97 protein-coding genes, 1 tRNA gene and 1 pseudogene are annotated in these 93,554 nt (G+C 66.1%); 49 read left to right on the top strand and 50 right to left on the bottom strand.

Annotation, left to right across the window (positions count from 1 at the left end):
- Nucleotides 1-32: 32 nt before the first annotated feature.
- The 7 genes from V8U06_RS23430 to V8U06_RS23400 form a co-directional block, all read right to left on the bottom strand.
- Nucleotides 33-1,715, bottom strand: a complete 1,683-nt coding sequence (locus tag V8U06_RS23430; RefSeq protein WP_427142735.1) for an aconitase X — start codon at nucleotides 1,713-1,715, stop codon at nucleotides 33-35.
- Nucleotides 1,716-1,725: 10 nt separating this feature from the next.
- A complete protein-coding gene (locus tag V8U06_RS23425) occupies nucleotides 1,726-2,976 on the bottom strand; it encodes an NAD(P)/FAD-dependent oxidoreductase (protein ID WP_427142734.1) in 1,251 nt (416 codons plus the stop codon).
- A 7-nt stretch (nucleotides 2,977-2,983) separates the two neighbouring features.
- Nucleotides 2,984-3,706 (bottom strand): amino acid ABC transporter ATP-binding protein, encoded by a 723-nt coding sequence (locus tag V8U06_RS23420; RefSeq protein ID WP_226921026.1) that lies wholly within the window; start codon nucleotides 3,704-3,706, stop codon nucleotides 2,984-2,986.
- Entirely contained in the window at nucleotides 3,699-4,349 is a 651-nt protein-coding gene (locus V8U06_RS23415; RefSeq protein WP_226921029.1) for an amino acid ABC transporter permease, read from the bottom strand. The genes V8U06_RS23420 and V8U06_RS23415 overlap by 8 nt, the downstream gene beginning before the upstream one ends.
- A gap of 14 nt (nucleotides 4,350-4,363) precedes the next feature.
- Nucleotides 4,364-5,029 carry an amino acid ABC transporter permease gene (locus V8U06_RS23410; RefSeq protein WP_226921031.1) on the bottom strand — a complete coding sequence of 222 codons (666 nt, stop codon included), beginning with the start codon at nucleotides 5,027-5,029 and terminating at the stop codon, nucleotides 4,364-4,366.
- Nucleotides 5,030-5,099: 70 nt separating this feature from the next.
- Entirely contained in the window at nucleotides 5,100-5,909 is an 810-nt protein-coding gene (locus tag V8U06_RS23405; RefSeq protein ID WP_226921033.1) for a transporter substrate-binding domain-containing protein, read from the bottom strand.
- A 175-nt stretch (nucleotides 5,910-6,084) separates the two neighbouring features.
- The gene (locus V8U06_RS23400) at nucleotides 6,085-7,602 is read right to left on the bottom strand and encodes an aldehyde dehydrogenase (NADP(+)) (protein ID WP_427142733.1); all 1,518 of its coding nucleotides are present in this window, start codon (nucleotides 7,600-7,602) and stop codon (nucleotides 6,085-6,087) included.
- A gap of 146 nt (nucleotides 7,603-7,748) precedes the next feature.
- On the opposite strand from V8U06_RS23400, the gene V8U06_RS23395 reads away from it, so the two are divergent.
- Nucleotides 7,749-8,786, top strand: coding sequence for an Ldh family oxidoreductase (locus V8U06_RS23395; RefSeq protein WP_427142732.1), 1,038 nt, complete (start codon nucleotides 7,749-7,751; stop codon nucleotides 8,784-8,786).
- 274 nt (nucleotides 8,787-9,060) lie between these two features.
- Here V8U06_RS23395 and V8U06_RS23390 read toward each other — a convergent pair whose 3' ends face one another.
- From V8U06_RS23390 to V8U06_RS23380, 3 genes are all read right to left on the bottom strand, one after another.
- Entirely contained in the window at nucleotides 9,061-10,023 is a 963-nt protein-coding gene (locus tag V8U06_RS23390) for a dihydrodipicolinate synthase family protein (RefSeq protein WP_226921038.1), read from the bottom strand.
- A gap of 121 nt (nucleotides 10,024-10,144) precedes the next feature.
- Nucleotides 10,145-10,849: a GntR family transcriptional regulator gene (locus V8U06_RS23385; protein WP_427142731.1), complete on the bottom strand. Its 705-nt coding sequence runs from the start codon at nucleotides 10,847-10,849 to the stop codon at nucleotides 10,145-10,147.
- Nucleotides 10,850-11,031: 182 nt separating this feature from the next.
- On the bottom strand, nucleotides 11,032-11,697 hold the full coding sequence (locus V8U06_RS23380; RefSeq protein WP_226921813.1) for a GntR family transcriptional regulator: 666 nt from the start codon (nucleotides 11,695-11,697) through the stop codon (nucleotides 11,032-11,034).
- Nucleotides 11,698-11,893: 196 nt separating this feature from the next.
- Between V8U06_RS23380 and V8U06_RS23375 the strand changes: the two genes are divergently transcribed.
- Nucleotides 11,894-12,925: a trans-3-hydroxy-L-proline dehydratase gene (locus tag V8U06_RS23375; RefSeq protein ID WP_427142730.1), complete on the top strand. Its 1,032-nt coding sequence runs from the start codon at nucleotides 11,894-11,896 to the stop codon at nucleotides 12,923-12,925.
- A gap of 13 nt (nucleotides 12,926-12,938) precedes the next feature.
- On the opposite strand, the gene V8U06_RS23370 is transcribed toward V8U06_RS23375, so the two are convergent.
- Nucleotides 12,939-13,562 (bottom strand): cupin domain-containing protein, encoded by a 624-nt coding sequence (locus tag V8U06_RS23370; protein ID WP_427142729.1) that lies wholly within the window; start codon nucleotides 13,560-13,562, stop codon nucleotides 12,939-12,941.
- Nucleotides 13,563-13,780: 218 nt separating this feature from the next.
- Between V8U06_RS23370 and V8U06_RS23365 the strand changes: the two genes are divergently transcribed.
- The 8 genes from V8U06_RS23365 (at nucleotide 13,781) to V8U06_RS23330 (ending at nucleotide 23,129) form a co-directional block, all read left to right on the top strand.
- The gene (locus V8U06_RS23365) at nucleotides 13,781-15,358 is read left to right on the top strand and encodes an ABC transporter substrate-binding protein (RefSeq protein WP_427142728.1); all 1,578 of its coding nucleotides are present in this window, start codon (nucleotides 13,781-13,783) and stop codon (nucleotides 15,356-15,358) included.
- A 71-nt stretch (nucleotides 15,359-15,429) separates the two neighbouring features.
- The gene (locus V8U06_RS23360; protein ID WP_427142727.1) at nucleotides 15,430-16,371 is read left to right on the top strand and encodes an ABC transporter permease; all 942 of its coding nucleotides are present in this window, start codon (nucleotides 15,430-15,432) and stop codon (nucleotides 16,369-16,371) included.
- A complete protein-coding gene (locus V8U06_RS23355) occupies nucleotides 16,368-17,234 on the top strand; it encodes an ABC transporter permease (RefSeq protein WP_427142726.1) in 867 nt (288 codons plus the stop codon). The genes V8U06_RS23360 and V8U06_RS23355 overlap by 4 nt, the downstream gene beginning before the upstream one ends.
- 22 nt (nucleotides 17,235-17,256) lie before the next feature.
- Complete coding sequence (locus V8U06_RS23350; protein WP_427142725.1) at nucleotides 17,257-18,261, top strand: ABC transporter ATP-binding protein; 1,005 nt, start codon at nucleotides 17,257-17,259, stop codon at nucleotides 18,259-18,261.
- Complete coding sequence (locus V8U06_RS23345) at nucleotides 18,258-19,247, top strand: ABC transporter ATP-binding protein (RefSeq protein WP_427142724.1); 990 nt, start codon at nucleotides 18,258-18,260, stop codon at nucleotides 19,245-19,247. Before V8U06_RS23350 ends, V8U06_RS23345 begins: the two co-directional genes overlap by 4 nt.
- A gap of 27 nt (nucleotides 19,248-19,274) precedes the next feature.
- Nucleotides 19,275-21,062: an aminopeptidase P family protein gene (locus V8U06_RS23340; protein ID WP_427142723.1), complete on the top strand. Its 1,788-nt coding sequence runs from the start codon at nucleotides 19,275-19,277 to the stop codon at nucleotides 21,060-21,062.
- Nucleotides 21,063-21,180: 118 nt separating this feature from the next.
- Nucleotides 21,181-21,858, top strand: coding sequence for a FadR/GntR family transcriptional regulator (locus V8U06_RS23335; protein ID WP_427142722.1), 678 nt, complete (start codon nucleotides 21,181-21,183; stop codon nucleotides 21,856-21,858).
- Nucleotides 21,855-23,129 carry a CynX/NimT family MFS transporter gene (locus V8U06_RS23330; RefSeq protein ID WP_427142721.1) on the top strand — a complete coding sequence of 425 codons (1,275 nt, stop codon included), beginning with the start codon at nucleotides 21,855-21,857 and terminating at the stop codon, nucleotides 23,127-23,129. Before V8U06_RS23335 ends, V8U06_RS23330 begins: the two co-directional genes overlap by 4 nt.
- Here V8U06_RS23330 and V8U06_RS23325 read toward each other — a convergent pair.
- The 4 genes from V8U06_RS23325 to V8U06_RS23310 all read right to left on the bottom strand — a co-directional run bounded on the left by V8U06_RS23325 (nucleotide 23,096) and on the right by V8U06_RS23310 (nucleotide 26,096).
- A complete protein-coding gene (locus tag V8U06_RS23325; protein WP_427142720.1) occupies nucleotides 23,096-23,797 on the bottom strand; it encodes a 5-formyltetrahydrofolate cyclo-ligase in 702 nt (233 codons plus the stop codon). The genes V8U06_RS23330 and V8U06_RS23325 overlap by 34 nt on opposite strands.
- A gap of 21 nt (nucleotides 23,798-23,818) precedes the next feature.
- Nucleotides 23,819-24,985 (bottom strand): cystathionine gamma-synthase, encoded by a 1,167-nt coding sequence (metB, locus tag V8U06_RS23320; protein ID WP_427142719.1) that lies wholly within the window; start codon nucleotides 24,983-24,985, stop codon nucleotides 23,819-23,821.
- A 121-nt stretch (nucleotides 24,986-25,106) separates the two neighbouring features.
- Nucleotides 25,107-25,451 carry a DUF488 domain-containing protein gene (locus V8U06_RS23315; protein ID WP_427142718.1) on the bottom strand — a complete coding sequence of 115 codons (345 nt, stop codon included), beginning with the start codon at nucleotides 25,449-25,451 and terminating at the stop codon, nucleotides 25,107-25,109.
- 3 nt (nucleotides 25,452-25,454) lie between these two features.
- A complete protein-coding gene (locus tag V8U06_RS23310; RefSeq protein ID WP_427142717.1) occupies nucleotides 25,455-26,096 on the bottom strand; it encodes a carbonic anhydrase in 642 nt (213 codons plus the stop codon).
- A gap of 315 nt (nucleotides 26,097-26,411) precedes the next feature.
- Between V8U06_RS23310 and rnk the strand changes: the two genes are divergently transcribed.
- Together rnk and V8U06_RS23300 are read left to right on the top strand one after the other, a co-directional pair.
- Nucleotides 26,412-26,837 (top strand): nucleoside diphosphate kinase regulator, encoded by a 426-nt coding sequence (rnk, locus tag V8U06_RS23305; RefSeq protein ID WP_427142716.1) that lies wholly within the window; start codon nucleotides 26,412-26,414, stop codon nucleotides 26,835-26,837.
- A 173-nt stretch (nucleotides 26,838-27,010) separates the two neighbouring features.
- Nucleotides 27,011-27,523, top strand: a complete 513-nt coding sequence (locus V8U06_RS23300; protein WP_427142715.1) for a hypothetical protein — start codon at nucleotides 27,011-27,013, stop codon at nucleotides 27,521-27,523.
- Nucleotides 27,524-27,536: 13 nt separating this feature from the next.
- Here the strand turns inward: V8U06_RS23300 and gdhA are convergent, their stop codons facing one another.
- Together gdhA and V8U06_RS23290 are read right to left on the bottom strand one after the other, a co-directional pair.
- On the bottom strand, nucleotides 27,537-28,889 hold the full coding sequence (gdhA, locus tag V8U06_RS23295) for an NADP-specific glutamate dehydrogenase (RefSeq protein ID WP_427142714.1): 1,353 nt from the start codon (nucleotides 28,887-28,889) through the stop codon (nucleotides 27,537-27,539).
- Nucleotides 28,890-28,981: 92 nt separating this feature from the next.
- A complete protein-coding gene (locus V8U06_RS23290; RefSeq protein WP_427142738.1) occupies nucleotides 28,982-30,136 on the bottom strand; it encodes an HPP family protein in 1,155 nt (384 codons plus the stop codon).
- Between the two features lie 255 nt (nucleotides 30,137-30,391).
- Between V8U06_RS23290 and V8U06_RS23285 the strand changes: the two genes are divergently transcribed.
- A complete protein-coding gene (locus V8U06_RS23285) occupies nucleotides 30,392-31,294 on the top strand; it encodes an acyltransferase family protein (RefSeq protein WP_427142713.1) in 903 nt (300 codons plus the stop codon).
- 24 nt (nucleotides 31,295-31,318) lie between these two features.
- Nucleotides 31,319-31,525, top strand: a complete 207-nt coding sequence (locus V8U06_RS23280; protein WP_427142712.1) for a hypothetical protein — start codon at nucleotides 31,319-31,321, stop codon at nucleotides 31,523-31,525.
- A gap of 70 nt (nucleotides 31,526-31,595) precedes the next feature.
- Here V8U06_RS23280 and V8U06_RS23275 read toward each other — a convergent pair.
- Nucleotides 31,596-31,680: transfer RNA gene (locus tag V8U06_RS23275), tRNA-Leu, on the bottom strand.
- Nucleotides 31,681-31,773: 93 nt separating this feature from the next.
- On the bottom strand, nucleotides 31,774-33,204 hold the full coding sequence (locus V8U06_RS23270) for a phosphomannomutase (protein ID WP_427142711.1): 1,431 nt from the start codon (nucleotides 33,202-33,204) through the stop codon (nucleotides 31,774-31,776).
- Between the two features lie 165 nt (nucleotides 33,205-33,369).
- Here V8U06_RS23270 and V8U06_RS23265 point away from each other — a divergent pair, with 165 nt between their 5' ends.
- Complete coding sequence (locus V8U06_RS23265; RefSeq protein WP_226921087.1) at nucleotides 33,370-33,753, top strand: BA14K family protein; 384 nt, start codon at nucleotides 33,370-33,372, stop codon at nucleotides 33,751-33,753.
- A 52-nt stretch (nucleotides 33,754-33,805) separates the two neighbouring features.
- Here the strand turns inward: V8U06_RS23265 and V8U06_RS23260 are convergent, their stop codons facing one another.
- Entirely contained in the window at nucleotides 33,806-34,105 is a 300-nt protein-coding gene (locus tag V8U06_RS23260) for a SelT/SelW/SelH family protein (protein ID WP_427142710.1), read from the bottom strand.
- Between the two features lie 181 nt (nucleotides 34,106-34,286).
- Between V8U06_RS23260 and V8U06_RS23255 the strand changes: the two genes are divergently transcribed.
- Nucleotides 34,287-34,736, top strand: coding sequence for a DoxX family protein (locus V8U06_RS23255; RefSeq protein ID WP_427142709.1), 450 nt, complete (start codon nucleotides 34,287-34,289; stop codon nucleotides 34,734-34,736).
- Here V8U06_RS23255 and V8U06_RS23250 read toward each other — a convergent pair.
- Nucleotides 34,727-35,125, bottom strand: coding sequence for a hypothetical protein (locus V8U06_RS23250; protein ID WP_427142708.1), 399 nt, complete (start codon nucleotides 35,123-35,125; stop codon nucleotides 34,727-34,729). The genes V8U06_RS23255 and V8U06_RS23250 overlap by 10 nt on opposite strands.
- Before the next feature lie 179 nt (nucleotides 35,126-35,304).
- Here V8U06_RS23250 and V8U06_RS23245 point away from each other — a divergent pair, with 179 nt between their 5' ends.
- Nucleotides 35,305-36,066 (top strand): Crp/Fnr family transcriptional regulator, encoded by a 762-nt coding sequence (locus tag V8U06_RS23245; protein WP_427142737.1) that lies wholly within the window; start codon nucleotides 35,305-35,307, stop codon nucleotides 36,064-36,066.
- Between the two features lie 106 nt (nucleotides 36,067-36,172).
- Here V8U06_RS23245 and pyrC read toward each other — a convergent pair whose 3' ends face one another.
- The 5 genes from pyrC to V8U06_RS23220 all read right to left on the bottom strand — a co-directional run bounded on the left by pyrC (nucleotide 36,173) and on the right by V8U06_RS23220 (nucleotide 41,164).
- A complete protein-coding gene (gene pyrC / locus V8U06_RS23240) occupies nucleotides 36,173-37,213 on the bottom strand; it encodes a dihydroorotase (RefSeq protein WP_427142707.1) in 1,041 nt (346 codons plus the stop codon).
- 146 nt (nucleotides 37,214-37,359) lie between these two features.
- On the bottom strand, nucleotides 37,360-37,980 hold the full coding sequence (locus tag V8U06_RS23235; protein WP_427142736.1) for a nucleoside triphosphate hydrolase: 621 nt from the start codon (nucleotides 37,978-37,980) through the stop codon (nucleotides 37,360-37,362).
- Nucleotides 37,980-38,759, bottom strand: a complete 780-nt coding sequence (locus V8U06_RS23230; protein WP_226921108.1) for an ATP-binding cassette domain-containing protein — start codon at nucleotides 38,757-38,759, stop codon at nucleotides 37,980-37,982. The genes V8U06_RS23235 and V8U06_RS23230 overlap by 1 nt, the downstream gene beginning before the upstream one ends.
- A complete protein-coding gene (locus V8U06_RS23225; RefSeq protein ID WP_427142706.1) occupies nucleotides 38,759-39,850 on the bottom strand; it encodes an ABC transporter permease in 1,092 nt (363 codons plus the stop codon). The genes V8U06_RS23230 and V8U06_RS23225 overlap by 1 nt, the downstream gene beginning before the upstream one ends.
- A gap of 288 nt (nucleotides 39,851-40,138) precedes the next feature.
- The gene (locus V8U06_RS23220) at nucleotides 40,139-41,164 is read right to left on the bottom strand and encodes a sugar ABC transporter substrate-binding protein (protein ID WP_427142705.1); all 1,026 of its coding nucleotides are present in this window, start codon (nucleotides 41,162-41,164) and stop codon (nucleotides 40,139-40,141) included.
- A 287-nt stretch (nucleotides 41,165-41,451) separates the two neighbouring features.
- Between V8U06_RS23220 and V8U06_RS23215 the strand changes: the two genes are divergently transcribed.
- The 4 genes from V8U06_RS23215 (at nucleotide 41,452) to V8U06_RS23200 (ending at nucleotide 44,291) form a co-directional block, all read left to right on the top strand.
- Nucleotides 41,452-42,681 (top strand): ROK family transcriptional regulator, encoded by a 1,230-nt coding sequence (locus V8U06_RS23215; protein ID WP_427142704.1) that lies wholly within the window; start codon nucleotides 41,452-41,454, stop codon nucleotides 42,679-42,681.
- Nucleotides 42,682-43,110: an RbsD/FucU family protein gene (locus V8U06_RS23210; protein WP_427142703.1), complete on the top strand. Its 429-nt coding sequence runs from the start codon at nucleotides 42,682-42,684 to the stop codon at nucleotides 43,108-43,110.
- A 150-nt stretch (nucleotides 43,111-43,260) separates the two neighbouring features.
- Nucleotides 43,261-43,437, top strand: coding sequence for a hypothetical protein (locus V8U06_RS23205; protein WP_226921121.1), 177 nt, complete (start codon nucleotides 43,261-43,263; stop codon nucleotides 43,435-43,437).
- A 128-nt stretch (nucleotides 43,438-43,565) separates the two neighbouring features.
- Entirely contained in the window at nucleotides 43,566-44,291 is a 726-nt protein-coding gene (locus V8U06_RS23200) for a type 1 glutamine amidotransferase (protein ID WP_427142702.1), read from the top strand.
- Here the strand turns inward: V8U06_RS23200 and V8U06_RS23195 are convergent.
- Nucleotides 44,288-45,712 carry a PLP-dependent aminotransferase family protein gene (locus V8U06_RS23195; RefSeq protein WP_427142701.1) on the bottom strand — a complete coding sequence of 475 codons (1,425 nt, stop codon included), beginning with the start codon at nucleotides 45,710-45,712 and terminating at the stop codon, nucleotides 44,288-44,290. The genes V8U06_RS23200 and V8U06_RS23195 overlap by 4 nt on opposite strands.
- A gap of 41 nt (nucleotides 45,713-45,753) precedes the next feature.
- Here V8U06_RS23195 and V8U06_RS23190 point away from each other — a divergent pair, with 41 nt between their 5' ends.
- The 4 genes from V8U06_RS23190 to V8U06_RS23175 all read left to right on the top strand — a co-directional run bounded on the left by V8U06_RS23190 (nucleotide 45,754) and on the right by V8U06_RS23175 (nucleotide 48,551).
- Nucleotides 45,754-46,473, top strand: a complete 720-nt coding sequence (locus V8U06_RS23190; protein WP_427142700.1) for a pyridoxamine 5'-phosphate oxidase family protein — start codon at nucleotides 45,754-45,756, stop codon at nucleotides 46,471-46,473.
- Between the two features lie 369 nt (nucleotides 46,474-46,842).
- The gene (locus V8U06_RS23185) at nucleotides 46,843-47,124 is read left to right on the top strand and encodes a GIY-YIG nuclease family protein (protein WP_427142699.1); all 282 of its coding nucleotides are present in this window, start codon (nucleotides 46,843-46,845) and stop codon (nucleotides 47,122-47,124) included.
- A 350-nt stretch (nucleotides 47,125-47,474) separates the two neighbouring features.
- Nucleotides 47,475-48,221: a F0F1 ATP synthase subunit A gene (locus V8U06_RS23180; protein WP_427142698.1), complete on the top strand. Its 747-nt coding sequence runs from the start codon at nucleotides 47,475-47,477 to the stop codon at nucleotides 48,219-48,221.
- A 105-nt stretch (nucleotides 48,222-48,326) separates the two neighbouring features.
- The gene (locus V8U06_RS23175) at nucleotides 48,327-48,551 is read left to right on the top strand and encodes a hypothetical protein (RefSeq protein ID WP_427142697.1); all 225 of its coding nucleotides are present in this window, start codon (nucleotides 48,327-48,329) and stop codon (nucleotides 48,549-48,551) included.
- Nucleotides 48,552-48,589: 38 nt separating this feature from the next.
- Here the strand turns inward: V8U06_RS23175 and lepA are convergent, their stop codons facing one another.
- Nucleotides 48,590-50,422: a translation elongation factor 4 gene (gene lepA / locus V8U06_RS23170; protein WP_427142696.1), complete on the bottom strand. Its 1,833-nt coding sequence runs from the start codon at nucleotides 50,420-50,422 to the stop codon at nucleotides 48,590-48,592.
- 61 nt (nucleotides 50,423-50,483) lie between these two features.
- A complete protein-coding gene (locus V8U06_RS23165; protein WP_226921137.1) occupies nucleotides 50,484-51,737 on the bottom strand; it encodes an MFS transporter in 1,254 nt (417 codons plus the stop codon).
- A gap of 132 nt (nucleotides 51,738-51,869) precedes the next feature.
- Between V8U06_RS23165 and V8U06_RS23160 the strand changes: the two genes are divergently transcribed.
- Both V8U06_RS23160 and V8U06_RS23155 read left to right on the top strand, forming a co-directional pair.
- Nucleotides 51,870-52,454 carry a helix-turn-helix domain-containing protein gene (locus tag V8U06_RS23160; protein WP_427142695.1) on the top strand — a complete coding sequence of 195 codons (585 nt, stop codon included), beginning with the start codon at nucleotides 51,870-51,872 and terminating at the stop codon, nucleotides 52,452-52,454.
- A 13-nt stretch (nucleotides 52,455-52,467) separates the two neighbouring features.
- A complete protein-coding gene (locus V8U06_RS23155) occupies nucleotides 52,468-52,995 on the top strand; it encodes a GNAT family N-acetyltransferase (RefSeq protein WP_427142694.1) in 528 nt (175 codons plus the stop codon).
- Nucleotides 52,996-53,102: 107 nt separating this feature from the next.
- Here the strand turns inward: V8U06_RS23155 and V8U06_RS23150 are convergent, their stop codons facing one another.
- Nucleotides 53,103-54,101, bottom strand: coding sequence for an aldo/keto reductase (locus V8U06_RS23150; RefSeq protein ID WP_427142693.1), 999 nt, complete (start codon nucleotides 54,099-54,101; stop codon nucleotides 53,103-53,105).
- 145 nt (nucleotides 54,102-54,246) lie between these two features.
- On the opposite strand from V8U06_RS23150, the gene V8U06_RS23145 reads away from it, so the two are divergent.
- Nucleotides 54,247-55,137, top strand: a complete 891-nt coding sequence (locus V8U06_RS23145) for a LysR family transcriptional regulator (RefSeq protein WP_427142692.1) — start codon at nucleotides 54,247-54,249, stop codon at nucleotides 55,135-55,137.
- Between the two features lie 114 nt (nucleotides 55,138-55,251).
- On the opposite strand, the gene V8U06_RS23140 is transcribed toward V8U06_RS23145, so the two are convergent.
- A complete protein-coding gene (locus V8U06_RS23140; RefSeq protein WP_427142691.1) occupies nucleotides 55,252-56,202 on the bottom strand; it encodes an aldo/keto reductase in 951 nt (316 codons plus the stop codon).
- 154 nt (nucleotides 56,203-56,356) lie between these two features.
- Between V8U06_RS23140 and V8U06_RS23135 the strand changes: the two genes are divergently transcribed.
- Nucleotides 56,357-57,343 carry a Gfo/Idh/MocA family protein gene (locus tag V8U06_RS23135; RefSeq protein ID WP_427142690.1) on the top strand — a complete coding sequence of 329 codons (987 nt, stop codon included), beginning with the start codon at nucleotides 56,357-56,359 and terminating at the stop codon, nucleotides 57,341-57,343.
- Nucleotides 57,344-57,427: 84 nt separating this feature from the next.
- On the opposite strand, the gene V8U06_RS23130 is transcribed toward V8U06_RS23135, so the two are convergent.
- On the bottom strand, nucleotides 57,428-58,045 hold the full coding sequence (locus V8U06_RS23130; RefSeq protein WP_427142689.1) for a transglutaminase-like cysteine peptidase: 618 nt from the start codon (nucleotides 58,043-58,045) through the stop codon (nucleotides 57,428-57,430).
- A gap of 115 nt (nucleotides 58,046-58,160) precedes the next feature.
- Nucleotides 58,161-58,979, bottom strand: a complete 819-nt coding sequence (locus V8U06_RS23125; protein ID WP_427142688.1) for an alpha/beta hydrolase — start codon at nucleotides 58,977-58,979, stop codon at nucleotides 58,161-58,163.
- Nucleotides 58,980-59,213: 234 nt separating this feature from the next.
- On the opposite strand from V8U06_RS23125, the gene infC reads away from it, so the two are divergent.
- The 6 genes from infC (at nucleotide 59,214) to pheT (ending at nucleotide 65,108) form a co-directional block, all read left to right on the top strand.
- On the top strand, nucleotides 59,214-59,750 hold the full coding sequence (gene infC / locus V8U06_RS23120; protein ID WP_226921815.1) for a translation initiation factor IF-3: 537 nt from the start codon (nucleotides 59,214-59,216) through the stop codon (nucleotides 59,748-59,750).
- 225 nt (nucleotides 59,751-59,975) lie between these two features.
- Nucleotides 59,976-60,179: a 50S ribosomal protein L35 gene (gene rpmI / locus V8U06_RS23115; RefSeq protein ID WP_024270153.1), complete on the top strand. Its 204-nt coding sequence runs from the start codon at nucleotides 59,976-59,978 to the stop codon at nucleotides 60,177-60,179.
- 38 nt (nucleotides 60,180-60,217) lie between these two features.
- Complete coding sequence (gene rplT / locus V8U06_RS23110) at nucleotides 60,218-60,622, top strand: 50S ribosomal protein L20 (protein WP_226921160.1); 405 nt, start codon at nucleotides 60,218-60,220, stop codon at nucleotides 60,620-60,622.
- 89 nt (nucleotides 60,623-60,711) lie between these two features.
- A complete protein-coding gene (locus V8U06_RS23105) occupies nucleotides 60,712-61,581 on the top strand; it encodes a serine/threonine protein phosphatase (RefSeq protein ID WP_427142687.1) in 870 nt (289 codons plus the stop codon).
- On the top strand, nucleotides 61,574-62,659 hold the full coding sequence (pheS, locus tag V8U06_RS23100; RefSeq protein ID WP_427142686.1) for a phenylalanine--tRNA ligase subunit alpha: 1,086 nt from the start codon (nucleotides 61,574-61,576) through the stop codon (nucleotides 62,657-62,659). The genes V8U06_RS23105 and pheS overlap by 8 nt, the downstream gene beginning before the upstream one ends.
- Before the next feature lie 22 nt (nucleotides 62,660-62,681).
- On the top strand, nucleotides 62,682-65,108 hold the full coding sequence (gene pheT, locus V8U06_RS23095) for a phenylalanine--tRNA ligase subunit beta (protein ID WP_427142685.1): 2,427 nt from the start codon (nucleotides 62,682-62,684) through the stop codon (nucleotides 65,106-65,108).
- 110 nt (nucleotides 65,109-65,218) lie between these two features.
- On the opposite strand, the gene mbfA is transcribed toward pheT, so the two are convergent.
- Nucleotides 65,219-66,202 (bottom strand): iron exporter MbfA, encoded by a 984-nt coding sequence (mbfA, locus tag V8U06_RS23090; protein ID WP_226921170.1) that lies wholly within the window; start codon nucleotides 66,200-66,202, stop codon nucleotides 65,219-65,221.
- A 118-nt stretch (nucleotides 66,203-66,320) separates the two neighbouring features.
- On the opposite strand from mbfA, the gene V8U06_RS23085 reads away from it, so the two are divergent.
- Nucleotides 66,321-67,145, top strand: coding sequence for a lipo-like protein (locus V8U06_RS23085; RefSeq protein ID WP_226921172.1), 825 nt, complete (start codon nucleotides 66,321-66,323; stop codon nucleotides 67,143-67,145).
- A gap of 38 nt (nucleotides 67,146-67,183) precedes the next feature.
- On the opposite strand, the gene V8U06_RS23080 is transcribed toward V8U06_RS23085, so the two are convergent.
- From V8U06_RS23080 to V8U06_RS23065, 4 genes are all read right to left on the bottom strand, one after another.
- Entirely contained in the window at nucleotides 67,184-67,849 is a 666-nt protein-coding gene (locus V8U06_RS23080) for an OmpA family protein (RefSeq protein ID WP_226921175.1), read from the bottom strand.
- Nucleotides 67,850-67,935: 86 nt separating this feature from the next.
- Nucleotides 67,936-68,811 (bottom strand): EamA family transporter, encoded by an 876-nt coding sequence (locus V8U06_RS23075; protein ID WP_427142684.1) that lies wholly within the window; start codon nucleotides 68,809-68,811, stop codon nucleotides 67,936-67,938.
- A gap of 162 nt (nucleotides 68,812-68,973) precedes the next feature.
- Nucleotides 68,974-69,999 carry a histone deacetylase family protein gene (locus tag V8U06_RS23070; RefSeq protein ID WP_427142683.1) on the bottom strand — a complete coding sequence of 342 codons (1,026 nt, stop codon included), beginning with the start codon at nucleotides 69,997-69,999 and terminating at the stop codon, nucleotides 68,974-68,976.
- A 244-nt stretch (nucleotides 70,000-70,243) separates the two neighbouring features.
- Nucleotides 70,244-70,654 carry a hypothetical protein gene (locus V8U06_RS23065; protein ID WP_427142682.1) on the bottom strand — a complete coding sequence of 137 codons (411 nt, stop codon included), beginning with the start codon at nucleotides 70,652-70,654 and terminating at the stop codon, nucleotides 70,244-70,246.
- 127 nt (nucleotides 70,655-70,781) lie between these two features.
- Between V8U06_RS23065 and V8U06_RS23060 the strand changes: the two genes are divergently transcribed.
- Nucleotides 70,782-71,567 carry a helix-turn-helix domain-containing protein gene (locus V8U06_RS23060; protein ID WP_427142681.1) on the top strand — a complete coding sequence of 262 codons (786 nt, stop codon included), beginning with the start codon at nucleotides 70,782-70,784 and terminating at the stop codon, nucleotides 71,565-71,567.
- Here V8U06_RS23060 and V8U06_RS23055 read toward each other — a convergent pair.
- The 3 genes from V8U06_RS23055 to V8U06_RS23045 are packed head-to-tail and all read right to left on the bottom strand — an operon-like array spanning nucleotide 71,557 to nucleotide 73,632.
- Nucleotides 71,557-71,922: a transporter gene (locus tag V8U06_RS23055; protein ID WP_427142680.1), complete on the bottom strand. Its 366-nt coding sequence runs from the start codon at nucleotides 71,920-71,922 to the stop codon at nucleotides 71,557-71,559. The genes V8U06_RS23060 and V8U06_RS23055 overlap by 11 nt on opposite strands.
- A complete protein-coding gene (locus V8U06_RS23050) occupies nucleotides 71,919-72,626 on the bottom strand; it encodes a class I SAM-dependent methyltransferase (protein ID WP_427142679.1) in 708 nt (235 codons plus the stop codon). The genes V8U06_RS23055 and V8U06_RS23050 overlap by 4 nt, the downstream gene beginning before the upstream one ends.
- A gap of 13 nt (nucleotides 72,627-72,639) precedes the next feature.
- Nucleotides 72,640-73,632 carry a glycosyltransferase gene (locus V8U06_RS23045; protein WP_427142678.1) on the bottom strand — a complete coding sequence of 331 codons (993 nt, stop codon included), beginning with the start codon at nucleotides 73,630-73,632 and terminating at the stop codon, nucleotides 72,640-72,642.
- Nucleotides 73,633-73,744: 112 nt separating this feature from the next.
- Here V8U06_RS23045 and V8U06_RS23040 point away from each other — a divergent pair, with 112 nt between their 5' ends.
- From V8U06_RS23040 to V8U06_RS23030, 3 genes are all read left to right on the top strand, one after another.
- Nucleotides 73,745-75,574, top strand: coding sequence for a hypothetical protein (locus V8U06_RS23040; protein WP_427142677.1), 1,830 nt, complete (start codon nucleotides 73,745-73,747; stop codon nucleotides 75,572-75,574).
- Nucleotides 75,575-75,637: 63 nt separating this feature from the next.
- On the top strand, nucleotides 75,638-77,218 hold the full coding sequence (gene xseA, locus V8U06_RS23035; RefSeq protein ID WP_427142676.1) for an exodeoxyribonuclease VII large subunit: 1,581 nt from the start codon (nucleotides 75,638-75,640) through the stop codon (nucleotides 77,216-77,218).
- A 7-nt stretch (nucleotides 77,219-77,225) separates the two neighbouring features.
- The gene (locus V8U06_RS23030) at nucleotides 77,226-77,816 is read left to right on the top strand and encodes an NAD(P)H-dependent oxidoreductase (protein WP_427142675.1); all 591 of its coding nucleotides are present in this window, start codon (nucleotides 77,226-77,228) and stop codon (nucleotides 77,814-77,816) included.
- Nucleotides 77,817-77,858: 42 nt separating this feature from the next.
- Here V8U06_RS23030 and V8U06_RS23025 read toward each other — a convergent pair whose 3' ends face one another.
- The gene (locus tag V8U06_RS23025) at nucleotides 77,859-78,341 is read right to left on the bottom strand and encodes a MarR family winged helix-turn-helix transcriptional regulator (RefSeq protein ID WP_427142674.1); all 483 of its coding nucleotides are present in this window, start codon (nucleotides 78,339-78,341) and stop codon (nucleotides 77,859-77,861) included.
- Between the two features lie 84 nt (nucleotides 78,342-78,425).
- Between V8U06_RS23025 and V8U06_RS23020 the strand changes: the two genes are divergently transcribed.
- A complete protein-coding gene (locus V8U06_RS23020) occupies nucleotides 78,426-79,313 on the top strand; it encodes an EamA family transporter (protein WP_427142673.1) in 888 nt (295 codons plus the stop codon).
- A gap of 52 nt (nucleotides 79,314-79,365) precedes the next feature.
- Here V8U06_RS23020 and V8U06_RS23015 read toward each other — a convergent pair whose 3' ends face one another.
- From V8U06_RS23015 to V8U06_RS22995, 5 genes are all read right to left on the bottom strand, one after another.
- Nucleotides 79,366-80,604: an aminopeptidase gene (locus V8U06_RS23015; protein WP_427142672.1), complete on the bottom strand. Its 1,239-nt coding sequence runs from the start codon at nucleotides 80,602-80,604 to the stop codon at nucleotides 79,366-79,368.
- A 61-nt stretch (nucleotides 80,605-80,665) separates the two neighbouring features.
- Nucleotides 80,666-81,139: a Cys-tRNA(Pro) deacylase gene (ybaK, locus tag V8U06_RS23010; protein ID WP_427142671.1), complete on the bottom strand. Its 474-nt coding sequence runs from the start codon at nucleotides 81,137-81,139 to the stop codon at nucleotides 80,666-80,668.
- 117 nt (nucleotides 81,140-81,256) lie between these two features.
- Entirely contained in the window at nucleotides 81,257-82,462 is a 1,206-nt protein-coding gene (pcaF, locus tag V8U06_RS23005) for a 3-oxoadipyl-CoA thiolase (RefSeq protein WP_427142670.1), read from the bottom strand.
- A gap of 96 nt (nucleotides 82,463-82,558) precedes the next feature.
- A complete protein-coding gene (locus V8U06_RS23000) occupies nucleotides 82,559-83,263 on the bottom strand; it encodes a CoA transferase subunit B (RefSeq protein ID WP_427142669.1) in 705 nt (234 codons plus the stop codon).
- The gene (locus V8U06_RS22995; protein ID WP_427142668.1) at nucleotides 83,260-83,967 is read right to left on the bottom strand and encodes a 3-oxoacid CoA-transferase subunit A; all 708 of its coding nucleotides are present in this window, start codon (nucleotides 83,965-83,967) and stop codon (nucleotides 83,260-83,262) included. The genes V8U06_RS23000 and V8U06_RS22995 overlap by 4 nt, the downstream gene beginning before the upstream one ends.
- Nucleotides 83,968-84,215: 248 nt before the next feature.
- Between V8U06_RS22995 and V8U06_RS22990 the strand changes: the two genes are divergently transcribed.
- Both V8U06_RS22990 and V8U06_RS22985 read left to right on the top strand, forming a co-directional pair.
- Nucleotides 84,216-84,971 (top strand): IclR family transcriptional regulator, encoded by a 756-nt coding sequence (locus V8U06_RS22990; protein WP_427142667.1) that lies wholly within the window; start codon nucleotides 84,216-84,218, stop codon nucleotides 84,969-84,971.
- 60 nt (nucleotides 84,972-85,031) lie between these two features.
- Nucleotides 85,032-85,682 carry a sulfite oxidase-like oxidoreductase gene (locus V8U06_RS22985; RefSeq protein ID WP_427142666.1) on the top strand — a complete coding sequence of 217 codons (651 nt, stop codon included), beginning with the start codon at nucleotides 85,032-85,034 and terminating at the stop codon, nucleotides 85,680-85,682.
- On the opposite strand, the gene V8U06_RS22980 is transcribed toward V8U06_RS22985, so the two are convergent.
- Entirely contained in the window at nucleotides 85,667-86,548 is an 882-nt protein-coding gene (locus V8U06_RS22980) for a helix-turn-helix domain-containing protein (protein ID WP_427142665.1), read from the bottom strand. The genes V8U06_RS22985 and V8U06_RS22980 overlap by 16 nt on opposite strands.
- 118 nt (nucleotides 86,549-86,666) lie before the next feature.
- Between V8U06_RS22980 and pobA the strand changes: the two genes are divergently transcribed.
- Nucleotides 86,667-87,839 carry a 4-hydroxybenzoate 3-monooxygenase gene (pobA, locus tag V8U06_RS22975; RefSeq protein WP_427142664.1) on the top strand — a complete coding sequence of 391 codons (1,173 nt, stop codon included), beginning with the start codon at nucleotides 86,667-86,669 and terminating at the stop codon, nucleotides 87,837-87,839.
- Here pobA and V8U06_RS22970 read toward each other — a convergent pair.
- Together V8U06_RS22970 and pcaQ are read right to left on the bottom strand one after the other, a co-directional pair.
- Nucleotides 87,833-88,695: pseudogene (locus V8U06_RS22970) on the bottom strand (phosphotransferase family protein). The gene pobA and the pseudogene V8U06_RS22970 overlap by 7 nt on opposite strands.
- Before the next feature lie 30 nt (nucleotides 88,696-88,725).
- Nucleotides 88,726-89,649, bottom strand: coding sequence for a pca operon transcription factor PcaQ (gene pcaQ / locus V8U06_RS22965; RefSeq protein WP_427142663.1), 924 nt, complete (start codon nucleotides 89,647-89,649; stop codon nucleotides 88,726-88,728).
- 95 nt (nucleotides 89,650-89,744) lie between these two features.
- Here pcaQ and pcaD point away from each other — a divergent pair, with 95 nt between their 5' ends.
- The 5 genes from pcaD to V8U06_RS22940 all read left to right on the top strand — a co-directional run bounded on the left by pcaD (nucleotide 89,745) and on the right by V8U06_RS22940 (nucleotide 93,495).
- Nucleotides 89,745-90,557 carry a 3-oxoadipate enol-lactonase gene (gene pcaD, locus V8U06_RS22960; protein WP_427142662.1) on the top strand — a complete coding sequence of 271 codons (813 nt, stop codon included), beginning with the start codon at nucleotides 89,745-89,747 and terminating at the stop codon, nucleotides 90,555-90,557.
- Nucleotides 90,550-90,954, top strand: coding sequence for a 4-carboxymuconolactone decarboxylase (pcaC, locus tag V8U06_RS22955; RefSeq protein ID WP_427142661.1), 405 nt, complete (start codon nucleotides 90,550-90,552; stop codon nucleotides 90,952-90,954). The genes pcaD and pcaC overlap by 8 nt, the downstream gene beginning before the upstream one ends.
- A 7-nt stretch (nucleotides 90,955-90,961) precedes the next feature.
- Complete coding sequence (gene pcaH, locus V8U06_RS22950) at nucleotides 90,962-91,711, top strand: protocatechuate 3,4-dioxygenase subunit beta (protein ID WP_427142660.1); 750 nt, start codon at nucleotides 90,962-90,964, stop codon at nucleotides 91,709-91,711.
- The gene (gene pcaG / locus V8U06_RS22945; RefSeq protein WP_427142659.1) at nucleotides 91,711-92,325 is read left to right on the top strand and encodes a protocatechuate 3,4-dioxygenase subunit alpha; all 615 of its coding nucleotides are present in this window, start codon (nucleotides 91,711-91,713) and stop codon (nucleotides 92,323-92,325) included. Before pcaH ends, pcaG begins: the two co-directional genes overlap by 1 nt.
- A gap of 111 nt (nucleotides 92,326-92,436) precedes the next feature.
- Nucleotides 92,437-93,495 (top strand): 3-carboxy-cis,cis-muconate cycloisomerase, encoded by a 1,059-nt coding sequence (locus V8U06_RS22940; protein ID WP_427142658.1) that lies wholly within the window; start codon nucleotides 92,437-92,439, stop codon nucleotides 93,493-93,495.
- Nucleotides 93,496-93,554 lie beyond the last annotated feature (59 nt).

The raw sequence follows: 93,554 nt of genomic DNA, 5'->3' as shown, positions 1-93,554 counted from the left end.
TCTATACGCGCGACGTCTTCGGACGGGACTGATCAGGCGAGCCAGGCCGGCAGGCGTGGCGGCACACGGCCGGTCAGCGCCGCCTCGATGCAATCGGCAAGATTGCCGAAGCGCACGGTGCGGCCGGAAAGGCCCGGGCCGTAATGGGCGTATTTGCCGGAATTGGTGATGAGCGTGCGCGTCTTGGGCGGGAAGACGGGTTCGGAGATCGAGCACCAGCAGAGATCCGGCAGGACCTGGACGCCGCTTGCCCGCAGCCGGGCCAGCACGTCGCCCGCCTCCGCCATGACATCGCGGCCCGCCGTGACGATCACGGAGACGCCCTCATGCCGCTTGCGCTCGCCAAGCGCATCGGCGAGCGCGCGGCATTCGGAGGCGGAGGCGTGCGGGCTGCCGATGGCGACGAGTTCCACCTCGGCCGGCCCCTCGTTGAACATCCGCCAGACCTCGACCATGTCGGCGCGGGTGATCGACACAAGGTCGGCGTTGGCAGCGGCGGCACCGTCCGCCTCGGGCGTCACGCCTTCGATATGCAGCATCGGCGCTGCGGAGGTGGTGCCGAAGGCGGCGCAGAGCGCCTTCAGGTCGTCCCGCGTCGGCTTTGCGGCGGCAAGACCGCGAAGGAGCGGAATGCGGTCGGGCGCGGCGCGGCCGGCGAGATAGCCGACGAGCGGCCAGAAGGCGTCGTCAACGGTCTCCGGCAGGTCGACGTCGATGACGCGCCTCGCCTTGCGATGCTCTTCCAGATAGACGCCCGAGAGCGGCGCGCGGCCGGTCAAGGCGATGCAGAGATCGAGGAAATCGGGATGCTTGGCCGTGCGCGCACCAAGCACGGTATTGGCGAAGATAACGGCATTGGATTCCGCCCAGGCGATGGCCTCGCCGGTCTTCGGCGCGCTGTCGAGCAGATAGGGCGAACAGGTGAAGGTCGGGCGGCAGCCCATGCGCACATAGGCGTCGGCGAGGCGCGCGGCCGGATCGCCAAAATCGTGCGGCACGCCCTGCTTTTCCCAGTTCGCCCGGTCGACGGATATGGCGTTCATGGTGGTCGGCACGCGCACCGTCGCGCCCATGTCGGCCATCTTTTCCGCGAAGGTGAGGTTGGCGGGGCTGGCATAGATGCAGCCGTCGATATGGCCCTGCACGACGTCGACGAGTTGCCTCGCGCCCTGCTGCGCGGCCATGGCGGCCGTGATGCGCAGGGCAAGCTGCACGGCGATACCGTCGCGGCCCTCGAGCATGGCGCGGTCGTCTTCGGTAAGGTCGAGCGCGGCCGTGGCCGGCGGGGCGACGGGGATGACAAGGCCATCCGCCTCGATGCTCGTCTCGCCGATCCGCGCCGTCCCGGCGCGACAGAGCGCGTCGAAGGCGTCGTGCGACAGGCGCAGAACCGGCAGCGACTTGCCGAACATCTCCGCGGCGATCAGCGCGCCGAGCGTCAAGACGTCCTCGGCCTCGCTGAAGATCAGCGCGGCGGGCGCGCGGCCGGTCAGCGCAAGGTCGAGCAACACGCCGGAGCCGGTGCAGGAGCCGCGGCTCGACGGCATCATCAGGATGCCGCCGGTGATGACGGTGCCATGCAGCGGATGGTGTACGTCGATGACGCGGCCCGTCGCGGGATCGACGCCGCCCCAGAAGCTCAGCGCCTCCCCGGCTGCAATGATCGGACCGGAGGCTGTTCCGGAAAGAATGCTGCGGGCGGAGAGGTCGGCCATGGATCTGTCCCTAGAAACGTTGCGGCGAGAAGGAGGCGATGTCGATCGCCGTCTTTCCATCGGTGAGGAGTTCGGCGACGAGGCGAGCCGTGCCGGCCGACTGGGTGAGGCCGAGATGGCCGTGGCCGAAGGCATAGACCACGCGCGGCGTCGCGCGGGCGCGGCCGATGGCCGGCAGGCTGTCCGGCAGCGAGGGGCGGAAGCCCATCCACTGCACGCCGCCCTCGGGCTTCAGGCCCGGCAGGAAGGCGCGGGCCTTTTCCAGCATGGCTTCCGACCGGCGGAAGTTCGGCGGTAGCTTCAGTCCGCCAAGCTCCACCGCGCCGCCAACGCGGATGCCGGTCGAAAGCCGGGTAACGACGAAGCCATGGCCGCCGAAGGTGACCTGCGTGCGCAGGTCGAAGGCGTCGGCCGGCAGCGTCGTGTTGTAGCCGCGCTCGGTTTCGAGCGGAATGTTCTCGCCGAGCGAGCGGGCAACCTGGTGCGAGAAGGCGCCGGCCGCGAGCACGACCTTCTGTGCGCGCAACGTGCGTCCGTCGGCCGTGCGGATTTCCACGCCCCCCTCGATGGGGTGGAGGCTGGCGACCTCGGCACGTTCGATCCGGCCGCCCCTGGCGCGGAAGTGATCGGCGAGCGCCAGCGTATAGAGCTTGGGATCGGCGATGGAATACCAGCCGGGCGTGAAGGTGCCGTGGGTGAAGCGCGGCGCAAGGCCGGGCTGGATCGCCGCCATGTCGGCCGCGCCCATGTGGCGGAATTCGACGCCGTGGGCTTCGCGCGCCTTCCAGCCGGGCAGCGAGGCGTTGAGCTCGGCCTGGCTTTCATAGACCTGGAGGTTGCCTTCCTTGCGCAGCATCGCCGCCGTGCCGGTCTCGGCCAGGAACGGCTCCAGCGCGGCCTTGGAAAGGTCCATCAGCGCGGTTTGCGCCGCCGTGGAATGGGCAACGCGGCTCGCCGAGCAGGCGCGCCAGAAGCGGAACATCCAGGGCGCGATCTGCAGCGCATAGGACGGCGGCACGGAGAGCGGCCCGAGCGGATCGAGCAGCCATTTCGGCGCCTTCTTCAGGATGCCCGGCGAGGCGAGCGGCAGGATGTCGGTGAAGGCGAAGGCGCCGGCATTTCCGGCCGACGCGCCGGCCGCGGGGCCTTCGCGCTCGATAACGGTGACGGCAAGGCCGCGGGCCTGTGCGGCAATGGCGGCGGAAAGGCCGACCACGCCGGCGCCGATGACGACGACGCCGGGCTCGATTTCAGTCTGCATTTTTGCCTCAGTGGGTAGCGGCGAGGAACGCCTGCAATTCCGGATTCTTGGGCGCGCCGAACAGCTCTTCCGGCGGTGCGATCTCGGCCATCACGCCCTTGTGGAAGAAGGCCACGCGGTCGGAGACTTCGCGGGCGAACTTCATTTCGTGCGTGACGCAGATCATCGTCATGCCCTCGGAGGCGAGCATGCGCAGCGTGTCGAGCACTTCGCCGACGAGCTGCGGGTCGAGCGCCGAGGTCACTTCGTCGAAGAGCATGTAGGCCGGGGACATGGCGAGCGCGCGGGCGATCGCCATGCGCTGCTGCTGGCCGCCGGACATGCGGCTCGGATAGACCTTGAGCTTGTCGCCGAGACCGACATGGGTGAGCTGCTTGACGGCCATGGCCTCGGCCTCCGCCTTGGACTGGCCGAGAACCTTGACCGGCGCCAGCATTACGTTTTCCAGCACGGTCAGGTGCGGGAAGGCGTTGAACTGCTGGAACACGATGCCGAGCTTGCGGCGCAGCTTGTTGAGGTCCGTGCCCTTGGCATGCACGTCCGTGCCGTCGACGACGATGCGGCCGGCATCAATGGTCTCCAGACCGTTGATGCAGGTGAGCAGCGTCGACTTGCCCGAGCCCGAGCCGCCGATGATGGTCAGCACTTCGCCCTTCTGGACGGTGAGGTTGATGCCCTTCAGGACTTCCAGCTGGCCGAAGGATTTGCGGACATTTTCGATCTCAATCATTGGACCACCGTTTTTCGAGATAGCCGCCCAGCCGGGCAATGGGGAAGCTGATGATGAAGTAGATGGCGCCGCAGATCAGCAGGATGAACAGCGGTTCCTGCAGGCGCGTGACGAGGATCTGCGAGGCGCGCAGCAGCTCGATCAGGCCGAGCCAGAGCACGAGCGCCGAATCCTTCATGACGCCGAGCGTCAGGCCGATCCAGGCCGGCAGCGAGACGCGGGTGGCGAGCGGGGCCACGATGTAGCGCATGTCCTGCCACCAGGTCATGCCGAGCGAGCGGGCCGCCCGGCGCGTGGTGGCGGGAACGGCGGAGATGCCGCCGCGCACGATCTCGGTGCAATAGGCCGCCGTATAGAGCGACAGCACCACACAGGAGGTGGTGAACGGCGCCCAGCCGAGCTTCATGATCGACTGCAGCGCATTGCCGAGCACGAGCTGGATGAGCAGCGGCACGGAACGGAAGATGTCGAGCAGGAAGGTGATCGGCAGCGACCAATAGGTGCCGAGCTGGTTGCGCAGCACGCCGAAGACGACGCCGAGAATAGTGCCGGCCAGCACGGAGACGGCCGTGACCGCGAGGGTCATCAGCGCGCCCTGCGCGAGGAAGCCGAGATCGGCAAGCGTGAGAGCGGTATCGAACATGGTTTACCCCTCTCTCAGTAACGGAACATGCGCGTGGCGGCGAGGCGGGCTGCCAGCGTCACGGCCTTGGCGATCAGGTAGTAGATGACTGCCGCGATCGCGAAGAATTCGAAGGTGCGGAACGAGCGGGCGTTCAGTTCCTGCGTGATGCCGGCAAGGTCCGTGTTCATGCCGACGGTGACGCCGAGCGAGGTCATCAGGATTGCCCAGACCATCTGGTTGGTGGCCGGCAGGAAGGCGATGCGCAGCATCTGCGGCATGACGATGTAGCGGAAGGCCTGCAGCGGCGTCATGCCGAGCGAACGGCCGGCGCGGGTCTGCGTCTCCGGGATCGCTTTCAGCGCGCCGCGGAAGTTTTCCGCGAGATAACCGGCATTGTTGAAGGCGATACCGACCAGCAGCGCCGTATAGGGGCTCAGGTGGATGCCGAAGCTGCCAAGGCCGAAATGGGCCATGTAGATCTGGAACAGCGCCGGCGTGTTGCGGGCGATCTCGACCCAGACCGTGGCAAAGCCGTTGAGGATGCGGTTGCCGGACAGCCGGAAGAGCGTCAGCGCGAGCGCGACGACAAGGCCGATGGCCATGGACAGGATCGCGATCTGCAGCGTGACCAGCGCGCCGTCCAGCATCTGCGGCAGGGCCTTGAGCGCCTGATTCCAGTGGAAAGAGTAACTGAACATTGCCGTCTCACCCTTTGAAACGATCGGCGGCGCGGGACGCCAGGTCCCGCGCCGCCGGGGAAGCGGCAGATTAGCGGTAAACGCCGTTCACGGACAGGGCCGGCAGATCGCCGCCAACCCACTTTTCATAGAGTTCCTTGTAGCGGCCGGTGCGGACCTGCTGGTTCACGAACAGGTTCAGGTAGTTGATCAGGCCGTATTCTTCGCGGTTGGTGAAGAGCGCGACATAGTCGATGTCGTAGGGCGCCTTGCCGACGACCGAGATGCCCGGGAACTTGCCGCTCTTGACGGTGGCCTGGGCGACCGTCGAGGTGGAAACCGTGGCGTCGATCTGGCCCTGGCTGAGGGCGAGGAAGACGTCGGCCTGGGTCTGGTACGGACGGAACTCGCCTGCGCCGAATTCCTTCATCGACTTTTCGAGCGCGATGGCTTCGAAGGTACCGGCGGTGGCGCCGACGACCTTGCCCTTCATGTCTTCGAAGGACTTGACGCCCGACTTGTCGTTGGCCGTGACAGCCATTTCAAAGGCGAAGTAGGGGATCGACATGCCGACGGTCTTGGCGCGTTCCAGCGTGTCGGAGGTCGAGGCGACACCGACGTCGACGCGGCCGGACATCAGGGCCGGGATGCGTTCCGGGAAGGGCGTTTCGACGATTTCAGCCGTAACGCCGAGCGCCTTGGCGAGATCGTTGCAATAGTCGACGTCGAAGCCGATCGGGTTGTTGCTCTCGTCGCGCGAGCCCATCGGCGGGAAGTCGAGAACGACGGCGCAGCGCAGCGTGCCGGACGAGATGATGTCGTCCAGCTTGTCGGCCTTGGCCGGGCTGGTCAGAGCGGTGGCGGCCACGAGGCCGAATGCGAGGACCGAAGTCTTCTTCATAACTCTCTCCCTGGATTGGTCTGGACGATTTACCGGCGGAGGTCCGTCCCGCGCCACATGTAAACCGGCTTCTAAAATACAAATAATATGCAAAAAGTATATAGCTAGTATGCAAAAAAGTGCGCCGGGCTCTCCTTTCGGGGAACCCGGCGCATATGCAAGCCAGAGGCTTCAATCAGTTGAGGAAATCCTCAGGCAGCAGGCCTTCCGGCATATTCTGGTAGGACACCGGACGCAGGAACCGTCGGATCGCCATCGTGCCGACGCTCGTCGCACCGAAGTTCGTCGAGGCCGGATACGGGCCACCATGCACCATGGAGTCTACCACTTCCACGCCGGTCGGGAAACCGTTGACCAGCACGCGGCCGGCCTTGCGCTCGAGAACGGGACGCAGGCGCTTCGCGTCTTCGAGGTCGCCGGCATCCATGTGGATGGTCGCCGTGAGCTGGCCCTCGAAATTGCGGGCAAGGGCCTCCATCTCGTCGACCGAGCCGACGCGCACGACGAGACCGAGCGGGCCGAAGACTTCTTCGGAGAGTGCATGGTCGGCCAGGAACTGCTCGCCGGATATCTCGAAGAGGTTGGGCAGGGCGTTACGGCCCGTCGATTCGGTCGTCAGCAGCGGCTTGACCGTGTTGCGGCTTTCAAAACGGGCCTGACCGTCCTGGTAGGCCTTGGCGATGCCGTCGGTCAGCATGGTCTGCGGACCGACCTTGCCGAGTGCCTCCACGGCGGCGGCGGTGAAGCGGTCGGCATCCGGACCGTCGGCGACGATGGCGATGCCCGGATTGGTGCAGAACTGGCCGGCGCCCATGGTGAGCGAACCTGCCCAGCCCTGGCCGAGGCCTTCGGCGCGGGCCTTCATGGCTTCCGGCAGCAGGAACATCGGGTTGACCGAGCCGAGCTCGCCGAAGAACGGGATCGGCTCCGGACGGGCGGCGCAGAGGTTGAAGAGGGCGCGACCGCCGGCAAGCGAGCCGGTGAAGCCGACGGCCTTGATCAGCGGATGCTGCACGACGGCTTCGCCGACCTGGCGGTTGCCGCCCTGGATGAGCGAGAAGACGCCCGGATGCACGCCGGTCTTCTCGATGGCGGCCAGAACGGCCTCGGCGATGATCTCGCCCGTGCCCGGATGGGCCGAGTGTCCCTTGACGACGACGGGGCAGCCGGCGGCGAGCGCGGCGGCCGTATCGCCGCCGGCCGTGGAGAAGGCGAGCGGGAAGTTGGAGGCGCCGAAGACGGCGACCGGGCCGATCGGGCGCTGGATCAGGCGGATTTCCGGGCGCGGTGCGGGCTGGCGGTCCGGCAGGGCCGCATCGAAGCGGCGATCGAGGAAGTCGCCCTTCTCGATATGGTCGGCGAAGAGGCGGAGCTGGCCGGTGGTGCGGCCGCGCTCGCCCTGCAGGCGCGCGACCGGCAGGCCGGTTTCCTGCGTGCCGATCTCGGTGATGGCTTCGGCGCGCGCCTCGATCTCGTCGGCGATGGCGCGCAGGAAGGCGGCGCGGTCGGCCCGCGAGGCGTAACCGTAGCTGAGGAAGGCCTCTTCCGCGGCTTCGGCGGCGCGGTTCACCAGCTCGACCGTGCCGACGGCGAAGGCATGCGCCGGGCCGTGGGCGGGCGAGGAGGTGAAGGTGCCGTTGCCGTCCAGCCATTGCCCGGCGACGAGGTGTTTACCGTTGGGGGTGAAAGCCATTTGACGTACCTTTCTTGCGGAATGAGGCTCGCCCGATATAGGAGTCGGAGGGGCGAATTGCACTTGTCGAAATCTTGTATACTCTATGTATGCAAATGTTCAATCGCCAACCTGCATGGGTTGGCACCAGCCTGAAGAGACGAACGATGACGCAAACCACTATCCTGTCGATTGACGCCCTTTTCGCGCGCGTCGAAGCCATCTTCCTGAAGGCTGGTCTCAACGCCGTGCAGGCCGGGGCGCTGGCCCGCGTCATCGTCGCCGGCGAGCGCGACGCCTGCAAGTCGCATGGCATCTACCGCATCGAGGGCGCGCTGCGCACCGTCAAGGCCGGCAAGGTGAAGCCGGACGCCGTGCCGGAACTCGACGGCAACGAAGGCTCCGCCATCGTCAAGGTCAATGCGAAGGGCGGCTTTGCCAATCCCGCCTTCGAACTTGGCGTACCGGCCCTTGCCGAACGCGCCCGCAAGCTCGGCATCGCCGCACTCGTCATCAACGACTGCACCCATTTCTCCGCCCTCTGGCCGGAAGTCGAGGCCGTGACGAACGAGGGCCTTGCCGGCCTCGTCATGTGCCCGAGCTATGCGACCGTCGCGCCGACGGGCGGCAACAAGCCGCTGCTCGGCACCAATCCCTTCGCCTTCGGCTGGCCGCGCCCGAACGGTTCGCCCTATGTCTTCGACTTCGCCACCTCCGTCGCCGCCCGCGGCGAAATCGAGCTGCACCGCCGCGCGGGCAAGCAGCTCCCGGAAGGCTGGGCGATCGACGCCGATGGCAATCCGACGACGGACCCGGAAGCCGCGCTTGCCGGCGCCATGCTGCCCTTCGGCGGCCACAAGGGTTCGGCCATCGGCACGATGATCGAGCTTCTCGCCGGCATCATGATCGGCGACCTGACGAGCCCGGAAGTGCTCGACTATCTCGGCACCACGACACTCGCCCCCTTCCATGGCGAACTGATCATCGCGATGTCGCCGGAAGCCTTCGCCAAGGGCCGCCCCGGCGATCCCTTCGCCCGCGCCGAGACCCTCTTCGAGGCCATCGTCGGCCAGGGCGCCCGCCTGCCCTCCCAGCGCCGCTTCGTCGCCCGCAAGAAATCGCAGACGGAAGGCGTTTCGCTCACCGCCGCCGAGATCGAACAGCTCGACCATCTGCTGGCCAAGGGGCTTGACGCCATCGCCTGATTGCGGCGTCGCTTGCCGACGACGGGAGCGACCTTCGGGCCGCTCCCGCAAAGCCCTTCCCCTCTTCTCCGCCGCTCGTCACCCGACATCCGGCGCGCCCATGCGCGCAAAAGGCGTCCTCGTCGATCGCGAGGCGTTCTGTCACCACCCGGCGGCAGGACGCCGGATCCTATCAGGCAGGGCGGAAGAGATGTGGGCGAAAAATCGATACTACCTGCAACGAAAAAGGCCCTCCTCGCGGAGGGCCTTTCGCATTGCATGGGCCGGTAAAGCCTTATGCCTTGTACTTCTGTACGGCACCCGGCAGCTTGCTCCATTCGGCATACCAGGTGTCGAAGAGCTTGAGCTGGGCTTCGACATAGCCGCGCTGGCTGTCGGAGAGGGCGTCGGTTTCGTTGAAGTGCAGCGTGTATTCCTTGTCGCCCTTCAGCACCATCATGTGCTTGAAGTAGAGAACGAGGTCCGGGCCTTCGTCGAAGGAGGAGAGCACGCCGAGGGCGGCTTCCAGTTCCAGGGCGCGCTGGCGGGCATCCGCATCGCCGGCGGCGGCAGCCCGGGCGAGGGCGCACATGTGCAGCACTTCCTTCGGCAGCACGCAGCCGATGCCGGTGATGGCGCCGACGGCACCGCAGTTGACGAAGCCGTGGAAGACGCAGGTGTCGACGCCGATCATCAGCGTGACGTCATCGTCGCGGCTGGTGATGTTTTCCGCAGCGTAGCGCATGTCGGCAGCGCCGCCGAATTCCTTGAAGCCGACGAGGTTCGAATGCTCGGCGCGCAGGGCGAAGAAGAGATCGGCGCGGGTGGCGAAGCCATAGTAGGGGCTGTTGTAGATGACAGCCGGCAGGTCCGGAGCGGCCGAGAGGATCGCCTTGAAGTGGTTCTTCTGGGCGGCGATGACCGAACCGCGGGACAGGACGCGCGGGATGACCATGAGGCCCTGGGCGCCGACCTTCTGGGCGTGGGCGGCATGGGCGACGGCCGAAGCGGTGTTGACGGCGCCGGTGCCGACGATGACCGGGATGCCAGCCTTGACGAGGCGTTCGACGCCTTCCATGCGCTGTTCGTCCGTCAGCAGCGGCCAGTCACCCATGGAGCCGCAGTAGACGACGGCGGACATGCCCTTTTCGATGAGTTCCTTGCCCTTGCGAACCAGCGCGTCGAAGTCCGGCGTGCGGTCTGCCTTGCAGGGCGTCATCAGGGCGGGAATGACACCGGAAAAAATCTTGGCCTTCATGTCGATCTCCTTTGGGCGGTTCTCTCAGGCGGGCGACCGGCACGATGCACAGGTCCTCCCCCTCACTGATGATGGTTGTAGCATCTTGTATTTTATTTGTCGACAAGAAAAATACAAAAACTCAAAGCGCGATGTCGAGCCTGTCGTTGCGGCTGAAAAGCTTCTGCACCTGGGCGACGATCGCTTCCGCATGGGCCTTGCCCAGCCGATCGGCCTCCTCGATGTCGCGCGCCTCGATGGCGGCGATGATGGCGGCGTGCTCGTCGACGAAACGCTGCGGGAACTGTTCCTCGTAGGACTGGTAGTAGAGCTGAAGGATGCGCCGGCCCTCGTCGAGCAGCCGCCGGAACAGGCTGGTGAAATAGGGGTTGCGGCCGGCCTCGGCGATGGCGGCATGGAAGGCCGCGTTGGTGGCGATCATCGTCAGGTGGTCGCGCGCCTTGAGGGCGGCCGCATAATCCTCGTGGAAGCCGCGGATGATGGCGATGTCCTCCGGGCGGTGGCTCTGCGCCGCCAGCCGCGTCGTCACGCGATACATCAGCACCAGCGCGTCGAAGAAGGTGTGGAGGTTCATGAAGTCGATGTTCGACACCATGGTGGAGCGGTTCGGCAGGGTCTCGATCAGCCCCTCGCCGGCCAGCCGCACCAGCGCCTCGCGGATCGGCGTGCGGGACATCTTGAAGCGCTCGGCAAGCTGCACCTCGTCGATCGGGCTGCCGGGGGCGAGCTTCAGGTCCAGAATCTCGTCGCGCAGCAGGTCATAGACCATTTTCACGCCGGAGCCGCGCTTTCGCTCCGGCAGGGCACTGGAATCGGTATCGGTCATAGAAAATCCTCTTGTCGACAAAAGAAATACAATTCTCTGTCCACGCTATCAATCGGTTAAAGTGGGCATTTTGACGAAAGCGCCGTCAAGTGTCCAAAGGGATAGATTTCCGCAAATCCAGCGGTTTGCGGGTGGAAAAGTGAAAAGGGCGGGAAATTCCGGCCTGAGGCCGCGGCCAAACCTCAGCCGCGCTGCTCGCGCAAAAAGGTCACCAGCGATTTGCCCGCATCGAGGATGTGGTCGCGCGTCAGCCGTGAGGCGCGGTCCGCGTCGCCGTTTTCGCAGGCAAGCAGGATCGCCTCGTGCTCGCGGCCGGCGCGCGGCACGCCATTGGTGAAGGTCAGCTGGGCGCGCAGATAGCGGTCGATGCGGTCGAGCGAGGAGCGCACGTTCTGCAGGTAATAGGGCCGGCGCGAGGCCTCGTAGAGACTGTAGTGGAAATTGCGGTTGATCTCGCCCCAGCGGTGCGGATCGGTCTCTCGGTCGAACTCGTTGCAATAGCGCCGCGCCCGCTCCAGCGTTTCTCGGTCGAGATTGGGCACGGCAAGACGGATGACCTCCGCTTCGATCAGTGCGCGGAATTCGAAGATCTCCTCGATCTCCTCGATGGAAAGGCCGGCGACGACGGCGCCCTTGTAGCGCTGGGTGGTGATGAGACCGTGCTGCTCCAGCCGGGACAGCGCCTCGCGCACGGGAATGCGGCTGGTGTTGAACATCTGGGCGATCTCTTCCTGCCGGAGATTTTCGCCTTCGCCGATCGCGCCCTCGATGATCGCCTTGCGCAGCGATTCATAGACGATGTCGGCCGCCGACGCGGCCTGCCTGACATCGACGGCAGAAAATTTCATCACGTCCGACCCCTGATCCTCTAGGCTAACGGTCATAGGGGGAATCCCGGAACGGGGCAACACGGGGCGCCGCGCCCCACCGCCGGAAAGCCACCAAAAAGCTGATTGTATATTGGATCCAATTTTTCTATGAAAGAGCAATCGCGCCGGACAACCCGTTCGCGCACCATCACAGCCTGATATCGGAGGAAGCGCCATGCGCAGCAGCAAGGTCATCCACATCGTCTCCTGCCACGCCGAGGGCGAGGTGGGCGACGTCATCGTCGGCGGCGTCGCCCCGCCGCCCGGCAAGACGCTGTGGGAACAGCGCAAGTTCATCGCCGAGGACCAGACGCTGCGCAACTTCGTGCTGAACGAACCGCGCGGCGGCGTCTTCCGCCACATCAACCTGCTCGTGCCGCCGAAGGATCCGCGCGCCACGATGGGCTTCATCATCATGGAGCCGGAGGACACGCCGCCGATGTCCGGCTCCAATTCGATCTGCGTTTCCACCGTGCTGCTCGACAGCGGCATCGTGCCGATGGTCGAGCCGGAGACCCACATGGTGCTGGAAGCGCCGGGCGGCCTCGTCAATGTCGTCGCCGCCTGCCGCAACGGCAAGGCCGAGCGCATCACCGTCACCAACGTGCCCTCCTTCGCCGACAAGCTGGACGCGACGCTGGAGGTCGAAGGCCTCGGCACGCTCACCGTCGACACCGCCTATGGCGGCGACAGCTTCGTCTTCGCCGATGCCCGGGCGCTCGGCTTTGCCGTCACGCCGGACGAGGCGCGGGAACTTGCCGAAACCGGCATCCGCATCACCAAGGCCGCCAACGAACAGCTCGGCTTCACCCATCCGGAAAACCCGGACTGGAACCACATTTCCTTCTGCCAGCTGACGCTGCCGGTGGAGGAGCGCGACGGGGCGCTGCACGGCCGCAACACGGTCGTCATCCAGCCGGCCAAGCTCGACCGCTCGCCGACCGGCACCGGCTGCTCGGCCCGCATGGCGCTGCTGCATGCCCGCGGCCAGATCAAGGTCGGCCAGCCCTTCTCCGGCTATTCGATCATCGATTCGCGCTTCGACTGCCGCATCGTCGGCGAGACCACCGTCGGCGGCCGCCCGGCCATCGTGCCCGAGATCTCCGGCCGCGCCTGGATTACCGGCACCAGCCAGGTCATGCTCGACCCCGAGGATCCGTGGCCGGCCGGCTATCGCCTCGCCGACACCTGGCCGCGCAAGCAGTAAGGCCCGGGACGGGTCAGTCTTCCTTGATGATCCGGGTCGTGCCGACCCACAGTTCACGCGCCGGGCCCTTGCCGACATTGCGGGCCCGGTGCGGCAGTTTCGAGGGAAAGTGCAGCGTGTCGCCGGCCGTCAGGCGGTATTCCTTGCCGTCCACCTCGTAGAGGATTTCTCCCTCGATCAGGTAGATGAAGTCCTCGCCCTCGTGGCTCGTCAGTTCCGAGACGTAGCCTTCCGGAATCTGCGTGATGCAGCCGTTCAGCATCGCGCCGGGAAAACCCCGCTCCAGCAGTTCGTAGACCCGGTCCTTCGTCGCGACATTGTAGCCCGGCCGCTCGCCGGCATGGGACACCATGGAATGTTCGTGGCGCGGCGGCTGGGAGAGGAACGTGTCGACGCTGGTGCCGAGCGCATTGGCGACATTGTAGAGCGAGATCAGCGAGGGCGTCGAAAGCCCGCGCTCGATCTGGCTGATGAAGCCTTCGGTCAGCCCGGCTTCCTGCGCCACCTGCTTCATCGTCTTGCCGATGTCCTTGCGCCGTTCGCGCAGCATCTGGCCGAGCGCCGCCGGCGCCGGCATGTCGTTGCCGGGATTTTCGGCATCCGTGCCGCGCGTCTTTTCGTCGTCGAGGGTCATCATGGCTTTCCGCTTGACTTGCACCGCGCGATGGACTTTAGTTTGACTAAAGTCGGTTGCGCAAGCCATAGAGCCTATCGCGCCCGCCGCCGATTTTTAAGGGGGAACAACAAGAGCGTCGTCACTTAAGTCCGGTTCGGGGTCAATCCTGTCCGGAAAAATTGGATCCAATATCCAAAGTGCGCCGCACCGGCCCGGCCGGACAATCGAGGAGGAATGACATGAAGCGTTTTCTGCCCGTTCTCATGGGCGCGACCCTGAGCCTTGCCGCCGCCACATCCGCACTCGCCATCGAGCGCGGCGGATCGATGGCCTTCGCCCGCTATGACGATTCGGCGATCATCGACCCCGTCTGGGCGGACCGGAACCCCGACCTCTGGCTGATCAACGCGCTCTACGAAACCCTGCTGCGCAACGGCCCCGACGGCTCCGTCGTCGCCGGCCTTGCCGAGAGCCATGATGTCTCGGCGGATGGCAAGACCATCACGCTGACGCTGCGCGAGGGCCTGAAGTTCTCCGACGGCTCGCCGCTGACGGGCGAGGACGTCGTCTTCTCGCTCGAACGCGCGCGCAATCCCGATCTCGGTCCCTGGGCCGGCCTGCTCGGCTCCGTCGAGAGCGTGAAGGCAGAAGACAACACGATCACCCTCTCGCTGAAGCAGCCCGACCCGACGATCCTGTCGATCCTCGCCACCTTCAACACCGGCATCGTCTCGAAGGCGGCCTTCGAAAAGGCGGCCGGCGCGACGGACCAGGAAAAGGCGCAGGCCTATTTCGCCGGCAACCCCGTCACATCGGGTCCCTTCACGCTGAAGAGCCGCGTGCAGGGCGCCAGCATGACCTTCGCCCGCAACCCGAACTACTGGCGCTCCGGCGAGGACGGCAAGCCGCTGCCCTATCTCGACGAGGTCAACTTCGTCGTCATCCCCGACGACGCGACGCGCATCCTGAAGCTGCAGGCCGGCGAAGTCGACGCGGCCGAGTTCATTCCCTTCGCCCGCGTCGGGGAACTCAGCGCCGACGCCAACCTGAAGATGGAACTCTTCCCCTCGACCCGCATCGTCTACGCGCCGATCAACACCCGCGAGACCAAGGCGGACGGCGCGAAGAACCCGCTCTCCGACGCCAAGGTGCGCCAGGCGCTGAACTATGCGACGAACAAGGACGTGCTGATCAAGCTCGTCACCTTCGACACCGGCAAGCCGATGACCTCGCTGATGTCGGCCGCCACGCAGCTCCACTACGGCCCCGAACCGCTCTATCCCTACAATCCTGACAAGGCCAAGGAACTGCTGGGCGAAGCCGGCCTTTCCGGCGGCTTCGAGGTGAAGCTGACGACGCTCGCCGGCAGCGCCGACGACGCCACGCTCTTCACCGCGCTCCAGCAGATGTGGGCGCCGCTCGGCGTCAACCTCTCCGTCGAGCAGGTCGACAACCCGACGCGCGGCGAGAAGAACCGCTCCGGCGCCTTCGACATCCACACCTATGGCTGGGCGAACGATGTGAACGACCCGGCGCAGGTCACCGGCTGGCTGGGCTACTACAAGCAGCGCCAGGCCGTGGGCACCGGCTGGAACAATGCGGAATTCAACGAACTCTTCGAAAAGTCGAATTCCGAAGTCGATCCGGACAAGCGCCGCGAAGAATACAAGCGCATGCAGGAAATCTACGCCACGGAAGCCCCGTTGCTCTTCCTCTTCGAGACGCCGTTCGCCACCGCCGTCTCGCGCTCGGTCGAAGGCTATGTGCAGACCCCGCTCGGCGCGAACGACTTTTCCGAGGCCTGGCGCGCCAAGTAACCGAGTGACAACCGCCTGACCGCCGCCTGCCGGGCCTCTTCGGAGGCCGGCGGGCGGCAAGAGGTTCATCCATGCCTTCGCTTTCCTATCTTCTGGCGCGGCTGCTGCAGATCGTTCCCACCTTCCTGCTGGTGATGGTCTTCATCTTCCTTCTCGTGCGCCTCCTGCCGGGCGATCCGGCCATCGCCATGGCCGAGGCCAAGGCGACCGACGCGCAGATCGAGCAGATCCGCCACAATCTCGGTCTCGACAAGCCGCTGCCCGTGCAGTTCGCGGTCTTCGTCAAGAACACGCTGACCGGCGATCTCGGCCGCTCGATCCTGCTGAAGGCGCCGGTCGCCGACGTGATCCTCGACCGCCTGCCGACGACGATCTTCCTGGCGCTCTATTCCGTCGTGCTCGCCATCTGCCTTGCCGGCCCGCTCGCCTTTCTCGCGGCGGCGCGGGCGAACGGCGCGGTCGACATCGCCATCCGCAGCATCTTCCAGGTCGGGCTTTCCATGCCGGTCTTCTATATCGGCCTCATGCTGCTGACCGTGCTTGCCGCCCAGCTTCGCCTCTTCCCGGTCGGCGGCTACGGCAAGACGTTCCTCGACAATCTCTACCACCTCATCCTGCCGGCGCTCAGCGTCGCGCTCTACACCTCGGCGATCATCCTGCGGAACCTGCGCGCCTCGCTGATCGAGGTGCTGGATGCGGACTATGTCCAGTTCGCCCGCGCCAAGGGTCTTTCTCCCCGCATCATCATGACCCGGCATGTGCTGCGCAACGCCATGGTCTCCACCGTCACCCTGCTCGGCCTTTCCATCGGCAACCTGATGAGCGGCACGCTGGTGACGGAAACCGTCTTCGCCGTGCCCGGCGTCGGCCGGTTGATGCTGGAAGCGATCTTCGCCCGCGACTATCCGCTCATCCAGGGTCTGACCCTCACCTTCGCCGTGCTCGTCTCCGTCGTCTTCCTCTTGACGGATGTCGTGCAGTCCTGGCTCGATCCGAGGCTGCGCCAGTCATGAGCACCATCACCTATTCCGCCGCAAGACCGTCCCGGCTGCGCGCCTTTCTCGGCCGCGCCTTCCGCAAACCCGCCTTCGTCACCGGCTTCGCCATCCTCGTCCTGTCGCTGGCGCTGGCGATCTTCCCGCATGTCCTGGCGCCTTACGACCCGCTCGCCTTCGATCTCAATGCGATCCAGCAGGGGCCGAGCCTTGCCCATCCCTTCGGCACCGACAATTTCGGCCGCGACATGCTCTCGCGCGTCATCTGGGCCTATTCGGTCGACATGCAGATGGCCTTCTTCGCGACGGTCTTCGCGCTCATCATCGGCGTTACGGTCGGCGCGCTCGTCGGCTATTACGGCGGCATCGCGGACATGATCTTCGGCCGCTGCGTCGATGCCATCATCACCTTTCCGTTCCTCGTGCTGGTCATCGCCATCGTCGCCGTGCTCGGCCCCGGCCTCGTCAACATGTATGTGGCGATCACGGCGGTGAACTGGGTCTATTATGCCCGGCTCACCCGCGCCGAGATCATGGCGCAGAAGGCCAACGACTACGCCGCCGCCGGCCGCGTGCTCGGCTATTCCGACCGCCGCATCATCTTCCGCCACCTGCTGCCCAACGCCATCTCGCCCGTCATCGTCTACTGGATGACCGACATGGCGCTCGCCATCCTGCTCGGCTCATCGCTCGGCTATCTCGGCCTCGGCGCGCAGCCGCCGGCGGCCGAATGGGGCGTACTGATCGCCGAGGGCCGCAACTTCCTGATGACCGCCTGGTGGATGAGCCTGATGCCCGGCATAGCCATCGTGCTCACCGGCCTCGGCTTCAGCCTCGTCGGCGATGCGCTGGCCGACCTGCTCCGCCCTAGAGGACGCTGAGATGGCCCGAAAGGACACTGCGATGGAAAGACCCGTCGTTCTCGAGGTGCGCGGCCTGCGCACCGAATTCGGCCCGGCCGACCACCCCCTCGTCGCCGTCGACGATATGTCCTTCACCGTTCGGGAAGGCGAAATCCTCGGCCTCGTCGGCGAATCCGGCTCGGGCAAGAGCATCACGCTGCGCTCCATCCTCGGCATCGTGCAGCCGCGCGGACGCGTCCACGGCAATATCCTCTGGAAGGGCCGCGACCTCGCCGCCCTCGACGAGGCGGGCCTGCGCGCCGTGCGCGGGCGGGAGATCGCAATGATCTTCCAGGAGCCGATGTCCTCGCTCAACCCGCTGCTGACCGTCGGCCTGCAGATCGAGGAAAACCTCGTCGCCCATACGGACCTCGACGCCCGCGCCCGCAAGGCGCGCGCCGTGGAACTGCTCGACATGGTGGGCATTCCCGCCGCGCGCGGCCGGCTCGGCGATTTCCCGCACGAGTTTTCCGGCGGCATGCGCCAGCGCGTGATGATCGCCATCGCGCTCGCCTCCAATCCGCGGCTGCTGCTCGCCGACGAGCCGACGACCGCGCTCGACGTGACGATCCAGGACCAGATCCTGCGGCTCATCCAGCAGCTCGCCGAGGAGCTCGGCATGGCGATGATCCTCGTCACTCACGACATGGCCGTGGTGGCGGAGACCTGCGACCGTGTCGCGGTGATGTATGGCGGGCGGCTGTGCGAGACCGGGGAAACGGCCACGGTGATCGGCCATGCCCGCCATCCCTATACGCTCGGGCTGCTGCGCTCCATTCCGCGCGACGTGCCGCCGCGCACGCCGCTCTATTCCATTCCCGGCGCGCCGCCATCGCTGGCCGCCATGCCCTCCGGCTGCGCCTTCACGGCGCGCTGTCCGGTCGCGGGACCCGAATGCCGGGACATCCGGCCAAAACTTGCCGCGCTTTCGGGTGGGGGGCTTGCAGCCTGCCACCGGCTCCCCGAAGCTGCGGCCTTTTTCTCCCTCCACGAGGCCGCGCAATGACCCCGATCCTCTCCATTCGCGACCTCTCCATGCGCTTCTCCAAGCCGCGCTCGCTGGCCGACACGGTGGCGCGGCGGCCGCAGAAGGTGGTCTCGGCGCTCAACGGCGTGGAGCTCGACGTCATGGTCGGCGAGACTCTCGGCATCGTCGGCGAATCGGGCTGCGGCAAGTCCACGCTCGCCCGCTGCATCGCCGGCCTCAACCGGCCGACGGCCGGCGATATCCTCTTCGAGGGTGAGAGCGTCGTCGGGCTCAAGGGGGCGAAGCGCCGGGCCTTCAATCGCCGCGTCCAGATGATGTTTCAGGATCCCTATACCTCGCTCAACCCGCGCATGACGGTGCGCGACACGCTGGAAGAGGCGATCACCGTGCACGGCATGCGCAGCGGTGCGGATATCGGCCGGCGCGTCGACGAACTGCTCGACCTCGTGCGCCTGCCGGACGGAGCGGCGGACAAGTATCCGCACGAATTTTCCGGCGGCCAGCGCCAGCGTATCGGCATCGCCCGGGCGCTCGCCTTGGAGCCGATCTGCCTCGTCGCCGACGAGCTGGTTTCCGCCCTCGATGTTTCGGTCCAGGCGCAGGTGGTCAACCTGCTGATGGAGCTGCAGGACAATCTCGGTCTCACCGTGCTCTTCGTCGCCCATGATCTCCGGCTCGTCCGCCATGTCTCGCATCGCGTCGCCGTCATCTATCTCGGCGCCATCGTGGAGATCGGCCCCTCGGAAGCGCTGTTCGCCAATCCCGAGCACCCCTATTCCCGTGCGCTGCTTGCCGCCGCGCCGTCGCTCGATCCCGGCCAGCGACGAAAGAAGCCGGCCATTGCGGGCGAATTGCCCTCGCCGCTCAACGTGCCGCCCGGCTGCCCCTTCCATCTGCGCTGCCCGCACGCCGCCGACATCTGCCGGCGCGAGAAGCCGGTGCTCCGCCCGGCCGGAGCCGGCATGGCGGCCTGCCATTTTGCCGGCGCGTTGCCGGACGCCTGACCCCTACGCCATTCCAAGGACACTGCCATGACCCCGAAATCCCCCGTCGCCGCCCTTCGCGCCAAGCTCGCCGAAGAGGGTCTCGACGGTTATGTCGTTCCACGCTTCGACGAGCACCAGGGCGAATATTGCGCCGAGCATGACAACCGCCTCGCCCATGTCACCGGCTTCACCGGCTCGGCGGGCGTCGCCATCGTCATGCGCGACCGCGCGGCGGTCTTCGTCGACGGGCGCTACCAGGTGCAGGTGCGCGAGGAGATCGACCAGGGCCTTTTTGCCATCGAGCATTTCCACGACGCGCCGCTGAAGGACTGGCTGCGCAAGAACCTGCGTTCCGGCGAGCGCGTCGGCTTCAACGCCATGCTGCTGCCCTCCACCTGGGATGCGGATTGCGGTGCCTCCGTCAAGGCGGCCGGCGCGCATTGGGTGCCGGTGACGGACGATCTCGTCGATACGATCTGGGCGGACCAGCCCGAACGCCCCCTCGGCAAGATCGCCGCCTTCCCCATTGCCCGCTCCGGCGAGACGGTTGCGGACAAGAAGCGGCGCATCGCCGCCGCGCTCGCCGATGAGGGCGCCGATTTCCTCGTCGAGACGCAGCCGGACAACATCGCCTGGTTCCTCAACGTGCGCGGCTCCGACGTCGCCTTCAACCCGATGCCGCAGAGCTTCCTCATCGTCGACCGCGCCGGCACCGCCGAATGGCTGGTCGATCACCGCAAGCTGCCCAACGACCTCTCCGATTTCGAGCTGGACGGTGTCGCGATGGCGGAGCCGAAAAGCCTGCTGGAGCGGGTGCGCAGCGCAGCGCCCGATCGCACGCTGCTGCTCGACCCGGCCTTCGCCCCCTCCGCCGTCGCCCATGCGGCGCGGATCGCCGGTGGCCGGGTGCGGCTCAACCGCAGCCCCGTCACGCTTGCCAAGATGGTCAAGAACCCGGCGGAGCTTGCCGGCTTTCGCGATTGCCACCGGCTCGACGGTGCGGCCTGGATCCGCTTCTTCGCCTGGCTGGAAGAACACGGCGCGGCCCGCGCCGCGAACGGCAGGCCGATAACCGAACTGGAAGCGGAAGAGCGCATTCTCGCCTTCCGGCAGATGGCGGAGGACTTCGTCGAACCGAGCTTCCGCACGATCTCCGCTTCGGCCGGCCATGCCGCCATGTGTCACTATGCGGCCAGCGCCGCGAGCAATGCGCCGATCACCGGGAAGGGCGTCTATCTGCTCGATTCGGGCGGGCAGTATGTTTCCGGCACGACGGATGCCACGCGCACCACTGCCCTTGCCCCCGTCAGTGACGAGATCCGCCAGCGCTATACCGCCGTGCTGAAGGGCTTCATCTCCATGATGGCGCTGAAGTTCCCCCCCGGCACCTGCGGTCACCATCTCGATGCCTTCGCCCGCCGTCCGCTTTGGGAGCTCGGCCTCGACTACGACCACGGCACCGGTCACGGCGTTGGCCATTTCCTTTCGGTGCACGAGCAACCGCAGCGCTTCGACCGGCGCATCAACGAGATCGTGCTGACGCCCGGCATGGTGACGACCATCGAACCCGGCTACTACAAGGCCGGCGAATACGGCATCCGCATCGAGAACCAGGTGGAAGTGGTGGCCGAGCCCGACGGCTTCCTCCGTTTCCGCACCCTGACCCTCATCCCGATCGACCTTCGCCTTGCCGATCTCGGCGCGTTGACCAAGGCCGAGTGCCGCTGGCTCGACGCCTATCATGCCGAGGTCGCGGCCGCGATGGACGGCCAGCTCGATGGCGAAGCCGCGGCATGGCTCACCGCGCGCACCGCGCCCATCAAAGCCGGCTAAGCAATTCGACACGCCCTGAACGTTCGGCCGGTGCAAATACGCCGGCCGATTTCGTTTGACGTCTTCGGCAAAGAGGCATAGTCACAAAGTCATCCGATGACTTTGTGACTATAGATCCATGTATCCCCTCAACAAGACAAATCTCGCCGACACGGCCGTCGAGGCGATCCGCAGCGAAATCCAGAACCGCCGCTGGGCGATCGGCGAAAAGCTGCCGAACGAGGCGACGCTGTCCGCCATGCTCTCCGTCAGTCGCGGTACGGTGCGCGAAGCGGTGCGCGTATTGGTCTCGCAGGGCTATCTCGAAACGCGGCAGGGCTCCGGCACCTATGTGCGCTCGGCGGCCGATACCGCGCGCCCGCTCACCATGGCCCGCCGCGCCGGCTTGCGCGACCAGTTCGAGGCGCGCCTGGCGCTTGATGTCGAGGCGGCGCGGCTTGCCGCGTTGCGCCACAGACCGGAAGATATCCACACCCTGCGCGCGCTGCTGGCCGCGCGCGGCAATTATGCCGGCGGCGACAAGGCGGATTTCATCGCCCGCGACCTCGCCTTCCACCAGGCGGTCATCGCCGCCTCGCGGAATGCCGTGCTCATCGGCATGTACGATTTCTTCTCCACGCTGATCGCCGAGACCATCGAGGCGAGCCTTGGCGCGGACCTGCCGGAACCCGACATGGCCGCCCATGCCGCCATCGTCGACGCCATCGAAAGCGGCGACCCCGATGCCGCCGATGCCGCCGTGCGTCGCTTCATGGCGCCGGTCCTTTCCGCTCTCGACCGGCTGCTCCTGTCATGACCCATCCTGCCGACACCGATCCCGGCGCCATCGACCTCATCGACGCCGAAGCCGACAGCGTGCCCGCGCCCGAGCCGCACCGGCCGCCGACACCGCTCGCGCGCTTCCTGCTCGGCGCCAGCCTCGTGCTCATCGCCTTCAATCTGCGCGTGGTCTTTTCCAGCGCCTCGGCGCTGCTGCCGGAAATCCGCGACGTGCTCGGCCTTTCGCCCACGGGCGCAAGCCTCCTGACGACGCTGCCGGTCGTCTGCCTCGGCCTGTTCTCTCCGCTCGCCCCGCGCCTTGCCCAGCGCATCGGCACCGAGCGCACGCTGCTTGCCGTCGTCTTTCTGCTGGCGCTCGGCACCGCCCTGCGCGGCCTCTCCTCCATTCCGCTGCTCTTTCTCGGCACGGCGCTCGCCGGCGCCTGCATCGCGGTCGGCAATGTGCTGCTGCCCGGCCTCGTCAAGCGCGATTTCCCCGACAAGGCGGCGCTGATGACCGGCTGGTACACCATGGCGCTCTGCGCGGGCGCCGCCAGCGCCGCCGGCCTGACGCTGCCGCTGGAACACGCCCTCGGTGGCTCGCTGAACGGCGCGCTCGCCGCCTGGGCGCTGCCCGCGCTCGTCGTCGGCTTCCTCTGGCTGCCGCAGGTCCTGGCGACGCGCCGGCAGGCGAAGCGCACCGGCTTTCGCGTGGAAGGCCTCTTGCGCGACCGTCTCGCCTGGCACGTCACCTTCTTCATGGGCCTGCAATCGGCCCTCGCCTATTGCGTCTTCGGCTGGCTGGTGCCGATCCTGCGCGAACGCGGCCTCGACGGCGTTACGGCCGGGGCCATCGTTTCCGTCTCGGTCATGGTGCAGGCCGGCTCCTGCCTTGTCGCGCCGCATCTTGCGGTGCGCGGCAAGGACCAGCGGCTGATCAACGTCACGCTTTGCGCCTTTGCCGTCGTGGCGCTGCTCGGCCTGCTCTTCGCGCCGCTGTGGTCGGTCTGGTTCTGGGCCGTGCTGCAGGGCATCGGCCAGGGCGGGCTGATCGCGGTGGCGATGACCGTCATCGTGCTGCGCACGCGCGACCCGCATGTCGCGGCGCATCTGTCCGGCATGGCGCAATGCGTCGGCTACCTGCTTGCCGCCGTCGGCCCGCTCGTCGTCGGCCTCATCCGCGGCTGGACCGGCAGCTTTGCCTGGAGCGCCGTGCTCATCGTGCTGCTCGGGCTCGGCGCGGCGGTCAACGGCTGGTTCGCCGGCCGGGCGCTCTACGTCAACGCCCGCACGGTCGAGACGTCCTGAGGCCGCACCACACCGGTCTCCGTCACGATCAGGTCCATCGGGATATCGTGCATCTGCGGATAGATGGTTGCGGTCCTCGCCGCGCTGGAGCCCACGCCGATGACGCGCGGCCTTGCCGGCAGCGCCGCCAGCGTCCGGTCGAAGAAGCCGCCGCCATAGCCGAGCCGGTAACAGGCGGGATCGAAGCCGACGACCGGCGCGATCACGATATCGGGCAGACAGGGCCTGTGCGCCGCCGGCACCGGAATGTTCCAGACGCCACGCCCCAGCGCCTCGCCGGCCTGCCAGAGATGGAATTCCAGCGGACGGCCCTTCTCCACCACGACCGGCAGGGCGGTCTGCCCGCCGCGCGCGACGACCGCCTCCAGAAAGGGACGCAGGTCCGGCTCGCCGCGAAACGGCCAATAGGCGCTGACGATACGCCCCGCGACATCGCCGATCTCGGCCAGCACGCCCGCCGCGATGGCCTCGCTTTCGGCGGCGCGCGTCTCTGCCGGCCCGGCAAGGCGCGCGGCGATAAGCCGTTCCCGCTCGGCCTTGCGCCAGCGGTTCACATCCGTCCAGGCCTGCAGGTCGAGCGGGCCGGGGAGCCCGGAATAGGCGGGGTCGACCTCGTGCAGGAAGCAGGCCGGCGAGGCGAAGGTGGCAGGGGTATCGTCATCGGCCATCACGTCCCTCCCCCATGGGCTTCAGCAGGCCGAAAGGCCCGTTTCCAGCCCGGCCACGAGATCGTCGACATGTTCGAGCCCCACGGAAAGCCGCAGCAAGCCGTCGCCGATGCCGGCGCGCGCACGGGCATCGGCGCCCATGTCGACATGGGTCATCGTCGCCGGATGCGCCACCAGACTTTCGACACCACCAAGCGATTCGGCCAGCGTGAAGATGCGCACCGCCCGCACGAAGCGCCGCACCGCCGGCACGCCGCCCGCAAGCTCGAAACTCATCATGGCACCGAATCCCCGCTGCTGTCTTGCGGCAAGCGCGTGGTCCGGATGGTCGGCAAGGCCGGGATAGTGCACGCGGGCGACGGCGGGGTGGGCGGCAAGCCGCTCCGCGACCGCCCGCGCATTGCGCTCCTGCCCGGCCATGCGGGCAAAGAGGGTGCGCAGGCCCCGGAGCGTCAGCCAGGAATCGAAGGGCGCGGCGATGGCGCCGGTCACGTTGGCCCAGCGCTTCAGCGCCCGGTCCTCCTGCGCATCGGCAGCGATCACCGCGCCGGCAATGACGTCCGAATGGCCGTTGAGGAACTTGGTGGTCGAATGCAGCACATAATCCGCCCCCAGCGACAACGGCTTCTGCAAGGCCGGCGACAGGAAGGTGTTGTCGACGGCGACCTTCGCGCCCGTCGCCTTCGCAAGGGCCGAGAGGACGGCGATATCCACCACCCGCATCAGGGGATTGCTCGGCGTCTCGATCATCACCAGCGCCGGATGATCCCAGAGCCGCGCCTTGAAGGCCTCGATATCCGACTGGTCCACCAGCCGCAGCTTGATCTGGCCGAGATCGGCGCGCGCCTTCAGGAGCCGCATCGTGCCGCCGTAGCAATCGTGCGGCGCCAGAACCACGCTGCCGACGGCAAGCCGGCTGACGAGAAGGTCCACAGCGGCCATGCCGCTCGGCGTCAGCACCGCGCCGGCGCCGCCTTCCAGCCGGGCGATCGCCTCGCCGAGCAGGTCGCGCGTCGGATTGCCGACGCGGCCGTAATCGTAGGCCCTCGGCGTATCGAAATCGGCGAATTCATAGGTGCTGGAAAGGTAGAGCGGCGGCGCGATCGCGCCAAAGGCGGTATCGCTCGCCACGCCATGCGCCGCAGCAACGGTTTCCGGTTGAACTTCGTTCGCCGTTCGCTCGGACATCGATGCTGCTCCTCATGTTACGCGAGGAAAATGGCGGGGATGCTCATTCCTGACAAATGAATTCTATTGCCGCCACGGTGCAAGAATTTTGCAGTCAAAGCGGAGGGCAAGACGGCCGTGGTCACGTGTCCGCGAGCACATCGGCCAGCACGGCCGCATGGTTGAAGTCGCGGTTGCGCGAGCCGTAGAGCAGCGTCACCGGGCCGGCCTTGGCGCGGGCGCGAAGGTCCTCCACCGCGGGATTGCCCTCTAGCTCCGCGCGGTAGCGATCCTTGAATTCCGCCCAGTGCTCCGGCCGGTGATCGAACCACTGGCGCAGCTCGGTGCTGGGCGCAACATCCTTCGCCCATTCGTCGAAGGCGGCCTTTTCCCTGGAGATGCCCCGCGGCCAGAGCCGGTCGACAAGGATGCGCGCGCCGTCGTTCTCCTCCGGCGCGTCATAGACGCGCTTGATGTGCACGGACATGGCCTAGCCTCCCCTGACACCCCTCACCGTGCATTTGAGATCAGAAAGCAGCCCGTCCTGCAAGCCGTAGACCCAGCCGTGAATGGCGACGTCCTTGCCGGCCTGCCAGGCGGCCTGCAGGGTCGGCGTACGGGCAAGGCGCTCGACCTGTGCGGCGACGGAGGCCTCGCAGAGCCGGTCGAGGTCGGTATCGCTCCAGCATTCGCGGCACGAAAACTGCCGGTCCGCCACGTCGCGCACGGGCTGCAGCCAATGGTCGATCAACCCGAAGCGTTCGCCACTGACGGCCGCGCGGATGCCGCCGCAACCATAGTGGCCGCAGATGATGATGTGCTTCACGCCAAGCTGGTGCACGGCATATTCGACCACCGAGAGCATGTTGAGGTCGGCCGGGTGGATGAGGTTGGCGACATTGCGGTGCACGAAGACCTCGCCCGGTTCCAGCCCGGCGATCACATTGGCCGGCACGCGGCTGTCGGAACAGCCGATCCAGAGATAGTCCGGCTGCTGCAGCGTCGACAGGCGCTCGAAATAGTCCGCCTTCTCCGCCTTGCGCTCGGCGGACCAAGCCTTGTTGCGGACGAAAAGATCTTCGATCATGACAGGGCTCCGCTTGTAAGGGACATGCGAGCTATCTGCCCGCATCTGGCGTCTGTCAAACCGGCAGTCCGTCGCAGGGGCGGCGTTCGGCCGCGCCCCCGACGGGGCTGCTTGACTTTCCCCGCCCCCTCCCCCCATCATAGGCGCATGATGACGACGCACGACTTTGCCCGATTTCTGAAACGGTTGTTTCCTCTCGCAGGACACTAGCCCCTCGGCTTGGTCGCGTCGCGCCCCGGCCGTGGGGCGATAGCGGTTCCGTCATTTTTCGAGAACCGCGCCGGAATTGCGCGACATCCTTTCCCAAGTTTTCCGATTTCTGCGCGCCCTCGGGGCCGTAAGAACCCGTGCGAGGTTTCCATGACCGCCATCAAGACCAAGGGCCGCCTGCCCACCATCACCATCGCCCGTTCCGAACACGCGCGCCTTTCCAACCTCGCCGACATGCTGGCCGAGCGCGATCCGCACGCCGCCGAACAGCTCGCCGTCGAACTCGATCGCGCCAAGGTGGTCGACGATGCGCGCATGGCGCCGGGTGTCATGCGCATCGGTTCCATTGCCGAATTCCAGATCGACGACGAGCCGCCGCAGACCGCCGAACTCGTCTTCCCCAAGGACGCCGATATCTCCCGCCAGCGCATTTCCGTGCTGACGCCGGTCGGCGCGGCGCTGATCGGTCTTTCCGCCGGCCAGTCCATAGAATGGGCCGCGCGCGACGGCCGGGTGCGCCGTCTCAGCGTCATCGCGGTGCAGGATGCCGCGCCGGACGCCGCCCGCGCCTCCTGAGGTTCCCGTCGATGAAATTCCTGTCCTTCTCCCTGTCCGGCTCCCCGTCCGGGCGCATCGGAGGCTGCCTCGTCGCAGGATCCTGACCCCCTGCGCCGCGCGTGCGGTCAGGGGGGCTTTTCCGCCACGACCCGAGGACGCCCGCCGGACGGTGGGAAGGATGGAGATTGACGATGGAACGGGAAACCGGACTGCTCACGGCACGCGACGGCTACGTGCTGGACAAGATGTTTGCCGACTGGCCGCCGCTGACGGAGGAATGGCTGGCGCTCCTGACGCGCAAGCGCGCGCTCGCCCGCATGCCGGCGGATGCGCCGGCCCCGGCCGGCCTTGCGGCGATCGACACGCGCGTCGCCTTCCGCTGCGCAAGCGGGCTCACCGATGCCCGCACGCTCTGCCTGCCCGGCACCTATGTGCCCGGCAGCGCCTTCCTGCCGATCACCACCTTCTATGGTCTCGCGCTTCTCGGTCTTCGCGAGGGCGAGGCCATCGGCTTCGACCGCCCGGAGGGGCGGCGCGACTGGATCGTGCTGGAAAAGGTGCTCTTCCGGCCGGCGGCCGGAAAGGTCGGCGAAGACCCGGTGCGCCCGTCCTTCCGCCTGATCGCCGGCGGGCTCGAAGAGCGCGCCTTTGCCCCCGCCAACGAAAACGGCCCCGGACAGGGTCCGGGGCCGTCCGCCGCCTGAGCGGATCGGTGGATCAGATCACGCCCTGCGCGCGCATGGCCTCGGCCACGCGGATGAAGCCGGCAATGTTGGCGCCGAGCACGTAGTTGCCCTTGGCGCCATATTCCTCGGCCGTTTCGGCGCAGCGGTCGTGGATGCCCTGCATGATCTGGCCGAGGCGTTCGCGCGCCGTCTCGAAGCTCCAGCTGTCGCGGCTGGCGTTCTGCTGCATTTCCAGCGCGGAGGTGGCGACACCGCCGGCATTGGCCGCCTTGCCGGGGCCGAAGAGCACGCCGCCCTCCTGGAAGGCGCGGACGGCTTCCGGCGTCGAGGGCATGTTGGCGCCCTCGGCGACGGCGATGACGCCATTCCTGATCAGCGTCTTGGCGTCCTTGCCGGTCAGTTCGTTCTGCGTGGCGCAGGGCAGCGCGACATCGCAGGGAACGTCCCAGATCGAGCCCTTGCCCGAAGGGATGAAGTGCGCGCCCTTCTTCCCCCTGGCATATTCCGACATGCGCTCGCGGCGCACTTCCTTGATCTCCTTGACGAGATCGAGATCGATGCCGTCCTCGTCGAGGATGTAGCCGCTGCTGTCGGAGCAGGCGACGACCTTGGCGCCGTATTTGATTGCCTGTTCCATGGCGTAGATCGCCACGTTGCCGGAACCGGAAACCGTGACCTTCTTGCCCTCGAAGCCCGTGCCCTTGCTCTCCAGCATGGCGCGCGTGAAATAGACCGCGCCGTAGCCGGTCGCTTCCTTGCGCACCAGCGAGCCGCCGTAGCTGAGGCCCTTGCCGGTGAAGACGCCGGCCTCGAAGCGGTTGGTCAGGCGCTTGTACTGGCCGAACATCCAACCGATCTCGCGGCCGCTGACGCCAATGTCACCGGCCGGCACGTCCGTGTGCTCGCCGAGATGACGGTAGAGTTCCGTCATGAAGGACTGGCAGAAGCGCATGATCTCGCCCTCGGAACGGCCCTTCGGATCGAAGTCCGAACCGCCCTTGCCGCCGCCGATCGGCAGGCCGGTCAGCGCGTTCTTGAAGATCTGCTCGAAGCCGAGGAACTTGATGATGCCGAGATTGACGGAGGGGTGGAAGCGCAGGCCCCCCTTGTACGGACCGAGGGCCGAATTGAACTGCACGCGGAAACCGCGGTTGATCTGCACCTGACCCTTGTCGTCGACCCACGGCACGCGGAAGATGATCTGGCGCTCCGGTTCGCAGATGCGCTCGATCAGCGCATCCGTCAGATAGCCGGGATGTTTCGAGACGACGAGGCCGAGGCTTTCCAGCACCTCTCGGGCCGCCTGGTGGAATTCCGGTTCCGCCGGGTTGCGCTGCAACACCTGGGCAAGGATCGGTTCAAGCTTCTCGTCGACAGTCGCCATGGCGACACTCCTTTCGTCTCGATACTATGGTTCCTGATAATCGGGCCGCCGGTCTGGCGCCGGCCGGCCCTCGTGACATCGTCCGGGCATCGTCAGATACCCTGCCCGTGGCCGCTCATCAGGCCGGCGGGCAAGCCGGTCTGGGAGAGGCTTTTGGCAAGCGTGGCCAGAAGATCGGTCTGGGAGATGATGCCGACGACGCGACGCGCCTCGTCGATCACCACCACCGCATGGATCGTGCCGTCCGTCAGGCGCGGCAGAAGGCCGATCGCCGGGTCGGAGGGGTTTGCCGTCGCCGCTTCGGAGATCGGCAGATGTGCGGCGGGCGTCATCGCGGCCAGTTCGCGCAGGCCCACCGTTCCGGCGAGCCGCCCCTCGCCGTCGAGCACCGGCAGCGTGCGGATGTCGTGGTCGAGCAGCTGCGTGCGCGCCATGTCGGCGGTCGCGTCCAGCGGCACCGTCACCACGTCGCGCGACATGATGTCGGCGCAGGTCAGGTCGCCGCGCTGGCGCAGCAGCGCCTGCAGTTCGACCTGGCGCAGCAGCGCGTCGAGGTCGGCGCGGCTGATGTCGAGCGTTTCGTTGAGGTTCGCGACGGCCGCGTCGATGTCGTCCGTGTTGAAGCCGACACGGAAGGCCGCCGGCGGATCGGCCGTCTTGTGCGTGTTGACGGGCGCAACGGCCTGGCGATGCGGATATTGCCGGCCGGAAAGCTTGTGGAAGAGGATACCGACGCCGACGAGCAGCAGCGAATTGATCGCGACCGGCACGAAGGGGAACCAGAAACCGGCGCGCGCGACCGCCGCCCCGCCGATGACGGCGGTGAGCGCCGCCGCGCCTCCCGGCGGATGCAGCGAACGGGTCAGGGACATGGCGAGAATGGCCAGCGCGACCGCAAGCCCGATGGCGAGCGCCGGATCGGTGACGAAGGTCGTGACCGTCACGCCGACGAGGGCGGAGATCGTGTTGCCGCCGACGATGGACCAGGGCTGGGCGAGCGGACTGGCGGGAACGGCGAAGAGCAGGACCGCGGAGGCGCCGATGGGCGCGACGATCAGCGGGAGATGCGGGTCGTTGCCCATGACGAGGCCGCAGACGAAGCCGGTGAGGCAAATGCCGATCAGGGCCCCGAGGCAGCCGATCAGGCGTTCCTTGAGCGTGGCGCCGGCGAGAATGGGAGTGAACAGCCGGAATTTGGACAGAATGCCCGATTTATGGGCATCATGTTGAGACGGGGCCACGATGATCCTGATCAAAAAAAGGCAAATGATTATTCCGGAGGCTTATGTGCCTATCCCGCCCAGCACGCAAGGGTGCATCGGGAAGATTCTGTTTTGCCTGGGAGGTGCGGAAAGAGGCCGCGCACCAGCGGCAAGATCGACCGGAAGAAGAGGCGGCCCGGCCGACTTGCAGCCCTTCGAAAAGTAACCTTAAGTTTATTTTCTCCATCGCTACGCAATCTTCTGGAGTATGTTTCCCAAGACGCACGATGGGGGAAACCGATGCACGCTCGCCGATACGAGGCCCTCGATAGCTGGCGCGGTCTTTGCGCCTGCATGGTCGCTCTGTTTCATTTCAACGTCTTCAGCCACATTCAGTCGGCGGGGATCGTTCGCAACGCCTACCTCTTCGTGGACTTCTTCTTCGTGCTCAGCGGCTTCGTGATCGCCGCGAACTATCAGGCGCGTCTGATGCAGGGTTTCGGCCCCGGCCGGTTCCTGTTCCTGCGACTCGGACGCATCTATCCCCTTCACCTCGTCACCATGCTGCTGTTCGTCCCCATCGATATCGCCAAGGACGGGGCAAGCCCGGAGATTCTGCACGCCCTCGTGACGAATGCGCTCTTGCTTCAAGGCACGGGCATCAATTCCGCCCTGTGGCTGAATTTTCCAAGCTGGAGCATCAGCGCCGAGTTCGGCGCCTATGTCGTCTTTACCCTGATCACGCTTTGGCTCGGATCGAGGATGCTGCCCTGGCTCGTGATCGCGGTCGTCGGCGCCGTCGCGCTGGTGCTGCTCAGCCCGAACAGGATGGATTCGACCTACGACTACGGCCTCGTTCGCTGTCTCTACGGTTTCGCGCTCGGCGTCGTGAGCTTCCGCCTGCGCGCGCTGTTCGCCGTTCTCGACAAACCCCTCGGCCGCCGCACCGATACGCTGATCGAGGGCGCGGCTGTCGTCCTGCTCTGCCTGTGCCTTGCCGCGCTCGACGGGCACAGCACCGCTGCGGTGGCGACGCCCGTGCTGTTCACCGGCATGGTCCTGCTCTTCGCGCGCGAGAAGGGGCGTGTCAGCGACGCATTGAAAGTCCGGCCGATGCTGGTGATCGGCGCGCTATCCTATTCGATCTACATGGTGCACGCGCTCGTGCGCGCCGTCGCCCGGGCGCTCGCCATGATGCTGTAGAAAACGACGGGCTTCTCCTTCTTCATGGATCTGCCGGTCGTCGACGGCAAGACGCCGCGCCTGTTGTCCATCGACGGTTCGCTCTGGTTTGGCGATGCGTTGCAGGTCTTCATGCTTCTGGCGACCGTCGCCCTTGCCGTGCTGACCTTTCGCTATATCGAGGAGCCGGGGCGGCTGTGGAGCCGCAATGCCCGCCTGCCTGCGTTCGGCCCGGCCTCCAGCAGCGCCTGACGGAAAGCGCGCAAAGAAAAAGCCCGGAAAACCGGGCTTTCTTGGCTGTTAAGACAGCCATACGGAAACTTGGTGCCCAGAAGAGGACTCGAACCTCCACGCCTCGCGGCACAGGTACCTGAAACCTGCGCGTCTACCAATTCCGCCATCTGGGCGACGGAGAGCGATGTAGAAGGACCGCCCTCCGGTGTCAACAGGCTTTTTGAAGTTTTCGCAACAGCTTGGCGAAAACTTTCACCGACGAGCCGCTAGCGGCTCATTGCCCAATCGCGGATGCGCTGGAGGCCCGCGGCCAGAAGCTGCGCGGCGGCGGCCTCGTCGGCGGCTTCCACGTAGCAGCGCATTTCCGGCGCATTGCCCGAGGGACGGAAATGGATGACGGCGCCGTTTTCCAGCGTCACGCGCAGGCCATCGATGTCGCTCATCTTCTGCGGCACGCCGATGGGCGCGAGGAAAGCGGAAAGCGCGCCGGCGCCGGAACGCAGCTCGGCCATCAGCGCGGCGCTCGTCTCGACGGGAAAGTTCTCCAGCCGGTCGCTTGCCGCGGCGGGCAGGGCGAATCGCGCGGCGATTTCGGAGAGCGGCCTGTCTTCGGCCGCCCGCAGGGCGAGGACGGCGAGGACGGGCATCAGGCTGTCGCGGGTCGGCAGCGGGGCGAGCGCATGGCCGTTCACCGTGAAGGTCGTCGCCGTCAGCGTGCCGCCATTGGCCTCGAAGCCGGCGACGCCCGTCTCGCCCGCGGCCACGGCCTCGTTCATCGCCGCGATCACGAAGGGCGAGCCGACCCTGGTGCGCAGCACCGCGCCCGCGACGGCGGTCTCGATGCCGGAATTGGAAGTGACGGGCGTTGCGACCGCCGTCGCGCCAAGGAAGCGGCTGGCGATGAGGCCGATGAGGTCGCCACGGATCGGCGTGCCTGTTTCGTCGGCGATCAGCGGCCGGTCGCCATCGCCGTCGGCGGAAATGATGGCATGAAGGCCGTGCTCGACGGCCCAGCCCCTGAGAAGCGCGACGGTTTCGGGCGAGACGGCCTCGGTATCGACCGGGATGAAGGTTTGCGAGCGGCCGAGCGCGACGACGTCGGCACCGTAATGGGCGAGCACCGAGACGAAGAGATCGCGCGCCACGGTGGAGTGCTGATAGACCCCGACCCTGAGGCCCGCCAGGCTGCGTTCCGGCAGGAGCGTGCGGTTGCGGTGACCGTAGAGCGCCATGGCGGCATCGTGCAGGTCCTCGGCCGCTTCCTGCGCGGCATCGAAGACGGCGCCCTCGGTGCGGAGCGCTTCGGCGGCGGCGGTGATCGCGGCCTCGTCCGCCTTGTCGATCTCGCCGTCGGGCCGGTAGAACTTGATGCCGTTGCGGTCGGCGGGGATGTGCGAGCCCGTCACCATCAGGCAGGCGACCTTGCGGGCAAGGCCGAGCAGGGCCAGCGCCGGGGTCGGCAATTCACCGCAATCGCGCGGCTCAAGGCCGGCCCTGCGCAGGGCGGCGACGGCGATGGCGGAAATTGCCGGACTGGACGCGCGGAAGTCGCGGCCGATCAGGATCTCGTCTCCCGGCCTGGAAAGGCCGGCGGCGAGAAGATGGCGGGCGAAGGCGGTGGCATAGAGCGCGCTTGCCGGCCCTTCCAGATCCACGGAAAGACCCCTGAGGCCGCTGGTTCCGAATTTCAGGCTCATGCTGTCCTCACGCCCCTTGCGGATTGAAAATCCTGCGATACATCCCGTTCAAACACGGTCTCGATCATGAATAAAACAAAATACGTGAACGTAATGCAAAGCAGGGACGTGACAGGGAAATATCCCGAAAAGCGGGAAACATCCCGCGAGAACAGTGAGGATCACATGTCGAAGATTCGGAATCTCGTTTTCGGTTGTGCGATGGGCATTGCCTCCGCAATCGCGCCCATGGGCGCGGCCCAGGCCGTCCCGCTCGCCGTGCCGGATATGAACGTACAGACGAAAAGCGACGTGCAGAAGGCGCAGGTGGAATTCTGCGTCGGCTATGGCTGCGAGCGTCCGCGCTATTATCGCCGCCATCATCGCCCGTATTACGGCTATGAGCGCCGCTACTATCGCCCGCGCTATGAGCAGCCCCGCTACTATGGCGGCGGGCGTAACGCGCATGTGCGCTGGTGCATGAACCGCTACCGCACCTACGATCCCTATACCAACCGCTACCATGCGGGCGGCGGCGTCTATCGCGTCTGCTACTCGCCCTATCGCTAAGCGCGACAGGCAGGACGGAACGGACGGCGGGCTTCGGCCCGCCGTTTTCGTTTCAACCGTTGTTGTGATCGGTCCGATCCGTATGGCCGAGATCGCGGCCGGGCTCGATGATGTCGCGCACCCGCTGTTTCAGTTCCTTCGGCCCCGGAAAGCCGCCATCGCGCTTGCGCTCCCAGACGAGCGCCTCGCCGACGCGGATCTCGAAATTGCCGCCCGTGCCGGGAATGAGGGCGACTTCGCCCAGGGCATCGGAAAAGGTCGACAGAAGCTCCTGCGCCATCCAGCCGGCCCGCAGCAGCCAATTGCACTGGGTGCAGTAGAGAATGGAAACGCGGGGCTTTTCTGCGGACATGGCGACCTCCTCTTTCGGTCCCCCAGCATACATTGGCGGAAGCGTCTTGGCACCCGGCGGATCGCGTTCGCCTCACGGAAATGTCAACTCAATTTATCAAGTTTTGTCGGCGGACATCTTGTCGCAGCCGACTTCCTGTCGGAGAGGAATGCGCCCACAACCTTCCGACAGGAGCCTCCCCATGACCGAGCTTGCCAGCCCGAAGCCCCGCCTGATTCTTCCCGCCCTTGGCGGCCTCTATTCGACCCTCCATGAGGGCGCGGAAACGCTCCTGCGCCTTGCCGCCGGCGGCCTGCTCGCAACGCACGGCTATGGCAAGATCCTCGATCCCTTCGGCGCAAGCGGCATGGTGGAAAGCCTCGGCTTCTATCCGGGCACCTTCTGGTCGCCGCTGCTTTCAGCCACGGAATTCTTCGGCGGCATCCTCATCGCCATCGGCCTCTTCACGCGGCCGGCCGCCTTTGCCGGCATGATCGTGCTCGCCGTCACCGTCTATTTCCACGGCATCGTCGCCGGCGAAGGTCTGATGGGGGCTGAAAAGTCGATCCTCTGGACGCTGATCCTGTTCTTCTTCGCGGTGCGCGGCGCCAACAGCCACTCCGTCGACGCCAAGCTCGGCCGTCAGTTCTGAGTTTCCTCTGCGGGCGGCTGCGGTTTCTGCCGCAGCCGCCCGCGCACCAGCCCGGCCAGCGCCTCGCCGTCGAAGGGTTTGCGGGCGACCGAAATGCCTGGGAAGCCGGCGATGCCGTCGGGGTGGCTGTCCGTGATGGTCGTGAAGACCAGCGGTACGCCCGCCGCCATCAGTCGTTCGATGCGCGGCATGATGCGCCGCGCCTCCAGCGGCACGTCGAGCAGACAGAGATCGATCTGCGCCAGCGCCGCATCGTCCCATTGGTCGAGCTGCTCCGGCCGCAACAGCGTGATGCGGCAATCCAGCGCCGCCTTGATCAGATACTCCGCATCGAGCGCGATCAGGAATTCGCGCTCGGCAATCACGATGTGCGGAAGAAAATGGTCCATGGCGCCGCACTCCTCGTCCATGTGGAACCGCGGGAATCGGGCGGTTCGGGAGGCGGACTGTGGGCCGGGGGGCCAAGGGTGTCATTTAAAAAAGACATAGGCCGGTGTGGAACAACTCAAGGTGTCCGGCGTTCTGAGGCCAACCGCGGGGCGGCAGGAGAACGAGGGGAATGGGCGTGATGGACCAAGGCGCGGCGGTCAGCCTGCAACCGAAATGGCGTACGCCCTGCCAGCTATGTCCCCTGCGCGCCCTGCCCGCCTTTCGGGATTTTTCTCCGAAGGAACTCGAATTCGTCGCACAGTTCAAGAGCGGCGAACTGACGGTCGAGCGCGGCGCGACGATCCTCGTCGAGGGCATGCACAGCGCCCATCTCTTCACCGTTCTGTCCGGCTGGACCTTCCGCTACAAGCTACTGACGGACGGGCGCCGGCAGATCATGAACTACGGCCTGCCGGGCGATCTCATCGGCCTGCAAGGCAGCCTGATGGGCGAGATGGACCATTCCGTGGAGGCGCTGACGCCCGTGACGCTCTGCGTCTTCGAGCGCGCGAAACTGGACCGGCTGTTCGAGCGTCATGCCTCGCTCGCCTACGATCTGACCTGGATCGCCGCCCATGAGGAACGCATCCTCGACGAGCACCTCCTGAGCCTCGGCCGGCGGACGGCGCTGGAGCGCACCGCCTATCTCGTGTCCTTCCTCCACCAGCGCGCCCATGCCTCGGGCCTCAACGGCGGACGGCGCACGATTCCCATCACCCAGCAGCATGTGGCCGACACGCTCGGCCTCTCGCTCGTCCACACGAACAAGACGCTGCGCAAGCTCGCGGACCGCAAGCTGCTGCGCTGGCAGGAGCGCGGCTGCGAAATCCTCGACGCGGACGCGCTTCAGGCGCTGGCGGGATGGGAAGGGCTGCAGCGCGGGCCGCGACCCTTCATCTAGAGTTTGTCAGGTTCAGATTGAACCAGACATGCTCCATTCCGGCTCTTGTTTTTCCGCGCTAACCGGCATCGAAGCGATGCCGTCTCGGCGGGAAGGACTGAAGCGTCTAGGCGACGTCCCAATGCAGCGGGAACATCGGGTCGAACACCGTGACCGGCCCCGCGCCCGTCTCGATCTTGGCTGGGAAGGACACGGCCTGCGCCCGCTTGACGAGGCGGATCGTCTCCTCGTTGGCCGGCAGGCCGTACCAGGCCGGGCCGTTCAGCGAGGCGAAGGCTTCGAGCCTGTCGAGCGCACCGTCCTCCTCGAAGACATGGGCAAGGCAGCTCATCGTGTTGATCGAGGTATAGATGCCGGCGCAACCGCAGGCGCATTCCTTCAGCGGATCGACATGCGGCGCGGAATCCGTGCCGAGGAAGAAGCGCTTGTCGCCGGACGTGGCGGCAGCACGCAGCGCCAGCCGGTGTTCCTCGCGCTTGGCGACGGGCAGGCAGTAATAGTGCGGCTTGATGCCGCCGACGAGGATGGCGTTGCGGTTGATGATCAGATGATGGGTGGTGATCGAGCCGGCGAGATTGTCCTTGGCGGATTTGATGTAGTCGATGCCGTTCTTCGTCGTCACATGCTCCATGGTGACGCGCAGGTCCGGCAGGCGCTTGCGCAGCGGGTCCAGCACCGTCTCGATGAACACGGCCTCGCGGTCGAAGATATCGACCTCCGGCGTCGTCACCTCGCCATGCACGCAGAGCGTCAGGCCGATCTTCGCCATGCGCTCCAGCACCGGCATCGCCTTGTCCATGTCGCGCACACCGCCGTGGGAATTGGTCGTCGCGCCGGCGGGATAAAGCTTCACCGCGTGGATCAGGCCGCTCCTGAAGCCGGCTTCGACGTCGTCGGCATCGGTGTGCTCGGTGAGGTAGAGTGTCATCAGCGGCTCGAACCGGTCGCCCTTGGGAAGGGCAGCGAGGATGCGGTCGCGGTAGGCCGACGCATCCGCCGTGGTGACGACGGGCGGCACGAGGTTCGGCATGATGATCGCGCGGGCGAAATGGCGGCTGGTGTCGCCGATCACGCCTTCGAGCATCGCCCCGTCGCGCAGGTGCAGGTGCCAGTCGTCCGGCCGGCGGATGGTGAGTTCAGTGGTCATCGGCATGTCTCCCGTCTTGAAGCCTTCCGCTGGCGGAAGGCTTCAACTCCCTGTTCTGGCGCAATCACGGATGCAAAACCGCTTGGCAGTTTCGCCGGAATTGCTTTCGTGTTGCGATAGCACCGGAAGGGACGGCCGACAATTCCTCAGAAAAGATCGATGGTGAGGTCGGCGGGACGGGAGTTGTCCAGGATGCGCTTTCCGTTCGGCAGGTCGTTGCCGTAGAGCTTCCAGTGGATCTGGTCCTCCGGCAGCGCGTATTGCAGCCAGCGCCGGCGCAGGCGCTCTTCCAGCACCGCATAGGGCGGGCCGACGAAGATGGTGAAGTCGAAGAGGCCGTCGAGCCGGTCCCAGGGCGCGTCCCGGAACAGCAGGTAGTTGCCCTCGGCGAGGATGAACCGCGTTTCCCCGGGAATGGCCCGCGCCGCATTGATGGCGATCTCGCGTGTCCGGTCGAAAACCGGCACCAGCACCTCGCCCTCCGCCCGTTTCAGCGCCGCCACGATATCGACGAAGCCACGCCCGTCGAAACTTTCCGGCGCCCCCTTGCGCGGCAGGAGCCCGCGTTCGGCAAGGATGCCGTTGTCCATGTGGAAGCCGTCCATCGGCAGGATTTCCGCGCGTTCGCCGCGGGCGAGCAAGGTTTCGCGGAGCGCTTCCACCAGCGTCGACTTTCCGGCCCCGGGGGGGCCGGCAATGCCGATCATGAAGCGGCGCGCGTTTGCCGCGCGCCGCTGGAGATCATTTGCGATCGCATCGACAGTCATCATGCGGCGACGGCCTCGGCCGGTGCCTTCGCCCCAGTCATGAAGGCAACGGCGTCGGACATGGTGTAGTCCTTCGGATTGATGACGGTGAGCCGCCGGCCGAGCCGGTGGATGTGGATGCGGTCCGCCACCTCGAAGACATGCGGCATGTTGTGCGAGATGAGCACGATCGGGATGCCGCGCCGGCGCACGTCGAGGATCAGTTCCAGGACGCGCCGGCTCTCCTTGACGCCGAGCGCCGCCGTCGGTTCGTCGAGGATGATGACCTTCGAGCCGAAGGCCGCCGCGCGGGCCACGGCCACGCCCTGGCGCTGGCCGCCCGAGAGCGTCTCCACCGCCTGGTTGATGTTCTGGATGGTCATCAGGCCGAGTTCGGAGAGCTTGTCGCGGGCGAACTTTTCCATCGCGCCGCGGTCGAGCGTGCGGAACAGGCTGCCCATGACGCCGGGTTTGCGGATTTCGCGGCCAAGGAACATGTTGTCGGCGATCGAGAGCGCCGGCGAAAGCGCCAGGTTCTGGTAGACGGTCTCGATGCCGGCCTTGCGCGCCTCGATGGGCGAGCGGAAGGTGACGGGCTTGCCTTCCAGCCTGATCTCGCCCTCGTCCGGCGTGATGGCGCCGGAGATCGCCTTGATCATCGAGGACTTGCCCGCGCCGTTGTCGCCGATCACGGCGAGGATTTCGCCGGGATAGAGATCGAAGTCGGCATTGTCGAGGGCGGTGACGCGGCCGTAGCGCTTGACGAGCCCTCTTGCGGTAAGAATGGGTTCCTGAGCCATCAGCCTGCTACCTTTCTGATCCACTGGTCGATTGCGACTGCCGAGATGATGAGGACGCCGATGAGCAGATACGTCCATTGCGGGTCCGTGCCGATGAGGCGAAGGCCGAGCGAGAAGACGCCGACGATGAGCGCGCCGAAGATCATGCCGAGGATCGAGCCGCGCCCGCCGAAGAGCGAGAGGCCGCCGATCACCACCGCCGTGATCGATTCGATGTTGGCGAACTGGCCTGCGGTGGGCGAGACCGAGCCGATGCGGCCGATGAGCGCCCAGCCGGCGAGCGCGCAGATGAGACCGGACAGCGTATAGACCGAGACCAGCATGCGCTTGACGTTGACGCCGGCGAGCTCCGCCGCATCGGGATCGTCGCCGACCGCGTAGACATGGCGGCCCCAGGCGGTGTGGTTCAGCACGTACCAGAGGAGGGCGACCAGCAGCACCATGGCGATGACGCCATAGGTGAAGACCGCGCTGCCGAGCTTGAAGGTGCTGCCGAAGAACTGCAGCAGCGGCGCGTTCGTGGCGATGTCCTGCGAGCGGATCGTCTCGTTGGCCGAATAGAGGAAGTTGGAGGCGAGGATGATCTGCCACATGCCGAGTGTGACGATGAAGGGCGGCAGCTTCATGCGGGCGACGAGCAGGCCGTTGATATAGCCGCAGAGCGCGCCGCAGGCCAAGCCACAGGCAACGGCCACCACCGGCGGCAGGCCGTAGCGGAAGGTGAACTGGCCCATGACGACGGACGAGAGCACCATGATCGCACCGACCGAAAGATCGATGCCGGCCGTCAGGATGACCAGCGTCTGCGCCGCGCCGACGATGCCGACGATCGCCACCTGCTGGAGGATGAGCGTCAGCGTGAAGGCGGAGAAGAACTTGCTGCCGAGGATGGCGCCGAAGATCGCCACCGACAGCACGAGCACGATCAAGGGCACGGCCGAGGGACTGCCGTGCAGGAAGTGCTGGAATTTCTGGATGGGTGTCTTGTCATTGGTGTCGAAGGACGCCACCTGCGTGGAACTGCCCGAGAGCACCTTCTCGAATTCCTGTGAGGGCTGCGAGCCCTGCGAGACCGTCGTTGTCTCACTCATGATCCTGTTCCTCCCTTCCGTGTGCCGACCGTCGCGGCATTGCCGGATGAAATGATGCACGGACGCATCGCGGTGGCGCTTGCGCATCCGCCGCCTTCTGCGGGCGGCCTCCTTCGCGAACGGCCGGCATCGTCGCCGCCGTCCCCTGAGGAGAAAGGTGCCCACGTCTCACTGCTGTTGTCAAAAACTAAGGGTGCGTTCCAGGCTTTGCCTTTGCGCCATTGCGCACGCCACCCGATCCGTCCGTGGCGGATGGCCGGCCCGGTCATGCCGGGCCGGCTTGGAGCCTTAGCCCCAGCACTTGTCCTTGCCGGTCTTGGTGTCGATGGATTCGACGCCTGTGGCCGGCTTGTCGGTCACGAGCGCGACGCCCGTGTCGAAGAAGTCCTTGCCTTCGGTGGCCTTCGGCTTTTCACCGGTATCGGCGAACTTCTTGATCGCCTCGATGCCGAGCGAGGCCATCATCAGCGGGTACTGCTGCGAGGTGGCGCCGATGACGCCGTCGATGACGTTCTGGACGCCCGGGCAGCCGCCGTCGACGGACACGATCAGAACGTCCTTCTCACGGCCGACGGCCTTCAGCGCTTCATAGGCGCCGGCAGCGGCCGGTTCGTTGATGGTGTGAACGACGTTGATGGTCGGGTCCTTCTGCAGGAGGTTTTCCATGGCGGTGCGGCCGCCTTCCTCGTTGCCGTTGGTCACGTCATGGCCGACGATGCGGGCATCGTCCTCGTCGCCGATCTTGGTGATGTCCTTCACGTCGATGCCAAAGCCCTTCATGAAGCCCTGGTCGCGCAGCACGTCGACCGACGGCTGGGACGGCGTCAGGTCGAGGAAGGCGACCTTGGCGTCCTTGGCGGCGTCGCCGAGCGTGGCGGCGGCCCACTTGCCGATCAGTTCGCCGGCGAGCAGGTTGTCGGTGGCAAAGGTCATGTCGGCCGCGTCGATCGGCTCCAGGGGCGTGTCGAGCGCGATGACGAGAAGGCCGGCGTCACGCGCCTTCTGCACGGAGGGAACGATGCCCTTGGTGTCGGAAGCGGTGATCAGGATGCCCTTTGCGCCATCGGCAATGCAGGTCTCGATGGCGGCGACCTGGCTTTCGCTGTCGCCGTCGATCTTGCCGGCATAGGACTTCAGCGTGACGCCGAGTTCCTTGGCCTTCGCTTCGGCGCCTTCCTTCATCTTGACGAAGAAGGGATTGGTATCGGTCTTGGTGATCAGGCAGGCGCCGACATCGGCGGCGGAAGCCGGCGCGGCAAAGGCAACGCCGAGAGCAAGCGCGCCGAGAGCGGCGGAAACAATCGATTTCTTCATGGTATCCTCCCAAGGACGAAACGGGATGCACTCCTCTCCTGGAGCCATCCGGTCGCAGGTGGCCGAGCGGCTCCTCCGTCAGCCGACCTTGCTTCCGATGCTGAGAAGAACACCAAAAGAAATGCCTGTCAATAAATAAATCGAATTGAATTATTAATTCTATGTGGCATGCTCTGACAAAGATCGGGCGAAAGCCCCGGCAGGGTCGTTTCCGGTGGAAGAGCGGAACGCCAGCCGATAAAGAACCGTAAGGGGCAAATGACGCTCCTACGGTGCGGGAGGAGACGATGACGAAGATTGCTGCTGCGGCACCCGCGCCGCCGGCCGAAATCCTCGACCCGAGCGGGGGGGCCAACCAGGTGCGCGTGCGCGCCTATAACGAGCGGCTGGTCATGTCGCTGGTGCGCCGGCACGGCAGCCTTTCCAAGGCCGATATCGCGCGGCGCAGCGGGCTTTCCGCCCAGACCGTGACCGTGATCATGCGGGCGCTGGAGGCCGAAGGGCTGCTGATGCGCGGCCCTCCGATGCGCGGCAAGGTCGGCCAGCCCTCGGTTCCCATGCTGCTCAATCCGGATGCGGTCTATTCCTTCGGCCTGAAGATCGGCCGGCGCAGCGCCGACATCGTTATGATGGATTTCGTCGGCGGCATCCGCCGGCAGGTTCGCCGCACCTATGCCTATCCCATGCCCGGCCCGCTGCTTTCCTTCATCGAGGACGGCCTTGCAGAGCTGCAGGCGGCCATCACGCCCGAGGAGCGCGGCCGCATCGCCGGCTTCGGCGTCGCCGCGCCCTTCGAACTGTGGAGCTGGGCAAGCGAGGTGGGTGCGCCACAGGCCGACATGGACCAGTGGCGCGGCGTCGACCTCGAAGCCGAGATCGCCAGGCGCGTGCCCTATCCCGTCATGCTGCAGAACGACGCGACGAGCGCCTGCGCCGCCGAGCTCGTCTTCGGCCTCGGGCCGCAATATCCCGACTTCCTCTATCTCTTCATCGGCTCCTTCATCGGCGGCGGCGTGGTGCTCAATTCCGCCCTCTTCACCGGGCGTACCGGCACGGCCGGCGCCATCGGCCCCCTGCCCGTGCAGGGCCGCGACGGCGAGACGGTGCAGCTCTTGAAGATCGCCTCGATCTACCGGCTGGAAAACCTGCTGCGCGACCACGGCATGGACCCGAAGGCGTTGTGGTATTCACCCGACGACTGGGTGGATTTCGGCGCGCCGCTGGAAATCTGGATCGACGACATGGCCGCGGCGCTCGCCCAGGCCGTTGTCGCCTCCGCCTCGGTCATCGACTTTTCGGCCGTCATCATCGACGGCGGCTTTCCCGGCTGGGTGCGCGAACGGGTCGTGGCGGCGACGCAGGCCGCCGTCGCCCGGCTCGACCTTCAGGGCGTCACGATGCCCGAGATCATCGAAGGCGCTGTCGGCAGCCGCGCCCGCTCCATCGGCGGGGCCAGCCTGCCGCTCTTCTCCCGCTATCTTCCGGACCAGAACGTCCTCTTCAAGGAGCTTGCCTGAATGCTGAAAGGCATCGATCCCATTCTCAGCCCCACGCTGCTTTCGACGCTGCGCGCCATGGGCCACGGCGACGAGATCGCCATCGTCGACGGCAACTATCCGGGGGTCGAGCATGCCCGCCGGCTGATCCGCCTCGACGGCGTGGCGCTGATTCCCGCGCTCAACGCCGTGCTCTCGGTGATGCCGATCGACGATTTCGTCGACGAAGCGATCTTCCGCTCGACCTTCCGCCAGGAACGCGACACGCTCAAACCGGTGCATGACGAGATCATCGCCTGCTGCGCCCGGCATGAGCCGGCGCAGACCGTCGTGCCGCTGGTGGGCGCCGCCTTCTACGACCGCGTGCGCGCGGCCCACACGCTGGTGCAGACCAGCGAACCGCGGCTCTACGCCAATGTCATCCTGCGCAAGGGCGTCATCTATCCCTGAACAAGGCCAAAAGCCGCATTGCGGTTCGTGTCAGGAATTGCATCGAATGATGCCCCTGTTTCCTGCGGAACAGCGGCAGGTCAGGCGATGTGAGACCTTCTGATCACCGGATGAGAGAGGCTCATCCTTCAAGAGATCAGGAGAGACCCCATGCGCAAGTTCATCGTTTCCGCCACCGTTGCCCTCGTCGCCGCCGTCTCCTTCGCGGCCCCGTCGCAGGCCGGCTACTACAGCTACGATTACCAGCCCTATTGCTTCGTCAAGAAGATCAAGTCCTACGACTACTACGGCAACGTCATCGTCAAGAAGATCCGCGTCTGCCGCTGATACCCCCCTTCCCCGCGATCCTCCCCGCCTCGCCCGGCTCGCAAGAGCCGGGTTCTTTCTGTCGGCAGACCTTGAACCGGAGGGACGGGCATGGTTGTTTCCCTTCACGCGAAATGAAGGAGCATGACATGCGGGTTCTGGTGGTGGAAAACGACAAGGTGACCCTGCTCGGTCAGGTCGGCCTCGCGCTGGAAGAGGCGGGCGCGGATCTCGACATCTGCCGCCCCCATGCCGGCGAGGCCCTGCCGGACGACGAGACCGCGCATGATGCCATCGTCGTCATGGGCGGACCGCAGAACGCGCTCGACGACGGAGCTCATCCCTATCTGCCGGCACTGGCCGCCCTGATGCGCCGCTTCGGCGAAGCGGAGAAATCCGTGCTCGGCGTCTGCCTCGGCAGCCAGCTTCTGGCGCGCGCCTATGGCGCGGAGAACCATATCGGCACCGCGCCAGAATTCGGCTGGTGCCCGGTGGCGCTGACGGTGGAGGCGGCCGGCGATCCCGTGCTTTCGGCCGCCGCCGGCAGCTTCCCGATCTTCCAGTGGCACAGCGACACCTTCAGCCTGCCCGAGGGCGCGGTACGGCTCGCCACCAGTGCAGGAGCCGAGAACCAGGCCTTCCGCATCGGCCGCGCCACCTACGGCACGCAGTTCCACTTCGAGGCGGGCCGGGAGGTGGTCGATAGCTGGGCGACGATCTTCCCCGACTATATCGAGAGGTCCGCGCCCGGCTGGTTGGCGGAGCGCGCCGCCCATGCCGCCAGGGACGGCGCCAGCGCCGAAGCCACCGGCCTTGCACTCGCCCGCGCCTGGGTCGCCACGATCAACGCCGCCGAAGCCCGTGCCGTCGCTTAACCGAGGGCAAGCGCGAAGCGGTTTGCCGCGGCGCGCAGCACCTCGGGCGCAAAGCCGGAAAATCCGATCACCAGACCCTGCCGCGGCGGGTTGGTGACGGCCATGGCCGAGAGAGCGCGCACGCCAAGGCCCGCCTGCCGGGCAATCTCCACCGCCGCCGTGTCCGCAAGCCTTGCCGGCAGGCCGGCGACGAGGTGCAGGCCCTGGTCGGGCACGGTCACCGACAGGCTCTTCGCGGCCGACAGGCCTTCCACCAGCGCATCGCGCGCCGCCTCGGCCTGCCGCCGGGCGCGGCGCAGATGCGCGGCGAAATGGCCTTCGCGGATGAGGTCGGTCAGCGCGGCCTCGGCCAGTGTCGGCGGACTGCGGTCGGACCGGCTGCGCAGCGCCACGACCGCTTCCAGCAATGCATCGGGAATGACCGCATAACCAAGGCGCAGGCCCGGAAAGAGCACCTTGGAGAAGGTCCCGAGATAGATCACCCGGCCGCTGTCATCCATGCCCTGCATGGCGGCGAGCGGCGGACCGGCGAAACGGAACTCGCTGTCGTAATCGTCCTCGAGGATCCAGCCGCCCGTTTCGCGCGCCCAGTCGATAAGGGCGAGACGGCGGCGCATGCTCATGGTGACCCCGAGCGGAAACTGGTGCGAGGGCGTCACATAGACCGCACGGGCGCCGGGCGTGGCACGCGCGATATCCGCACCCTCCGCATCGACCGCAAGGCCCGACAGGACGAGGCCGTTGCCGGCAAAGGCGGCGCGGGCGCTGGGATAGCAGGGGTCCTCGATCATCACGCGGTCGCCCTGCGACAGTACGGCGCGCAGCACGAGGTCGATGCCCTGCTGCGTGCCTGTCGTGATGACGATGGAGCAGGCTTCGCAACGCACGCCGCGCGCCTGCCGCAGATAGGCCGCGACCGCCTGGCGCAGGGCCTCGCCGCCACGCGGATCGCCATAGTGGAAATGCTCCGGGCCGGGGCGGGCGAGATGGCGCGTGAGCAGTGTCCGGAAGCGGTTCAGCATGCGCGCATCGGCCATGGCGACGCCGAGCGTGCCGGGCAGCGGCATCGCCGGCGGCACGGGGTCCACCTCCAGCGGCACGGCGGGTTTCACGTTCGGCACCCGGTCGGCGACGAAGGTGCCGGCGCCGGTGCGCGCGACGGCATAACCTTCGGCGATCAGCGTCTCGAAGGCGGCGACGACGCTGCCGCGCGAGGTCTTCAGTCGGGCGGCGAGATCGCGCGAGGGCGGCAGCTTGCTGCCGGGTGGAATGCTGCCGGCCTCGATGAGGCGGCGCAGCTCGCGGTAGAGCGCGGGCGTGCGCTTGCCGGCGGTCGGCAGGACGGGGACGAGCAGGGACCAATCCGGCAGATTGGTCTTTTTTCTTTCATCTGAATTGGTGCTTTTTCGATCCAATCGCATGGCGCACCATGGCGGCCCATCGTTTGAAAGGCAAGCCCCGCATGAGCGTCGAAACCGAAGCCACCTATCCCGTCACCGCGCGCAACCGCGTCAAGCGCCTGCACGAGCGCGGCAGCTACGACCGCGCGGCGGTGCATGCGATCCTCGATGCGGCCATGCTCTGTCACGTCGCCTATGTCATCGACGGCCAGCCCTATGCCACGCCGACGCTGTTCTGGCGCAAGGGCGACACGCTCTACTGGCACGGCTCCTCGGCGAGCCGCATGCTGCGGCACCTGAAGGCCGGCACGCCCGCCTGCCTGACCGTTGCCCATCTCGACGGACTGGTACTCGCCCGCTCCGGCTTCAACCATTCGGCCAACTACCGCTCCGCCATGTGTTTCGGCACCGCCCGGCTGGTCGAGGACCCGGAGGAAAAGATCGAGGCGATGCGCGACGTGGTCGACCGCTTCTATCCGGACCGCAGCGCGTTGTTGCGCCCCATCACCGCGCAGGAGGCCAAGGCGACGACGATCATCGCCATGCCCATCGACGAGGCGGCGGCGAAGGTGCGCGCCAAGGGCGTCGGCGACGACGAGGCGGATTTCGCCCTGCCGATCTGGGCAGGCGTCATCCCCGTCACCACCTTGCTCGGCGCGGCCGCCCCCTGCCCCCGGCTGGTGCCGGATGTCGACAAGCCGGAGACCCTCGCCATCTTCCCGGAAGGCGGCCGGCTGGATGACGCGCTACAGGCGGGGCAGCAGGCCTATGAGGGCGGCTGAGGCGTTGGCACGGACGGTCACGCTTCACCCAGTTCGCCCTGAAGAAGAGGCGGAAGAGTACCGAGAGCCTCTTCTGAGAGGAAAGGGATTTCCGTGTTTGTGGGTCCTCGGGTCAAGCCCGAGGAAGACGGAGGGGAGGAGGAGGCTTCCCACCCATCGGGCGTAGCGGCGCTGGCTCTGGCATCGATGCAGGACGGCTTGCTAAGGTCATAAGAATGACCATGAGATAAGGATGACGGAAAAATGGAACACGGTGCGCCGAGGCGATGAATCCCATACGCCCAACCGCTCGCTGGGTGGGAAAACTTATCCTCCCCTCCGTCACCCTCGGGCTTGACCCGAGGGTCCACAGCCGCTCACTCTGCCCGCATGGCGGGATATGTGTACATCGTCACCAACCAGAAACGCGGTACGCTTTACATCGGTGTGACGTCCGATCTGGAGCGCCGTATCTATGAGCACCGCGAAGGTCTGACACCGGGTTTTTCCTCGAAATACGGCTGCAGGCGTCTGGTCTGGTATGAAGAACATGACAGTATCGGATCGGCCATTCAGCGGGAGACGTCGCTGAAACGCTGGTATCGGCGCTGGAAAATCGAATTGATCGAGGCGATGAATCCGGAATGGCACGACTTGTATCTGACATTTTGATGGGGCGTGCCGCGTTCGGCAAGGTCGGCGGGAGACTTCGTTTCTCACGCCATCATTGACCGAATGTCAGGGAGCGGAATGCCTCCCCCATCCTCGACTGCCGCCGTGCACCACAGTTGGGCCCCTTGCCATCCCCCCTCACACGGGCTAGACAGCCTTCGCGCGGGACGACCTGCGCCTTGTTCGTTCCGGGGACGGCCCCTTTTCTCCTAGTCGAGATCAGGCAGTCCCGTTGAACGCTCCATCCCCCTCCCTTTTCAAGCCAGCTCCGCGGTTTCCATGCATCGTGCATCGCCCTTCGGCATGCGCGGCCTCTCTTCCGTGTGCTGGCGCCTTTTCGAGGACAGACCATGGCCGGACCCATTGAACAATTTCGGATCAAGCCGCTAATCCCCTTCGAGATCGGCGGGCTCGACCTGAGCTTCACCAATTCTGCCGCCTATATGGCGCTGACGGCGATTGCGGCCGGCGGCGGCCTGCTCCTTGCCACCCGCCGGCGAAGGCTCGTCCCCGGCCGCGGGCAGGCGAGTGCAGAAATGCTCTACGAGTTCGTCGCCAAGACGTTGCGCGCCAATGCGGGCGAGGAGGGCATGCGCTTCTTTCCGCTGGTCTTCTCGCTGTTCCTGTTCATTCTCGTCGCCAACCTCATCGGCCTCTTTCCCTATGCCTTCACCGTGACGAGCCACCTGATCGTCACCTTCGCACTGGCCATGCTGGTGTTCCTGACCGTAACGCTCTACGGCCTCTTCCGGCACGGCGCGCGGTTCCTGCGGCTCTTCGTGCCCGATGGCGTGCCCCTGGTGCTGACGCCGATCATCGTGCCGATCGAGGTGATCTCCTACCTCTCGCGCCCTGTCAGCCATTCGGTGCGTCTCTTCGCCGTCATGCTGGCGGGCCATATCACGCTGAAGGTCTTTGCCGGCTTCGTGGTCTCCATGGCCGGTCTCGGCACGCTGGGCATCGTCGGAGCCGCACTGCCCTTCGTCATGACGGTGGCGCTGACGGCGCTGGAACTGCTGATGGCGCTGATCCAGGCCTATGTCTTCACCATGCTGACCTGCATGTATCTCAACGACGCGCTGCATCCCGGCCACTGAGAAAGGCCGGCCCTGTGCCGAAACCGCACAGGGCCGGCGATTTTCCCTTCACGGGATGGAAAGGGCCATGGCGTAGAAGGAACGGGATCAACGAGGTCTTCGCCCATGCAGATTGCCGGCATCATGAACACCGCCCTTCAGGGTATGGCGAGCGAAACGGCGCGGGCGGAGAAGGCCGCGCGGAGCCTTGCCGGCGCGGACGGCGCGCGTGACCCCGCACTCGACATGATGGACCTCGTCACCGCCGAAATCGGTTTTCGCGCCAATGCCGCCGTCTTCGAGACGGGGGCGGATCTCTGGGGCATCCTGGCGACGATCAAGCGCGATTGAGGACAGACAAAAGGGAGGCGATGCCTCCCTTTCCATGTCTATTCGTCGCCCATCTTGAGCGCGGCGATGAAGGCTTCCTGCGGAATCTCCACCTTGCCGAACTGGCGCATGCGCTTCTTGCCTTCCTTCTGCTTTTCCAGAAGCTTGCGCTTGCGGGTGGCGTCGCCGCCATAGCACTTGGCGGTCACGTCCTTGCGCAGGGCACGCACGGTCTCGCGGGCGATGATGCGCCCGCCGATGGCGGCCTGGATCGGGATCTGGAACATGTGCTGCGGGATGAGGTCCTTCAGCTTCTCGCACATGACGCGGCCGCGCTTTTCCGCCGCCGAGCGGTGAACCAGCATGGAGAGCGCATCGACCGGCTCGGCATTGACGAGGATCGACATCTTGACGAGGTCGCTCTCGCGGTAGCCATGCAGATTGTAGTCGAAGGAGGCATAGCCCTTGGAGATCGACTTCAGGCGGTCGTAGAAGTCGAACACCACTTCGTTGAGCGGCAGTTCATAGGTCAGCATGGCGCGGTTGCCGACATAGGTCAGCTCCGTCTGGATGCCGCGCCGGTCCTGGCAAAGCTTCAGGATGCCACCGAGATATTCGTCCGGCGTCAGGATCGTCGCCTTGATCCAGGGTTCGCGGAACTCGGAGATCTTCACGACGTCCGGCATGTCGGCCGGGTTGTGCAGTTCCTTCTCCGTGCCGTCCGTCATCGTCAGCTGGTAGACCACCGAGGGGGCCGTGGCGATGAGGTCGAGGTCGAATTCGCGGGAGAGGCGCTCCTGGATGATTTCGAGATGCAGCAGGCCGAGGAAGCCGCAGCGGAAACCGAAGCCGAGCGCGGCGGAGCTTTCCATTTCGAACGAGAAGGAAGCGTCGTTGAGGCGCAGCTTGCCCATGGCCGAGCGCAGTTCCTCGAAATCGGCCGCATCGACCGGGAAGAGGCCGCAGAACACCACCGGCTGGGCCGGCTTGAAGCCCGGCAGGGCCGAAGCGGTCGGGCGCTTGTCCTCGGTGATCGTGTCGCCGACGCGGGTATCGGCGACTTCCTTGATGGACGCGGTGATGAAGCCGATCTCGCCCGGGCCCAGCGAATCCATCGCCACCATCTTCGGCGTCAGCACGCCGACGCGCTCGACGGTGTACTTGGCGTCCGTGCCCATCATGCGGATGACCTGGCCCTTCGTCAGGCGGCCCTCGATGATGCGCACGAGAACCATGACGCCGAGATAGGTGTCGTACCAGCTGTCGACCAGCAAGGCCTTCAGCGGCGCCTTTTCGCCGCCCTCGCTCTTCGGCGCGGGCAGGCGCTTGACGATCGCTTCCAGCACGTCGGGAATGCCGAGGCCGGTTTTCGCCGAGATCAGCACGGCGTCCGAGGCGTCGATGCCGATGACCTCCTCGATCTGGTCCTTGATGCGATCCGGCTCGGCGGCCGGCAGGTCGATCTTGTTGAGCACCGTCACCAGTTCGTGATTGTTGTCGATGGCCTGGTAGACGTTGGCGAGCGTCTGGGCTTCCACGCCCTGGCTGGCGTCGACGACGAGCAGCGAGCCCTCACAGGCCGACAGCGAGCGCGAGACCTCGTAGGCGAAGTCGACGTGGCCGGGCGTGTCGATGAGGTTCAGCACATAGGTCTCGCCGTCATTGGCCTTGTAGTGCAGACGCACGGTCTGGGCCTTGATGGTGATGCCGCGCTCGCGCTCGATCTCCATGTTGTCGAGGACCTGCTCCGACATCTCGCGGTCGGCAAGGCCGCCGGTCGACTGGATCAGCCGGTCGGCCAGCGTCGACTTGCCGTGGTCGATATGGGCCACGATCGAGAAATTGCGGATATGGTCGAGGGGCGTCGAATTATTGGTGCTCATGCGCGCCATATAGCAGCGGGCAAGGGCAGCGCAAAGCGGTAAATGAACCGTTTCCTCGCCGCAAGCGCCGCTATTCCGGGGCTTTTTCGCCTTCCACCAGCGCGCCGGCATTCGGCACCTGGGCGCTGCGGATCTCGAAGGTCTCGCGCGCTTCGGGCGGCACCGTCTCGCGAAGGCGCAGGCGATGGGCGACGAAGGCGGCATAGGCGAGCGCCACGGCCATGGCGGCATAGATGAAGGTCTTGGGGCCGAAGGTCGGCGTCAGTGCCGTCACGCCGAGCGGAACCAGCGTCGCGGCGGTGGACCAGGCGACGAGGAGCGTCGAGGCGAGCGGCACGAAATCCTCCGGATCCGTGCGGTCGTTCGCATGGGCATTGGCGATGGAATAGACGCTCTCGACGGCGCCGGCCCAGAGCGCGAAGACCAGCATCAGCACCACGAAGGCGCCGAAGGAGACGAAGAGCGCGGCGACCGCCGTAGCGGCAATCAACAGGCAGGTGATGATGAGCACGACGCGCCGGTCGATGCGGTCGGAGAGCGTGCCGAGCGGATACTGCACGAAGATGAGGCCGAACTGCATGACGAACATCAGGAGCGCGACATCGGCCTGCCCGACATTGTTGGTGGCGGCGTAGATGGGCGTGAAGCCCTGCACGACCATCGAAAGACCGCCGGCGGCGAGCACGCCGATGAGCGCGACCGGCGAATTGCGCCAGGCCATGGCGAAATCGAGGCTGACGCGGGCGGGGGCCGGCGGCGTGGGCAGCCGGGTGAGGCCGATGGGCAGCAGCGCGACGGTCGTCACGAAGATGGTGACGAGCGGGGCGAGATTGCCGTCCGCCGGCATGCGGCCAAAGATCCAGGCGCCGACGCCAAGGCCGAGCACATAGGCCATGTAGAAGAACGACATGGCCTTGCCGCGCCAGCGGTTGTCCGCCGCATGGTTCAGCCAACTCTGGGCGATGATGAAATTGAAATTGCCGGCAACGCCATAGATGCCGCGGGCGACGATCCAGAGGATGGGATTGACGCCGAGCGCGACGAGGAAGGCGGCGATGATGACAAGGGCGAGAGAGCAGGAAAAGGCGCGCGCATGGCCGACGCGGCGGATGACCGGACCGGCGATGACGCAGCCGATCAGTCCACCGAAGGCGATGGCCGTGACGGCCGCGCCGGGCGTCCAGGCAGGCGCGACGGCACGCGACAGCACATAGGGCACATAGGCGAGCATGACGCCGTTGCCGATGGCGACCAGCGTCATCGAGACGACGATGGCGGTGATGGAAAAGAGCGACGACGATGGCCCCTGTGCTTCACTCCTCATCCGTCCGCCCTCCCGAATCTGCCGCCACCATACCGGGTCGGCCGGTGTCGCATTGTCGCCGGAGCGGCATGGCGGAGAATTATTTTGGGCGGAGTTTCATGGCTTGACTCCATGATAAGAGATAAATATTCCATGATAATGGAAATTGAAAACGACCCTCTCGAAAGCGCCATCGGCGACCGGTTGCGGCAGTTGCGGACCGCACAGGGCCGGACACTGGACGATCTTGCGGCCGCCTCCGGCGTCAGCCGGGCGATGATCTCGCGCATCGAGCGCGGCGAGGCGAGCCCGACGGCGCAGCTGCTTTCGCGGCTCTGCGCGGCGCTGGACCTGACGCTCTCGGCCTTCTTCGCCTTTTCCGGCGAAAGCGGCGATCCCCTGTCGCGACGGGAAAGACAGATCGTCTGGCGCGATCCGGAGACCGGCTACCAGCGCCGCGCAGTGTCCGCGCCCGACACGCCATCCCGTGTCGAGGTGATCGAGGTGACGTTTCCGGCCGGCGCGCGCATCGCCTATCCGCCGGAGACGGCGAAGGCGGGCATGACGCAGCATGTCTGGCTGTTTTCCGGCGCGCTGCGCATGACGGTGGCGGGAACGGCGCACGATCTTGCGCCCGGCGACTGCCTCTACATGAGCATCACCGAGGGCCACGTCTTCGAAAATCCCGGCGACGTGCCGGCCCACTACGCCGTGGTGCTGGACCGCGGCCGCAACTGACCTCGAGGAACCGATGCGCGACGTGAGACTGCTCGACGAGACGGAAACCCGCGCCCGGCTGGGCGAACTGGCCGCGGTGCTGGCCGATTGCGTGACCGGCGGGGCGTCCGTCGGCTTCATGGCACCCTACGGGCCGGCCGATGCCATGCCCTTCTGGGAGGGCGTGGCGACGGCGGTGGGTGAGGACGCAACATTGCTTTTTGCCGCCGAACAGACGGGCCGCATCGTCGGCACGGTGCAGGTCGGCATCCGCCAGATGCCCAACCAGCCGCACCGGGCGGACATCAAGAAGCTGCTGGTGATGGAAAGCGCGCGCGGCCTCGGTCTTGCCCGCGCGCTGATGGCGGCAGCGGAAGCGGAAGCCGCCCGCCGCGGCAAGACCGTGCTGGTGCTCGATACCGCCACGGGCAGCCCCGCCGAGACGGTCTACGAACGCCTCGGCTGGCAGCGGGCCGGCGTTATCCCCGACTATGCGCTCTATCCGGACGGCCGCTCTTGCGCGACGACGTTCTTCTACAAGCGGATCGGGGATGCAGCGTAGCCGGTGAGGACAATCCCGGAGAATGCCGGCTCACCGGGATTGTTCTGGGCTTTTGTTCTTGTCGCATTGTCCGATGCCGACGGGATGCCGCGTCGGCTGGAAATGCTCTAGCGGCTCGCCATCGCCGCCATCTTCTGCGAATAGCGGCCGCCGGCAACCTTTGCCGGGGCGAGCAGGTCGCCGAGGCGGGCAGCTTCCTCAGCCGTCAGGGCGACATCGGCGGCGGCGACGTTCTGCTCCAGGTGCGGCACCTTGCTGGCGCCGGGAATGGGAACGATGAAATCGCCCTGCGCCAGCACCCAGGCAAGCGCAAGCTGGGCCGGGGCGACACCCTTCTCCTTCGCCATTGCCTCCAGCAGCGCCACCAGCGCGAGGTTGGCGTCGAAATTTTCCGCATCGAAACGCGGCAGCGAGCGGCGGAAGTCATCCGCGGAAAGACCGTCCAGCTTCTTCAGCGCGCCGGTGAGCACGCCGCGGCCAAGCGGACTGAAGGGCACGAAGCCGATGCCGAGCGCGCGGCAGGTTTCCAGCACGCCGTTCTCCTCCACGTCGCGGGTCCAGAGCGAATATTCGCTCTGCACTGCGGCGATGGGGTGCACCGCATGGGCCTTGCGGATCGTCTCCGCCCCGGCTTCCGACAGACCGAGCGCCTTGACCTTGCCCGCGCGCACCAGATCCGCCATTGCGCCCACCGTCTCCTCGATCGGCACCGCCGGATCGACGCGGTGCTGGTAGAAAAGATCGATGACCTCGACGCCGAGCCGCTTCAGCGAGGCCTCGGCGACGGCCCTGACGTTTTCCGGCCGGCTGTCCGTGCCGGCGATCATCTCGGCCGAAGGCTTGGTGGCGTCGATGCGGAAACCGAACTTGGTGGCGATGACCACCTTGTCGCGCATCGGCTTCAGCGCCTTGCCGACGAGGATTTCATTCGCATAGGGGCCATAGACCTCGGCGGTGTCGAACAGGGTGACGCCGAGATCGACGGCGCGGTGAAGCGTGGCGATGGCCGCCGTCTCGTCGCTCGAGGGGCCATAGGCATGGCTCATGCCCATGCAGCCGAGGCCGAGGGCGGAAACGTCGAGGCTGCCGAGTGTACGGTGTTTCATGGCAAAATCCTTCTTCCGGGACGGGAGGCGTCCCATTTGCGGGCGGCGGGCAATCCGCCGTCATCCGGCAAGGGGCAATCTAGGGCGCGGTGCTTCATCTGAAAATTGCTGCAAAAGCCAATGGCTTGTTCTATCTGTTAGAACAATGAACCGGACCCAGCTCTCGCAACTCGCCGTGCTCGCCCTCGTCGCGGAGACGCGCTCCTTCCGCAAGGCCGCGGCCGAGCTCGGCGTTGCGCCCTCCGCCGTCAGCCATGCCGTATCGGCGCTGGAAGCGAGCCTTGGCGTGCGCCTCATCGCCCGCACCACCCGCAGCGTCGCGCCGACCGAGGAAGGCCGGCTGCTGCTCGACACGCTGGCGCCGGCGCTCGCCGATATCGGCACCGTCATGGAAACGCTCGCCGACCGGCAGGGCCGGCCTGCGGGGCCGCTACGCGTGACCATGCCACTGATCGCGGCGGAAGATATCGTCATGCCGCGCCTGGCGGCCTTCCTGCTGGCCTATCCCGATATCGAACTCGACCTTCGGACCGACGACCGCTTCGAGGACATCGTCGAAAAGGGCTTCGATGCGGGCCTGCGGCTCGGCGAACATCTCGAAGAGGACATGATCGCGGTACGGGCAAGCGGGCCCTGGCGCGGGCTGATCGTGGGTGCGCCCGCCTATTTCGAGACGCATCCGAAACCGCTCCAGCCGCGCGACCTGATGCAGCACCGCTGCATCCGCCGGCGCTTTTCGAGCGGGCTTCTCTATCGCTGGGAACTGGAGAAGGACGGGCGGCAGGTGACGGTGGACGTCAACGGCCCGCTGATCGTTTCCGACCAGCGGCTGATGCGGGCCGCCGCCATGGACGGAGCCGGTCTTGCCTATGTCTTCGACCAGCGTGTCGCCGGGGATATCGATGCCGGTCGGCTCGTTCCCGTGCTCGAGGACTGGTGCCCGCCCTTCGACGGCTTCTCGATCTACTACCCGACGCGCCGGCAGATGCGGCCGGCGCTCCGGGCCTTCGTCGATTTCTTCCGATACAGAGGCTAGAGCATGTCTGGTTCAGATTTGAACCAGACATGCTCTGAATTCTTTTGTTTTCGTTTGTCTTTTCGGGAAAACCGGTTCCCACTTTTCCCTGACAAACTCTAGAGAGCCCTGTGGTCAGGCGCTGGCCTCGTCGAGCGCACGCACCTGATCGGCGGAGAGCGCCAGCGTCGCAGCCTTCGTCAGGCTTTCGAGCTGGGCAAGGCTGGTGGCGCTGGCGATGGGCGCGGTGACGGCGGGCTTGGCCATCAGCCAGGCCAGAGCGATTTCCGCCGGCTTCGCACCGGTTTCGGCAGCGACCCGGTCGAGCACGGCGAGGATGCGCTGGCCCTTGTCATCGAGGTACCGCGCGACATCCTCGCCCCGCGCCCGGCCCTCGGTGTCGGCCGCCGTACGGTACTTGCCCGTCAGGAAACCGGACGCGAGGCTGAAATAGGTGATGACGCCGATCTCCTCCCTGCGGCAGAGTTCGGCAAGCGGGCCCTCGAAGCCGTCGCGGTCGTAGAGATTGTATTCCGGCTGGAGCACGCCATAACGCGGCAGGCCAGCCGCGTCGGCGGCGTCGAACGAGGCCTGCAACTGGCCGGCATCGAGGTTGGAGGCACCGAAGGCGCGTACCTTGCCGGCCGCCACGAGGCTGGCATGGGCTTCCAGCGTTTCCTCATAGGGCGTTTCGGCATCCGGCCAGTGCGAGAGGTAGAGATCGATATGATCGGTCTGGAGGCGCTTCAGCGAGGCTTCCACCGCCTCGACGATCCAGATCCTGCGCAGATCCCGCCGGCCCTGCCCCATGTCGGATCCGACCTTGGTCACGATCACCACCCGGTCGCGGGCAATGGCGGAGCGCTTCAGCCACTTGCCGATGATCACCTCGGATTCGCCGCCCTCGTTGCCCGGCACCCAGCGGGAATAGACATCGGCCGTGTCGATGGCGTTGAAGCCGGCGTTGATGAAGGCATCCAGAAGATCGAATGAAGTCTTCTCGTCGGCCGTCCAGCCGAAGACATTGCCGCCGAAAACGAGGGGCGCGATGGAAAGGCCGGTCTTGCCGATGGCGCGAAACTGCATGGGTGTCTCCAAAGGGTTCGTGCTGAAAAGAGCACCGCCAACATAGGCGGGAGAACCGGCCTTTGCACGCCGTCTGCCGGATTTTTTGCGAGCCGCCACGCTTGCGAGGAACGTACCTCGGGACTAGTCTCCCCGCGCAATCAGGGAGATCACCATGCTGCGTTTCGGAATCCTCTCGACGGCCAAGATCGGCCGCGACCTCGTCGTGCCGGCCATCCAGGATGCGGAAAACTGCGTCGTCACCGCCATTGCCAGCCGGGACCTGACGAAGGCCCGCGCCATGGCGGACCGCTTCTCGGTGCCGCATGCCTTCGGCTCCTACGAGGAGATGCTGGCCTCCGACACCATCGACGCCGTCTATATTCCCCTGCCGACATCCCAGCACGTGGAATGGTCGATCAAGGCGGCGGATGCGGGCAAACACGTGCTTTGCGAAAAGCCCATCGCGTTGAATTCAGGCGAGATCGCCGGGCTGATCGCGGCGCGCGACCGCAACAAGGTGCTGATCTGCGAAGCCTATATGATCACCTACAGCCCGGTCTGGCGGAAGGTGCGCTCGCTTCTGGCCGAAGGCGCCATCGGCCGGCTGCGTCATGTGCAGGGCGCCTTCACCTACTTCAATCGCGACCCCGGCAACATGCGCAACGTGCCGGCGCTCGGCGGTGGCGGGCTGCCCGACATCGGTGTCTATCCGACGATCTCCACCCGCTTCGTCACCGGCAAGGAAGCGTTGCGCGTACAGGCGAATACCGACCGCGACCCGGAATTCGGCACCGACATCTATTCCAGCGTGCGGGCCGATTTCGGCGATTTCGAACTGTCCTTCTACATTTCCACCCAGCTCGCCCATCGCCAGATCATGGTCTTCCATGGCGACAAGGGCTTCATCGAGGTGAAATCGCCCTTCAACGCCGACCGCTACGGCGCCGAGGAAATCGAGCTGACCAACCAGAACCACGGCGAGAGCCAGCACTTCCGCTTCCAGGATGCGCGCCAGTACAAGCGCCAGGCCGAAGCCTTTTCCAGAGCAGCCCTCGGTGGAGATGCCGAGGTGGTGACGCTGGAGAGTTCCGTTAACAATCAGAAGCTCATCGACGCCATCTACCGCGCCAGCGAGAAGGACGGCTGGGAGCCGGTGTAACCTTTCCCCGGAAATCAGCTCCGAAAATGCAGAAAGGCCGCGGATCGCTCCGCGGCCTTTTCGATTTCAGGAATGGCCTGCCGCTTACTGACCGACCGAGGACACCATGACGGCGTCGCCGTTTTCGATCGAGACCCAGCGGCCGGCGTGGAACGAGGCCTGGCGCTTCAGATAGCGATAGGGCGTCTCGGTCCACAGCTTCACCTCATTGTTGAGGTTGTCGAGGATGAAGTCGCCCTGGGTGGTGCGCAGCGTCAGAACGGCATGGCCTTCGCCATCCGGCTTGCGCACAACGGTGATCAGGAGATCGCCGGGGGCAAAGCCCTTCTGCATCAGCTTCTTGCGCTTGAGGAGAACGAAATCCTCGCAGTCGCCGGCGCCGTCAGGATAGGACCAGAGTTCGTCCTTGCCGTGCAGTTCCTTGTCGGTGATCGGGGTAATGTCGCGGTTGACGCTGGCATTGACCTGGCGAACCACGGACCAGCCGAACTCGGTGACCTTGGCCGGTGCCTGGTTGCGTACGCCGGCGCGGCATTCGGACTTGTAGGTCTGACAGAATTCGTAGTGGCCGATCGGTTGCGAGGTGACGCCGCCTGTCTTCATGGACAGCGCCGAGGTCGGCGCCGTGAAAGCCGAGGAAGAAGAAATGAGGAGAGCGAGAACCGCCGCAACCCCAGCCTTCGCACCAATCATTCGTGCCATGGAACGTCCCCTAATCGTTAACAAAGAGTTAAAGACCAGGAGGGGGTTTCGTCAATCAATAGAATTCGCGATGCCGCAATATGGTTAAAATGTGGCCCGGCGGCCACGCCAACCCTCAGTTTCCGCGGGCCAGAGCCTCCGCCGCCTCGAGGATCTTGGCGATATCCTGCGGACGCGACAGGCGGTGATCGCCGTCGCGGATCATCGTCAGCACCACGTCGTCGCCGGAAAGGTGCTCCATCAGGCGCACGGCATGGGCATAGGGCACGTCGGGATCGGCCATGCCCTGCAGGATGTGTACCGGGCAGTCGGTCTCGATGACGCCCGTCAGCACGCGGTTCGCGCGACCGTCCTCGATGAGCTTCAGCGTGTAGATGTTGGGATCGGGACCATAGGGGGTCGGCTCCTCGAACTGGCCGCGCTCGGCCAGCGCCGTGCGCTCGGCCGCCGTCAGGTTCGGCTCGATCAGCTCGGAGGTGAAGTCCGGCGCGGGGGCGATGAGCACGAGGCCGGCGACCTCCACATCCTTGCGCCTTGCAAGCTCGGCGACGGCGCGCAGCGCGATCCAGCCACCCATGGAGGAACCGACCAGCACGACGCGGCGCGTGCCGAGCGTTCCGGCCGCGTGCTTGATCACGGCGAGCGCTTCTTCCAGCCAGCGCGAGATCGTGCCGTCGACGAAGGCGCCGCCCGAGGCGCCGTGGCCGGAATAGTCCAGGCGCACGCAGGCGGTGCCGAGCCGGGCGGCGAGGGCGGCAAGCTCCACCGCCTTGGTGCCCGTCATGTCGGAGCGGTAGCCGCCCAGCCAGACGAGATGGGCGAGCGCATTGCCGGCGGCCGGCGGTTCGAGGAGCATGGCGATGCCGCGTGCATCGGCGCCCTCCCCGACCGTGAGGAATTCCACCGCTGCATCCTTGCCGTTCGTCGTCGTCATGCCTATCTCCCTGTCCTGCGCCAAGACCCCGGAAAACCGCCCGTCGCCCCGTCTTTTGCCGAGAGCTAGACCAGATTCGCGCGTGCAAGGACAGGTGGTGATTTTTTCCGCGCGGCGTGCTATTGACTTCGCGAGCGCGATCAACACATTGCCGACAAACGCCGAAAGGCGGGCAAACGGCCCGGTCGACGCACAGATTCACACCAGTCGAAACAGTTCGAGGAGAACACGACCATTCGCAGACCCTTCAAAGCGGAAGCCCCTGTCAAGGACGGCCCGCGTTCCAACAAGGAAATCCGGATTCCCCGCGTCCAGCTCATCGACGCCGAAGGCCAGAACCACGGCATCGTCCCCACCGATCAGGCCCTGCGCATGGCTGAAGAAGCCGGCCTCGATCTCGTGGAGATCGCACCGAACTCCGAGCCGCCCGTCTGCAAGATCCTTGACCTCGGCAAGCTGAAATACGCCAACCAGAAGAAGGCGGCCGAAGCGCGCAAGAAGCAGAAGATCGTCGAGATCAAGGAAATCAAGATGCGCCCGAACATCGACACGCATGACTATGACGTGAAGATGAAGGCCATGAACCGCTTCTTCGAAGAGGGCGATAAGGTCAAGGTGACGCTGAAGTTCCGCGGCCGCGAAATGGCCCACCAGGAACTCGGCATGAAGCTGCTGCTCCAGGTCAAGGAAGACACCCTGGCCATCGCCAAGGTCGAAGCCGAGCCGAAGCTCGAGGGACGCCAGATGATGATGGTGCTCGCGCCGAAGTGAGCCCCGTCGCTGGCGCCACGCGCCGAACGGATCAAAGCCGCCTTTCGGGGCGGCTTTTCCATTTCTGCCCTGCAAGACCCGGTTTTGCGGAATCCGGTTGCGCTTTGCGGGCACTTCGGTTACAAGCCGCCGTCCGAACGGTCCGGCAGGGCATGCCGTGGCCGTTCTTTACGCTGGAGGCGACCTCGTCAGTCGTCTCGAATTCAAGAAGAATGGAGTAGCAAAATGCCCAAGATGAAGACGAAGTCGTCTGCCAAGAAGCGGTTCAAGATCACCGCGACCGGCAAGGTCGTCGCTGCCGCTGCCGGCAAGCGCCACGGCATGATCAAGCGTACCAACAAGTTCATTCGCGACGCCCGCGGCACCATGGTGCTGGCTGAGCCCGATGGCAAGAAGGTCATCAAGAACTACCTGCCGAACGGTCTCTGAGACTCATCGCGCAATTGATACGTTAAGGAGATCATGACATGGCACGTGTAAAACGCGGCGTTACTTCCCACGCCAAGCACAAGAAGACGCTGAAGGCAGCCAAGGGTTTCTACGGCCGCCGCAAGAACACCATCCGCGCCGCCAAGGCAGCGGTTGATCGTTCCAAGCAGTTCGCCTACCGCGACCGCAAGGTCAACAAGCGCAACTTCCGCGCTCTCTGGATCCAGCGCATCAACGCTGCCGTCCGCGAGCACGGCCTGACCTATGGCCGTTTCATCGACGGTCTGAACAAGGCTGGCATCGAAGTTGACCGCAAGGTGCTTTCGGACATGGCAATCCATGAGACCGCAGCTTTCGGCGCGCTCGTCGCAGCCGCCAAGAAGGCTCTGGAATACCTCAAGGAAACCGGCACGAAGAACGAGTTTGAGACCGCCGTCAACTAACCGGCGCTCACAACAAATCTTCGCTTCGTTGTGAAACCCGCGCCGGGGAACCGGTGCGGGTTTTTGTTTGGATTTCGGGACGAGAAGCCATGGACGGCGCGCAGACCGACCTCAATGCGATCCCCCACATGACCGACGGCGACGTCGAGAGGCTGCTTGCCGCGCTGACGCGCGAAACGCGCCGGGTCGAGCGCGTCGAGCTTTCCTTCGGCGCCGTCTGGATCAAGCGCTACGGCACCGAGCGCCCGCCGATCTGGACCAAGGCGCAGATGTCGCTCGCCCGGCTGTTCGGCCAGGCGTTCCTGCGCCCCTCCCCCTATCTCGACAGCAAGGGCATGATCGCGCGGGAGATCCGCCGCATCGAGACCTTCGCCGCGAACGGCGTGCCCGTCCCCCGCGTGCTCTATGCCTCGGGCAATGCGCTTGTTCTTTCCGACGTTGCACCGACCGTGACGGCTGAACTCGATGCACTGCGCGACACCGATCCGGCGGCCCATGACGGCCTGCTCGTCGCCTGCGCCGCCCATCTCGGCGCGCTGCATGGCAAGGGCCTGTGCCACGGGCGTCCGCATCCGCGCGACTTCTTCGTGGCCGGCGAGCGGCGCATCGGCTTCATGGATTTCGAGGAGGAGCCGGAAGCGGCCATGCCGCTTGCCGCGGCGCAGGCGCGCGACGTCTGGCTGCTCTTCCTGCAACTGACCGATCGCGCTCGCCTCGGCGTGGCGACGGCCGAGAAAGCCTATGCCGCATGGCGCGCCAATGCACCCTCCGCCGCCGAGGCGGAACTGAAGGAAATGCTCCGGTTCCTCGGCAAGTTTTTATGGCTCACCCGATTGATCGGGCGCGTGCACATGGGTAGTGATCTCAGGCGTTTCCTCGCCGCAACCGGCTATCTGTCCGAGGTTCTCTTGGCCTCTCCCCGCCCGGCCGACGCAAGCAAAGCAGGTAAAGATGACTGAACTCGACACACTGGAACAGCAGCTCCTCTCCGACGTTGCCGCGGCCTCCGACGAAGCGGCGATCGAAGCCGTGCGCGTGGGCGCGCTCGGCAAGAAGGGCTCCGTCTCGGACCTCCTGAAGACGCTCGGCACCATGTCGCCGGAAGAGCGCCAGACGCGCGGCGCGGCGATCAACGCGCTGAAGACGCGCGTCACCGACGCCATCACCGAGCGCAAGACGGCGCTGCGCGATGCCGCCATCGACGCCCGCCTGAAGGCCGAGACCGTGGATGTCAGCCTGCAGGTCCGTTCTTCTCCTGCTGAACGCGGCCGCATCCACCCGATCAGCCAGATCGTCGACGAGATCACCGCGATCTTCGGCGACATGGGCTTCTCCATCGCCGAAGGCCCCGACGTCGAGACGGACTACTACAACTTCACGGCGCTGAACTTCCCCGAGGGCCATCCGGCCCGCGAGATGCACGACACGTTCTTCTTCCCTGCCGACGAGAACGGCGAGCGCAAGGTGCTGCGCACGCACACCTCGCCCGTGCAGGTGCGCACCATGGAAGCACAGAAGCCGCCGATCCGCATCATCATCCCCGGCAAGACCTACCGGCAGGACAGCGACGCGACCCATTCGCCGATGTTCCACCAGGTGGAGGGCCTCGTGGTCGACAAGACCGCCACTGTCGCCAACATGCGCTGGGTGCTGGAAGAGTTCTGCAAGGCCTTCTTCGAGGTCGACAGCGTCACCATGCGCTTCCGTCCGTCCTTCTTCCCCTTCACCGAGCCGTCCTTCGAGGTCGACATCCAGTGCGACCGCTCTTCGGGCCCGATCGTCAAGTTCGGCGAGGGCACGGACTGGATGGAAATCCTCGGCTGCGGCATGGTTCACCCGAACGTGCTGCGCGCCGGCGGCCTCGACCCGGACGAATACCAGGGCTTTGCCTGGGGCATGGGCCTCGACCGCATCGCCATGCTGAAATACGGCATGCCGGACCTGCGCGACTTCTTCAACGCCGACGTCCGCTGGCTGAGCCATTACGGCTTCCGCCCGCTCGACATGCCGACCCTGTTCGGCGGCCTCAGCGCGTAACCGGCATCCAAGGAGAAACAAAATGAAATTCACGCTCTCCTGGCTGAAGGATCACCTCGACACCGACGCCTCGCTCGAAGAGATTTGCGCGAAGCTGACGGCGATCGGCCTCGAAGTGGAGGACGTCGACGACAAGGCGGCCTTCAAGCCCTTCGTCATTGCCAAGGTCGTCTCGGCCGAACAGCACCCGAACGCCGACAAGCTGCGCGTGCTGATGGTCGACACCGGCAAGGGCGACCCGATCCAGGTCGTCTGCGGCGCGCCGAACGCGCGCGCCGGCCTCGTCGGCGCCTTCGCCGCGCCCGGCACCTATGTGCCCGGCATCGACGTGACGCTCGCCATCGGCACCATCCGCGGCGTCGAGAGCCGCGGCATGATGTGCTCGGAGAAGGAACTCGAAATCTCCGATAACCATGACGGCATCATCGACCTGCCGGCCGACGCGCCCGTGGGCACGAGCTACGCTGCCTATGCCGGCCTCGACGATCCGGTCATCGAGATCAACCTGACGCCCAACCGTCCGGATTGCACCAGCATCTACGGCATCGCCCGGGATCTGGCAGCCTCCGGCCTCGGCACGCTCAAGACCCCGAAGGCGCCGTCCTTCACGGTGGAGGGCGAAACGCCGGTCAAGGTGAAGCTCGAACTTGGCGGCGACGACCATCTGTGCCCCGGCTTTGCGCTCCGCCTCGTGCGCGGCGTCAAGAACGGCCCGAGCCCGCGCTGGATGCAGCAGCGGCTGCTGGCCATCGGCCTTCGCCCGATCAATGCGCTCGTCGACATCACCAATTACATGACCTTCGACCAGGGCCGTCCGCTGCACGTCTTCGACGCGGCCAAGGTGAAGGGCAATCTCGTCGTGCGCCGCGCGGCGGAGGGTGAGACGGTGCTGGCGCTCGATACGCGCGAATACACGCTGACCCCGTCCAACGTCGTCATCGCCGACGACAACGGCGTCGAATCCATCGGCGGCATCATGGGCGGCGAGCATTCGGGCTGCGACGAGAACACCGTCGACGTGCTGATCGAATCGGCGCTGTGGGATCCGATGAACGTCGCCAAGACCGGCCGTTCGCACGGCATCATCACGGATGCACGCTATCGCTTCGAGCGCGGCGTCGACCCGGAATACATGGTTGCCGGCCTCGAGCGCGCGACGGAACTGGTTCTGGAGCTTTGCGGCGGCACGCCGGCCAGGACCGATGTCGTCGGCTACAAGGGATATACGGCGAAGGTCGTCGACTTCCCCTTCTCCGAGGTCAAGCGCCTGACCGGGCTTGAGGTGTCCCGTGACGAGAGCGTGGACATCCTGACGCGCCTCGGCTTTTCCGTTTCGGGCTCGGGCGAGCGCGTATCTGTCTCGGTGCCCTCCTGGCGGCCGGACGTGGACGGCAAGGCGGACCTGGTGGAAGAGGTCATGCGTATCCACGGCGTCGACAATATCCGCCCCGCGCCGCTGGAAAGCCACGGCTCGGTCAACGGCCGCATCCTGACCACGCTGCAGATCCGCTCGCGCCTCGCCAAGCGGGCGCTTGCCTCGCGCGGCATGATGGAGGCCGTCACCTGGTCCTTCATCCCGAAGGCGCATGCCGAACTCTTCGGCGGCGGCGCGCCGTCGCTGGCGCTGTCCAACCCGATCGCCGCCGACATGTCGGACATGCGCCCCTCGCTGCTGCCGGGCCTGCTGGCGGCAGCCCAGCGCAATGCCGACAAGGGCTATGGCGACGTCGCGATCTTCGAGGTCTCCGGCACCTATGAGAACGACAGGCCCGAGGGTCAGCGCCGCGTTGCCGGCGGCGTGCGCCGCGGCACGGCGACGCTGGCCGGCGCCGGCCGTCTGTGGTCGAACGCGGCCAAGGGCGGCGGCAAGCCGGTCGACGTCTACGACGCCAAGGCCGATGCGCTGGCCGTGATCGAGGCCTGCGGCCTGCCGATGGGCAATGTGCAGATCGAGCCGGGTGCGCCGGGCTGGTATCATCCGGGCCGTTCCGGCACCATCAAGATGGGGCCGAAGATCGTTCTCGGTTACTTCGGCGAATTCCATCCCAAGGCACTCGGCGCGCTGGACGTCGCCGGCGCGCTCTGCGGCTTCGAGATCTATGTCGATGCCATGCCGGAACCGAAGAAGAAGGCGACCCGCACCAAGCCGGCGCTCGATCTCTCGCCCTTCCAGGCGGTGAAGCGCGACTTCGCCTTCGTGGTCGACAAATCGGTGGAAGCCGGCGCCATCGTGCGCGCGGCGACCGGCGCCGACCGCAAGCTGATTTCGGCCGTCAACGTCTTCGACGTGTTCGAGGGCGCATCGCTCGGCGAAGGCAAGAAGTCCGTCGCCATCGAGGTCGTCATCCAGCCGACCGACAAGACGCTGACGGACGAGGATTTCGAGGCCCTGACGGCCAAGATCGTCGGCAATGTGGTGAAGACCACGGGCGCCGCACTGCGCGCCTGAGGAAACCGGGAGCGGGGCGTCAGAGCCCCGCTTCACCAGCGTTAAAACGCAGCCTTTCGGCGCCATGCTCGGCCAAACGAGCGCCCATCCGCGCAAGCGACGCGGTTGCCCTAGGCATTGCCGATCAGTACCCCCGCGGCCAGCACGAGGCTGCCGCCGAGCACGACCTGGAGCACGGCGCGGAAGAACGGCGTTTCCATGTAGCGGTTCTGGATGAAGGCGATGGCCCAGAGTTCCACGAACACGACGAAGACGGCGATGGCCGTTGCCAGCATGAAATTCGGGATGAGATAGGGCAGCGCGTGGCCGAGGCCGCCGAGCGCCGTCATGATGCCCGAGGCAAGGCCGCGCTTGACCGGCGAGCCACGCCCGGAGAGCTTGCCGTCGTCATGAGCGGCCTCCGTAAAGCCCATGGAAATGCCGGCGCCGACGGAGGCCGAGAGGCCGACCAGGAAGGTCTGCCAGGTATCCTGCGTGGCGAAGGCGGCGGCGAAGATCGGCGCCAGCGTCGAGACGGAGCCGTCCATCAGGCCGGCAAGGCCCGGCTGCACATAGGTCAGCACGAATTGCCGCCGCGCCGTCTGGTCTTCCTCTTCCTTCACGTCGGCCGGCGTGTGCTCCTCCCCGAGCCGCCGGGCGAGCGATTCGTGCGATTTCTCCGCCAGCGCCAGATCGCCGAGCAGCTTTCGCGTCGCCGCGTCCTGCGTGCGCGCGGCGGCCGTCAGGTAGAAGCGATGCGCCGCCTCCTCCATGGCCTCGGCCTGCGCGCGAATGGCGTCGAGCGGCATGTTCTCGATCAGCCAGTCGGGTTTCCTCTCGGGAAAGTCGCGCACATATTCGCGGCGCACCAGCGGGATGCGGTCCCCGAAACGGGCGACGTGCCGGTCGATAAGCATCTGGCGGTGGTGGCTCTCCTCGGCGGCCATGTCCTCGAAGACACGGGCGGAATGGGGATAGGCGTCGCGCAGCGCATCGGCATAGGCGAGATAGATGCGGCCGTCGTCTTCCTCGGACGTGATGGCGAGGGCGAGGATTTCCTGTTCGCTGAGGGATTCGAGGCTGCGTTTGCCGGGGTTCAGAAGGCGGGAAAACATCTGCAAAATTCCAGTTTAGAATAATTCTAAATATAGGAATGGATGCGGTGCGGTCAAGCTCGACAGACCGTCACCTCTGCGGCTAGAGTGATTGCGCGATGACGGTAAGGGATGGGACGTGACCGCTGCATTGAAGCCGCTTTCCGAAAGCCGCGACACGCTGCTCGACCGTCTCGGCCGCCGTCTTGCCGACCGGCTGCAGAGCCAGACCTCCGGCTACGAGCCCTACACGCCCTCCGACCCCGAGACCCTGGCGCGCACGCTGCGCCCCGGCGATATCCTGCTGGTGGAGGGCAACCAGAAGGTCTCGGCGGCGATCAAGTATCTGACCCAGTCGACATGGTCGCATGCGGCGCTCTTCGTAGGCGATGCAGTGCCGCTGACGCTGGACCAGGCGGCACTGCCGGCCACCGAGCGGCCGCAGCTCATCGAGGTCAATCTCGGCGAAGGCTGCGTGGCCGTGCCGCTTACCAAGTATCGCACCTACAATACGCGCATCTGCCGGCCCGTCGGCCTGGTGCCCGACGACCGGGACATGGTGCTCTCCTTCATGGTCTCGCGGCTCGGGCTGAAATACGACATGAAGAACATCACCGACATGCTGCGCTATTTCCTGCCGACGCCGCCCATTCCGGTGCGCTGGCGCCGCCGCATGATCGCCTTCGGCTCCGGCGATCCGACGCGGGCGATCTGCTCGACGCTGATCGCCGAGGCCTTCGAGCGCATCCGCTACCCGATCCTGCCCGACGTGACGCGCGCGCCCGGCCATGCGGCGGCAACCTCGACCTATTCGCGCGAGGAAATCCTGCACATCCGCCACCACTCGCTTTATACGCCGCGCGACTTCGACCTCTCGCCCTATTTCCAGATCGTCAAGCCGACGCTGGAATACGGGTTCGATTACAAGCGGCTGGAATGGGCGCCAAACAGAGAAGGGCCGTAGAACGGCCCTTCCATGACGTGCGGCTATGACGTGAAGGGTTAGCCCTGGCGCAGCGGCGAAATCGCGATCTCGACGCGGCGGTTCTGCGCGCGGCCGGATTCCGAGGCGTTGGAGGCGATGGGGCGCTCCAGACCATAACCCATGGCCGACATGCGGCGCGGATCGACGCCGCGGGCAGCAAGGTAGTTGGCGACCGAATTGGCGCGGCGGTTGGAGAGATCCATGTTGTAGCCGGCATTGCCGACCGAGTCGGTGTGGCCGTCGACGTCGATCAGCGTCTTGTCGAACTTGCGCAGCACGATCGCGACGGAATCGAGCGTCGGATAGAAGGGCGGGATCACCTGGTCCTGGTCCGTCGCGAAGGTGACGTTCGAGGGCATGTTGAGGATGATGCGGTCGCCGACGCGCGTGACCGAGACGCCGGTGCCCTGAAGCTGCGCGCGCAGTTCGGATTCCTGCGTGTCCATGTAGTTGCCGATGGCGCCGCCCGCCAGCGCGCCGATGCCGGCGCCGATGAGAGCCGCGTTGCGGCGCTGCACGGGATTGTTGCCGACGAGCAGACCTGCGACGGCGCCAACGCCCGCGCCGATGGCCGCGCCACCCGCCGTGTTGGAAACCTTCTGTTCGCCCGTATAGGGATCGGTCGTCGTGCAGGCGGTCAGATAGGTCGCGGCCAGCGCGACGAGCGCAACTTTCTTGTACATGCAGGGGTCCCCGGAGGCTTCGTCTTCGATGATTCTGCTTCAACCTAGCGATTGCGGCAGGAACATGAAAGAGGAGCCGTTTTCGATCAGGTCTCGCCGTTTCCGCTCGATGTGACTCCGGCGCTGGCCGCCACGACCAGCCCCGTGCCGAGCATCTGCAGCGGCGTCATCGGCTGGCTGAGCACGAGGAAGCCGGCGAGCGCGCCGAGGGCCGGCTCGAGACTCATCAGGATGCCGAAGGCGGACATGGGCATGCGGCGGAGCGCGATCATCTCCAGCGCATAGGGGAAGAGCGGCACGAGAAGCGCAAGACCGAGCATCATGCCGATGCCTTCCGGGTTCAGCGCCTCGCCGACGCGCGGCAGGCCGAAGGGCGCGGCGACGACGGCGGCGACGAGCAGGGACATCGACAGCCCCTCGAGCCCGCGGAAAACCTTGCCGGTCTTCTTCATGAGGATGATGTAGGTGCCCCAGCCGACGCCGGCCCCGCAGGCGAAGAGCACGCCGACGGGATCACCGACCCAACCCTCGCCGTCATGAGAAAGCAGCACGACGCCGATGAAGGCCGCCAGCGGCCAGATCAGCCGCCAGCCCGCGCCGAGCGACCAGGTGGCGACGGCGAGCGGCCCGAGGAACTCGATGGCGACGGCAAGGCCGAGCGGGATGCGGTCGATGGCCGCGAAGAAACAGAGCGTCATCGCCGCCATGGTGGCGCCGAGCGACAGCGCACTCTTCCACTGCTCGCGGCTGTAGGAGCGCATGGGCGGTCGCACGATGACGGCCAGCACCGTCGCGGCCATGACGAGGCGCAGGAAGGTCGTGGTCGACGGCCCGTAGGCATCGATGGCCGTTGCCGAGAAGGCTGAGCCGAACTGGATGCTCGACATGGAAGCGAAACAGAGCAGGACCCCGCTCCAGAGCCCCGCATTGTTCGGCCGCGCTACTACCTGTTGATCCGTCATAACAAACCCTCCCGGCACCCAGTCCCTCCAATTTCATCGGAGTTTCAAAGACCTACAGCGACCTTTGCGCGCCAGGAGCGACGCGCGGCACTGTATGGGAGGGTCTGCCATCAGACAAATGGATAATCGTGACGCCTTGCTTCAACGAAATTGATGCTGGCGTCAGCCTGCAATGCCCTTCAGCGTGTTGGCGACGTTGAGGCCGATTTCCGGCACGCCGTAGCCGCCTTCCATGACGACGAGCACGGGCACACCGCTCGCTGCGACCGCGCGCCCCATCGTAATATAGTCCGGCGAGGTGAGCTTGAAGAAGGAAATCGGATCCTTCTCGAAGGTATCGACGCCGAGCGAGAGCACGATGACCTCCGCGCCGAAGGCGGCAATGCGCTTCAGCGCATCGTGAAGGGCGGCCTCCCAGACGGCATAGGGCGTGCCGGGCGCCATCGGATAGTTCTGCGTGGTGCCCGCGCCCGCGCCCTTGCCGGTCTCTTCCGCATAGCCGAGGAAATGCGGGAAAGCTTCGGCAGGATCGCCGTGCAGCGAGGCGAAGAAGACATCGCCGCGCTCGTAGAAGATATCCTGCGTGCCGTTGCCATGGTGGAAGTCGACATCAAGCACGGCAACCTTCCTGGCGCCCTTGTCGAGGAAGCGCTGGGCGGCGACGGCGGCATTGTTGATGAAGCAGTAGCCGCCGAAGCTGTCGATGCCGGCATGGTGGCCCGGCGGACGGCAGAGCGCAAAGGCAGCCTTCTGGCCGCCCGCGACGATATCGGCCGCCGTCAGCGCCGTCTGCATGGAGGAGACCGCCGCCTGCCAGGTGCCGGGCGAGATCGCCGTTTCGGCGGCGTTGCAATAGTAGCCGAGCAGGCCGTCGATCTGCGTCGGGATGCGCGGCGAGGTGCGACGCACGGGGAAGGACGTGGCGATGGCCTCACCATTGTAGCCCGCGGCCTTCCACTGGTCCCAGGCCGTTTCGAGGAAGGCGAGATAGCCGGCGTCCTGTACCTTCAACGCGGTTTCGAGGCCGTGAAGCTCCGGCGCGGCGACATCGGTGAAGCCCGCGTCCTTGACCGCGGCGAGGATCCATTCGGCCCGGAACGGCGCCTCGAAGGGCGGCACCAGCTCGCCGCCGTACAACTCGCTGCGGGCGTTCCTGAGCTTGTGGTCTTCGGAAAAGATAACGCGCATGTCGGGCTCCCAATCTTCTTTCGGGCGCGACGGTAGTGCATTTTTGACAGAAGGGGAATCTCTCCTGCGGGGTAGGTTGATACCATGCGGCAGGACCACAGGGCCGCCTTTTCCGCCTCCCGCAAGACCACGGAAGGACGCATAATTTCTCTCAGGGTGGAGACAACCGCCCGCGCCTGCCCCGGACGCCGCTTATGGCGAGGGGGGACAGGCGCAGGTTTCGGCTTTTCTGGTCTCTACGGGCTCACGCGAAGGCGGCACGCTGCTGGCGGCCGAGACCGATCTGCTTGAGGAGCAGGATATCGGCGACCGCCACCGCGGCAACCGCGATGAGGCCGACACCTGTCAGGGTCAGTCCGTCCCGGGCGAAGAGCAGAACGGCGATGCTGCCGAGCACCCAGAGGGCGTCGCCCGTCATGACGAAGCGCACGGCGGCAGGCGATGGCCGTTCCTGCCGGCCGACCGCGAGGTGGAATGCGCCCCAGAGCAGGAAGAAGACGGCAAAGCCGGTGACGAGGGCAGGCGCCGCATGCGGGCCGACGAGAGCACCGATCGGACCGGCGAAGACGAGAAGGCCAAGACCGGTCACGAGAGAGAAGACACCGTCGGCAAGCATGACGGATTTCAGGAGATTGCGGTTGAGCGTGGCGAACATGATGGGCTCCTTTCGTTGTCGATGGGCCAATCCTGCCGATGCCGCCGCGGCAAACCAATTACCTTCAAGGTAATGGAAATCATGCCCGCCCTCCTGTTTAGTGCGCCGATCACGCAGGGAGACGGATATGGAATTCGGCGAACATCTCAAGGAATGGCGGGGCCACCGGCGCATGAGCCAGCTGGAACTGGCAAACGAGGCCGGCATTTCCGCCCGTCATCTCTCCTTCCTGGAAACCGGCCGTTCGCGTCCTTCCGAAGGCATGATCCTGCGGCTCTCCTCCGTGCTGGACATTCCCGCACGTGACCAGGGGCTGCTCTTCTCCGCCGCCGGGTTCAGGCCGCGCTTCGCCACCACGCCGGCCGGAAGCCTTTCGGCCTTTCCGCCCGCCGTGGCAGAGGCCATCGGCCTCATCCTTGCCCGGCACGATCCCTATCCCGGCGTCGTCTTCGACCATGAATACAACGTGCTGACGGCCAATCCGGCCTTTCTCGACCTTGCCGGAATGGCGGGCATCGCGGTCTCGCCGGGCGACAATTTTCTCGATGCCTATCTCGGCCCGACGCCGCTGCGCTCCATCGTCGTCAACTGGGCGCAGTCGGCGGCCGATCTCGTGCACCGCATCCGTGCCGAGGCCTGGCTGCAGGGGCCACGCAGCCCGCTCCTGAAACGCATCGAGCGGCTGGCGGCGGCGAACGACATAAAGGCGGCGCTCGCCGCCTTTCCGGAGAGCGAGCGGCTGCCGGTGCTGCCGATCGAGATGAAGATCGGCACGAAACACTTCAACTGGATCACCACCCTCACCTCCTTCGGCTCGACGCAGGATGCGCTGGTGCAGGGCGTTCTGATCGAAAGCTTCTTCCCGGCCGATGCCGGGACAAGGGCTCATTTCGAGGGCGATGTCAGCCGTTGATGACGAGCATGCCGCCGACGATGAGAAAGGCGCCGAGCGCGTAGCGCAGCGTCAGGGCCTCGCCGAGAAAGACGCTGGCGAGCAGCGGCACGAAGCAGAAGGTGAGCGCCATGAAGGAATAGCCGATCGTCAGCGGCACCGCCTTCAGCACGAAGATCCAGATGATCGTGCCCGTGCCGTAGATGGCCAGCGCCGCCAGCAGCAGCGGATTGAGCATCAGCGCGGCAAGGCCCCTGACGCCGAAATCGCCCGTCATGCCGCTCGTCAGCTTGAAGAGCACCTGGCCTGCCGCGATCATCAGCGGCGTGCCCAGCAGGCCGGCCCAGATGGCGGGGCTGTAGCCGCCCGTCGTCACGCGTCGGCCTCCGCGCGGTCTTCCATGTAGAAGATGTCGCGGCCGATATCGACGCAGACATGGCGCGGCGGCACCGGATGCACCGCGCGCAGGAAGGAATGCGTGTAGGGGAAGAAGTTGAAGTGCGGATTGAAGCTGTAGCGGTATTCCCGTTCGCGCGGCACGACGATGATCAGACGGCGTCGGGCGATGCGGCGCAGCTCGGCGATGGCCTTGCGATACTCCAGCACGTGCTCGATGACATGGGTGCAGACGACCGTATCGAACTCGCCATCGGCGAAGGGCAGGGATTCGATCATGGCGGCGACATATTCGACGCCATCGATGCCGGCGGCATCCTCGACGACGAAGTCGACGCCCGTCAGGCGCGCAAGGCCCGGATTGCCCGTCTTGATATGGCGGAGCAGCGCGCCCGTGCCGCAGCCGACATCGCAGACGCTGCCGCCGACGACGGAGGCGACGATGCGGTCGATGCAGGCCTGCGAATTGTCCGTACCGGCATGGACACGCGGATGCTCGCGGTAGAGGTCCTCGTATTCGGCGGGCGTAAGGAAGGGCGCGCGTTCACGGAATTTCGCGAGCTTGGTGATGTGCTTGCCCCAGACGAGACTCGCGGCCTGCCGGAACAGCGCGGAATCGCGCAGGATCGGCGGCAGCACATCCTCGATCACGAAGCGGATGCGATTGGTGGTTTCGCGGTTCATGAAGCGGTCCTGTTCAGGCAGCGAGGTGGTGCGTCGTCTTTTCCGGCGCCCTGCGGGCGGTGCGCGCATGCCGGCCCATGGGCAGGCTCATATAGTGGATGCGCAACTGCTCGGCGCGGGCGCGGGCGAGCGAATCGAGGATGAGACCGGCGGAGAAGACGAGGAAGGAGATCATCATCAAGGCCAGCGAGAAGACCCAGGTCGGCATGCGCTCGACGAGGCCTGTCTGGAAATAGGCCATCAGAACGGGAGCCATGAAGACAAGGCTCATCGCGAGGAAGCCGCCGCTGATGGCGCCGAAGAAGGTGAAGGGCCGCGTTTCCTTCATCAGCATGGCGAACATCCAGAGGATCTTCGCGCCATCGCGGAAGGTGGAGAGCTTGGAATGGGAACCCTCCGGGCGGCGACCGTAGTCCAGCTCCAGCTCGGCGACCGGCAGGCGCAGCCGCGAGGCATGCACCGACATTTCCGTCTCGATCTCGAATCCGCCCGAGACGGCCGGGAAGCTCTTGGCGAAGCGGCGCGAAAAGGCGCGGTAGCCGGAGAAGATGTCGGAGAAATCGTTGCCGAAGAGCGAGCGGAACAGCGTGTTGAAGACGCGGTTGCCGAAGGCGTGGCCCTGGCGGCCGGCATCGGCATGCACGCCGCGGCGCGTGCCGACGACCATGTCGGCGCCCTCGGTGATCAGCGTGCGGATGAGCTCCGGCGCATCCGAGGCGGCATAGGTGCCGTCGCCGTCGGCCATGATGTAGATATCCGCCTCGATATCGGAAAACATGCGGCGCACCACATTGCCCTTGCCCTGGCGGCGCTCGCGCACGACCGTCGCGCCGGCGAGCGCGGCACGCAGCGCGGTCGTATCGGTGGAATTGTTGTCGTAGACATAGATGCGCGCCATGGGCAGCGCCGCACGGAAGCCGGTCACGACGTCGCCGATCGTCTGCGCCTCATTGTAGCAGGGTAGCAGGACGGCGATATCGAGGTCTTCCAGCAAGGCTTCCGTCATGGGTTCGTTCTCCCGGGCGGATCGCCTCATGCGACCCTCGGTTTTACTATTTCTTGAGAAGGTTAAGGCTAGGTTTCGGCTGGCTTCAAACCGGCGGACGAGAGGGCGAAACGTGTCGGAATCCCTGCCTGCGGCATTGCCGCTCGCGCAATTGCAGACACCGCCGCACAAGGAGGGCCTGACGCTGCGCGTGCTCGCCTTCTACAGCCTCGCCGCGATCCTTCTTCTGCTGGCCCTGAAACTGCCCTTCGCCACAGACTATGTCGGGTCGGACAATGACGACGTGATGCGCCTCGTCATGGTGCGCGACCTGCTTTCCGGCCAGGGCTGGTTCGACACGACCCAGTACAGGCTCGGCCTTGCCGGCGGCACGCCGATGCACTGGTCGCGCTTCGTCGACCTGCCGATCGCCAACCTGATCAGCTTCTTCTCGCTGTTTGCCGACCAGCGGCAGGCCGAGGCCATCGCGCTGACGATCTGGCCGGTGCTGCTCACCGTGCCGGTGCTCTGGGGCATGGGGCTCGCCGCCTTCCGCCTGGGCGGCACGATGGCGATGCATGCGGCGCTGCTGCTGACGGCCATTTTCGTCGTCTCGCTCAACCGGTTCCAGCCGGGCTCCATTGACCATCACAACGTCCAGCTCGCGCTGATCGCCGGCATCACCGCCATGCTGCTCGATCCGCAAAGGCGCGCGCGCGACCATGCCGTCGCCGGCGTGCTTGCCGGTCTTGCCATCGCCATCGGCGTGGAGACGACACCGCTGATCGGCGCCGTCTGCCTGATCGTCGCGCTGCGCTGGCTGTGGCTCGGCGCGGATTTCCGCGCCGCCGCGGCCGCCTTCGGCCTGGCCCTGGCACTCACCGTCACGGTCTCCTTCTTTGCCACCGTCGCCCCCGCGCATTACAGCCAGGTGACCTGCGACAGCCTTTCCTACGGGTTCTATGCCCTGGCGACGCTCGGCGGCGGCGTGCTGTTCCTGACCGTCTCCCTCGCCGGCGGACAACCCTTCGGCCGCCGGCTCGCCGCCCTCGCGGGCGCCGGCCTTGTCATTGCCGTTTCGGTCCTTGCCATTGCGCCCGGCTGCCTCGGCAATCCGCTCGACACGCTCGACCCGCTGCTCAAGACCTTCTGGCTTTCCGGCATCGTCGAGGCGCAATCGGTCCTCGCGCAGTTCCGGCTCGAACCCGCCTCCGTGGGCGCCTTCTATGCGCCGGGCCTCACCGCCATGCTGGTCTGCCTCTGGCGCATCCGACGCGGACAGGCGGCCGAGGCGCACGGGACGATACTGGTCCTGCTCGCCGTCGCCTTCGCCGTGGCGCTTCTGCAGATCCGCGGGGCGATCTTCTCCAACATGCTGTCCACCGTACCGCTCGGCTACGCCATCGCCGATCTGCGTCGTGCCGCCAATGCCGCGCCGAAGAATTTCAAGGTCGCGCTTGCCTTCATCGGCCTCACCCTGGCCTCCGTTCCCGCCAGCTGGGCGCTTGCCGGCGCGCTCCTGCCGGGCTCTTCGCAGGACCTGCTGCGCGTGGAATTCACCGACGCGTCCGGAATTCCGTCCTGCACCGCGGAAACCTCCATCGCGCCGCTGGCCGCCGAACCCGCCGGCGTGGTCTCGGGCGCCTCCGATCTCGGCGCGCCGATCCTGCGCTACACCCGGCACCGTGCCCTTTCCGGACCCTATCACCGCAACCAGGGCGGCATGCTGACGGAGTTGCATATCGGTCTTTCCAACCCGCATCAGGCGGAAGCCTTCATCCGTGGTGCGGGCGTAACGCTGCTGGCCTTCTGCGAAAACGACACGCAGGTGCATATGGTCGCCAAGGCCGAGCCCGAAGGCCTCTATGCCGATCTCCTCAAGGGCAAGGTGCCCGCCTATTTGGAGCCGATGGCAGGCACGGAGCGCGCGCTGTTGCGGCTCTACCGGGTGCGGCCGGAATAAGCCTGCTGGGGATGCCGCCCGGCGCGCCCTGTCATCGGCCGCCAAACGCACTACACTTGCCCCATGAGCTTCTTTTCCGAGACTGATTCGCCCAGCAATCTTGCCGAATATTCGGTGTCGGAGCTTTCCGGCTCCATCAAGCGCACCGTCGAGCAGGCCTTCGACCAGGTGCGCGTGCGCGGCGAGATTTCCGGCTATCGCGGGCCACATTCCTCGGGACACGCCTATTTCTCGCTGAAGGACGACCGGGCGCGCATCGACGCCGTGATCTGGAAGGGCAGCTTTTCGCGCCTCCGCTTCAAGCCCGAAGAGGGCATGGAGGTGATCGCCACCGGCAAGATCACCACCTTCCCCGGTTCCTCGAAATACCAGATCGTCATCGAGACGCTGGAGCCGGCCGGCGCCGGCGCGCTGATGGCGCTGCTGGAAGAACGCCGCCGCAAGCTTGCCGCCGAGGGCCTGTTCGATGCGGAGCGCAAGAAACCTCTGCCGTTCCTGCCCCGGGTCATCGGTGTCGTCACCTCGCCGACCGGCGCCGTCATCCGCGATATCCTGCACCGTATCTCCGACCGCTTCCCGGTCCACGTGCTCGTCTGGCCGGTGAAGGTGCAGGGCGAAGGTTCGGGGCAGGAGGTGGCGGCCGCCATCGAAGGCTTCAACACGCTCGATCCCTTCGGCCCGATCCCGAGGCCCGACGTGTTGATCGTCGCGCGCGGCGGGGGAAGCCTGGAAGATCTCTGGAGCTTCAACGACGAGATCGTCGTGCGCGCCGCCGCCGCTTCCACAATCCCGCTGATCTCGGCCGTCGGCCACGAGACTGACTGGACGCTGATCGACCATGCGGCCGACCGGCGCGCGCCGACGCCGACAGGGGCCGCCGAAATGGCTGTGCCCGTGAAGGCGGATCTCGACGCCGAGGTCGCCTCGCTCACCGCGCGGCTGCGCGGAGCCACGGCCCGGCAGATGGACAATCGCCGGCAGGGCGTGCGCGCCCTTGCCCGCGCCCTGCCCTCGCTCGACCAGCTTCTCGCCCTGCCGCGCCGCCGTTTCGACGAAGCCGCCGCCGGCCTTGGCCGCGGCCTGCAGATGAACACGCTGGGCAAGCGCCGCGCCTTCGAGCGCACGGCGGCGCATCTTCGTCCCGACATGCTGCTGAGCCGTATCGCCGAGCGGCGGCAACGCGTGGCGGACCGGCTGCTGCGGGCCGAGCGCATCGTCGAGCGGCGGCTCGACCAGCTTCGCGCCCGGCTCTCCGCCTTCGACGTGTCGCTGCGCGCGACACCGGCCCGCATCAAGGCGCAGACGGAACGCTCCGGCGACCGGCTGAGGGGCCTTACGCTGCGCGCCGAAAGCGCGCTGGCCGGCGACCTTGCCCGCCGCCGCGCGCTGCTGCAGGCACAGGACCGCATGCTGCAATCGCTCTCCTATCGCAACGTGCTGAAACGCGGCTATGCGCTGGTGCGGGACGAGGAAGGCGCGCCGGTGAAGGGCGCGGCGGATCTCGGCCCCGGCCGCGCCATCGCCATCGAGTTCGCCGACGGCACGGTGGAAGCCGTTACGGGATCGGGCGGCGGCACGCCGCGCAGGAAGCCCGCCAAGGGGGAAGCGGAGAAACCCGCCGCCCGCCAGGGCTCGCTGTTCTGAGGCCGTCATGCGCATCCTCGTCGTGCTCGCCCATCCGCTGGAAGAGAGTTTTGCCGCAGGCGTGGCGGAGACGGTTTGCCGCAAGCTGACGGCGAACGGCCACACGGTCGACCGGCTCGACCTCTACCGCGAGGGCTTCGATCCACGGCTGACGCCCTCCGAACGGTCGCGCTATTTCGAGCCCGGCTATGACCCCGGCGAGGCCGAGCCCTTCGTCTCCCGCCTGAAGCAGGCGGATGGGCTGGTGCTGGTCTTTCCGCAATGGTGGTTCAATTTCCCGGCTATCCTCAAGGGGTTCTTCGACCGGGTCTTTGCGCCCGGCATCGCCTTCGAGAACGACCCCGCCGGCGGGCGTATCCAGCCCCGGCTCGGCAATATCCACCTCTTCTGGACCTTCACCACGACGGGGTCGCCCTGGTGGGTGGTGCATCTCTACATGGGCAATCCGGTGCGGCGCCTGCTGAAACGCGGCATTGCCGCCTTTTGCGCCAAGGGGCTCGATTTCAAGATGGTCAATCTCTACGACATGGACCGCATCGGCGACGGCGAGCGCAAGGCGCATCTGGCGCGGGTGGAAAGGCTTGTCGACCGGATCTGACTGGTCGAGGCAGACGGGCGCAAAGCGCTCATCGCGGCCCTTCTATTCGAACTCCGCCAGAAATTTCCGCAACAATCCGTCGAGCGCCGCGCGCTCTTGCGCATCCAGCCCGCCGAGAAGGCGGTGCTGGTTTTCGACATGGGCGGTCACCGTCTCGTCCACCAGCTGAAATCCCTTGGACGTCAGCGCGATGATGACGCCGCGGCGATCCTCGGGATTGTCGCAGCGCTCGACGAGACCGGCCTTTTCCAGCTGGTCGAGCCGGTTGGTCATGGTGCCGGAGCTGACCATGGTGGTGGCGATGAGGTCGCCCGGCGAGAGACGATAGGGCGGGCCGGAACGGCGCAGCGTCGCCAGCACGTCGAAACTGGCCGAATTGAGCCCGTGCGCGGCCAGCGTTCTTTCGATCTCGCGGCCAAGATGGGTGCGCAGGCGCGCCACGCGGCCGAGCAGGCCCATCGGCCCGACATCGAGGTCCGGCCGCTCGCGGTTCCATTGTTGCAGAATTCTGTCGACGTGATCCATGGTCCGACTAAAGGCGGAAATTATCTTGACGTCAAGATATAATGAACTATCTTGATCTCAAGATTCTTTGATTGGAGATAATCCATGTCCCGCTCCGCCGATATCCTTCTCACCGCGACCGCGCCCGCCATCTGGGGCAGCACCTATATCGTGACCACGCAATTGCTGCCGGCCGGCTATCCGCTGACCGTCGCCATGCTCCGCGCGCTGCCCGCCGGGCTTCTCCTTCTGCTTTTCGTGCGGGAACTGCCCAAGGGCATCTGGTGGCACCGCACGCTGCTGCTCGGCGCGCTGAACTTCTCGTTCTTCTGGGCAATGCTCTTCGTCTCGGCCTATCGCCTGCCCGGAGGGGTGGCGGCGACGGTGGGCGCCATCCAGCCGCTCATCGTGCTCGGCCTGTCGCGCGCGGTGATGGGCACCGCGATCCGGCCGCTCTCGGTTCTCGCCGGCCTTGCCGGCATCGGCGGCGTCGCGCTGCTAGTGCTGACGCCCGCCGCGAGCCTCGACCCCATCGGCATCGCTGCGGGCCTTGCCGGCGCGGTTTCCATGGCCTTCGGCACGGTGCTGTCGCGCCATTGGCAACCGCCGGTGCCGCCGCTGACCTTCACCGCCTGGCAGCTCACAGCCGGCGGCCTGCTGCTGGTGCCCGTCGCCCTGTTCCTCGAGCCGTCACTGCCGATGCCGACGGCGAACAACCTTCTCGGCTTCGTCTATCTCGGCCTCATCGGCGCGGCCCTGACCTATATCGTCTGGTTCCGCGGCCTTGCGCGGCTCGGCCCGGCGGCGATCGCGCCGCTCGGTTTCCTCAGCCCCCTCGTCGCCGTCGTGCTCGGCTGGGCCCTCCTGGGGCAGGACCTCAGCCCGCTGCAGATCGCCGGCATGGCGGTGGTGCTGGGCAGCGTCTGGCTGAGCCAGCGGGCGCAGGCCGCGCCTGACGCCTCGGCCGACGCCCGGCCCCAGCCGGCCCATTGAAAAAGGGCCGGCATCCAGGATGCCGGCCTTCATGCTTGTCTTCAGGAACGGGTTATGCCCATTCCCCCGCGCGCATGACCGGCGTGCGGCTGCCATCGGCGCGCACGCCGTCGATATCCACCTTGTCGGAGCCGATCATCCAGTCAATGTGAATGAGGCTTTCATTGCCGCCCTGCGCGCGGATCTGTTCCGGCGAAAGGCTCGCACCGTCGAGGAAGCACTTGGAATAGCACTGGCCGAGCGCGATGTGGCAGGAGGCATTCTCGTCGAACAGCGTGTTGTAGAAGAGGATGCCGCTGGCCGAGATCGGCGAGGAATGCGGCACCAGCGCCACTTCGCCGAGCCGGCGTGCGCCCTCGTCCGTATCCAGCACCTTGTTCAACACGGCCTCGCCCTTCGAGGCCCTGGCCTCGACGATGCGGCCGCCCTCGAAGCGAACCTGGATATCGTCGATCAGCGTGCCCTGGTGGGAGAGCGGCTTTGTGGAGGAGACATGGCCCTCGACGCGCAGGGCATGCGGCGTCGTGAAGACCTCTTCCGTCGGGATGTTCGGGTTGCAGGTGATGCCGTTCTTGGCCGTGGAGGCGCCGCCGTGCCATTCGTGGCCATCGGCAAGGCCGACCGTGAGGTCCGTGCCCGGTCCCTTGAAATGGAGCGCCGAGAAGCGCTGGCCGTTCAGCCAGGCAGAGCGCTTGGCAAGATTGGCATTGTGCATCACCCAGGCCGCGACGGGATCGGCGACATCGACGCGGGAGGCGGCGAAGATGGCATTGGCGAGTTTTTCGACCGCCACGGCTTCCGAATCGTTCGGGAAGACCTGCTTTGCCCAGGACGGATTGGGATAGGAGACGATGTTCCAGTTGATGTCGAAATTGGCGATCTTCTCCAGCGCCGGCTTGTAGGCCATGGAGTTGGCCTTGTTGGCGCGCGCGACCTTGGCAGGGTCTTCCCCCGAGAGCAACATCGGATTGTCGCCGGCGATGGCAAGGCGCGCGGCGCCATTGGCATAGGCCTTGGCCATGCCCTCGTAGAGCCAGTCCGTCGCGCGGTCGAAGCTTTCGTCCGGCGCGTGGCGGTAGCGGGCGAGCGTCGCCTCCTCGTCGGCATAGAAGGTGCTGACGAGACCGGCGCCGGCGATATAGGCGTGTTTGGTGATGAGGCGGACGAGCGGCAGCGCGGCAATGGGCGCGGTCATCACGAGGTCCTGCCCCTTCTGGAGCTGGAGGCCGACGCGCACGGCGACTTCGGCAAGTTTTTCGAGCTTTTGCGGATCGACGGAAGGATTGGTCATAACAGCCTGCTTTCTGAAATCGATGACGGGAACTTAGTGCGCCGGGCGGCGAATGAGAAGGTCAGGCGATGACGGATGCGGCGATCGCCTTGAGCGCCGCCACCACGTCGCGCGGGGAAAGCCGCACCTGAAGACCGCGCTGGCCGCCGTTCATGTAGACGGCGTCATGCGCCAGTGCCGCTTCCTCGATGGCGGTCGGCACCTGCTTCTTCTGGCCGAAAGGGCTGATGCCGCCGACGACATAGCCGGTCAGTCGCTCGGCATCGGCCGGCTTCATCATGTTGGCCGACTTGCCTTTGAAGGCGCTCGCCAGCTTCTTCATGCTGACCTCGCGATCCGAGGGCACGATGACGCAGACCGGCTTGCCGTCCACTTCCGCCATCAGCGTCTTCAGGACGCGCGCCGGATCCTCCCCCAGCGCCTCGGCAGCCTGGATGCCGACGCGGTCGGCATTGGGGTCGTAATCATAGGTGTGGACGGTAAAGGAGACGCCGGCCTTGGCGAGGGCCTGGGTGGCGCGGGTGGTTTTGGACATGGCGGGCCGTCATCGAAACGAAACTAACGGTTCGCATGGGTGCAGGAGCGGGGGCGGCGTGTCAATGCGCCTGGGAGGGTTGCCCTCACCGGCCGTCGCCCCGCCGGACGAGACGCCTCAAACCCGCTCCAGCGCCACCGCGATGCCCTGGCCGACGCCGATGCACATGGTCGAGAGCGCGCGCCTGCCGCCGGTCACGTGCAGTTCCAGCGCCGCCGTGCCGGTGATGCGGGCGCCCGACATGCCGAGCGGATGGCCAAGCGCAATGGCGCCGCCATTGGGATTGACCTGGCGTGCATCGTCGGCGAGGCCGAGTTCGCGCAGCGTGGCAAGGCCCTGCGAGGCGAAGGCCTCGTTGAGTTCGATGACGTCGAAATCGGCCGGCGTCAGGCCGAGGCGGGCGCACAGACGCTGCGTGGCATAGACGGGACCGATGCCCATGATGCGCGGCGGAACGCCGGCCATGGCACCGCCGAGGATGCGGGCGATGGGGGTGAGGCCGTATTTCTTCACGGCCGCCTGCGAGGCGACGATCAGCGCCGCCGCACCGTCATCGACACCAGAGGCATTGCCCGCCGTCACCGTGCCGCCTTCCTTGCGGAAGGGCGTCGGCAGCCTGGCGAGCGCCTCCAGCGTCGTTGCGCGCGGATGCTCGTCCTTCTCCACGAGGGCCGGATCACCCTTGCGCTGCGGGATGGTAACGGGCGTGATCTCCCTGGCCAGCCGGCCATTCGCCTGCGCCGCCGCCGCCTTTTCCTGCGAGCGGAGGGCGAAGGCGTCCTGATCCTCACGCGAGATGGAAAAATCTTCCGCGACGTTCTCGCCGGTCTCCGGCATGGAATCGACGCCGTACTGCTTCTTCATCACCGGATTGATGAAGCGCCAGCCGATGGTCGTGTCGTGGATTTCCGCGCTGCGCGAAAAGGCCGTCTCGGCCTTGGGCAGGACGAAGGGCGCGCGGCTCATGCTTTCCACGCCGCCGGCGACGATCAGTTCCGCCTCGCCGGCCTTGACGGCTCTGGCGGCGGCGATGACGGCATCCATGCCGGAGCCGCAGAGGCGGTTGATCGTCGTGCCGGAAACGCCGACGGGAAGGCCGGCGAGCAGCAGGGACATGCGCGCGACATTGCGGTTGTCCTCGCCCGCTTGATTGGCGCAGCCGAAGATGACGTCGTCCACCGCGTCCCAGTCGATGCCGGCATTGCGCGCGATCAGCGCCTTCAGCGGAATGGCGCCGAGATCGTCGGCCCGGACGGAGGAAAGCACCCCGCCGAAGCGACCGATGGGCGTGCGGATATAGTCGCAGATATAGGCGTCGGACATGACGATCCCCTAAGAGCATGACCGGACATGCTCTAAATTTTTTTGTTTTCGTTTGTCTTTTCGGGAAAATCGGTTCCCACTTTTCCCTGACAAACTCTAGAGTTCCGGCACGACGAGGTCGGCAACGGGGCCATCGATGTGGAGTTTCGCGCCGGTCATGGCCTGCACCTCATCAATCGTCATACCGGCCAGTTTCTCGCGCAGCACGAAGCGGCCGCCCGAGACGTCGACGACGGCGTGGCTGGTATAGATGCGGGTGATGCAGCCGACGCCGGTGAGCGGGAAGGTGCAGCGTTCGACCAGCTTGGGCTCGCCGTTCCTGGTGACGTGTTCGGTGATGACGACGACCTGCTTTGCGCCATGCACGAGATCCATCGCACCGCCGACGGCCGGTACGCCCTTGGCGCCGACGCGCCAGTTGGCAAGGTCGCCGTTCTGCGCCACCTGGTAGGCGCCGAGGATGGCGACGTCGAGATGCCCGCCGCGCACCATGGCGAAGCTGTCGGCATGGTGGAAGAAGGCCGAGCCCGGCTTCAGCGTCACCGCCTTCTTGCCGGCATTGATCAGGTCCCAGTCCTCCTCGCCCGCCGGCGGGGCTTCGCCGAAATCGAGAATGCCGTTTTCCGTGTGGAAGATCGCCGCGCGTCCCTCCGGCTGGTAGCGGGCGACCATTTCGGGAAAGCCGATGCCGAGGTTCACATAGGCGCCGTCGGCGATGTCCTGCGCGGCACGCCAGGCGATCTGGGCATTGGAGAGCTTGATGTCTTCGCGTGTATCGATCGGGTTTGCTGCGGGGCTCATGCGTAGGCCACTCCTGCGCGGATGAGGTCTTCTTCCTGCCTGGGGGCGGCGACCTCGACGAGACCGTCGACGAAGATGCCGGGCGTGACCACCTGTTCGGGATCGATGCCGCCGGGCGGCACCAGACGGCTGACCTGCACGATGGTCCGCGCCGCCGCCATGCACATCAACGGGCTGAAATTGCGGGCGGCCTTGTTGTAGGTGAGGTTGCCATGCGTATCGCCCGTCCTGGCCTTGATGAGGGCGACATCGGCCTTCAGCCAGCGTTCCTGCACATACATGCGGCCTTCGAATTCGGCGACCGGTTTGCCCTCCGCCAGCTCCGTGCCGAAACCCGTCGGGGTGTAGAAGGCGGGAATGCCGGCGCCGCCGGCGCGGATGCGCTCGGCGAGCGTGCCCTGCGGCACCAGTTCCAGTTCGATTTCGCCGGCCAGGTATTTTTCCGTGAAGGCGCGCGGATCGGAGGAGCGCGGGAAGGAGCAGATCATCTTGCGCACCATGCCGGCGTCGATCATCGCGGCGATGCCGATACGGCCATTGCCGGCATTGTTGTTGATGACGGTAAGGTCCCTTACCCCCGTGTCGATGAGCGCGTGGATCAGCTCGATCGGCGCGCCGGAGCCGCCGAAACCGCCGATCATCACCGTCGCGCCATCGCCGATGCCGGACACGGCCTCCGCCAGACTTGAGATGCTCTTGTCCATGCCAATCTCCCGATGTCGGCAAGAGAGGTAAATCCGAAGGGGAAAAGCGGCAATCCATTTTGTGCGTTATTTGACATTTGTTCAATATACGCACAAAATGAGAGAGAGAAGCGGGATGGATTTGAACGCGACCTCGCATCCTCTCACCGTCATCCTTGGCCTTGACCCAAGCGGCACCCACAAAGTGCGGATGCTCGGGTCAAGCCCGAGCATGACGGAGGAAAGGTCGCGATCGGAAAGGGCGGAAGATGCGAGAAACGGACTTCATCGGCGGCTTCGCCAAGGGCCTCCGGGTCATCGAGGCCTTCGGCGAGACGAATCCGCGGCTCACCATCACCGATGTCGCCAGGGAGACCGGCCTCGACCGGGCGACGGCACGGCGCTGCCTGCTGACGCTCGCCGAACTCGGCTATGCCACCTATGACGGCAAGTTCTTCGCGCTGACGCCGAAGATCCTCCGGCTCGGTCATGCCTATCTCTCGGCAACGCCGCTGCCGGGGCTGGTGCAGCCCCATCTCGACCGGCTGTCGGAGGCGGTGGGGCAGAGCGCTTCGGTCTCCGTGCTCGACGGCACCGAGATCGTCTATGTCGCCCGCGCGGCGCAGAAGCGGGTGATGTCGATCAGCCTGACGCCGGGTTCCCGCCTGCCCGCCTATTGCGCCTCGATGGGACGCGTGCTGCTGGCGGCCCTGCCGGACGCCGAGGCGCGCGCCATCCTCGAGGCCTCCGACCTTCAGGCAAACACGCCCTTCACCAAGACCGAGCCCGATGCGCTGCTGGCGGAGCTTTCCCGTGTCCGCGGGCAGGGCTACGCGCTGATCGACCAGGAACTGGAACTCGGCCTGCGCTCCATCGCCGTGCCGCTGGAGAACGCCCGGGGGCGGATCGTCGCAGCACTCAATATCGGTGCGCCCGCCGCCCATGCGGAGGCCGAGGAGATGGTGGCGCGCTATCTGCCGGCCATGCGCGACGTGCAGGCGGCGCTGAGGCCGGTGCTGAGCTGATCGATCCTTGACAATCCGCAAGCCGCGCCCCCACCTTTTGCGTTGCAACAGGAGGCCGCCATGCGCGAGGACGAAAACAAGCTCACCCGCACCAAGCGCCGCTGGGCGGACGAGGGGAAGTTCCTGACGGGCCGCATCACCCGGCCGGAAACCGATCGCCTGCCGCCCGGCCAGCATCTCGTGAAGGACTGGCCGGTGCTCGATCTCGGCCAGCAACCGGTGATCCGCCCGGAAACCTGGCGGCTGGACGTGAAGGGCGGGGCGGAAAACCCCTCCTCCTTCGGCTGGGCGGATTTCCTCGCCTTGCCACAGAGCCAGAAACGCTCCGACATCCATTGCGTGACCACCTGGTCGCGCTACGACAACCGCTGGGAGGGCGTTACGACCCGCGATCTTCTCGAAGTCGTGATGCCGCGCGCCGAGGCCGCTTTCGTCATGCTGACGAGCTATGACGGCTATACGACCAACCTGCCGCTGGCCGACTTCGCCGCCGAAGACGCCATTCTCGCCACCCACTGGGAGGGCCAGCCGCTGTCGGTCGCCCATGGTGGGCCGATGCGGCTCGTCGTGCCGCATCTCTATTTCTGGAAAAGCGCCAAGTGGCTGACGCGCATCGATTTCCTGCCCGGCGACCAGGCGGGCTTCTGGGAGCGCAACGGCTATCACATGCGCGGCGACCCCTGGGCGGAAGAACGTTATTCCGACGACTGAGCCGCCAGCCGCCCCCGCTCGGCGAGCCGGAAGGCGCGCGGCGTCTGACCGGTCTCGCGCAGGAACGCGCGGGAGAAATAGGCCGGATCGGCAAAACCGAGGCGCAGCGCGATCTCCTGCGCCGGGATGTCGGTGAAGACGAGATCGCGTCTGGCCTCGTCGATCCGCTTGCGGGCGATATAGGCATGCGCCGTCAGCCCGGTCGCCGCCTTGACGATGCGGTTGAGGTGGGTGGGCGAGACGCCGAGTTCCTGCGCATAGAAGTTCGCCGGCTTCTGGTCGCGGAAATGCTGCTGGACGAGGCCGTTCAAATGCTCCATGCGCCGCGCCGCCGCATCCGCGCCTTCGTCCGGTTCCGAGCGGCTCCAGAGCCGCGCCGCCAGCGCCAGCACCGTCGTCAGATAGGCCTCCATCAGATCGGTGCGTCCGCCCTGGCGCCCCCTCCATTCGGCGGCAAGCCGCGTCAGGGTCGACAGAACGAAGGCACCGTCGGGATCGCGCGGATCGAGCGGCGTCACCCGCGGCGCCGCGGCAAAGCGCGCCGCCGTGCCGGAAAGCCTCAGATGCGAGGCGAGCATGGTGAAGACATAGCCGTCGATATCGCGCGAGAAGCGAAACCCGTGGCCGAGGGCCGGCGGCACCGTGACGAGGGCGCCGGGAACCAACATCCGCCTCTCCGCGCCGAACAGCGCATCGCCCGATCCGGCGGAAATGTACAGGATCTGGAAAAAGCTTTCGTGCCGGTGCAGGCCGATCTCGTAGCGATGCAGGCTGCTGCGCGACGGGATCGTTTCGCAATGCAACCAGAAATCCGGCGCATTTCCCGCCCGTTCGCCATAGAGCTCATAGGTCGGAACGGGTTTCATCGGCCTCGTGCTTCCGGTTCGCGATGTTCGATTTGTACAAGCCGAGGATCGATCCGTCCATTGCCCGGCGCCGGTCTTCTCGCCGAAACTTTGCGAAATGCCAGTTCGGGAGGGAAACATGCGCGTTCAGGTCGTCATCATCGGTTCAGGTCCGTCCGGCCTGCTGCTCGGGCAGTTGCTCGGCAATGCGGGCATCGAGACGGCCATTCTCGACCGGTCGAGCCGCGCGCATATCCTCGGCCGCGTGCGGGCCGGCGTGCTGGAAGAAGGCACGGCCCGGCTGATGGACGCGGCCGGCGTCGGCGCGCGCATGCGGGCCGAAGGCCTGCCGCACGACGGCTTCTCGCTCGCCTATGACGGGCGCGACCACCGCATCGATCTCTTCGACCTGACCGGCGGCAAGCGTGTGCTCGTCTACGGCCAGACAGAACTGACCCGCGACCTGATCGAACAGCGCGAAAAAGACAGCCGGCTAACGATCTACGAGGCCAGCAACGTGACGCCCCACGCCTTCGACGGCGAGACACCCTATGTGACCTACGAGACGGACGGCGTGGCCCACCGTATCGACTGCGACTTCATCGCAGGCTGCGACGGATTTCACGGGGCGAGCCGCAAGGCGGTGCCCGAAGGCGCGATCCGCACCTTCGAGAAGATCTATCCCTTCGGCTGGCTCGGCATTCTCGCAGACGTGCCGCCGGTCAGCGACGAGCTCATCTATGCCAATCATCCCCGCGGCTTTGCGCTCTGCTCGATGCGCTCGCACACCCGCAGCCGCTACTACATCCAGTGCGCGCTGGACGAGAAGATCGAGGACTGGAGCGACGCGCGCTTCTGGGACGAACTGCGCCGTCGCCTGCCCGTCCACCATGCCGAGGCGATGGTGACGGGGCCGAGCTTCGAGAAATCCATCGCGCCGTTGCGCTCCTTCGTCGCCGAGCCGATGCGTTTCGGCCGGCTCTTCCTTGTCGGCGACGCCGCCCATATCGTGCCGCCGACCGGCGCCAAGGGTCTGAACCTTGCCGCAAGCGACGTGCACTACCTCTTCCACGGGCTTCTGGAACACTATCAGGACCGATCGAGTGCCGGCATCGACGCCTATTCTGCCAGGGCGCTTGCCCGGGTCTGGAACGCCGTGCGCTTCTCCTGGTGGATGACGACCATGCTGCACCGTTTCCCCGATACCGGCGATTTCGACCAGAAGATCCAGGAAGCGGAACTCGACTACCTCACCCATTCCCGCGCCGCCGAAACGGTGCTGGCGGAAAACTATGTGGGTCTCGCCTACTGACGCGCCCAGGCGGCGACCGAGGCGATCATCGTCGCATGGTGTTCCGGCGCGTCGGCAAGGGCCGCAAGCTCCCAGAGGCGATGGACGCCGGTCAGGAGATGAATGCGGGCGCGGTCGAGCATCCGGCCGGTCAACCGTTCATAGCCGGCGACGATGCGCGCGGTAAGATCCGGACTGATGAAGTTGGAATAGATGAAATCCTGATGCAGCGGACCGAAGCCGGAATCGGCGAAGTCGTAAACGCCGTTGAGCCGCTGCGCGTCGTGATCGAAAGCCATGTTCCAGCCGTGGCCGTCGAAGAAGCCGTAGGTGTCTCCATGGGGATCCGGCGGCAGGGCACGCCAGCCGGCGAGGGTTTCCTCGGCGAAGCCTGCAGATGCGCGGGCAGCAGCGACAGGGCTTTGTCCGCAATCGTCTCCGCCGGCAGCCAGCGCTCGACAGGCAGCGCCCCGGCGGCAGCCATCCCGGTGCGGTCCAGTGCATGGAGATCGGCATAGAAGCGGGCAAGCTCATCACCCAGCACCTGCCGCGCCGCCTCCGGCAGGGCCTCGTATCCGACCGTTTCCAGATGCGCGCCGGGAATGATCGCATGTTCGGAAAAGAGCGGCGTACCCTCATGCAGGCACAGGGCCGGCACGCGCATCGTCACATGCGGGCGCAGGGCGGCCAGGATCGTCGCCTCGCGGCGCAGCGCCCGTTCCGCCTCCTCGCCCTGCGGGAACTTGAAGACAAAACACGCATCCACCGCCACGGCATGCGAATGCCAGCCGCCCGGCAGCGACCGGAAGACAGCGCCGGCAAGGTCGGGGCGAGCGGCAAGGGTCGCGTCGCGGAAAAGAGCAAGGTCGCTGGCCATGAGCCTTCGTAGCGGAGGGGCGGCGGGTGCTCAAGCCGCGGGCGCGACCTTGCCGGCGACCTCGCGGATCGTCTGCATGAGGATGGCAAGCGGCATGGACGGCACCGCGTCGGCGCGCATGGTAAGACCGACGGGGCCTTTCGTGCCGCCGGTGTCAATCGGCAAGGCGGCGAGCTTGCCCTCGGCGATATCGGCCGCCACCACGCCTTCGGAGATGATCCAGATCGCGTCGCTCTCGCGCACGAAGGCGCGGCCGAAGGCATCGGAAACCGTATCGATCTGGTTCGGCAGGCCGGCAATGCCGTTGGCGATGAGGAAGCTTTCGACGAAGGGACGGATGATCGAGCCGCGTGTCGGCATCAGCACCGGATAGGCGTCGAGCCCGGCAAAGGCCGCGCCGGCAGCCAGCAACGGATGGCCGGCGCGCACGCAGAACACCACCCTCTCCGAATAGAGATGCTCGAAGGAGAAGCCGGTCATCTTCTCCGGCGCGGCGAGGCGGCCGACGACGAGGTCGAGGTCGCCGACGCGCAACTGCTCGAGCAACACGGCATTCTCGCCGGTGACGATTTTTATGCGCGCGCCGGTGCCGGCTGCCAGGAACAGCCGCATCGCCTGCGGCATGATGCGCGTGGAGGCGGTGGGCAGCGCGCCGATGCGCACCGGCACCGCATCGCCCGACAGCGCCTGCGAGACGGAATCGAAGCCCTGGCGCAGCGCCGTCAGCGCCGCACCGGCATGCTTCAGGAAGACCTCGCCGCTGCGGGTGATCTTGATGCCGCGGCCGTCGCGTTCGAAGACGGCGACACCCAGAACCTCCTCCAGCTCACGGATCGTCTTGGTCACGGCGGGCTGGCTGACATGGAGAAGCTCGGCCGCCTTCATGACGCTCTTCTGACGCGCCACCTCGACAAAGGTCTGGAGATGGCGGAACTTGATGCGGCTATCGATCATGGGTTTCATAACCCTCAAGTTAATGAAATGGCGCAAAATATCATTTTACCTAACCAGATCAACAGGCCATTCTGCAGGAACAAGAGGAACGCCCCGTGCAATTCGCCACCGTCAACGACGTCATCCTGCATCACCAATTGATCGGCGGCCCCGTCGGCCGGCCCGTCATCGTCTTCGCCAATTCGCTCGGCACCGATTTCCGCATCTGGCGCGACGTGGTGGTGCGCCTTGCGGGCGATTTCCCCATCATCACCTACGACAAGCGCGGCCATGGCCTGTCCGATCTCGGCCAGGTGCCCTATTCCATCGACGACCATGTGCTGGACCTTGCCGCCCTGCTCGACCGGCTCGCCGTCCGCGACGCGGTGATCTGCGGCCTCTCCGTCGGCGGCATGATCGCACAGGGACTGGCCGCCAGGCGCCCGGACCTCGTGAAGGGCCTCGTCCTGTGCGACACCGCGCACAAGATCGGTACGGCCGACATGTGGAACGCCCGCATCGAGAGCATCGAGACGAAGGGTATCGAGAGCCTTGTCGATGCGGTCATGGCGCGCTGGTTCACCCCGGCCTTCCGCCGCCCGGAGAACGCCGCCTATCACGGCTACCGCAACATGCTGACGCGCCAGTCCGCGGTCGGCTATGCCGCGACCTGTGCGGCGCTGCGCGATGCCGATCTGACCGAATCCACCCGCCACCTCACCGTGCCGACGCTTTGCGTCGTCGGCGACCAGGACGGCTCGACGCCGCCCGATGTCGTGCTTTCCATGGCCAAGCTGATTGCCGGTGCGCGCTACGAGGTCATCAAGGACGCCGGGCACATTCCCTGCGTCGAGCAGCCGGAGATCCTGAGCGAGATGATCCGTGCCTTCATCGACACCCTTCCTGCCGGAGACGCCTCCCATGGCTGATGCCGCCACACCATCGGAACGCTACCGGCAGGGCATGGCGACCCGTCGCGCAGTGCTGGGCGAGGCCCATGTCGAGCGCGCCACCGCTGCCGCCACGACCTTCGACCAGCCGTTCCAGGAGCTGATCACCGAAGGCGCCTGGGGCACGGTCTGGTCGCGGCCGGGCTGGACGAAACGCGAGCGCTCGATGGTGACGATCGCGCTGCTCGCCGCCCTCGGCCATGACGAGGAAGTGGCGATGCATGTGCGGGCGACCGCCAATACCGGCGCGAGCCGCGAGGACATCGCCGAGGCGCTGCTGCATGTGGCGATCTATGCCGGCGTGCCGGCCGCCAATCGGGCGATCAAGGTCGCCAAGCAGGTCTTTGCGGACATGGATGCGGAAACGGCGGCTTGAGGCAGATATGACGGATCTTTCCAACAAGAAGCCCGAGACGGGCGCCTTCTTCTCGCGCGACCGGCTCTGGCATCCGCCGGGCCTGACCCCCGGTTACAAGACGTCCGTGCTGCGCTCACCGCAGAAGGCTTTGCTCTCGCTCGACGGCACGATCTCGGAGATCACCGGCCCGGTTTTCGGCCATTCCATGCTGGGCGAGCTCGACAATGACCTGATCCACAATTTCGCCCGTCCTGGCGAGAGCGCCATCGGCGAACGCATCATCGTGCACGGACGGGTGCTTGACGAGCGGGCGCGGCCGCTGCCCGGCGCGCTCCTGGAATTCTGGCAGGCCAATGCCGGCGGGCGCTATCGCCACAAGAAGGAAAGCTATCTCGCCCCGCTCGACCCCAATTTCGGCGGCTGCGGGCGCACCATTACCGATGCGGACGGCCACTACGCCTTCCGCACCGTCAAGCCCGGCCCCTATCCCTGGCCGAACGGCGTCAACGACTGGCGGCCAGCGCATATCCATTTTTCCGTCTTCGGCCACGGCTTTGCCCAACGGCTGATCACGCAGATGTATTTCGAAGGCGACCCGATGATCTGGAAGTGTCCCATCGTGCAGACGATCCCGGACAAAGCGGCGGTGGAGCAGCTCGTGGCGGCGCTCGACTGGGGCAACACGATCCCCATGGACGCGCGCGCCTACAAGTTCGACATCGTGCTGCGCGGCCGCCGCTCGACGCTGTTCGAGAACCGGATGGAGGGCAACTGATGGTCCAGCCGCTCGGATATCTCAAGGAAAGCCCGTCGCAGACCGCGGGGCCCTATGTCCATATCGGCCTGACGCCCAACCATGCCGGCATTGCCGGCGTCTATGACGGCGACCTCGGCGCGACGATGGTGAACGAGAAGACGCTCGGCCGGCGCATCACCATTACCGGCCGCGTGCTCGACGGCACCGGCACGCCGCTGAAGGATGCCCTGGTCGAGATCTGGCAGGCGGACGCCGCCGGCCTCTACAACAGCCCTTCGGAACTGCGCGGCAGCGCCGATCCGAACTTTCCCGGCTGGGGGCGCTCCGCCACCCATGGCGAAACCGGCGAATACCGCTTCGAGACGATCAAGCCTGGCCGGGTGCCTTTCCGCAACGGCCGGCCGATGGCGCCACATATCTGCTTCTGGATCGTCGCCCGCGGCATCAATCTCGGCCTCAACACGCGAATGTATTTCAGCGACGAAGCGGCGGCCAATGCCGAGGATCCGGTGCTGGCGCGCATCGAACACCGCGTGCGCGTGCCGACGCTGATCGCGCCGGTGGACGGCGATGCCTACCGTTTCGACATCCATCTGCAGGGCGAGAAGGAAACGGTGTTCTTCGATATTTGAGGCGGCCTGGCCGGGGATGGCCTATAGTAAATCGCCCGCACGGGGCGTGGATCCTCGGCCCGGGCCCGGGAATTCCTTCCAGACCGACCGTCCATCCGGAAAGAGCGCTCCATGACCGTCTCGCCCTTCGATCATCCCTATCTCTCCGGCCTTCTCGGCGACGAGGAGGTGTCGTCGCTGTTCTCCGCGGCGGCGGAACTGGAAGCCATGCTCGCCTTCGAGGTGGCGCTGGCGAAAGCCGAGGCTGCGGCGGGCATCGTTCCGACCGAGGCCGTGCAAGCCATCGAAAGCGCCGCGCATCGTTTCTCGCCGGATGTCGCAGCGCTTCGCGCGGCAACCGCGCGGGACGGGGTCGTGGTGCCCGAGTTTGTGCGGCAACTGCGGGCCGCCGTCGGCGAGCCGCACGCAAGGCATCTGCATTTCGGGGCCACCAGCCAGGATGTCATCGACTGCGGCCTGATGCTGCGCCTGTTGCGTGTCCTCCCCCTGCTGGAAGACCGGATGGATGGATTGATCGGCATGCTCGCCGCACGCTCGGCGACCTCAGGCACGCGTGCCCTGATGGCGCGCACGCGCATGCAGGCGGCAATTCCCATCACGGTGGCCGACCGCCTGCAATCCTGGCGCCTGCCGCTGGAGCGTGTTGCCGAACGGCTTCAGATCTTCACCTTGGAGGGCTTGGCCGTGCAATTCGGCGGCGCGGCGGGCACGCTGGAGAAACTTGGCGACAAGGGACTTGTCGTGCGCGCGGCACTCGCCGACGCGCTCGGACTTGCCGACGCACCGCAATGGCACAGCCAGCGCGACCGCATGCTGGACCTTGCCGGCCTGTTCGCCGCCATCACGGGCAGCCTCGGCAAGATCGGGCAGGACATCGCCCTGATGGCCGATCGCGGCGACGAAATCGTGCTCGCCGGCGGCGGCGCGTCCTCGGCCATGCCGCACAAGCAGAACCCGGTCACCGCCGAAATGCTGGTGACGCTTGCGCGCTTCAACGCCGCGCAGCTCGGCGGGATGGCGCAGGCGATGGTGCACGAGCAGGAGCGCTCCGGCGCGGCCTGGACGCTGGAATGGCTGATCCTGCCGCAGATGGCGGTCGCCTGCGGCACGGCCCTGCGGCGCGCCGACACCCTGTTTTCGTCCATGGAAGAGATGGGAGCAGACACCTAGGACGGATCGACATTCACTGCATCCATATCATCGCTGCGATGAGGTGAATGAAGCCCGAG

This window comes from Shinella sp. G-2, from assembly GCF_050172695.1.
Taxonomy (GTDB): domain Bacteria; phylum Pseudomonadota; class Alphaproteobacteria; order Rhizobiales; family Rhizobiaceae; genus Shinella.
This window is presented reverse-complemented; position numbering and strand designations above follow the sequence as displayed.

What these genes read in the sequence shown, in the direction of transcription:
- V8U06_RS23430 (WP_427142735.1), bottom strand. Translation starts at nt 1,715, where the DNA reads ATGGCCGACCTCTCCGCCCGCAGCATTCTTTCCGGAACAGCCTCCGGT.
- V8U06_RS23425 (WP_427142734.1), bottom strand. Translation starts at nt 2,976, where the DNA reads ATGCAGACTGAAATCGAGCCCGGCGTCGTCGTCATCGGCGCCGGCGTG.
- V8U06_RS23420 (WP_226921026.1), bottom strand. Translation starts at nt 3,706, where the DNA reads ATGATTGAGATCGAAAATGTCCGCAAATCCTTCGGCCAGCTGGAAGTC.
- V8U06_RS23415 (WP_226921029.1), bottom strand. Translation starts at nt 4,349, where the DNA reads ATGTTCGATACCGCTCTCACGCTTGCCGATCTCGGCTTCCTCGCGCAG.
- V8U06_RS23410 (WP_226921031.1), bottom strand. Translation starts at nt 5,029, where the DNA reads ATGTTCAGTTACTCTTTCCACTGGAATCAGGCGCTCAAGGCCCTGCCG.
- V8U06_RS23405 (WP_226921033.1), bottom strand. Translation starts at nt 5,909, where the DNA reads ATGAAGAAGACTTCGGTCCTCGCATTCGGCCTCGTGGCCGCCACCGCT.
- V8U06_RS23400 (WP_427142733.1), bottom strand. Translation starts at nt 7,602, where the DNA reads ATGGCTTTCACCCCCAACGGTAAACACCTCGTCGCCGGGCAATGGCTG.
- V8U06_RS23395 (WP_427142732.1), top strand. Translation starts at nt 7,749, where the DNA reads ATGACGCAAACCACTATCCTGTCGATTGACGCCCTTTTCGCGCGCGTC.
- V8U06_RS23390 (WP_226921038.1), bottom strand. Translation starts at nt 10,023, where the DNA reads ATGAAGGCCAAGATTTTTTCCGGTGTCATTCCCGCCCTGATGACGCCC.
- V8U06_RS23385 (WP_427142731.1), bottom strand. Translation starts at nt 10,849, where the DNA reads ATGACCGATACCGATTCCAGTGCCCTGCCGGAGCGAAAGCGCGGCTCC.
- V8U06_RS23380 (WP_226921813.1), bottom strand. Translation starts at nt 11,697, where the DNA reads ATGAAATTTTCTGCCGTCGATGTCAGGCAGGCCGCGTCGGCGGCCGAC.
- V8U06_RS23375 (WP_427142730.1), top strand. Translation starts at nt 11,894, where the DNA reads ATGCGCAGCAGCAAGGTCATCCACATCGTCTCCTGCCACGCCGAGGGC.
- V8U06_RS23370 (WP_427142729.1), bottom strand. Translation starts at nt 13,562, where the DNA reads ATGATGACCCTCGACGACGAAAAGACGCGCGGCACGGATGCCGAAAAT.
- V8U06_RS23365 (WP_427142728.1), top strand. Translation starts at nt 13,781, where the DNA reads ATGAAGCGTTTTCTGCCCGTTCTCATGGGCGCGACCCTGAGCCTTGCC.
- V8U06_RS23360 (WP_427142727.1), top strand. Translation starts at nt 15,430, where the DNA reads ATGCCTTCGCTTTCCTATCTTCTGGCGCGGCTGCTGCAGATCGTTCCC.
- V8U06_RS23355 (WP_427142726.1), top strand. Translation starts at nt 16,368, where the DNA reads ATGAGCACCATCACCTATTCCGCCGCAAGACCGTCCCGGCTGCGCGCC.
- V8U06_RS23350 (WP_427142725.1), top strand. Translation starts at nt 17,257, where the DNA reads ATGGAAAGACCCGTCGTTCTCGAGGTGCGCGGCCTGCGCACCGAATTC.
- V8U06_RS23345 (WP_427142724.1), top strand. Translation starts at nt 18,258, where the DNA reads ATGACCCCGATCCTCTCCATTCGCGACCTCTCCATGCGCTTCTCCAAG.
- V8U06_RS23340 (WP_427142723.1), top strand. Translation starts at nt 19,275, where the DNA reads ATGACCCCGAAATCCCCCGTCGCCGCCCTTCGCGCCAAGCTCGCCGAA.
- V8U06_RS23335 (WP_427142722.1), top strand. Translation starts at nt 21,181, where the DNA reads ATGTATCCCCTCAACAAGACAAATCTCGCCGACACGGCCGTCGAGGCG.
- V8U06_RS23330 (WP_427142721.1), top strand. Translation starts at nt 21,855, where the DNA reads ATGACCCATCCTGCCGACACCGATCCCGGCGCCATCGACCTCATCGAC.
- V8U06_RS23325 (WP_427142720.1), bottom strand. Translation starts at nt 23,797, where the DNA reads ATGGCCGATGACGATACCCCTGCCACCTTCGCCTCGCCGGCCTGCTTC.
- metB (WP_427142719.1), bottom strand. Translation starts at nt 24,985, where the DNA reads ATGTCCGAGCGAACGGCGAACGAAGTTCAACCGGAAACCGTTGCTGCG.
- V8U06_RS23315 (WP_427142718.1), bottom strand. Translation starts at nt 25,451, where the DNA reads ATGTCCGTGCACATCAAGCGCGTCTATGACGCGCCGGAGGAGAACGAC.
- V8U06_RS23310 (WP_427142717.1), bottom strand. Translation starts at nt 26,096, where the DNA reads ATGCGGGCAGATAGCTCGCATGTCCCTTACAAGCGGAGCCCTGTCATG.
- rnk (WP_427142716.1), top strand. Translation starts at nt 26,412, where the DNA reads ATGACCGCCATCAAGACCAAGGGCCGCCTGCCCACCATCACCATCGCC.
- V8U06_RS23300 (WP_427142715.1), top strand. Translation starts at nt 27,011, where the DNA reads ATGGAACGGGAAACCGGACTGCTCACGGCACGCGACGGCTACGTGCTG.
- gdhA (WP_427142714.1), bottom strand. Translation starts at nt 28,889, where the DNA reads ATGGCGACTGTCGACGAGAAGCTTGAACCGATCCTTGCCCAGGTGTTG.
- V8U06_RS23285 (WP_427142713.1), top strand. Translation starts at nt 30,392, where the DNA reads ATGCACGCTCGCCGATACGAGGCCCTCGATAGCTGGCGCGGTCTTTGC.
- V8U06_RS23280 (WP_427142712.1), top strand. Translation starts at nt 31,319, where the DNA reads ATGGATCTGCCGGTCGTCGACGGCAAGACGCCGCGCCTGTTGTCCATC.
- V8U06_RS23270 (WP_427142711.1), bottom strand. Translation starts at nt 33,204, where the DNA reads ATGAGCCTGAAATTCGGAACCAGCGGCCTCAGGGGTCTTTCCGTGGAT.
- V8U06_RS23265 (WP_226921087.1), top strand. Translation starts at nt 33,370, where the DNA reads ATGTCGAAGATTCGGAATCTCGTTTTCGGTTGTGCGATGGGCATTGCC.
- V8U06_RS23260 (WP_427142710.1), bottom strand. Translation starts at nt 34,105, where the DNA reads ATGTCCGCAGAAAAGCCCCGCGTTTCCATTCTCTACTGCACCCAGTGC.
- V8U06_RS23255 (WP_427142709.1), top strand. Translation starts at nt 34,287, where the DNA reads ATGACCGAGCTTGCCAGCCCGAAGCCCCGCCTGATTCTTCCCGCCCTT.
- V8U06_RS23250 (WP_427142708.1), bottom strand. Translation starts at nt 35,125, where the DNA reads ATGGACCATTTTCTTCCGCACATCGTGATTGCCGAGCGCGAATTCCTG.
- V8U06_RS23245 (WP_427142737.1), top strand. Translation starts at nt 35,305, where the DNA reads ATGGACCAAGGCGCGGCGGTCAGCCTGCAACCGAAATGGCGTACGCCC.
- pyrC (WP_427142707.1), bottom strand. Translation starts at nt 37,213, where the DNA reads ATGACCACTGAACTCACCATCCGCCGGCCGGACGACTGGCACCTGCAC.
- V8U06_RS23235 (WP_427142736.1), bottom strand. Translation starts at nt 37,980, where the DNA reads ATGACTGTCGATGCGATCGCAAATGATCTCCAGCGGCGCGCGGCAAAC.
- V8U06_RS23230 (WP_226921108.1), bottom strand. Translation starts at nt 38,759, where the DNA reads ATGGCTCAGGAACCCATTCTTACCGCAAGAGGGCTCGTCAAGCGCTAC.
- V8U06_RS23225 (WP_427142706.1), bottom strand. Translation starts at nt 39,850, where the DNA reads ATGAGTGAGACAACGACGGTCTCGCAGGGCTCGCAGCCCTCACAGGAA.
- V8U06_RS23220 (WP_427142705.1), bottom strand. Translation starts at nt 41,164, where the DNA reads ATGAAGAAATCGATTGTTTCCGCCGCTCTCGGCGCGCTTGCTCTCGGC.
- V8U06_RS23215 (WP_427142704.1), top strand. Translation starts at nt 41,452, where the DNA reads ATGACGAAGATTGCTGCTGCGGCACCCGCGCCGCCGGCCGAAATCCTC.
- V8U06_RS23210 (WP_427142703.1), top strand. Translation starts at nt 42,682, where the DNA reads ATGCTGAAAGGCATCGATCCCATTCTCAGCCCCACGCTGCTTTCGACG.
- V8U06_RS23205 (WP_226921121.1), top strand. Translation starts at nt 43,261, where the DNA reads ATGCGCAAGTTCATCGTTTCCGCCACCGTTGCCCTCGTCGCCGCCGTC.
- V8U06_RS23200 (WP_427142702.1), top strand. Translation starts at nt 43,566, where the DNA reads ATGCGGGTTCTGGTGGTGGAAAACGACAAGGTGACCCTGCTCGGTCAG.
- V8U06_RS23195 (WP_427142701.1), bottom strand. Translation starts at nt 45,712, where the DNA reads ATGCGATTGGATCGAAAAAGCACCAATTCAGATGAAAGAAAAAAGACC.
- V8U06_RS23190 (WP_427142700.1), top strand. Translation starts at nt 45,754, where the DNA reads ATGAGCGTCGAAACCGAAGCCACCTATCCCGTCACCGCGCGCAACCGC.
- V8U06_RS23185 (WP_427142699.1), top strand. Translation starts at nt 46,843, where the DNA reads ATGGCGGGATATGTGTACATCGTCACCAACCAGAAACGCGGTACGCTT.
- V8U06_RS23180 (WP_427142698.1), top strand. Translation starts at nt 47,475, where the DNA reads ATGGCCGGACCCATTGAACAATTTCGGATCAAGCCGCTAATCCCCTTC.
- V8U06_RS23175 (WP_427142697.1), top strand. Translation starts at nt 48,327, where the DNA reads ATGCAGATTGCCGGCATCATGAACACCGCCCTTCAGGGTATGGCGAGC.
- lepA (WP_427142696.1), bottom strand. Translation starts at nt 50,422, where the DNA reads ATGGCGCGCATGAGCACCAATAATTCGACGCCCCTCGACCATATCCGC.
- V8U06_RS23165 (WP_226921137.1), bottom strand. Translation starts at nt 51,737, where the DNA reads ATGAGGAGTGAAGCACAGGGGCCATCGTCGTCGCTCTTTTCCATCACC.
- V8U06_RS23160 (WP_427142695.1), top strand. Translation starts at nt 51,870, where the DNA reads ATGATAATGGAAATTGAAAACGACCCTCTCGAAAGCGCCATCGGCGAC.
- V8U06_RS23155 (WP_427142694.1), top strand. Translation starts at nt 52,468, where the DNA reads ATGCGCGACGTGAGACTGCTCGACGAGACGGAAACCCGCGCCCGGCTG.
- V8U06_RS23150 (WP_427142693.1), bottom strand. Translation starts at nt 54,101, where the DNA reads ATGAAACACCGTACACTCGGCAGCCTCGACGTTTCCGCCCTCGGCCTC.
- V8U06_RS23145 (WP_427142692.1), top strand. Translation starts at nt 54,247, where the DNA reads ATGAACCGGACCCAGCTCTCGCAACTCGCCGTGCTCGCCCTCGTCGCG.
- V8U06_RS23140 (WP_427142691.1), bottom strand. Translation starts at nt 56,202, where the DNA reads ATGCAGTTTCGCGCCATCGGCAAGACCGGCCTTTCCATCGCGCCCCTC.
- V8U06_RS23135 (WP_427142690.1), top strand. Translation starts at nt 56,357, where the DNA reads ATGCTGCGTTTCGGAATCCTCTCGACGGCCAAGATCGGCCGCGACCTC.
- V8U06_RS23130 (WP_427142689.1), bottom strand. Translation starts at nt 58,045, where the DNA reads ATGGCACGAATGATTGGTGCGAAGGCTGGGGTTGCGGCGGTTCTCGCT.
- V8U06_RS23125 (WP_427142688.1), bottom strand. Translation starts at nt 58,979, where the DNA reads ATGACGACGACGAACGGCAAGGATGCAGCGGTGGAATTCCTCACGGTC.
- rpmI (WP_024270153.1), top strand. Translation starts at nt 59,976, where the DNA reads ATGCCCAAGATGAAGACGAAGTCGTCTGCCAAGAAGCGGTTCAAGATC.
- rplT (WP_226921160.1), top strand. Translation starts at nt 60,218, where the DNA reads ATGGCACGTGTAAAACGCGGCGTTACTTCCCACGCCAAGCACAAGAAG.
- V8U06_RS23105 (WP_427142687.1), top strand. Translation starts at nt 60,712, where the DNA reads ATGGACGGCGCGCAGACCGACCTCAATGCGATCCCCCACATGACCGAC.
- pheS (WP_427142686.1), top strand. Translation starts at nt 61,574, where the DNA reads ATGACTGAACTCGACACACTGGAACAGCAGCTCCTCTCCGACGTTGCC.
- pheT (WP_427142685.1), top strand. Translation starts at nt 62,682, where the DNA reads ATGAAATTCACGCTCTCCTGGCTGAAGGATCACCTCGACACCGACGCC.
- mbfA (WP_226921170.1), bottom strand. Translation starts at nt 66,202, where the DNA reads ATGTTTTCCCGCCTTCTGAACCCCGGCAAACGCAGCCTCGAATCCCTC.
- V8U06_RS23080 (WP_226921175.1), bottom strand. Translation starts at nt 67,849, where the DNA reads ATGTACAAGAAAGTTGCGCTCGTCGCGCTGGCCGCGACCTATCTGACC.
- V8U06_RS23075 (WP_427142684.1), bottom strand. Translation starts at nt 68,811, where the DNA reads ATGACGGATCAACAGGTAGTAGCGCGGCCGAACAATGCGGGGCTCTGG.
- V8U06_RS23070 (WP_427142683.1), bottom strand. Translation starts at nt 69,999, where the DNA reads ATGCGCGTTATCTTTTCCGAAGACCACAAGCTCAGGAACGCCCGCAGC.
- V8U06_RS23065 (WP_427142682.1), bottom strand. Translation starts at nt 70,654, where the DNA reads ATGTTCGCCACGCTCAACCGCAATCTCCTGAAATCCGTCATGCTTGCC.
- V8U06_RS23060 (WP_427142681.1), top strand. Translation starts at nt 70,782, where the DNA reads ATGGAATTCGGCGAACATCTCAAGGAATGGCGGGGCCACCGGCGCATG.
- V8U06_RS23050 (WP_427142679.1), bottom strand. Translation starts at nt 72,626, where the DNA reads ATGAACCGCGAAACCACCAATCGCATCCGCTTCGTGATCGAGGATGTG.
- V8U06_RS23045 (WP_427142678.1), bottom strand. Translation starts at nt 73,632, where the DNA reads ATGACGGAAGCCTTGCTGGAAGACCTCGATATCGCCGTCCTGCTACCC.
- xseA (WP_427142676.1), top strand. Translation starts at nt 75,638, where the DNA reads ATGAGCTTCTTTTCCGAGACTGATTCGCCCAGCAATCTTGCCGAATAT.
- V8U06_RS23030 (WP_427142675.1), top strand. Translation starts at nt 77,226, where the DNA reads ATGCGCATCCTCGTCGTGCTCGCCCATCCGCTGGAAGAGAGTTTTGCC.
- V8U06_RS23025 (WP_427142674.1), bottom strand. Translation starts at nt 78,341, where the DNA reads ATGGATCACGTCGACAGAATTCTGCAACAATGGAACCGCGAGCGGCCG.
- V8U06_RS23020 (WP_427142673.1), top strand. Translation starts at nt 78,426, where the DNA reads ATGTCCCGCTCCGCCGATATCCTTCTCACCGCGACCGCGCCCGCCATC.
- V8U06_RS23015 (WP_427142672.1), bottom strand. Translation starts at nt 80,604, where the DNA reads ATGACCAATCCTTCCGTCGATCCGCAAAAGCTCGAAAAACTTGCCGAA.
- ybaK (WP_427142671.1), bottom strand. Translation starts at nt 81,139, where the DNA reads ATGTCCAAAACCACCCGCGCCACCCAGGCCCTCGCCAAGGCCGGCGTC.
- pcaF (WP_427142670.1), bottom strand. Translation starts at nt 82,462, where the DNA reads ATGTCCGACGCCTATATCTGCGACTATATCCGCACGCCCATCGGTCGC.
- V8U06_RS23000 (WP_427142669.1), bottom strand. Translation starts at nt 83,263, where the DNA reads ATGAGCCCCGCAGCAAACCCGATCGATACACGCGAAGACATCAAGCTC.
- V8U06_RS22995 (WP_427142668.1), bottom strand. Translation starts at nt 83,967, where the DNA reads ATGGACAAGAGCATCTCAAGTCTGGCGGAGGCCGTGTCCGGCATCGGC.
- V8U06_RS22990 (WP_427142667.1), top strand. Translation starts at nt 84,216, where the DNA reads ATGCGAGAAACGGACTTCATCGGCGGCTTCGCCAAGGGCCTCCGGGTC.
- V8U06_RS22985 (WP_427142666.1), top strand. Translation starts at nt 85,032, where the DNA reads ATGCGCGAGGACGAAAACAAGCTCACCCGCACCAAGCGCCGCTGGGCG.
- V8U06_RS22980 (WP_427142665.1), bottom strand. Translation starts at nt 86,548, where the DNA reads ATGAAACCCGTTCCGACCTATGAGCTCTATGGCGAACGGGCGGGAAAT.
- pobA (WP_427142664.1), top strand. Translation starts at nt 86,667, where the DNA reads ATGCGCGTTCAGGTCGTCATCATCGGTTCAGGTCCGTCCGGCCTGCTG.
- pcaQ (WP_427142663.1), bottom strand. Translation starts at nt 89,649, where the DNA reads ATGATCGATAGCCGCATCAAGTTCCGCCATCTCCAGACCTTTGTCGAG.
- pcaC (WP_427142661.1), top strand. Translation starts at nt 90,550, where the DNA reads ATGGCTGATGCCGCCACACCATCGGAACGCTACCGGCAGGGCATGGCG.
- pcaH (WP_427142660.1), top strand. Translation starts at nt 90,962, where the DNA reads ATGACGGATCTTTCCAACAAGAAGCCCGAGACGGGCGCCTTCTTCTCG.
- pcaG (WP_427142659.1), top strand. Translation starts at nt 91,711, where the DNA reads ATGGTCCAGCCGCTCGGATATCTCAAGGAAAGCCCGTCGCAGACCGCG.
- V8U06_RS22940 (WP_427142658.1), top strand. Translation starts at nt 92,437, where the DNA reads ATGACCGTCTCGCCCTTCGATCATCCCTATCTCTCCGGCCTTCTCGGC.